Origin of the sequence: Paenibacillus sp. DCT19 (assembly GCF_003268635.1) — a bacterium.
Lineage (GTDB): Bacteria > Bacillota > Bacilli > Paenibacillales > Paenibacillaceae > Paenibacillus.
The window spans coordinates 5,713,015-5,807,500 of sequence record NZ_CP029639.1; the positions used below are offsets into that span (position 1 = coordinate 5,713,015).

Below are 94,486 nucleotides of genomic sequence, written 5' to 3' on the forward strand. Positions count from 1 at the left end.
TAATATTGGCATAGTGCCCTGTCTCCGTTCCGCTTCCTACTCCCGCAGCGGCAGGTGAGATGTCCTTTGGGGATATCAACGGTTTGGTGGAGCGGGTGAAGCTACCACGCTTGATTGAAGTATTGATCCATCGTGTGATCAAGGTAATGCCAATGGGAATGATAATGACCAAGAAGGCCTGAATCCATACTGGCCATTTGGGCACATAGGAAACGATGGTAGACCACATATTCTCACCCCAACATTTCTCTGCATCGTTAGCTGCAGGTATTCGAGAGTATTGTTTCCCCGTTTCCACACAAACATTCCCGTTTTTGTAAACAAAAAAAACGGTTCCCCTTAAGGAACCGCATCCAACTTTAAACGGATATACATTTATGCAATTCATTTATGTAGCTCATAGGAACCCCAGATATAAGATATGGCATGATTCAACCTGCAATCTGAAACTGCCAGCAATTCATCACACGATTTTGGTTACTTGCTGCGCCTTGGCATCGAGTAACTGAGCAGCTGCGGCAATCGACGTGAAGTCATTCAAAGCGATCTCTATCCGCTCTTTACTCTGTCCCACGTATTCCTCAACCTTTTGTGTACCGCCCGAGATATTTCCGATCTCTTTGGTAATTCCGGTAACGCTATCACGAATTTCATTAATCGAATTCTCTACAATCCCGGATAGCTTTTTCACTTCTTTGGCAACAATATCGAATCCTCGCCCATACTCCCCGCGTGTGCAGCTTCAATCGCAGCATTCAAAGCGAGTAACTGCGTTTGTGATGCAATTTCCCGGATCGTCTGTACCACCCTTGAATCGATCCAGCTTGTTCCTGCAAATGAGTCAACGTTGTGCGATTATGAGCGGACACCTCTGAAATGATTGAAATACTGGACATTAATTCCCGACTCCGTCCAATTCCCCGTCTGCTTGCTCGCTCAGCTCATGAGACATCGTTTTCAATTCATTTACGACTGTAGATATATTCGTTTGACGGTTGGTGATGTTGGTCGCTATTTTTGACACACCGAGTATTTTTTGATTGTTTTCATCATAAACAGGCATATACGTAGCCTCAAGCCACACGGAATTGCCATTTGCATCCTTACGTTCTACCTTATCCTGAAAGCTTACTCCACTGAAAATACTGCTCCAGAATGCTTCATATTCCACACTGTTCACAAAGTGATCAAAGCAAAACTGTTCATGCTGCATACCGTACATCTCTTCTTTTTGATAGCCCATCGTTGTGGCAAATACATCATTCACATATGTAACCTTGCGTTTCATATCGAATCGAATAATCGCCAAACTTTTCTCCATCGCTTTGATAACCAAGTCATCTGTCACAACATCTTTTTTCATTACATCCACTATAGACACGCCATATCCCCCACTCTAAACCATGATAGAAACCTCTTGCAATAACAGGCTAGGCTAAATAACACTTCATATAATATGTATCTCTATTAATTCAAGATAACTATATTAATGATACCCGGATTCGGGACTTTTGGATCACTAATTCGAACATAAATAATCATTGGCTTGATCATACAATAGCATTTCGATTTGTACCATACTTTAATTCGCACATTCTCTTAAATAATGTAGGAGAATAACCGACAATAAAAAAAGGGGATTTCTGTGATAAATCTCACTTTTTGGTCAGGAGGAATAGGTATATGTTTAAGGGTTTAAAGAGAACAGTTCGGCTTGGCCTGCTGCTTCTTGTCTCTACTGCCTTTGTTGTTCAAGGAGCTACGGTTGGGACTCCAGTAGTTCAGGCAGCGGACAATGTGATTAAAGCAACCGATTTGGGAGTCAAAGCGAATTCAAAAAACGCTCAAACCAAGGAAATTCAAAATGCATTAAAGTATTTCTATGATCGAGGAATGGAAGGAACCGTTTATTTTTCAAAAGGTACATACTATGTCGATGAATCTATTCGTTTATACGCTGGTGTTAGTCTAACCGGTGATGGAATGGGACAAACCATTTTCAAAAAGACAGGCTCTTCTAGCCAATATGTCATCGGTAACCCAATTCTTCGTAATCAATCCAATCGAATCAATGTGAAGATATCTAATCTGACGATTGATGCCGATCGTGAAAATCGGGAAGCTCGCGGTGCTAGTCAGGTAGGTGGGATCATTATCGATGTTCCTGTCTCCCACCTCATCCTTGACCAGATTGAGATTCGGGATACCACCATTGGAGCCTTGCTACGTAGAACGAAAGATTCCGAGATCACCAACAGTCGCTTTGACCGAAACAATGGACATGCCATTGCCACAGGACACGAAAGCTTCCCTGCTGGTGAGTTTAGCAACGTCAAAATCTTAAATAATCAGATTACGAATTCGGGCAGCGGCAGCGGAATTAACCTTTCTCGTGCGACCTATACCACCGTGTCCGGCAATCAAATCATTAACCGTACCCACCAATCAGACGGCTATGCTGGTATTCGTATCCCTAATGACGGTGCCAACAACACCATTACAAACAATGTGATTGAGAACTATCCGCGGGGTATCTTTGTACTGACAGGAGCAACCGGAAATCATGTTTACGGCAATACGATCAAAAATGCTTCTCTTCAAGGTCTGCTGGTGCAAGCAAGTGGCAATACCTTTACAGACAATGAATTTATTCAAACGAATACTTCGCTTAAACCAGATGCTGTTATTCGTCTAGATGGCTCCAACCAGAATAAAGTGATTGGTAATGAGATGACAACCCATTCCGGTTTCTCCATTACCGGTATCCGTCTTACCAACTCTAGCTCGAATGAAATTAAGAACAATATTACCGATACTTCAGGCAAGTCCATCAGTATTGAAGGTGGAAATGGCAACGTAAATACAGGTAACCGTAATCGCTAAGCTAAGGAACAGACGTAATTTAGAGAGTATTATAGTAAACAGAGAGCAAAATAGCAGAATATTAACCAAAGAGTAATACAGAAATATTAGAATATGCATCAGATACTGATGTGAGTAGCGAATAGCCTGAACAACAAGTAACTTATGTCAAAATCCCCTCTGCTACCTTTATGGAAGCAGGGGATTTTTTTATTGTTTCATTTGGTGAATTCATCAATAACAATAATATAAGTATCAAATATGGTAAAATTAAACTATACATACATGAGAGGGGAGATTATAATGATACTCCAATTAAAAAGGGCTTTATTGGCGATGCTTATCGTACTGCTTACCGTAGTTACGGGATGCGACAATTCTAAAGAGGTGAACCAGGCAATTCAAGCCGGCGAAGCCTACAAAAATGTGGAGTACACCGTTTCATATCATGAGGATATTTTCTCAGAGCAGTCTGTAATTGAACGAAACAAGTTAATTAAGCCGTACCTCACAGAAGAGTATTATGCCAAGGCTGAGCTTAACCGTTACACAACGATGCCCTTTAACATTGTACAAAAGCAACAGTTATCCCTAGAGCCTGAAAATATTGCGTTCGAACCGCTTAATCAACCAACTGAAGATACGTATGACCTACATTATACATTAGACTTTGTATTGCTTGATCAGGATGGAAACGAGGTTAAACGGGTTCCGAGTAAAGGACTGCTCACGATGATGAAAGTGGACGGCAAATGGCTTGTTCAAGCCGATGAACCCGATTGGAAAGTCTCTGCGGAACTTAGTCAATGACTCATACATGCCTATCGTTAGTGTTTCCCAAAACCATCCTCACACGTAATGTTTGATCTAAGAATATCGTTAAGACTTTGTTTCGCATGTTCTAATTTTTGCTGAGCCTCTTCGATTTCAGATATTTTCCCCTGAATGATAACACTTTGTTCGTTTTCGGAGAAACCGTTCTTCGAGATCATGGACTCTATATCCTGAATTGTAAAGCCAACGGCCAAGCATTGCTTAACCACTTCCAAGTGCTGAATGATGCCTGGCGTGTATATCCGATAATTGTTCTGGTCTCTCAGCACATACTCATCGGTAATAATCCCAACCTTCTCATAGTAACGGATCGTTGATATGGGGAGGTTTATTATTTTAGAAACTTCATTAATTTTCACTTGAGTCACCTTCATTTCTTTTGCTTGCTATAAAGTATACTTCATAGTTTAGACTCCTCATAGTGAGATAATTACAAAGTAACCACCTCACTATTATGCGTATAGAGGAGAGAAACCTACATGAATACAACGACTGACCACTTTAGCAAAACAAATGATTTTAATTCGATCGTCCTAGAACGTCGTTCAGTGAAAGAATACGATCCCGAAGTAAAAATTAGCCGCGAAGAAATGACGGAAATCTTGTCGAAGGCTTCCCGCGCTCCATCCGCCATTAACATGCAGCCATGGCGTTTCCTTGTCATCGACAGTGCTGAAGGGAAACAGAAAATGGCACCTCTAGCCTCGTTTAACCAGACGCAGGCACTAACCTCTTCGGCCCTTATTGCCGTATTCTATGATGCCCACAACACCGAATACATGGAAGAAATTTTCAGTAAATCTGTGGAGCTTGGTTATATGCCGCAAGAGATCAAGGAGATGCAGATGGGGCAGGCAAAACCGTATTATGATAGCCTGAGCACATCTGCTCTGCGTGATATCAACCTGATTGACTCTGGACTCATAGCCATGCAGCTCATGCTTATTGCCCGTGCTCACGGTTACGACACCAACCCTATGGCTGGTTATGATAAAGATCAGATCGCCGAAGTCTTCGGCCTAGACAAAGCCAGATTTCAGCCTGTCATGCTGATCTCCATCGGTAAAGCAGCCAAAGCAGGTTATCCTTCCTATCGTCTCCCCGTTGATACGATTACAACTTGGGCTTGAATCAAGATTACTTTTGATTAAAAGGAGCTCTTGATCAAGGCTAGTCTTGATTCATCCTTCTCTTGATTAGACCTACACTCTTCATACCGAGTTACTAATTTACTTTCACTTATAAAGACAAAAAAGACAAAAAAGACAACCTAGCCTCATTGCTCATAGAAGTAATAAATAATTAATCATATGATTAATACAAAACTACTTTTCGTATTTTACCTTTTTTTATAACTTTTAATAATTACATCAATTCATGGAATTCATAATTAAGGGCTGTTCTTAGAAGTAATACTGACTTGGGACAGCCCCTTCTTCTCAAACGAGTAGGAAACTGACCATAAATTAAGTAGCTACCTTTCACACCATAATCCGTACTATTTAATGTAAGCACCTCTACAAGGAAAGAAAATCGCATTCACTGCTGTATCACCCAATAGACGGTCGAAATGCCCTATTTCAAATGCCACTTCCAACTGTTTTGGGAATCGCCTTACGCTTTACTAGACTTGGCTTAACAACGATAAGCACCGTTTCGCTAATAAACCCAGTTCAGATTTTCTCTGTTCAGTATGGATGACATCAGCTAGCCTATGCACTGTCTCTTTCTCTACCTTCGTGAGTATCCATACTTTTGCGCTCCTACTTCCACGCGATCTTTTGAGCTATTCCTTTTGGTAGTATGCTTTCATCACATTGATGCTCTTTTAGATCTGTACTTGAGACAAAGTGATTGTTCCATCCTCTGACCTCTACTGACTTCTAAACACAAGCATTACTTCATCTTTCAAAATTTATTTTCCTATCTAACTTCAGTTAGATCTCCCCGTATAATAGATATATCTTTCCCATCCATCTGGCATATCTATACGAATTGAAACCGAATTAGATTTTGTTTTTATGTAGATGTATTCCACTAATTATTTCTTATATGTGATTTTTGTTCGCAGCTAGGTTTCCCTCTGGCTTCTTTAAATCCCACCTCACGACCGAAAGTCTGCCCTTGTCTAACACTAGATTCTGTCAAGTCTGTAGCGTACTCTCTCTCCTCCAATTATGACCTATGTCCGGCTCATCACAAAAAAGCTCGAATGAGTGAACTCATTCAAGCATTTTTTTATCACTTTTTTTACAACAAATAATTTTTGAGTAACAGACAAATGATAATTATGGTTTATTTATAACGTAACCCAGTCCCAGAGAAAAGTAATATATTCCACCAATTGCAGTTCGATTATGACATTTTTTTAGCATATAGACAATCCTAAGATATAGAATTATTCTAATACATCCACAACAACTTTCTCAAAAGATTCTATTTTTGTATGCTGACTACAAAACAACAGTTCCTTTTCTTTCCTTTTATTCTGCGCTGAATAAGTTATATAGTACTGATAATTAGGAACACTTGAGTAAAGATCAATAAGTTGTTTTTGATAATCATATGTTGTAATCCAGTAATAATCATTTAAATTTATGATAGCATCTCTAAGTAAAATATGATCCTCATGTTCAAACGAATTAGTGTATAGATTTTTACCTTGAACATAGTAAGGTGGATCAAAAAATATAAACGAATTTTTAGGATTTAAATTCCTTATTATTTCTCTAGTCATAACTTTCGCATCGAGATTATAAAGAATTATTTGAGATTTTTTCCTTCCTATTTTTTCTATCTTTTCAATTAGTGATTTTTTATTGAATCTACAATCAATTTTATATTTACCATTCTGTTTTAAACCGCCTATTACACCACCTGATATAATACCGCTTCTGTTGGTTCTATTAAGATAAAATGTAGCGAAACCATTAGCTAATGAATGTGGATCATTCTTATATTTTTCAAGTATTTGCTTCTGAGCATGCCAACTTTCGATAGTGACAGGGGTCTCAAGTATTTTTTCAATGAATTCATCATTCATGTTCAAAATTGAATACCAAAAAGCATGAATAGATGGATCAATATCATTGATAATAATACGTTTAACTACATCATTTAATATCAAGTTAATAGAGATTCCGGAACCTCCAGAGAATGGTTCAATATACGTTAGATCTACTAAGCCATTTATCGATATTAAATTCTTTACAAATTTTGTTAATTGAGATTTTCCTCCAGGATACCTTAATGGGCTATCAGTTATTGGCATATTCAACACTCTCAAACAATTTTTTTTTATTCTTCCATACAGATGCTGGGATACTGTAAGCAACTCTTGTTTTCTTGAACATAGAAAACAAATTATTATAAAAGAACTGAACTTCAGTCTGATTTCTTTTATCCTTTAGCCACTCTATAAAAACAACAGAAAAAAAGGAATCATATTTACGATATAACTCTTTATTTTTTTCCCTTCTTTTGCCCTTTTTTGAAGGTAACTTTTCTAAATAAACTGAAATAGCTTCTATTTCTGCTCTTATTTCTTTAGCTTTATCATATGAATAACCATCACGAACATGTGGCTTTTTATTGCTCCAGAACTCAGCATAATCTTCACTCTCAATAAGAATATTTAAATAATCAAATATCAGTTGTTCAGGATTTGTTTTACCAGGCAAAGTAATAATATTAGATTCTAGTTGATTTTTAGCATCCCCATCTAGAACACAAATTGCTTTAATAATATTATTAGTAAGTATTTCATCACGGAAAATACTTTGTAAATTACTAGATCCAACATTAGAATCGACAAAATGGAATACTTCCCTTACCTTAAGAATTTGAGGATCCCAATCTCCGAGAACCATAAAAATATCATTAAGAAGTTTTCTAGCTTCGGCGTCTTCCGTAAATATAGGTATCTTATTGCTTTCCCTTAATTCAGAAGATGTAACTTGTTCTAGGTACATTCTTATAGTAAACATATCTATTTCTTCACATACACTAACTTTGTTTTGTTCATTTAAAAGGTAAAGAACATTAGCTTTTTTGTTTATTCCGTGTTCAATAAGTGAAAAACTATGTGTTGTGAACACAATCTGGATCGAATAATCTTCTGAATATGTTTTTAATAGATTGTATAACTTCAATTGGTATGATGGATGTAGAGTTGCATCTATTTCGTCTATCAACAATAAACTACTAATATGATGGTTTTCATCTACTCCAACCTCCTTCTGTAATTCATCATAATAATATTTAAGCGATACTAACGCCGTAATGATAATGTATAAATTATCCTCTCCGGCTGAAATAGTATTTGAATCAATACCATCTATGCTAGTTTTAAACTCAGCCCTTTTTTTCATACCAATATTACTGTAGGATTCATGAGTTACATCTATATTCGTAAAAGACGAGTAGATTTGGTTAATTGTGTTAATGTATTCTAATGGTAATGAACTTTTTATTTGGCTAATATAACTATCTTTTAATTCCCTTTTTAATATGTTTTTTATTTTAGTTAATGTCTGATTATCTAGTTCTAAACTTTTGCTTAATTTTTCACTTATTTTTTCCAAGTGAAGTTCTTGATACTCCCCATATGATAATAAACGGGATAAACCTAAATATATTACTGGCATTTCTGGAAGAGATTCGTTTTTTCCACGAGCATAGTTTGGTTTTATTGAATATCTTGAATTTTTTGGAGAATTGTGTTTTCTGAATTCCAACTTACTATTATCAAAATATGTAACTTCTAAAATTGAACCTTTTTTCCCGTTAGTAGGGTCATTAAATTGTTTATCTCCTCGACTCAATGTTTCTATTTTTGGATTCATAATACTATTAATACTATTAATAGTATTAATACAATTTTTTAAGTTCCCAGAAGTGTTAGAAGCATTTCTTTGCTTATACGAGTTGGAAAGCAAGTATAAGATTGAACTCTTACAAGTTCCATTAGTTCCAGAGACCAAATTCAAATTAGGACTTAATTCTAAAGAAATATCAATTAGTTTTCGATAACTTTTTATATCTAATTTTCTACTCATATCTTCTCCTCTAATACGCTTTTTGTAGCGTTATTTCAATGAATACTAAATCAGGATTTCTGAAAGTTTAGCCTTCCACGAGGTAAATCCAGCTTTAAAGACAACACTCATTTTCACTGAATCTCTACATCCTACTATATAAAGGCTAGCTCCAAATATTGATTTTAAAATAGAATCGCATTTAAGTTACTATAACAATAACTTCTTAAAAATTCAATTTAATTAACGATAAATAAACACAGAAAAGTTGAGCAGATCTCAGGGAATTTATCCTAGTTCTGCTCAACATAAATTTGATTATACTCTCCTCAGATTTTACGTCTACGAATTACTCAACCGTTACACTCTTCGCCAAGTTACGTGGTTTATCCACATCGTGTCCCAGTGCAAGAGATGCGTAGTATGCAAGCAATTGCAGAGCTACAACGGACAGAGCTGGGCTCAGCAATGGCAACGTCTTAGGAATAGCAAACGCTTGATCCACGGATTTCAGCAAGCTTGCTACATGCTCTTCATACGTAATTGCCAGTACATCTGCGCCACGCGCTTTAACTTCCTTGATGTTGCTCACTGTTTTCTCAAGCACGTTCTCCTGTGTTGCCAGGGCAATAACAGGGATTCCGTCCTCGATCAATGCGAGCGTACCATGCTTCAACTCACCCGCAGCATAAGCTTCGGAGTGGATGTAGGAGATCTCTTTCAGCTTCAACGAACCTTCTTGTGCTACAGCGTAGTCCAGACCACGGCCGATGAAGAAGAGATGTTGATGTTTCGAGATTTGCTCTGCATATCCTTTGATTGCATCAGCTTGCTCCAACATGGATTCTACTTGCTCAGGCAGAGCTTGCATTGCAGCAAGCATGTGCTCGATTTCTTCTGCAGTTTGTGTACCACGTACTTGTGCCAGATACAGACCAAGCAGGTTGAACGCGATCAGTTGTGATGTGTATGCTTTTGTGGAAGCAACCGCGATTTCCGGTCCTGCCAATGTTGCAATAACATCATTGGCATCACGAGCGATGGAGCTGCCCACAACGTTTGTTACGGCCAACACGTGTGCACCATTGGACTGTGCTTCACGAAGTGCAGCCAGTGTATCCGCAGTTTCACCAGATTGGCTCACAACGATGACCAGTGTATCTTTGTTCACGATTGGTGAACGATAACGGTACTCGGAAGCAACATCTGTTTCTACCGGAATGCGTACCAGTTGTTCAATGATTGTACGTCCAACCAGACCTGCGTGGTATGCAGTACCACAAGCAATGATCTGAATGTTACGGATATTTTTAATTTGCTCTTCCGTCATGCTCAGCTCAGGAAGTTGAACTTTTTTGCCGTCTGTGTCAATGCGACCCAGCATTGTATCACGGTATGCTTTTGGTTGCTCATGAATTTCTTTCAGCATGAAGTGCTCGAATCCGCCTTTTTCTGCGGTTACAGCATCCCAATCGACACGAATCATTTCCCGAGAAATAAAGTTACCTTCAATCGTCATCAATTCGACAGCATCATGTGTCAGAACAGCCATTTCACCATCATTCAGAATGTACACGTCACGTGTATGTTCCAGAATTGCCGGGATATCGGAACCAATGAAGTTCTCGCCTTCACCAATACCAATAATCAATGGACTAGCTTGACGTACAGCTACGAGTTTCTCAGGCTCATGCTCTGTCAAAACACCCAGTGCGAATGCGCCACGCAACAACGTGATCACCTTTTGCACTGTTTTAACGATATCACCATTGTATTCACGTGCAATAAGGTGAGAGATAACTTCAGTATCTGTCTCAGAAGTGAACGTTTGGCCTTGAGCCATCAATTCGTCCTTCAGCTCCAAGTAGTTCTCAATAATACCGTTATGCACAACAGAGAACTTCTGACTTACATCCGTGTGTGGATGGGAGTTCTCATCCGATGGTTTACCATGAGTCGCCCAACGTGTGTGTCCGATTCCGGCATTACCTACCAGTGGTGCACCATCCAGCTTAGCCTCAAGATTTGCAAGACGTCCAAGCGCTTTGGTGATTTGCAGACCTTCAGGTGTAAATACAGCAATACCCGCAGAGTCATAACCACGATACTCGAGCTTCTTCAGACCTTCGACCAATACCGATTGAGTGTTCTTATTACCAATATATCCAACAATACCGCACATAATTTAAGTTCCTCCGATTGTATATGAATACTGTGTCACGAAGAAAGACGCCTCGGCGCGGCATAGCGGAAAAATGAATGATTGCCTAACGGTTCATGAATACTCGCTACTTATTCAATTATCAATGATCAGAGCAGCCTCTTGCCGCTCCGCTGTCATCATAAGCTGTTATGAATGTTATAACTGCAATCATGAATGTACATCATTTTCCCGTGCGCGCACCCATAGTGCTCTTCGTGCACATTCATTTGTATTTTTATTTATATCCTGCACCCACCGACGCGTTGTGTGGACAGTCACCCATCCATTTTCCGCAAAATCCGGTTCACGGCTCTGATGCATCACCGGGAGGTCCCCGCCGAACAATCCGAACACCTCCACCTCGTCAGCTTGATTGCCGTTGATCCTGTTCATCCATACTCTATGTTCAAATAGATATGGTGACACAAGATACTTCCCGCGCAACTTCAAGCTCTGGCGCTTGTGTAACTGATACCTTACGATCCTCACTTTCTGTGTCTGAATGACGACTCCACTCATTATATGCAGGTCAGGTTCATTTTGCAATGGAGCAAAGTACCTGTAACAATTTCAGCATATTTACCCACATGCCAGACCAGTTAAACAGACCGATGGTCTCACCGGTCTAGGATGTGAGTTTATGAATGTAATACTCTATTATATCACAATATGGGCGATACTTCGGGACTATACGCTTAGATCCATATATTGATCAAAATACTCCCAGTAATCGTATATCCGCTGTGTGACTTATACTAATTCTTTTTGTACTACATCAGCAATTTGCGCTACAAATTGCTCCAGCTCTACCTTATCCGGTCCTTCCGCCATGACACGAATCAATGACTCGGTACCTGAGGCACGAACAAGTACGCGGCCGTTATCGCCAAGTTGCTTCTCAACAACGGCAATAGCTTCGCCGATTGCAGTATTTCCTTCATATTTGCTCTTATCCTGAACACGCACATTGACCAACACCTGTGGGTACTGAGTCATAAGTGATTTCAGTTCGCTAAGCTTTTTGCCAGATGCCTTAAGTGTGTCCACGAGTTGAATCGCAGTCAGCATGCCGTCACCTGTTGTGTTGTAATCCAGGAAAATAACGTGACCAGACTGCTCTCCGCCCAGATTGTACCCACCGCGGCGCATCTCCTCCATTACATAACGGTCACCTACTGCTGTCTTAGCTGTTTTGAGTGCCAGTTTCTCTGTGGCTTTGTAGAATCCGATATTACTCATTACCGTGGATACAACAGTACTATCCTTCAGCTTGCCGGCACGGTTCATCGCATCCCCACAGATACACAGGATGAAGTCCCCATCCACTTCTGCACCTGTCTCATCAATCGCAATCAGTCGATCCGCATCACCGTCAAAAGCAAGACCAAGATCTGCCTTATGTTTGAGCACCTCTTGTTTCAAATGCTCTGGATGTGTAGAGCCACATTGCTCATTAATGTTCAGGCCATTAGGCTCAGCACCAATCGCAATGACTTCGGCACCTAGTTCGCTGAACAATTTTGGCGCCAGCTCATAGGCAGCTCCGTTCGCACAGTCTAGTACAACTTTGAGTCCTGAGAACGATTCATTAACGGTTTTTTTCAAGAAATCCAAATAACGGAATCGTGATTGCTCATCAACAGTCACTGTACCTAGACCGCCACCTACAGGACGTGGCAATTCGTCTGTCTCAGCATCCATTAGCTCTTCGATCCGGTTCTCCGTCTCATCAGATAGCTTGAAGCCATCTCCGCCAAAGAATTTAATTCCGTTATCCTCAACTGGATTGTGAGAAGCAGAGATCATAACGCCAGCATCTGCCTTCAATACACGTGTAAGATATGCCACACCTGGAGTGGATACAACACCAATTCGAATGACATCCGCTCCAATGGATAACAGACCTGCCACAAGTGCGGATTCAAGCATAAGTCCCGAGATCCGAGTATCCATACCGATTACCACTTTAGGTCTTTCCACGCCACCTGCAAGCACGTAGCCTCCGCATCGTCCAATGCTATATGCAAGTTCTGCTGTTAATTCTTTATTAGCAACCCCTCTTACACCGTCTGTACCAAAATATTTCCCCATGATCTAACTCCTTTTATTCGCATCATATAAGAGCATAAAATGTAATAGAGGTTATTCAAAAAGTCCGCTTTTGATTACGAAGGATGCCTCGGCATCTACCTTTTGAACACGCACTAATATTCAAATTGACGATTCGAATCACTATGGATTCGATCCACTACTGTTTGCGTTACTATTGCTATTCGTATTTCCCCGATTCGGTACGTTGCCTTGTTGATTCTGCTCCTGTGTTTCCGTATTCGATTCGGTTTCTTCCTCCTCAGGAACTGGCTCCGTATTACCGTTCTCCACTTCTGCAGGTGAAGGCTCCGGTCCCACTGTATCTTCGTCCGTAGCATCCTCGCTAGGAGTAACTGTGGTTTCATCCGCATTTTCCGTAATTTTTACCGTGGCACTCAAATTATCGGAAGATTCATCGAGTTCAGCAAATCGTGGCAGATCGGCGGATACCTCAACCTCGTGATTGCCCACCGCTAAACCACGAAGATCTGCGGATAGTTTGATATCATCACTACTCAGACCTTCGAGCATACTTGAAGAACCCTTGAGCGTAATATTCAACCCGCCACTCTTGGGTGTAACCAATTCGCTTTCCAACCCGTTTCCGATCCCTGTGAGGGTGATGGGTACGTTTGGAAAGACTTTGGTCGTCTCTTCTTTTTCATCGTACGGTGCTACAGTTACCTTAAGCTGAATCGAACTAGGCTCGATTTTCTCAAAACCGGGAGGCGGCGTCAAGTCCAGGTTAACTGTCGATTCACCAGTCTGTTCAAACTGAGTGAGATCCAGGGTTAGTTGGTCGTAGGACTGGATACCCGCAAGCGCCTCCTCTGTACCATAAACCGAGACTTCTTTCACGTTAGGTTCTACCTTAGACAGAACCAATCCTTCCGGGAGCTGTCCCGAATATTTGATCCTCAAGGGCACAGTTGTATAGGGCTGATTAACCGGAATCCGCACTTCCACCGTTTCTGGTGAAACCACTGCATTATCGATTACCTTGCCTTCCGCATCATATGCCTGAAGCTTCACTTTTTTCTGAGTGATATCACCTTTCGCATCCTTCACGCTCACACTGCCCTGTACCTTCGCTACAGCCTCCAACTGTCCTTCGGGAGAGTGACCTTAACTGCACCTGAAGGCTCAACCACAGGCGTCCCAGCGCTGTATCCAGCGGCAGGTTCTCCTTCGGGTACAATATTCACATTGAAGGATTTGGTGCCCAGCTTTTCAACATTCACGGTGACCATCGAAGGCTCCATGCTGACAACCTCGACGCCGGATGGCAGATCGGGTACAAGTGGCAAGGTGTTCGAACCATCCTTGACCTCGCTGAGATCTACAAGCACTTTGTAATCATCATTAGTGAATATTGATGTCAGCATAGAACGCTGTCCCTTGATCTCCAAACGAACTTCATCCGTGCTCAAGGACGTAAGTACATACGAATTGCTGTCTAGCCCATAAGGCTGCACAGGTACCGTACGCTCCACAATGCGACTCGTTGAACCTGTTGCAATGGTTGGCGTCGTTGGCACCTCATCGAGATGAATCATGAACCAGAGTAGCAAACTAACCGCTAATGCAAGAATTTTCGCAAAGTTATTGTTATTGAACCATTTATCCATTGTTACGTCCCCCCTTCCGTTTCCAGAAGGTAGTCCAGCCATTCTTTTTGTTCAGATTGGATGTAGGGCGCAGCTCCTCGTACAGTTTGGCAATAAGTGATTCTTCCTTGATGTCACGCACCACTTGTCCATTCATCGCCAGCGACACTTGGCCAGTCTCCTCAGAGACAACTAAACATATCGCATCTGCAACCTCGGTAATACCGATCGCTGCACGGTGACGAGTGCCTAGTTCTTTGCTGATAAACGGATTCTCGGATAAAGGCAAATAACAGGCTGCCGCGGAGATCTGTTTACCCTGAATAATAACCGCACCATCATGTAATGGTGTATTCGGAATGAAAATATTAATCATCAGCTCCGAGCTGACGAGAGATTGCATCTGTATACCTGATTCGGTGTAGTCATTGAGACCGGTTTCCCGTTCAAATACAACGAGTGCACCGATTTTACGTCGTGACAAATAATTCACAGACTTAATAATTTCACCAATTAACACAGTTAATTCTTCATCACTCGCTGCCGCTGATCGTCCAAACAGCTTACCTCGACCCAATTGCTCCAGACCACGACGAAGCTCGGGCTGGAAGATAATAAACACCGCAACAACACCAAACGTAAACATCTGGTTCATCAGCCATTTGAGTGTATACAAGTTTAGCCACGTGCTTAGAGCCCAGATCAGCACAAGGAACAGAATCCCTTTAAGAAGCTGAACCGCACGCGTACCCCGTACAAGCAGAATCAGTTTGTACATAATATAGGTAACAATCAATATATCGATAACGTCCTTAATGGACTCTTTCCACGTTAAGTCAGCAAAATAATTCATAAGCCAGCCCCCGCTATCCCCATTGATGAGTAAACCCTGATCTCATATTAACCCATTAGGATTTTAAGTAATCCTTTATCTCTGCACTTTGCAATATTCCGCCCGTTCGCTTCAAGTATTGAAGTGAATAGTAAGAAGTGTCCTAATTCCACCAGCGTACAGGTATATGCTACCTTAAGATCTAGATCTGGCTAATGGAGAGAAGTTCTTAGGACTTATGCAAGTGCTTATCTATATGTAGTAGTATGTTCTCTTTAGTATCTAGGTTATAACGTTCACGTTCAGGTTGCAAGTTACGGGGTCACAAACTTTACATAAACCATGCAAATTCAACGAATACAGTTCATCCATATAAAAAAAGAGTACCCCATGCAATCTTGAGGTACCCTGCTTGGTATTGACCATTGAAGAATTCACCCTGTATTAGCGGTAAGCTACTTCGTTCACCATATTGGTTATTTTGTACCAGAACCAATCTAGCGCCTGATCGATACTTTTTACCTGACCAGAAATATGCGCTGTTGATGCCTGAAACAATTGTCCGTCGATAATCGTCAAATTGCCGTCTACGTCACCGTATACCTGGGCGGTTCCATTCTCTATAGTAAGATCGCCCGCAATTGACTTGCCTGCCGGAACAATAACCGTATTTCCTTCGATGACGATCTGATCCAGATTATTGCCTTTAACGACCATTTCGTTATTCTGATCCCAGAAACTCCAAGCACTAAAGAGCATCACGACCAAAAAGAAGGCTGCCGCCGTCAGCGCGGGATGTCCTTTGACCCATTTGAGCCAAAACTGCTGTTTCTTGGGCTGGGGCAGAGCGTTCATAATTCGATTGGTCAGCTCATCCGAGGCAGACGGTGAATAATGTTTCATGGCAAAAAGGAGCATTTCCGTCTGTTCTAACTCTTTAAAGCGCATGCGACACTCCGGACACGTCACAAGATGACCTTTCAGTTCAATCTTCTGTGCCGGGGACAACGACTCATCCAAACATTCATGCATTAAAGAGACGGCCGAGTTGCAATCCATATGAGAGCCAATCCTTTCTTCAATCACTTAGTCCTTGCATCTGTAAAAAGCATACATAAGACTTGCATACATTACATACGCATCCGTTTCGGATATGTTTCAAATAATTTCGCCCAAAATTTTAATTGAGCAATTACAGCTTATATTCTAATTTTTTCCTCAAAAAATCACGACCACGGTGCACACGTGTTTTGATCGTTGTTACGGGCATGCCCGTGACATCACTGATTTCCTGTAACGACAAGTCCTGTAAATATCTTAAAATCATCACTGATTTATATTTGGCAGGTAAACTGTCAATGGCCTCACGAATGAGTGTTTGCGTTTCTGACAGAAGCGCTTCGCTCTCAGGAGTACGATCATCACTTGGGAGCATCGCATAACCGTCAGATCCTTCCTGATCATTCAGCTCCGCATCCAAAGAGTAAGAAGGCTTCTTCCTACGTAACCGGTCGATACACAAGTTCGTCGCGATCCGGTAGATCCAGGTGGAAAACTTCTGATTCGGATCATATTTCTCCATATTTCGAAACACACGCAAAAACGTCTCCTGCACAACGTCTTCAGCCTCATGACGGTTGTTCAGCATCCGGTATGCCAAATGAAACAGTTTGTCCTTATATAATTCAACGATCTCTGCAAAGGCTCGCTGATCACCCTTAAGTACCAGCTTAAGTAGCCTGTTCTCTAAATTGTCCACCTCTAATTCCCCCAGACATGCTGATGGGTCTTCCGCCTTCTGATACCCGTCCACACTTGTGATTCACCAATCAAATCGTAAATCAACTTTGGTCAAAAATCAAGACTGTGCCACAAAATATCCGCCAAAAACAGTAAAAACGGGAACTCCAGTTGGAGTCCCGTCTTATCTCTCGCTGAAACTGATGAGAGAATCGTTTATTTTACTGTACAAACATCCGGCGCTCAAAACGAATAGCTCATTCCGAATATTCTTCTAACTTGCTATATCAGCCTGTGTTCCGGAGACCTGCAGCAATACCATTAATGGTAAGCAACACTTCGCGAAGCAACTCTGTGTCATCTTCGCCACGTTCACGCATATCTCTCAGTTCACTCAGAAGCTGTACTTGCATATAGGACAATGGATCCACATATGGGTTACGCAGTCTAATCGATTCCTGAATAACGGGTACGTCATTCAGAATCTCAGTTTCACCCGTAATCTTCAGGATAAGCTCTTTCGTAAGCTTAAATTCCGCTTCAATCTGGCCATAGATACGATCCCGTGCTTCTTTGTTAGACGTCATCGCAGAGTATTCCTTGGCAATGACAAGATCCGCTTTGGCAACGGCCATTTGAACCGTATCGATCAATGTACGGAAGAATGGGAAGTTTGCATACATTTCTTTCAGAACAGCGAGGTTTTCCTCTTTATCCTGATAGAAGCTTTGTAATCCCGTTCCTGCCGCATACCATGCTGGGAGCAAATAACGACTTTGAGTCCAAGCGAATACCCAAGGGATTGCTCGAAGATCCTCAAATTTATCGCTATTTTTCCGTTTGGATGGACGTGAACCAATGTTAAGCTCACCCACCTCAGGCAGCGGTGTTGATTCCTTGAAGAAATTGAAGAAATCTGGATCACGGAAAATGAGATCTTGATATTTCGTGAGTGATACCTCAGAGATCTCTCTAATGATGTCATCCCACTGTTGCTCAGATACTGACTCTTGTGGCTCCAAACCGTTGAGTGCAGCCGTAAGCAACGCTGAGGTCGCCTGCTCTAAACTGCGGTAAGCGATCCCTTGGAGAGAGTAGCGTGATGAGATAACCTCACCCTGCTCCGTAATTTTAATGCCGCCTCCAATAGTGTGTGGTGGCTGTGCCAGGATACTACGGTTGAGTGGCATACCTCCACGCCCCAGAGCACCGCCACGTCCATGGAAGAATTTCAGTTTGACGCCGTGTTCGTTACCCACTGCCGTAATCGCGTTCATTGCAACACGCAATTCCCAGTTCGCAGTCACTACTCCGCCATCCTTATTACTATCTGAGTACCCAAGCATAATCTCATGCAACTCATTTCGGGCACTTACGCTTGCGCGATATACCGGAAGGTTGAACAACTTCTGCATGATCTCAGAAGCAGCATGAAGGTCATCGATCGTTTCAAACAAAGGAACTGCTTGAAGCGTAGATTCGATCTCTCCATTTTGTCCTTTACGGAACAAGCCTACTTCCTTAGCAAATACCATTACCTCGAGAAGATCACTTGCACCTTGGGTCATACTAATCAGGTAACTTGTGATACAGGTTGAACCGTACTCGTTCTGAGCTCGTTTAATTGTACGGAAGACATCCAGACATTCCTTCGTTCCCTCACTGTATTGGTGATAAGGAGAAGTCAGTGGTCGTGGATCTTCGAGCAATCGAGCAAGCAAATCGATTTTGCCATCCTCTGTGAGGCGAGCATAATCTTCTACAATGTTCATTTTAGCCAGAATTTCTGACATTGCATTTTCATGCTCTTTACTATGTTGACGTACATCAAGTGCAGCTGTGTGGAAGCCAAACAATTCGACTTGACGGATCATTTTGCGAATGGTTGTGTCTGCCACGTAATCTGCGAAGTGATGACGTAGGCTGCGATCAATAATCATCAGATCATCAATCAAGTCCTGAGCGCCACTATAGCGGTCTGGCTGACCTACTTTATTTTCATCAAGCACATTGTTTAATTTAGCGATCATATAGGCAAGTTTGATGCGATAAGGCTCTTTCTCGTTGCGCCAAATATCCACTTTCTTCAATGTGACACAGTTACGATCCTGCTCGATCGACTGCACCAGCTCATCGGAAACATGAATAATATTGGTGCTGAAGCTGAGATGTCCCATCAATTCAATCATAATCCGCTGATACTCACGCAATGCGAGCTTGCGCTGCATCAGAAGCGTTTGCCATGTTACCTCTGAAGTTACCGAAGGATTTCCGTCCCGGTCTCCACCAATCCAGGAACCGAAGCGCAAATACGTCGGCACATGCCAGTCATGGTCAGGGTAAAATTTGTTCAGGCAGCGTTCAAGCTCCTGATATACGTCCGGAAGTACGTGGAACAACGTTTCATGAAAGTAATACATCCCGTTCCGTACTTCATCCAGTACAGTCGGTTTACGGTCACGGAGTTCGTCTGTTTGCCAGAGGGTAATAACCTCATTCAACAACTTCTCACGCAACTGCTCACGTTCACGCAACGTTAGCGTAGGATTATCAAGAAGCATGACATCTTCTGATATCCGTTTATGGATGTCCAGAATCACTCGGCGCATTGCCTCAGTTGGATGAGCAGTCATAACCAGTTCCAGTGACAATTCATCTAGAATCTCTTCTACTTCCTTATGAGACAACCCACGTTCTTTCAGATCCTGTACGGCTTTCTCAATGGATCCTGGCTGTACAGTATCTCCCGCAGAGCGTTCATAATCCCTTTTACGCCGGATCCGATGGTTTTGTTCAGCAATGTTAACTAATTGAAAATAAATTGCAAAAGCTCGAATAACCTGGTGGCGATTTTCCGAGTCTAATTCCTGGATCATCGTTTTGAACTCTGTATACAGTTCAGGCAAAAATTCTGCACGTAACGACTTGCTCGTTTCCCGAATCTTCTCAACGATATCGAGAAGCTCTGTGCCCCCTTGGTGGACTAGAACTTCTCCGAGTATGTTACCCAGGAACCGCACGTCTCTCCGAAGCAGATTGTTCGATTGGCTTTTGCTGGCGGTTACCATAGTTTCAGTCATGCTTATCCTCCCATCTGATCGTTCGCATTCGTACACGAAAATTTGACACCTTCATAACATCATACAATAAAATGGTACGAAAATCTTTATTTTTCTACTAGTAAAAATGGGGATTAACCCCGATTTTGATCATAAAAACGCGCTTTATTATGCATTTCCTTGTTCTGCTTCATTTAATGGACAATAGCTACTGCATGATACCTTTTTCACGTACTTTCCTCATCATCCAAAACTTATACCTATACTTAAAAATTCATAAATATACAGCCTAGATGGTTGAGTGTTGGTACGGAATAAAAAGTATCGATACACTTACTATTGTTTGTATAAGCAAGATACTGCACAAAGAAACATGACCGGCAAAGCAAGCTTTTGTATACTTTATCACAGTGACGCAATAAATTCTAGATTTTTTTTAACTTTCCTCTCTGTGTTATATCTTGATATCACCTACAGACATCTATTCGAAGGAGCTGCTTCGAATAATTATTTGCGCCCAAACCATGCTCTATCTTAACTTATCCAAATCCCCATTAAAAAATTGGTTTTTATTAACGTATGAAATTACTACATAATGAAGGGCTTCCTTTGGGGATATTAAACACGCAGCACATCACTGAAGGGAGGATACATTATCATGAAAAAAGTTTGCACAATCGTTGCTTCTGTTGCATTGGCGGTATCACTTGCGGGATCCGCTTCTGCTCATACCACAACAAATAATATGAACCACACGGAGAAGCAAATTACGGAGTACGAGAATAGCAACTACAGAAACAACAATTACACGAATCCCAATGCTTACAACGTACGCAATGGGGATTACCGTACCAACAGTATTCGTACGAATGCTGCAACAACAGACCGTGACAGAGGAATGGACTGGGGTTGGCTAGGTCTCCTTGGACTTCTAGGGTTGGCAGGTATGCGCAAAAGAGCAACAGACCACGATCACCGTTAAAATACGTGGCTCAATACAGTGTTAGCGCTATACACGTTCTAGGACATTCATCTTAATGAGCGAATGCTCAAAAGTGTTACGACTGCTGCATCCACTTTAACGAGATGAATGAGACAGAAGCCCTTCTCCTATGAGAGGGCTTCTGTCTGTTATAGCTAATTCATAATGCCATATTGAAGTACTTAAGATGCTAAAAAGGAGGCCATTAGGTAGACCCGGGTTAAACATAAGGTAACTCCTAATAAAACAAATGTACTGAAAACAAAAAAACCCTGCAAATGCAGGACTTTTCATCAAAATATAAGCGGGTGATGGGAATCGAACCCACGCTATTAGCTTGGAAGGCTAAAGTTCTACCATTGAACTACACCCGCATACGATAAAATCGGGATGACACGATTTGAACATGCGACCCCCTGGTCCCAAACCAGGTGCTCTACCAAGCTGAGCTACATCCCGATATAAAAAAAATAATGGCGCGCCCTGAGAGATTCGAACTCCCGGCCTTTTGATTCGTAGTCAAACGCTCTATCCAGCTGAGCTAAGGGCGCAAATATGGAGCGGAAGACGGGAATCGAACCCGCGACCCTCGCCTTGGCAAGGCGATGCTCTACCGCTGAGCCACTTCCGCAAATAAAGGATGCGCGTGGAGGGACTTGAACCCCACGTCAAAGACGCTAGATCCTAAGTCTAGTGCGTCTGCCAATTCCGCCACACGCGCATATAATGGTGAGTCATGAAGGGCTCGAACCTTCGACACCCTGATTAAAAGTCAGGTGCTCTACCAACTGAGCTAATGACTCAAAATAAAATGGCTGGGGATATAGGATTTGAACCTATGCATGACGGAGTCAAAGTCCGTTGCCTTACCGCTTGGCTAATCCCCAATAATTAAATGGTGGAGGCTGAGGGGATCGAACCCCCGACCCTCTGCTTGTAAGGCAGATGCTCTCCCAGCTGAGCTAAGCCTCCATCTATATGACCCGTAGGGGATTCGAACCCCTGTTACCTCCGTGAAAGGGAGGTGTCTTAACCCTTGACCAACGGGCCTCACTTACCAAAGCTCTCAACCGGGATCGAACCGGTGACCTCATCCTTACCATGGATGCACTCTACCTACTGAGCTATGAGAGCAAATGGCTCCCCGAACAGGGCTCGAACCTGTGACAACTCGATTAACAGTCGAGTGCTCTACCAACTGAGCTATCAGGGAATGTTATGCATTTGCATGAGCAAATGCAATTCATCGTACAAATCCACATGCAGAGCCTGTTTCTATGTATGATGAAAGAGTTCGCTTGGCGGCGTCCTACTCTCCCAGGACCCTGCGGTCCAAGTACCATCGGCGCTAGAGGGCTTAACGGTCGTGTTCGGGATGGGTACGTGTGGAACCCCTCCGCCATCGCCACCAAACGCGTAGCTTACATCTCAGAGTGTTGTTCTCTGAAAACTAGATTCGAAACGAAAGTCTGCGATTAGAACGTGCTAATTGGATAAGCCCTCGACCGATTAGTACTGGTCAGCTCCATGCATTACTGCACTTCCACCCCAGCCTATCTACCTCGTCGTCTTCAAGGGGTCTTACATACTGGGAAATCTCATCTTGAGGGGGGCTTCACGCTTAGATGCTTTCAGCGCTTATCCCGTCCGTACATAGCTACCCAGCGGTGCTCCTGGCGGAACAACTGGTACACCAGCGGTACGTCCATCCCGGTCCTCTCGTACTAAGGACAGCTCCTCTCAAATTTCCTACGCCCACGACAGATAGGGACCGAACTGTCTCACGACGTTCTGAACCCAGCTCGCGTACCGCTTTAATGGGCGAACAGCCCAACCCTTGGGACCTACTTCAGCCCCAGGATGCGATGAGCCGACATCGAGGTGCCAAACCTCCCCGTCGATGTGGACTCTTGGGGGAGATAAGCCTGTTATCCCCAGGGTAGCTTTTATCCGTTGAGCGATGGCCCTTCCATGCGGTACCACCGGATCACTAAGCCCGACTTTCGTCCCTGCTCGACTTGTAGGTCTCGCAGTCAAGCTCCCTTATGCCTTTGCACTCTTCGAATGATTTCCAACCATTCTGAGGGAACCTTTGGGCGCCTCCGTTACTCTTTAGGAGGCGACCGCCCCAGTCAAACTGCCCACCTGACACTGTCCCCGCACCGGATTACGGTACCAGGTTAGAACCTAGATACGATCAGGGTGGTATCCCAACGGTGCCTCCACCGAAGCTGGCGCTCCGGCTTCAAAGGCTCCCACCTATCCTGTACAGATCGTACCCAAATTCAATATCAAGCTGCAGTAAAGCTCCATGGGGTCTTTCCGTCTTGTCGCGGGTAACCTGCATCTTCACAGGTATTAAAATTTCACCGGATCTCTCGTTGAGACAGCGCCCAAGTCGTTACGCCATTCGTGCGGGTCAGAATTTACCTGACAAGGAATTTCGCTACCTTAGGACCGTTATAGTTACGGCCGCCGTTTACTGGGGCTTCGGTTCACAGCTTCGGATTGCTCCTAACCGCTCCCCTTAACCTTCCAGCACCGGGCAGGCGTCAGCCCGTATACTTCGCCTTACGGCTTCGCACAGACCTGTGTTTTTGCTAAACAGTCGCTTGGGCCTTTTCACTGCGGCCCCTCGTGCTATTCACACTACCGGGGCACCCCTTCTCCCGAAGTTACGGGGTCATTTTGCCGAGTTCCTTAACGAGAGTTCTTCCGCGCGCCTTAGAATTCTCTTCTCGCCTACCTGTGTCGGTTTGCGGTACGGGCACCATCACCTGGCTAGAGACTTTTCTTGGCAGTGTGAGATCATGACCTTCGCTACTGTAATTTTCACTCCCCATCACAGCCCAGCCTTACGATGTGCGGATTTGCCTACACATCAGCCTCACTGCTTGGACAGGCATCCATCAGCCTGCGTCACTACCCTACTGCGTCCTCCCATTGCTCATAACGGCTTACGGTGGTACAGGAATTTCGACCTGTTGTCCTTCGACTACGCCTTTCGGCCTCGCCTTAGGTCCCGACTTACCCTGAGTGGACGAGCCTTCCTCAGGAACCCTTAGGCTTTCGGCGGATCAGATTCTCACTGATCTTTTCGTTACTCATACCGGCATTCTCACTTGTATAATGTCCAGCGCTCCTTACGGTACACCTTCAACCCTTATACAACGCTCCCCTACCCCTGATGCAAGCATCAAGCCATAGCTTCGGTGGTGTGTTTAGCCCCGTTACATTTTCGGCGCAGAGTCACTCGACCAGTGAGCTATTACGCACTCTTTAAATGGTGGCTGCTTCTAAGCCAACATCCTGGTTGTCTGTGCAACTCCACATCCTTTCCCACTTAACACACACTTGGGGACCTTAGCTGATGGTCTGGGCTGTTTCCCTTTTGACAATGGATCTTAGCACTCACTGTCTGACTCCCGGAAGTAAGTCTATGGCATTCGGAGTTTGACTGAGCTTGGTAACCCTTGCGGGCCCCGCACCCAATCAGTGCTCTACCTCCACGACTCTGTTTTCCGAGGCTAGCCCTAAAGCTATTTCGGGGAGAACCAGCTATCTCCGAGTTCGATTGGAATTTCTCCGCTACCCCACCTCATCCCCGCACTTTTCAACGTGCGTGGGTTCGGGCCTCCAGTGCGTGTTACCGCACCTTCACCCTGGACAGGGGTAGATCACCCGGTTTCGGGTCTACGTCCACGTACTACATCGCCCTATTCAGACTCGCTTTCGCTGCGGCTCCGGCTCTTCACCTTAACCTTGCACGGGAACGTAACTCGCCGGTTCATTCTACAAAAGGCACGCCATCACCCCTAAAACGGGCTCTGACTTTTTGTAAGCACACGGTTTCAGGTTCTATTTCACTCCCCTTCCGGGGTGCTTTTCACCTTTCCCTCACGGTACTGCTTCACTATCGGTCGCTAGGAAGTATTTAGCCTTGGCAGATGGTCCTGCCGGATTCATACGGGGTTTCACGTGCCCCGCACTACTCGGGATCCGTCTCGGAGGGAACAGACTTTCAATTACAGGGCTTTTACCTTCTTTGGCGGGCCTTTCCAGACCTCTTCGTTTAACCGGTTCCTTTGTAACTCCATGTGAGACGTCCCACAACCCCAAAGAGCAAGCTCCTTGGTTTGGGCTGTTCCGCGTTCGCTCGCCGCTACTGACGGAATCACTATTGTTTTCTCTTCCTCAAGGTACTTAGATGTTTCAGTTCCCCTGGTATGCCTCACACTAACCTATGTATTCAGTTAGGTGTAACTGGAAATTACCCCAGCTGGGTTTCCCCATTCGGACACCCCGGATCAAAGCTTGCTTACAGCTCCCCGAGGCAGTTTCGTTGTTCGCCACGTCCTTCATCGGCTCCTAGCGCCTAGGCATCCTCCGTGTGCTCTTAGTAGCTTAACCATTCGCTCGTGTTCGAGCTGTCGCTCCGCTTGATTTGGACTACGTCCAAATCCAAAAGTCGCTCCATTTCGATCACTCGCTCCAGCAATCTACCGTTTTTATTGAAACTTGTTTACACAAGTTCAGCTAAAAAGGAATGTTCTAATTCGCATTTACTTTCGTTTCGATATCTAGTTTTCAAAGAACAAGCTTATAAAATCTTGTTGGTGGAGCCAAGCGGGATCGAACCGCTGACCTCCTGCTTGCAAGGCAGGCGCTCTCCCAGCTGAGCTATGGCCCCATATTAAATTTAAGGTGTAAATGGTGGGCCCTGGTGGACTCGAACCACCGGCCTCACCCTTATCAGAGGTGCGCTCTAACCAACTGAGCTAAGGGCCCACATTATATTTACTTTGGAACCCATAATGGGTTACGCTTGGCGGCGTTCTACTCTCCCAGGACCCTGCGGTCCAAGTACCATTGACGCTGAAGGGCTTAACGGTCGTGTTCGGGATGGGAACGTGTGGAACCCCTTCGCTATCGCCACCAAACGTTTGAGAGTTTGAACTCTCAAAACTGAGCAACGAGTGAGTAACTAGCCGACCTGACTAGATTTGATATTTGAATGTTTCCGCTACGGGAAACGATTCTCCATAGAAAGGAGGTGATCCAGCCGCACCTTCCGATACGGCTACCTTGTTACGACTTCACCCCAATCATCTATCCCACCTTCGGCGGCTGGCTCCTTGCGGTTACCCCACCGACTTCGGGTGTTATAAACTCTCGTGGTGTGACGGGCGGTGTGTACAAGACCCGGGAACGTATTCACCGCGGCATGCTGATCCGCGATTACTAGCAATTCCGACTTCATGCAGGCGAGTTGCAGCCTGCAATCCGAACTGAGACCGGCTTTGTTGGGATTGGCTCCACCTCGCGGTTTCGCAGCCCGTTGTACCGGCCATTGTAGTACGTGTGTAGCCCAGGTCATAAGGGGCATGATGATTTGACGTCATCCCCACCTTCCTCCGGTTTGTCACCGGCAGTCTATCTAGAGTGCCCACCCGAAGTGCTGGCAACTAAATATAAGGGTTGCGCTCGTTGCGGGACTTAACCCAACATCTCACGACACGAGCTGACGACAACCATGCACCACCTGTCTTGAATGTCCCGAAGGAAAGGTACATCTCTGCACCGGTCATTCAGATGTCAAGACCTGGTAAGGTTCTTCGCGTTGCTTCGAATTAAACCACATACTCCACTGCTTGTGCGGGTCCCCGTCAATTCCTTTGAGTTTCAGTCTTGCGACCGTACTCCCCAGGCGGAATGCTTAATGTGTTAACTTCGGCACCAAGGGTATCGAAACCCCTAACACCTAGCATTCATCGTTTACGGCGTGGACTACCAGGGTATCTAATCCTGTTTGCTCCCCACGCTTTCGCGCCTCAGCGTCAGTTACAGCCCAGAGAGTCGCCTTCGCCACTGGTGTTCCTCCACATATCTACGCATTTCACCGCTACACGTGGAATTCCACTCTCCTCTTCTGCACTCAAGTCACCCAGTTTCCAGTGCGATCCGGGGTTGAGCCCCGGGATTAAACACCAGACTTAAATGACCGCCTGCGCGCGCTTTACGCCCAATAATTCCGGACAACGCTTGCCCCCTACGTATTACCGCGGCTGCTGGCACGTAGTTAGCCGGGCTTTCTTCTCAGGTACCGTCACCTCAGGAGCAGTTACTCTCCTAAGCGTTCTTCCCTGGCAACAGAGCTTTACGATCCGAAAACCTTCATCACTCACGCGGCATTGCTCCGTCAGGCTTTCGCCCATTGCGGAAGATTCCCTACTGCTGCCTCCCGTAGGAGTCTGGGCCGTGTCTCAGTCCCAGTGTGGCCGATCACCCTCTCAGGTCGGCTACGCATCGTCGCCTTGGTGAGCCGTTACCTCACCAACTAGCTAATGCGCCGCAGGCCCATCCTCAAGTGACAGATTGCTCCGTCTTTCCAGTTTCCTTCAGGCGAAGAAAACAAGTATTCGGTATTAGCTACCGTTTCCGGTAGTTGTCCCAAGCTTGAGGGCAGGTTGCCTACGTGTTACTCACCCGTCCGCCGCTAACCATCAGAGAAGCAAGCTTCTCTTCAAGTCCGCTCGACTTGCATGTATTAGGCATGCCGCCAGCGTTCGTCCTGAGCCAGGATCAAACTCTCCAATAAAGTATTGAAAAGAGCGATTAGCTCATTTTGAATCTGACGAGATTAAAAATCTCATTTGTGCTTCGAAATCATCCAGCCCGAAGACATGTACTGATTTCTTAGCGTCGATCTTGCAAGCAAGATCGTTACTCACTCGTTGTTCAGTTTTCAAAGATCAAACTTGAATTTTGTTACTCATTTTTGTGTCAACCACATTTTCAGCGGCGACTTTTATAATGTATCATACCACCGTTTTTTTTGCAAGTACTTTTTTTTTACAGCTTTTCAAAATTTTCATTTCAGCACTTGTTTCGGTGAACTTGTCCTAAAAAAGGAACGAAAATTAATTTACCATATATATCAGAAACGGTCAACCCTTTTTCGACATTTTATTCATTGGTCTTCCTCATCATGATGTAGAGGTACAGCGTTAGCTATGCATGCCGCACCCCTTTTATCCTAATAACCATTGATTGACTATGAGCATAACCTTCATGGCTTTGACTTTTTTAATTTCCCGCCCCTCGCATATTTAGATAACTCTTTTGGCGGAGCAAAACGTGCATACATCCGAAATACCGTTTTGTAGCGACTCGCAATAGCGTATTTGATTTCTTGGTCAAGACGGTTATCACTTAGGTCGAATAACATTTCATCAAGCTCTTTGCGAAGTACATAGTCTAGCTCCTTGCACTCCTTATCGTTAAACAGCATACCCAGCATTAGAGTTCTCCTTTTTCTGCATATGGATAATACGCGCTCGTGTGTAGTTGTCTGATGTTATGCCTATCTAGCAAACAGACCTTTATCGAATCGCGTAAGGTTAGCAGTACAACCCCAATTAAGTTAACATGGAGGTTGTACCTGAACCCGTTTTATTGTTATGGTCAACTTTCTGAAAAATTATGAATGTCATTCCATACAAATTTATCCTCGCACGATGCTGTAGGTAATCGTGCTCTCAATGATCGCTGCAACGAGCAACAAAATAATGACCCAACAAGATGCTGTTAATGTCCTACGCAGAAACACTTCCCACTGCTTACCGAGCAAGTGTCTTTTCGATCTACCAAGCTGCATGAGACTTTTGGTAGCTAGTCCCCCGAACTTTAGGCCGAATGCACAAGCAATAATGATCACTGGTATTTCGATAATCCCATGCGGGAGCAATCCTTTAATAACGATATCATAGAAACTTGCTCCATAATTCATCGTGGTGTGCACAAGGAACCCAATAACCATTCCGTTGATCAGTAGAAAAATAATTGGCAGAATGCCAAAGAATATGCCGGCATAGATCACAAGTACACTTTTGATTGCATTGTTGAAGAAAATGAACAGGAAGAAGTTTAACTGCACATTCCCTCCTTGCTCCAAACGCTCACTCACTTCTCTTAATCCCCCAATTTGATTCAAAAGTAATTCTTCTAGTGGCCCAGTACTCACCCACCCCACACTTATTCCAATCACAAATAGTGCAACTGACCAGATTAACGCATTCCGGATGGATCCCAGATCTTTTAGAAAAGTACTAAATTTAAGCATAACGACCTCCTAAGTAAATAAGTTAATGGACAAACAAACATTAGATACGAATAACTAAGCAGTACGAGCATACATTGGGAAGTAAACAAGCATTTCTTATGGGAGAGGGGCGCTTATTGAAATGAACTCGTTCTATGTATTTAGCGGCAAAAAGATCAAACGTTACCTGATTGTGCTGGCTGCTGCCGTGTTTGCTATCGGAATAATCTATCTGGAGAGCGGCAACGTTTCTGTGTTCTCAGAGGATACACCTTCTGCAGTCTACAGTGTTCCAACAGAAAAAAAAGTAATTGCACTTACGTTTGACATTAGCTGGGGGATAAGCGAACCGAACCCATCCTTAAGGTGCTGAAAGAGAACAAGATTGAAAAGGCTACCTTCTTCCTCTCCTCACCATGGAGTAAAACACATCCTGAAATCGTAACCTCAATTAAGGAAGCGGGATACGAAATCGGGAGCCATGGGCACAGACACGAAAACTATAGCAGCCTGACAGAGGAAGAGATCCGTAAGGAAATTTCGACAGCTCATAGCATTTTAACCGATTTAACGGGTAAAGAACCGAATTTATTGCGACTGCCCAATGGTGATTTTGACAAACGTGTTCTCCAGGTTGCGAGTAGTTTGAACTACCAGGTCGTACAATGGGATACTGATTCTCAAGATTGGAAAAACCCCGGTGTACAAACCATTGTTGATCGTGTAGTCAGCAAAGCTCATCCAGGAGATATCGTTTTGCTGCACGCCAGTGACTCATCTAAACAAACGCATGAAGCCTTACCTGTAATTATCGATAAACTTAGAAATCAAGGGTATGAGTTTGTCACGGTTTCCGAATTGTTGAATCACTCCAGCACTAAAGGTACAGAGGTGCGTGATCAAGCTAGTGCACAATAATACGCTGCCAAGTTACGTTATATCTCAATGAATGCTCATGTATTACAATAACTGCAATGACGTTATAGATCAAAATTACACATTGTATGCTATTCGTGGCAAATGAAAAGAGCTAACCAACGTTAGCTCTTTTTGGGTTTGTTATTATAAGAAAATCAAAAACATGCTTCTGACCATTTCACACCTGCTCTACCTTTCCAGTAACAGCTTGTTCTGAAGGTGAATCCACCAATTTGTGCAATATCAGCATTTGGTATGCATTACACATTAGTAAGGGAACCACAATAAATATGGTCGCTGCATTTGAATCTATGCGTAATACCCCAATCGTCTCTACAGCTGTTACAGCAATCATAAAGAAAAGGGTCGGCACAAGTGCAGAAATGTTTGTTTGCTTAACCTTCACGTAAGCGGTAACAATTGCTGCTGCTAAAATAATGAGTCCAAGGACAATATCAGATATAGGCTCTCGCCCCTCTCCCACAAACAGCCGCAAGAACATCACATCAAGTAAAGCCAAGACTGTTAGTATGATCTGAACAATTTGCCAGCCCCGTTTGGGAAACACGCCTTTACCCATATAATTCAAAATTAAATATGCAAAGAAGCCCATCTGCGAATATACACTAATCATAATTCCGGAGCCAAAGAGAATGAGCAGATATAACATAAAATCAGCAATTCCATTCGTTTTTTCTCCATTTAACAACATCATTGTTAGTCCTGTTACTAATGATCCCGCCGCTCCGATCAACAACGCGGTCCAAAATAGGAAAAACCATTTCCGTAAATTCAAATGTTTTCCACCCCCGAGACTTTATTTTACCAACCTTCTCAGCAAAAAACCATCTCCGATCAACATATTTACGGCTTTCTCATCACATACTACATCCAGTATCTAATCAAGGAGGGGTTGTGCACATGAAACGGCCATTGTGGCAGTTATGTTGTGTCCTATTTGGACTATCCGCCCTGCTCGCCGGCTGCGGCTCTGATCAGAATTATTCGCCTCCTCAAGGCAGTTATAAAGAGATGAAAACCATGGTGGTGGACATCCTCAAAAGTGATGAGGGAAAAAAAGCGGTGGAAGAAGCTCTCACTGGTCAAAGCTCTTCTGGCGGCGGTGGAGAAGGCGGTGGCTCTGAGCAAGGTGGCGGTGGTGGCGGGTCTGGTACAATCGGTATGAAAATGCTGATGCCTATGCAATCTCAGGAACAGATTCGTGTTGCGGTAAAGGATACCATAACTGCTCCAGAATACAAGAAGGAATTCGAGAAAATTATGACCGATCCACAATTTGCAGGTGAGTTCGCCAAAGTGGTCAATTCACAAAGTAAACAATTACACATGGAACTAATCAAAGATCCAACGTATCAAAAATCTATCTCAGATATTATGAAATCTCCTGAAGTTTCCAAGATGTTCATGGATATGACCAAAACGCCTGATTATCGTAAACAAACGATGACCGTCATGCAAGAAGTGATGCAAAATCCTTTATTCCGTATGGAAGTTCTAACTTTGTTGAAAAAAGTCGTTCAGGACGAGCTTCAACCTAAGGTGGAAAGTGGCGGAGGACAGAAGGATGATCAACAACAGCAACAAGACGGTCAAGGACAAGATAGTGGTTCAGGTGATGGGGCGGTGGGGACTCGGGTGGCGGATCATAGAAATACTGGTTTAAGTGATATCGTATGAAATAGACGGTTATGTATAATCAAAGGCCCCGCATCTATAGATGCAGGGCTTTAACTCGTAGCTATCGCTTCGACAAAGGAGATTCGGACTAAAATTTAAAATTTAGTTTCAATCTCGTTTGCGATTTCAGCATATATCGTTCCAATAGGAGTATCTGCTTTGTAAACGGATGGTGAGAAGTCTGGCTCAGAGATATGGTTATCTGGTGCTCCAAGTGGAATCTGAGCAAGTAGACTTGTATGCAAGCTTTCAGCAAGCTGCCCACCGCCTCCACGCCCAAATACATAGTCCTTTTCTCCACAACTTCCGCATTCATAATACGCCATATTCTCGACGACACCAAGCAGCTCATGTTCGGTCTGAATGGCCATCGCTCCTGCACGTGCTGCCACAAAAGCCGCTGTTGCATGCGGGGTAGTGACTATTATCTCTTTGCTATGAGGTATCATCTGATGTACATCCAGTGCAACGTCACCCGTTCCTGGAGGCAAATCTAGTAACATGTAATCGAGTTCCCCCCAATTCACATCGGTAAAAAACTGACGAAGCATTCGACCTAACATAGGCCCGCGCCAAATCACAGGATTATTCTCACGAATAAAGAATCCCATCGACATAACTTTAACACCGAATCGTTCTACTGGCTGAATAATCCCATCTTCTACAACGGGATACTCTTCAATGCCCATCATGTCCGGAACACTGAAGCCATATATGTCTGCATCAATTAAGCCGACCTTTTTACCTTGACGAGCCAGAGCGACTGCTAAGTTCACCGTCACAGTGGATTTACCAACGCCACCTTTACCACTTGCAATTGCAATGTAACGTACACCAGATTCAGGACTCAACAATTCGTGTCCACCCAAACCTGCTGCATGGCCTTTGACGAGAACTTCTTCGTCACTTGGGTCTTGTTCAATATCCCCTTCTGAAAGGTTCTGACGTTCATGCTCAGACGCTGCCCGAAAGCGAATATGTACATCCTCTATTCCATGCTGGGACAAAAGATTGCGCGCAGCATCACTTAGAGCTGTTGTATCCTCGGGCTGGTTGTCCAACGTCACGAGTGTAATGGCTACACGATGTTCTTTCACCATAATATCGCGAACCCACTGCAGTTCGGTCAGACTAACTCCCAATTGTGGTTCTTGTAATGGTTGCAATAGTTCAAGTATCTGTTCTTTTGATAACATCAGACAGCACCTCAGCTTTATCTATTGGCATGTATTAAGTATGCGGTATCAATTATATCATTACCGGTCTGATTGTGACTAACTTTTCGGGCGTTCTCCTGAGGAATATCGAAGAATCCCGTTATATATGGAGGCTGCAACTTTGCGCTGATACGTTTCATCTGCAAGCATTCGTGCCTCTTCTGGATGAGACAGGAAACCTACTTCCACTAGAGCAGAAGGAATCTTCAACGCCTGTAGTAAGTACACGGTATTTACCGTTTTGGCGATCCGATCTGTGTTTTCCAGATTCCGTATCATCTCTTGCTGAAGCAGATTCGCTAACCCTTCATTGTCAGCATGATTAGGTGTATAAAATACTTGTGCCCCGCTCCATCGGTTAGAAGGAATGCTATTCATATGAATGCTAATAAACAGATCTGCTTGCTTGTCCTCAATCCGTCTAACTCGTTGTTTCAGATCTTCTGTTTTACGTTTGGAGTAACCTCTTGTATCCGCTTCAGCAAGATCTGTATCGATCTCTCGTGTCATTACGACCAAAGCACCTGCCTGTTGTAAGTAGTCCCTCACATATAGGGCGATGGAAAGGTTAATGTCCTTCTCAATTACGCCCTGCTTACTAACTGCTCCCCCATCTGGTCCACCATGTCCAGCATCAATAGCGATAACTTTACCCGCAAGAGGCAAGCTCCAGTATCCGGACGTTTTGGATGAAGGAATCTCATATGTGGCTACACCTACTAACATCGCCAACAAACACAGACTTAACAGTATTCTTTTTACTGTACGCAGACGTATCCAAACAACAAAATGTTTTCCCCTATTTTTACGCATAAAAAAACCACCTCGCCCCTATAAATGACTCTAATCATCTATATGGGACAAGATGGACAAATATAACCTTTAGGACTGGACTTGCTCAGCCATTCCTTCAATCAGTATCTCAGCTACCTCTGGACGTGTAAACTCAGGTGGTGGGCATTCTCCATTACGAAGCAATCCACGTACCTTAGTTCCAGACAACGTCATATGATGCTCTTTACCGTGTGGACAAGTTTTACTGGAAGCCATATTACCACATTTGGTACAAAAGAAGCTATGCTCGAAGAACAGCGGCGTAATCCCCAGCTCTTCAGCTGTAAAGTTGGAGAAAATCTCTTGTGCTTCATAGGTACCGTAATAATCACCAACGCCAGCGTGATCACGACCAACTATAAAATGGGTACAACCATAGTTTTTACGCACCATAGCATGGAAAATCGCTTCACGTGGCCCCGCGTATCTCATGGCCGCTGGAAACACACCTAGAAAGGCACGATCAGCCGGATAATAGTTCTCCAGCAACACCAAGTAGCTCTTCATGCGCACATTGGCTGGAACGTCATCAGACTTCGTTTCACCTACAAGCGGATTAAGGAACAAGGCATCTACGATCTCCATCGCGCTTTTCTGAATGTACTCATGTGCACGGTGAACTGGGTTACGGGTTTGAAAACCAACTACTGTTCTCCATCCCTTCTCCTGAAAGGTCTTCCTAGTCTCAGCAGGATCGAAATAAAATTGCTCAAATTTCGCTGGTTTAGGGCGATTTAACACTTGAATTGGACCTCCCACATACGTTGCAGGTCGCTCCAGCAATTTTTTCACACCTGGATGCTCTGGATCGTCTGTTTTGAACACTTTACGTGCTTCTTCACCCTGATCCACCTTGTATACACTCTGAACTTCCAACAAGCCATAAGTGACTCCATCATCTTGCCCCACCAAAGCTACCCTTTGTCCTACCTGCAGCTCAGCAGCGCGCTGGTCGTCTACAGCAAGAGTGATCGGGATACTCCATACCGTGCCATCTGCCAACCGCATGCGCGATACAACAGAGAGATAGTCCTCCTCTTTCAAGAAACCCGTCAGTGGGGAGAACGCCCCCACACCAATCAGATCTAAATCAGAGATCGTCCATGTGTTGATGTGCAGTGAAGGCAGTGTCTCACTTTCCCGTAGTAGTTGTTCCCGTTCTTCTCCTTGTACGACACGCTGTACTAGCGTACCTCCATGAGGCAGAATTGAAGTCATCTTGTCAGCTCCCTATTTCAATATTAATTACCACAATGAAAAAGTATCCAGAAGTCAATTACTGGTTTGGTTACGGAAACCTCATAGGTTGTTATAAACGAGTCAAATGCTTATATAAGTGTACCGTTTATCGGCTATTGCATTGCTTACATTATGAGAATTATTTATGCAGTCCACACTCAGTCTTGTCATTACCGGACCATCGTCCCGCACGTGGATCTTCTCCAGGCATGACTTGACGTGTACAATACTCACATCCAATACTCGGGTAATTCTGATCATGCAATGGATTGTAGACGACATTGTTAGCACGAATGTAGTCCCATACATCCTCAGAAGTCCAGTGAGCGATTGGATTGAATTTCATAAGACCAAATTTCGTATCATACTCCACTTTCTTGGAGTTAGCACGGGTAGGTGCTTGATCTCGACGTATACCTGTAATCCAAGCATCATACTGAGATAGTATACGTGTCAGTGGCTCTACCTTACGGATATTACAGCATGCATTCGGATCCGATTTCCACAACTCCGCTCCATGCGCTGCCTCTTGCTCTTCAGGCGTAATTTTAGGTGATACACGCACAAAATCTAAATTGTATTTTTCTTGCATAACGTCCCGAGTTTCATACGTTTCTTTAAAATGAAAATCCGTGTCCAGGTAGAACACATCCGTGGATGGACTAATCTTTTGCAGCATATCTACTAATACAACATCCTCCGCACCAAAGCTGCATGCAAATGTAATGTTTGGAAACGTCTCAACTGCATAACGAATAATATCTTCTGGGCTAGCAGATTCTAATTCCTCAGCTTTTTTCCGGGCAAGTTCCTCTTTTTCAAGCAAGTTCATTTGGTATTTCCCCCATTCAACAATTGTAAATCTAAATCTAAAGCCGACTAATCTAATATGAATTATGTTTAGTATAAATCTTTCGTAGGGGATGTCAATGCCTGCCATATGGTAAAAAAGAGCATATATCGCTTCATTTAGACGTTGTAAATGAGCCACTAAATAGGGATTCAGTTGCCCACTAACCCTATCGAAAGCAATAGATGTGAATCAACTCAGCACATACTAAGTCAATACATCACTTATGGTGACCGCCTGTAATCCTTTGCCCCTATTGGGTTTACAGACATTTTAGGAATTAAGGTGACAGTCTTCTCCCTGTCTATAATGTCTAGCCGTAGTGACGGTTAGATGTGTTAAAACTTAGAAATAAGATCAGTGATTGCTCGGAGATATGTAAGCGAGTTTTATTGAAACTATAAGAAAGACTGATGGATTGATAAGTCAGTTTAATGTTTTGTATTTATGTGATGAAGTATTACACAGCTCAAGTAATTTGTATGATCTAATGTGAGCGAAGGAGCATGTTCATATGGAAATAGAACTCTATAATGAACTACGTAGATATAACGATAACCCAGTGAAGGAAACAGGATGCCACAGAGCGTAAGAGAATATAATTGATCTCCGCAAGCTATAGATATTTTAGACACAAAAAAGCCCCTGGCCGAGGCCAGAGGCTTGTAATGCATATTAACGTTTGGAGAACTGAGGAGCGCGACGAGCGGCTTTGAGACCGTATTTTTTACGTTCTTTCATCCGTGGGTCACGAGTCAGGAATCCTGCTTTTTTCAGGGATGCACGGTACTCAGGATCTGCTTTCAACAGAGCGCGAGAGATACCGTGACGGATAGCGCCGGCTTGACCGGAGATTCCGCCACCATGAGCGATAACCAAAACGTCATAGTTGCTGAGCGTTTCTGTCAAAGTCAGTGGTTGTTTTACGATCAGTTTGAGTGTTTCCAAACCGAAGTATTCATTAATATCACGTTTATTGATGACAATGCGTCCTTCACCCGGTACAAGGCGAACACGTGCTACCGAATGTTTACGACGACCTGTCCCATAGTATTGTACTTGTGCCATGAAACTGTCCTCCTTTTAATTAGCCGCGAAGTTCGTAAACTTCTGGTTTTTGTGCTGCATGTGGATGCTCAGTGCCTCTGTACGCTTTAAGTCTCAGCTTCATTTTCTCGCCCATGCGAGTTTTTGGAAGCATACCGCGAACAGCCAATTCCAACATACGTTCAGGTTTGTTTTTAACCATCTCTTCAGCAGTAGTTACTTTCAAACCACCTGGGTGCATCGAGTGACGGTAGTATTTCTTACCTTGCATTTTTTTACCAGTCAATACGATTTTCTCAGCATTGATGATAACAACGAAATCGCCAGTGTCCACATGTGGAGTGAATTGTGGCTTATGTTTGCCGCGGATCAAAGCAGCTGCTTCGCTCGCCAAACGTCCGAGGGTTTTGCCTTCAGCATCAATGATGTGCCATTGGCGCTCAACTTCGTTAGGCTTCGCCATGTACGTAGTACGCATGAAAATTTCCTCCTTAAAATGTTCAAAATCATCATTTTCATTTATCTTCGTTCATTAAGTTATAACTTTAGGTGTTGATGGATTAGTTGTTGCGATGTGAACCTCTTAATTGGGGCTGTGGGAAAGCCATTAAGAAAACACAACTTTTATATTACATGATAGGAGACCAAATCGCAAGTGTTAATTAAGCTTTTTACTCACCAAATTTAATCTTTTTTGTATTCAAGATCCCAGAGCATTAAACCGCAGCTAACAGCAGTAGGTCCTGCAGCAGATCGATTACATGCAGCAATCATATTCGGTACATCAGAGGCTTTCCGTTTGCCCTCTCCGATCTCCAGCAGCGTACCAACAATGATACGAACCATATGCTGCAAAAAGCCGTTACCACTCACATAAATGTGAATGACGCCTTGATCGCGCGGATGATCCCTACACATTGAACGGTCTACTTCCATCCATGCTTCGTATACCGAACGTACATGATTCTCTTTCTGAGACTTGCGTGAAGCAAAGGACGTGAAATCATACGTACCTATAAAGTGACGCAGTCCCTCCTCCATAGCCGCAGTGTCCAGTTTGGCATGGTGATGATATTGCAGTCTTCTGTTGAAAACATCCGGAAATTGATTCGCATTAACCGTGTACCGATACGTCTTCTTTTTCGCTGCATAGCGAGAATGAAAATCCGCCGGCACTTCCAATGCATCAATAACGACAATATCCGCTGGTAATCTGGAGTTGAGTGCAATACACCAACGCTCAGTTGGAATCTGTGACTCTGTAGGAAAATTGAAGATTTGTCTGCGAGCGTGAACGCCTGCATCCGTTCGGCCTGAACCCGTAATTTTAACAGTCTCACCGGTTAATGCACGAATGGCATCTTCAAGATGGTCCTGAATGGTATTACCTCCCGGCTGTACTTGAAAGCCGTAATAGGCTGTTCCATCGTAAGTTACCGTCATACATAAGTTGCGCATCATAACCACACCTTTGTTCCATACTATACAAATACATATCCCTATCCCGAACAGCAAAAGAAGCCCCTTACGGAGCTTCAATTACAGCACGAATTCCGAAATGAAGAGAAAAAAGGGTTAACCCAGAATCGTTGACTCTGTCCCCTTTCCTCATCTCATCTGTTTTACGCGCGGTCTACCAGTTCCAAGTAAACCATTGGCGCTGCGTCACCACGACGAGGTCCCAGTTTCAGGATACGAGTGTATCCACCTGGACGCTCAGCGTAACGACCGGACAATTCGCTAAACAGTTTTTGGATTGCATCTTGCTCACCATCGATAGTTTCGCGGCGAACATAAGCTGCCACTTGGCGACGGGCGTGAAGATCTCCCTTTTTCGCTTTAGTGATCAGTTTTTCAGCAATAGAGCGAACCTCTTTTGCTTTCGCTTCAGTTGTCTGAATGCGTTCGTATAAGAACAGGTCGGTTACCAGGTCACGGAACAAAGCTTTACGCGCGCTGGAATTACGGCCCAACTTTTGGTATGCCATTGTTTTCCCTCCTTCACTTCAAGCACTCGGCTGTCTATTCTTCTGTACGGAGTCCCAAACCAAGCTCCTCAAGCTTCTCTTGAACTTCTTCCAAAGACTTACGTCCGAGGTTACGGACTTTCATCATGTCTTCTTCTGTTTTCGTAGTCAGCTCTTGTACGGTATTAATACCAGCACGTTTGAGGCAGTTGTAGGAACGAACAGAGAGATCCAGCTCTTCGATCGTCATTTCGAGTACTTTTTCTTTTTTGTCTTCTTCTTTTTCGACCATGATCTCTGCATCTTTCGCTTCGTCTGTAAGACCCACGAAGAGCATCAAGTGCTCGGTCAAAATTTTAGCGCCGAGGCTTACAGCCTCTTCAGGACGAATACTTCCGTCAGTCCAAACTTCCAACGTGAGCTTGTCATAGTTGGTCACTTGGCCAACACGCGTATTTTCCACAGCGTAGTTTACGCGGCTAATCGGGGTGAAGATGGAATCGACAGGGATGACGCCGATCGGCTGGTCATCGCGTTTATTCCGATCTGCCTGGACGTAGCCGCGACCGCGATTGGCAAAAATACGCATGTGAAGTCTCGAACCTGGTCCGAGCGTAGCAATGTGAAGATCCGGATTAAGGATTTCCACATCGGAGTCAGCACGGATATCTCCTGCCGTAATTGCTCCTTCGCCTTCAGCATCAATCTCGAGAACTTTCTCCTCGTCGGAATGAATCTTAAGCGACAAAGCTTTCAGGTTAAGAATAATCTCCGTTACATCTTCCATTACGCCAGGAACTGTAGCAAATTCATGCAGAACGCCATCGATTTGAACCGAAGACACTGCCGCACCCGGCAGTGAGGAAAGTAGGATTCGGCGAAGCGAGTTTCCAAGCGTCGTACCATATCCACGTTCCAGCGGTTCTACTACGAATTTCCCATAGGTGCCATCATCGTTGACGTCTACCGTCTCAATTTTCGGCTTTTCGATTTCAATCACTGCAATACCCCTCCTTCAAAACGTCGGTCCTCTATGAAACATTTACCTTCTCTTGCGAAAACATGCAGTACTATGCCTAAACAACCATTATTAGCAGATTGTGCCGGAAGTATACCACACGCAGGGGCAAATCTCATTAGACACGACGACGTTTTGGAGGACGGCATCCGTTATGCGGGACTGGAGTTACGTCTTTGATCAGGTTAACTTCAAGACCAGCAGCTTGCAAAGAGCGGATCGCTGCTTCACGGCCTGCGCCTGGTCCTTTAACCATAACCTCAACGGCTTTCATCCCATGTTCCATTGCAGCTTTGGCAGCAGTCTCAGCAGCCATTTGTGCAGCAAACGGAGTCGATTTACGGGAACCTCTGAATCCGAGGCCGCCGGAGCTTGCCCACGAAATTGCGTTTCCGTGAGGATCCGTAATAGTAACGATAGTGTTATTGAAAGTGGAACGGATATGTGCCACGCCAGATTCAATATTTTTACGGTCACGACGTTTAGTACGTACGACTTTTTTCGGTTTAGCCATTTTCTCTTATCCCCCTTATTATTTCTTCTTGTTCGCTACTGTACGACGAGGACCTTTACGAGTACGAGCATTCGTTTTCGTACGTTGTCCACGAACAGGCAGACCACGACGATGACGAACTCCACGGTAACAACCGATCTCCGTCAAACGTTTAATATTCAAAGAGATTTCACGACGCAGGTCACCTTCAACTTTGACCTCTTTGTCGATACTTTCACGCAATTTGCTGACTTCATCTTCCGTCAAATCACGAACACGAGTGTTCTGATCGATGCCTGTAGAGCTCAGAATTTTCTGGGAAGTCGTTTTACCGATTCCGAAAATATAAGTCAAGGCGATCTCAACGCGCTTATCACGTGGCAAATCCACACCAGCTATACGTGCCATTTTACGCTACACCCCTTCATTAACCTTGTTTTTGTTTGTGTTTCGGATTTTCACAGATAACCATTACATTCCCTTTGCGGCGAATGACTTTGCATTTTTCGCAAATCGGCTTGACCGAAGGTCTTACCTTCATGTGAATTACCTCCTCAAAGTTCTGCTTAGCAAAACTCTCTTCGTAAGCATTGACCTTGTTCTACTATTGTAAAACCGGCTTCGAAGCTTTCGCAAGTTTTGCCGGGCAAAACCCGCTTCATAAGCTTCACAGTTCATTGCAACTGTCTACTACTATTTACGGTAAGTTATACGACCTTTTGTTAAATCATAAGGCGATAACTGAACAACTACTTTGTCTCCAGTCAGGATACGGATGAAGTGCATCCGTAACTTTCCGGAAACGTGAGCGAGAATTTGATGACCGTTCTCAAGCTCAACTTTGAACGTTGCATTCGGTAGCGGTTCAAGAACCGTACCTTCCACTTCAATGACATCTTCCTTAGCCATTAGTCAGTCTCCTTTCTCTTCAGCTTGAATGTTGGTGGATTCCAGAAACGAATGCACCGCATAGCGAAGCTTTCCGTTTGTCACCCGACCACTCTCGTTTAAACTGTTTACGACCTCGTTGCTAATCATCGGTTGGAGCTCAAGATGAAGAATATTCTTCTTCTTAGGTTGATCAAACTTACGTTTGTCTCCATCCGCAATATATACGAACCTCGCGTCCGCTATAGCAACAATTACTGCGGCTTGGTCCGCATTGCGGCCTTTACGGATCTTCACAAGTTGACCGAGCTGCGGATTAGACTGATTATTCATGCCTTATCACCTACGCATTCAGTTTTGTGAAAATTTCCATGCCTTCTGGTGTAACTGCTACGGTGTGTTCAAAGTGGGCACATAACGATCCATCGACAGTTACGACAGTCCAGTTATCTTCCAACGTTTTTACATACCGTCTACCTACGTTAACCATCGGCTCTATGGCCAGCACCATGCCCGCTTTGAGCCGTGGCCCCCGATCAGGAAGACCATAGTTCGGAATCTGTGGTTCCTCATGTAGATTGGCTCCTATGCCGTGACCGACATATTCACGTACTACCGAAAAACCAGCATCCTCAATATATTTCTGAATCGCATGAGATATTGTAAACAAGCGAACGTCAGGTTTCACTTGCGCCAGACCTGCGTACAATGAAGCCTCCGTAACCTCTAGGAGACGACGGGCTTCTTCAGAAATACGGCCAACTGGATAAGTCCAGGCTGAATCTCCGTGATACCCTTGGTACTGCGCGCCGATGTCAAACGTAACAATATCGCCCTCGTTCAACTTGCGTTTGCCGGGAAATCCATGCACCAACTCTTCATTCACTGAAGCGCACACACTGGCAGGGAAACCGTTATAACCTTTGAAAGACGGCACAGCTCCTTGACTGCAGATAAATTGTTCGGCCATATGGTCAAGTTCTCCAGTCGTAATACCGGGTGAGATATGTTCTGCTAAGAGACGATGCGTTTCCGCAACTATTCTCCCTGCCTCTCGCATCAAACCCAGTTCCGTTTCTGACTTACCAATGATCATTCAATTAACCTCTCAGTAAGGACACGATTTGTTGAGAAACTTGATCGATATCTTGCTCTCCATCCATTTGACGAAGAAGAGCTTTGTTCTCATAAAACGTGAGGAGTGGTGCTGTTTTGTTGATATACTCGTCCAGACGCGTGCCTACGCTCTCTTCATTATCATCAGAGCGTTGGTACAACTCTCCGCCGCATTTATCACAAATACCTTCCTGCTTCGGCGGATTGAATACGACATGATACGTGGCTCCACAGTTTTTACAAAGCCGACGACCCGTTAAACGAGCCAACAGTTTGTTGCGATCCACTTTCAGGTTAATCACATGATCAAGACCTGAATTCAGTCGATCCAGAATGCCATCGAGCGCTTCTGCTTGAGACAAGGTTCTTGGAAAACCATCCAAGAGAAACCCTTCTCTACAGTCAGGCTGCTGCAATCGTTCTTCAACGATGCCGATTGTAACATCATCTGGCACAAGCAATCCTTGATCCATATATTCCTTGGCTTTCAAACCAATGGGAGTTCCCTGTTTGATCGCAAGGCGAAATGCATCGCCTGTTGAAATATGGGGAATACCGAACTCTTTCACGATGACTTCTGCTTGCGTTCCTTTTCCTGCCCCCGGAGGGCCCATGAATAGGATGTTCACGTTATGTCACTCCCTCCAAGACTACCCTACATCAACAAACAGCACAATAGGTGCCGGCAAGTAAATCTTCACTCGACCGGTACCTATTGCCTATTTATTGATAAAACCTTTGTAGTGGCGTTTGATCAATTGGCTTTCGATTTGCTTCATCGTATCCAGCGCAACACCGATAACGATCAGGAGGGATGTTCCTCCAATTTGCGCTGATTGAGGCAAACCAGAAAGTGCCCCTAAGAATACAGGCAGAACGGAAATGACTGCCAAGAAGATGGCTCCGGCCATTGTCAAACGAGTCATGACACGGGTCAGATATTTCTCGGTTGCTTTACCCGGACGAATGCCTGGGATGTAACCGCCGTTCTTTTTCATATTATCAGCCATCTGCTGAGGATTCATCTGTACGAAAGTATAGAAGAATGTGAAACCGAAGATCATCACAACATACAGCAACATACCAAGAGGTTTGTGTGTAGTCAGATTCTGACCGATCCACTGTGCCCAAACGCGATCTGCCCAGAAGTTGGCGATAATCGTTGGGAACATCAACAGCGATGATGCGAAGATGACAGGGATAACACCTGCTGCATTAATTTTCAGCGGGATGTGTGTATTCTGTCCACCGTACATTTTGTTACCTACGACACGTTTAGCGTACTGTACAGGAATTTTCCGAATCGCCTGCTGAATGTAAATGACACCAATGATGATCAGCACAATAACAATTGCGATGATTACACCCTTGAGAATGTTCATGAACAACTGATCAGGTTGGATAAAGTCGGACTCAATCGTTTGTTTGATAATGTTAGGCACCGTTGATAGGATACCCGCAAAGATCAAAATCGAAATCCCGTTTCCTATGCCCTTCTCGGTGATCTGCTCACCAAGCCACATCAGGAATGAAGTACCGGCCGTAAGTACAATCGCAATCAAGATATAATCTGCAAAAGTTGCATTAGGAATCATGTCAGTGTTGTACAAGCGATTGAATCCGATCGACGTACCAAACGCTTGAATCAATGCCAATCCTACCGTTAAGTAACGGGTCAACTGTGCTGATTTCTTCTTACCTTGTTCACCTTGCTTAGCCCACTCCGCTAATTTAGGAATAACGTCCATGGAAAGCAACTGTACTATGATAGACGCAGTGATGTAAGGTACGATCCCGAGTGCAAATATCGAGAACTGGAACAGTGCTCCACCCGAGAACGTATTGAGAAGTCCAAAAACTTCTTTACCCGCAGAATTTGTCGCTTCGAACACATCTTTGTTAACACCCGGAACGGGAACAAAGGAGCCGATGCGGTAAATGATCAGTACAAAAAGGGTAAATAATACCCTTTTGCGCAGATCCTCAACCCGCCAGATATTCTTTAGGGTCTTGAACATTAAATCACCTCGGTTGTACCGCCGGCAGCTTCAATTTTCTCCACCGCAGATTGAGAAAACTTATTAGCTTTAACAGTCAGCTTCACAGTGACTTCACCGTTACCCAGGATTTTGATTCCGGATTTAGCGTTTTTAACTACGCCATTCGTCATCAAGAATTCTGGAGTTACTTCAGTACCCGCAGCAAAACTGTTCAGGTCTTCAGTATTCACAACTGCATATTCTTTGCGAGTTGGGTTTACGAAACCACGTTTTGGCAATCGACGATACAATGGATTTTGTCCACCTTCGAAGCCTGGACGAACACCACCGCCAGAGCGAGAGTTTTGTCCTTTGTGACCGCGACCTGATGTTTTACCTGTACCACTACTTGGACCGCGACCAACACGCTTACGCTCTTTACGAGATCCAGGAGATGGAGAAAGCTCATGTAACTTCATCGTTCGTTGCACCTCCTTAAAGATTTGTGGGATTAACCCGTTATTAAGCTTCTACTTCTTTTACAGCTACCAGATGGCTTACTTTGTTAATCATACCACGGATGGCAGGATTATCGTTTTGAACCACTTTGCTGTTGATTTTGCGCAATCCCAATGTTTTCACAGTTGTTCTTTGCGTCTCCGGACGTCCGATCAAGCTACGGACGAGGGTAATTTCTAATTTAGCCATGAGAATTCCCTCCTAACCCAGAAGCTCTTCGACGGATTTTCCGCGCAGTTTAGCCACGTCTTCAGCACGCTTCAAACGGGACAAACCTTCCAAAGTCGCATTGACCATGTTCATGGAATTCGAAGAACCCAGAGATTTTGTCAAAATGTCACCCACACCAGCAAGTTCGAGAACCGCACGTACAGGACCACCAGCGATAACACCAGTACCTTCAGATGCTGGTTTCAACAGCACGCGTCCTGCGCCGAACTTACCTGTTACCAAGTGAGGAATCGATGTTCCTACGAGTGGAACGTGTACAAGGTTTTTCTTAGCGTCTTCAATACCTTTGCGAATTGCATCAGGTACTTCGCCCGCTTTACCGATACCAGCTCCAACCCAGCCGTTGCCGTCGCCGACTACAACCAGTGCGCTAAAGCTGAAACGGCGTCCGCCTTTTACTACTTTAGCTACGCGATTAATATTTACAACTCTTTCAGTCAGTTCCAAAGTATTCGGATCTACACGCAAGTCGTTAACCTCCTTTTGAAAAATATCTTAAAACTCAAGTCCTGCTTCACGAGCCGCTTCAGCCAATGCTGCGATACGACCATGGTACAGATAACCACTACGGTCAAATACGATGTTGGAAACACCTTTATCTTTCGCACGTTTAGCAACGAGTTCGCCAACTTTACGAGCTGATTCAACAGATGCACCATTTTGAATGTCGCTGCTCAATTCTTTGTCTACGGTAGACGCGGAAGCGATTGTTACACCAGCTACATCATCGATGATTTGAGCATACATATGTTTACCAGAACGGAATACGTTCAAACGTGGACGTGCTGCCGTTCCTTGGATTTTCTTACGAACACGAAGGTGTCTTTTCAGACGAGCCTTATTTTTATCTGGTTTCGTAATCATCTCAGGGATTCACTCCTTTCAGGTTACCTCGCTGGCTTCAAAGCAGAAGCCACGGGGTATATTAGAAACACACGAAGCAAGCAAGCCGAAAGCCGCGCAAAGGCGGTAAGAGAAATCTTATTTCTTCTTACCGGCTTTACCTTCCTTACGGATGATACGCTCGCCTTCATATTTAATACCTTTACCTTTGTACGGCTCAGGTTCACGAACGGAACGAATTTTAGCAGCGTAAGCTCCTACGCGCTCTTTGTCGATTCCGCGAACGATGATTTTCGTATTCGAAGGAACTTCGAATTCGATTCCCGCTTCCGGTGTAATTTCAACCGGGTGAGAGTATCCAACGTTCAGAACGATTTTATCTCCGGATTTGCTTGCACGATATCCGACCCCAACCAGCTCCAGAGATTTTGCGAATCCTTCAGTAACGCCGCTCACCATGTTGTTTACAACGCTGCGCGTTGTGCCGTGCAAAGAACGGTGAGTTTTGTTATCGGAAGGACGCACAACTGTAATTTCGTTGTTCTCAACTGTAACCTTCATGTCTTTATGAAGTTCACGAGTCAGAGTTCCTTTTGGTCCTTTTACCGTAATAACGGTGTTGTCCAGTGTGATGTCCACACCACTTGGTACTGTAATTGGTTTGCGACCAATACGAGACATATGTTGCACCTCCTATCTTGTGACGTTATATTACCAAACGTAGCAGACTACTTCGCCGCCGGATTTTGATTGACGAGCTTCTTTGTCAGTCATGATACCTTTGGATGTTGAGATGATCGCGATTCCCAGGCCACCAAGTACACGAGGTACTTCGTTGCTTTTCGTGTAAACACGAAGACCAGGTTTACTGATTCTTTTCAGACCAGTGATAACGCGCTCGTTATTTTGACCGTATTTCAGGAAAACACGGATAATCCCTTGTTTGTTATCATCGATAACTTCAGCATCACGGATGAAACCTTCACGCTTCAGGATATCGGCGATTTGTTTTTTCATTGTCGAAGCAGGCATTTCTACTGTTTCGTGGCGAACAGTGTTCGCGTTACGAATACGAGTAAGCATATCTGCAATTGGATCAGACATAGTCATTGTGAGTTAACCTCCTTCCCGTTCAGGACTTTTTACCAGCTTGCTTTTTTCACGCCAGGGATCTGGCCTTTATAAGCTAATTCACGGAAGCAAATTCTGCAAATTTTGAACTTCTGCAGTACCGAATGTGGACGTCCGCAACGCTCACAGCGTGTATAAGCACGTACTTTAAACTTTGGTGTACGTTGTTGTTTAACTTTCATCGAAGTTTTTGCCACTTAGCCTGACACCTCCTAAATAATTTCGGAGAAAAGGGAGTCTTTCCAGACACCCGGAAACGTTATGCCAACATTATTTAACGAAAGGCATTCCCAGTTGCGTGAGCAACTCACGGGACTCTTCGTCTGTTTTCGCCGTTGTTACGATGACAATATCCATACCGCGGACTTTGTCTACTTTATCATACTCGATCTCTGGGAAGATCAATTGCTCTTTAAGACCCAGTGTATAGTTACCACGACCATCAAAAGCTTTGCTTGATACACCGCGGAAGTCGCGGACACGTGGAAGTGTTACGTTAAGCAATTTATCGAGGAAGTAGTACATACGCTCGCCGCGCAATGTCACTTTCACACCGATAGGCATGTTCTCACGCAGTTTGAAACCTGCGATAGATTTTTTAGCACGAGTGATTACAGGTTTTTGACCTGCGATCAGTTGCAAATCGTTTACTGCGGAATCCAACACTTTGGAGTTTTGGACAGCGTCGCCCACACCCATGTTGATAACGATTTTCTCGATTTTCGGCACTTGCATTACCGTTGTATAGTTGAACTTCTGCATCAAAGCAGGAGCGATTTCTTGCAGGTAACGTTCTTTCATTCTTGATGCCATGAATCATAGCCCTCCTTTCTCATTCGGTTCAATTAGTCGATAATTTCTCCGGAACGTTTAGCAACGCGCACTTTCTTTCCGTTATCCAACACTTTGTAACCAACACGGGTTACTTTTCCGCTCTTTGGATCGATGTGCATTACGTTTGAAACGTGAATCGGAGCTTCCTTCTCGATAATGCCGCCTTGCGGATTTTGCTGGTTAGGCTTCTGGTGTTTTTTCACCATGTTAACACCTTCCACAAGGACGCGGTTCTCACGAGGATAAGCAGCGATGACACGGCCTTTTTTACCTTTGTCTTTACCGCTGATCACCATAACCGTATCTTCCTTTTTAACGTGAAGTTTGTTGTTATGGGATTCCAGAACTTTTTTCACTCTTGGCATTTCGTACACCTCCTGTTTCTAACATCACGAGATTAAGCTTTAGATAACTTCTGGAGCCAAGGAAACGATTTTCATGAAATCTTTGTCGCGAAGTTCACGAGCAACAGGTCCGAAAATACGTGTTCCACGAGGGCTTCTGTCGTCTTTGACAACAACCGCTGCATTTTCATCAAAACCGATGTAGGAACCGTCTTTACGACGTATAGAACGTTTAGTACGAACGACAACCGCTCTAACTACATCACCTTTTTTGACAACGCCGCCTGGTGTTGCTTGTTTTACAGAACAAACGATCAAGTCACCGATTTGAGCTGTACGACGTCCAGTACCGCCGAGTACGCGGATACACATCAATTCCTTCGCGCCGGAGTTGTCGGCTACAGTCAATCGTGTAAATGGTTGGATCATTTAGAATTCCTCCTTTCAGCTATGCTGTATATGCATTAGATGATAACCGCTTTTTCTACGACTTCAGTAAGTCTCCAGCGTTTATCTTTCGAAAGCGGACGAGTCTCCATGATTTTCACCGTGTCACCGATTTTCGCAGTGTTTTCTTCGTCATGCGCTTTGAACTTTTTAGTAACCTTAATGCGCTTATGGTACAATTTGTGGTTTTTGTAGGTTTCTACAGCAACAACAATCGTTTTATCCATTTTATCACTGACTACTTTACCAGTTTGCACTTTACGTGCGTTACGTTCTTCGCTCATTGTTGGCCTCCTTCCTGATTACGGACGGATTATATATCCGACCCTAATTAACCGATTCCCAATTCTCTTTCACGGATAATGGTTTTAGCACGAGCTATTTCTTTCCGCACATCACGGATTCGAGTCGGGTTATCCAGCTGACCGGTAGCGAGTTGAAAGCGGAGGTTAAAGAGTTCTTCTTTAAATCCGGCAATCTTTTGCTCGATTTCAGCAGAGGTTAGGTTGCGAAATTCACTAGCTTTCATTTGCTTCACCACCCAATTCTTCACGTTTCACGAACTTCGTTTTGATTGGCAGTTTGTGAGCGGCAAGACGCATTGCTTCGCGTGCAATCTCCTCCGGTACACCAGCAAGTTCAAACATGATCTTACCTGGTTTCACTACTGCAACCCATTTTTCTACGTTACCTTTACCGCTACCCATCCGAACCTCGAGAGGCTTTTGAGTGATTGGTTTGTCAGGGAAAATCTTGATCCAGACTTTACCACCACGTTTGATGTAACGAGTCATCGCAATACGAGCCGCTTCGATTTGACGGTTCGTAATCCAAGCCGGTTCCGTAGCTTGCAGACCGTATTCGCCAAAGTTCAGCGTAGTTCCGCCTTTAGCTTGGCCTTTCATATGTCCACGTTGTTGCTTACGGTGTTTTACACGTTTTGGTACCAACATGATTAGTTGCCTCCTTCCTTAGCAGCTTGTTTCTTAGCCGTAGGAAGAACCTCTCCACGATAGATCCATACTTTTACGCCGATACGTCCGTAAGTAGTATGAGCCTCTGCTGTACCATAGTCAATGTCAGCACGCAGTGTGTGCAGTGGAACAGTTCCTTCGCTGTAGCCTTCAGAACGTGCAATCTCAGCTCCGCCAAGACGTCCGCCTACTTGAGTTTTAATACCTTTTGCGCCAGAACGCATAGTTCTTTGAATAGCTTGTTTCAGAGCACGACGGAAAGAAACACGACGTTCCAATTGTTGTGCAATGCTTTCTGCTACCAGGACTGCGTCCAGGTCTTGGTTCTTAATTTCAGAGATGTTAATGTGTACTTTTTTACCGCCAGCAATTTTCGTAATTTGGTTACGAAGATTTTCTACTTCAGATCCACCTTTACCGATTACCATACCTGGTTTCGCTGTGTGAATCGTTACGTTTACGCGGTTAGCCGCTCTCTCGATCTCAACACGAGACATAGCGGAGTCTTTCAATTTATTTTTCAGGAATTCACGAATTTTCACGTCTTCCATCAAAAGATCGCCGAAGTCTTTGCCTGCATACCACTTAGATTCCCAGTCACGGATAACTCCGACACGGAGTCCGACTGGATTTACCTTTTGGCCCACACGTTTCCCCTCCTTTTACTTTTCAGATACCACCAAAGTGATGTGGCTAGTACGTTTGTTAATACGACTTGCACGTCCCATTGCACGAGGGCGGAAACGTTTCATTGTCGGTCCTTGGTTCACGTAAGCTTGCGAGATAACCAAGTTATTAACATCCAAAGAATAATTATGTTCCGCGTTCGCAATAGCGGAGTTGAGCAACTTCTCAACGATTGGAGAAGCAGATTTCGGAGTGTGACGGAGAATGGCAACCGCCTCACCTACTTGCTTGCCGCGAATCAAGTCAACAACGAGTTGAACTTTACGAGGAGCAATCCGGATAAACTTAGCATGTGCTTTTGCTTCCATTGTGTAACCTCCTCTCAAACATTAAAGATGTTCATTTATCTTCTTGTTTTCTTATCATCATCAGTATGGCCTTTGTACGTACGGGTTGGAGCGAACTCACCCAGTTTGTGTCCGACCATGTCCTCAGTTACATACACTGGCACGTGTTTACGACCGTCGTAAACGCCAAATGTGTGTCCGATGAATTGTGGGAAAATTGTAGAGCGACGGGACCAGGTTTTGATAACGTTCTTCTTGCCTGATGCTTCCATCTCTTCTACCTTCTTGAGCATGTAGCCATCAATGAATGGCCCTTTTTTCAAACTGCGACTCATGTGGAGATCCTCCCTTCAAACATAGCTTTTATGCATCCGTAGATGCCTCACGAAGTTATGCACAGTGTGTATTACTTCGTGCGGCGACGGATGATGTATTTATCAGAAGCTTTATTTTTCTTACGCGTTTTGAAACCAAGAGTAGGTTTACCCCATGGTGACATTGGCGATTTACGTCCGATTGGAGCACGACCTTCACCACCACCGTGAGGGTGATCGTTAGGGTTCATTACCACACCACGAACTTCAGGACGTTGTCCCAACCAACGGCTACGACCGGCTTTACCGATTTTGATAAGCTCGTGGTCTTGGTTACCAACAGATCCGATTGTCGCGCGGCAAACTTTTAGAATACGACGAACTTCTCCAGAAGAGAGACGAACGGAAACGTATTTTTCTTCTTTACCAAGCAACTGAGCTTCTGTACCAGCAGCACGAACCAATTGTCCGCCTTTACCTGGTTTCAACTCGATGTTGTGGATAACGGTACCTACTGGAATGTTTTCGAGTGGCAGTGCGTTACCGATTTTGATGTCTGCTTCAGGTCCGGAGAATACTTGATCTCCAACTTTCAGACCTTTAGGAGCGATGATGTAACGTTTCTCACCATCAGCATAGTGAATCAAAGCGATGTTAGATGTACGGTTCGGGTCATACTCAATTGTAGCAACGCGGCCCGGTATTCCATCTTTAGTACGTTTGAAGTCAATGATACGGTATTTACGTTTGTGTCCACCACCATGGTGACGAACTGTAATTTTACCTTGGTTGTTGCGGCCTGCTTGTTTGCTCAAAGGGCCAACAACGATTTCTCCGGCTTATCTGTGGTGATTTCCTCAAATGTAGAAACGGACATATTCCGTCTTGCCGGGGATGTTGGTTTATACTTTTTGATTGGCACTGGGTTTCCCTCCTTACTTCAACAATTTCAATTATACAGTTTCGAAGAACTCAAGCGTTTTGCTGTCTTGTGTCAGCGTTACAAACGCTTTTTTCCATTCGCTAGTATATCCGGAATAACGTCCGTACCGTTTCGGTTTAGCTGGAACACGAAGTGTGTTCACGTTTTTCACTTTTACGTTGAAAATAGCTTCTACCGCTTTTTTGATCTCGGTTTTGTTTGCACGGATATCGACTTCAAATACATATTTCAAGTCGTTCATCATGTCAGCAGTACGTTCCGTAATAATCGGACGTTTTACAATATCACGAGGATCCTTCATTACGCGAGCACCTCCTCTACCTTCTGAACTGCTTCTTTCGTAATGATCAGTTTGTCGTGCGCAAGCACGTCAAGAACATTAATGCCGTCAGCAGCTACGAATTTCACGCCTGGAATATTCCGTGCGGAAAGAGCTACATTATCATCATAGCTAGGTGCTACGATCAAAGCTTTGCGTCCTACTTTGAGGTTGTTCAAAATAGCTGCAAATTCTTTAGTTTTAGGCGTGCTCAATGCGAGAGCATCCAAAACGATAATGTCATTGTCAAGCACTTTGGATGAAAGAGCTGATTTGATCGCCAAACGGCGAACTTTCTTAGGCAGTTTGTACGCATAGCTCCGTGGTGTCGGACCAAATACGATACCGCCGCCTTTCCATTGTGGAGAACGAATTGAACCTTGACGAGCGCGACCTGTACCTTTTTGTTTCCAAGGCTTACGTCCACCGCCACGTACTTCAGAACGTCCTTTTACTTTGTGGGTACCTTGACGAAGGGAAGCGCGTTGCATAAGAACTGCATCGTACAGAACGTGTTGATTCGGCTCAATTCCGAATACAGCATCATTCAATTCAACTTCACCTACTTGGCTACCATCTACATTGTAAACTGATACTTTTGGCATTTTGTGTTCCTCCTTTCTTCAGTGGTTATTTTTTCACCGTTTCTTTAACTCTAACAAGGCTATTCTTCGGTCCAGGAATGGATCCTTTTACGAGAATTACATTACGCTCAGCGTCTACTTTAACAACTTCAAGACGTTGGATTGTAACAGTCTCATGTCCCATGTGTCCTGGCAAGTGTTTGCCTTTAGGTACGCGGTTAGCTTGGATCGAACCCATTGAACCCGGGCCACGGTGGTAACGCGAACCGTGTGACATAGGTCCAGTGCTTTGTCCCCAACGTTTGATAACGCCGGCAAAACCTTTACCTTTTGAAATACCCGTTACGTCAACGAACTCGCCTTCAGCGAAAATGTCAGCTTTCAATTCTTGGCCAACTTCATATTCCGCGATGTTGATGCCGCGAAGCTCACGAACGTAGCGCTTAGGTGCAGTATTCGCTTTTTTAGCGTGTCCTGCTTCTGGCTTGTTAGCATTTTTCTCTTTCTTATCGGAGTAACCGATTTGAACTGCTTCGTAGCCATCGTTCTCAATATCTTTCTTTTGCAAAACAACACAAGGTCCTGCTTCGATAACCGTTACTGGAACTACGTTACCTTCAGGGGTAAACACTTGAGTCATTCCAAGTTTTTTTCCTAAGATACCTTTCATGTTGACACCTCTTTTCCTTTATACGTGGTCTTTGTTACTATATATTACAATTTAATTTCGATATCTACACCGGACGGCAGATCCAAGCGCATCAAGGCATCCACTGTTTGTGGAGTCGGGTTAACGATGTCGATCAAACGTTTATGTGTACGTTGCTCGAACTGTTCCCGAGAATCCTTGTACTTGTGCACCGCACGAAGAATAGTAATGATTTGTTTTTCAGTAGGAAGCGGAATCGGACCGGATACACCTGCACCCGAACGTTTTGCTGTTTCAACAATTTTCTCCGCGGATTGATCAAGAATTCTGTGGTCGTAAGCTTTCAAACGAATACGAATTTTTTGCTTTGCCATTTTAGTCCCTCCTTCTATCGCCCAATTTTTTATCGGACATACTCCGTGAAAATTTTCTAGCCACCGCCTCATGGCAAAGGGGCCGGGTGTGCCAGTAACCTCTCACATCATCGCAACGTCTCAGAACAACATTCATTATTATATAGAAAAAATGGGCGTATTGCAAGCATATTTAAAAAAAACATTTAAACTAATCTTTTCTGATGAAATGAGTTCGTTTATTGTAGGTGTTTTTCTTCTATATCCATGCTGCCTAGCCTATTATTCTACACTATAAATGGTGTTCAATTTTAAGAGACGCAGGTTCCGAACGATTACATAATAAAAGAGTTCTTTATCCGATGTCGGATAAAGAACTCTTCCGAAGCTTCGTTACAGTACAATGTTACTCGTTCCAGTACACTGTTGCATATACTCATTTAGCACTAGGCTAAATTATTATTTTTGGATTGTAGCTACGGAACCCGCACCAACTGTACGTCCACCTTCACGAATAGAGAACTTAGTTCCTTCTTCGATCGCGATTGGAGAGATCAGTTGAACAGTAACCGTGATGTTGTCACCAGGCATTACCATTTCAGTACCTTCTGGCAAGTTGATGATACCAGTTACGTCAGTTGTACGGAAGTAGAACTGTGGACGGTATCCAGTGAAGAAAGGCTTGTGACGGCCACCCTCTTCTTTAGTCAAAACGTAGATTTGTGCAGTGAATTCTGTGTGTGGTTTAACAGAACCCGGTTTTGCAAGTACTTGACCACGCTCGATTTGAGTACGGTCAACACCACGCAACAATGCACCGATGTTGTCACCCGCTTGAGCGGAATCCAACAATTTACGGAACATCTCAACGCCCGTAACTACGGATTTTTTAGTTTCTTCAGTGATACCAACGATCTCGATCTCTTCGCCGACTTTAACAGTACCACGCTCTACACGACCTGTAGCAACGGTACCACGACCAGTGATGGAGAATACGTCCTCGACAGGCATCAAGAAAGGCTTGTCTGTTTGACGCTCAGGAAGTGGGATGTAAGTATCGATTTCTTTGAACATCTCAACGATTTTTTGAGCCCACTCACCATCAGGGTTTTGCAGAGCTTCACGAGCGGATCCACGAGTGATTGGAGTATCGTCACCTGGGAACTCATATTCGTTAAGAAGGTCGCGAACTTCCATCTCAACCAATTCCAACAACTCTTCGTCTTCAACCATGTCACATTTGTTCAAGAAAACAACAATGTAAGGTACGCCTACTTGACGGGAGAGCAAGATGTGCTCACGAGTTTGTGGCATTGGGCCGTCAGCTGCGGATACTACCAAGATAGCTCCGTCCATTTGTGCCGCGCCAGTGATCATGTTTTTAACATAGTCGGCGTGACCTGGGCAGTCTACGTGAGCGTAGTGACGAGTGTCAGTTTCGTACTCAACGTGTGCTGTGGAGATTGTGATACCGCGCTCGCGCTCTTCTGGAGCTTTGTCGATTTGGTCGAATGCTACAGCAGCACCACCGTAAGTTTTGGACAATACAGTTGTGATTGCAGCAGTCAGAGTTGTTTTACCGTGATCGACGTGACCGATAGTACCGATGTTAACGTGGGGTTTATTACGTTCGTATTTAGCCTTTGCCATTTGAACGTGGCCTCCTTAAAATTATAATTTTATGTTTTCACTGAATGAAGTGCTCAGAACCAAGTTCTTATGCACTTGCATCCAGTGTGAGAAAACTACTCGGTGCCTTTAGTTTTAGCAACGATTTCTTCTGCGATGCTCTTAGGAACTTCTTCATAGTGAGAAAGCTCCATGGAGAATACGCCGCGTCCTTGAGTACCAGAACGAAGAGTTGTAGAGTAACCAAACATTTCAGACAAAGGTACCTTAGCACGGATGATTTGAGCTCCACTGCGGGAATCCATACCTTCGATGCGGCCACGACGGGAGTTCAACATACCCATTACGTCACCCATGTACTCTTCTGGAACGGTTACTTCTACTTTCATGATTGGCTCAAGAAGAACTGGTTTACACTTGTCTTTCGCTGCTTTCAGCGCCATAGATCCGGCAATTTTAAATGCCATCTCGTTGGAATCGACATCATGGTAAGATCCGTCTACAATTGTAGCCTTAACGTCTACAAGCGGGAAGCCTGCAATAACGCCGTTTTTCATTTGCTCTTCAATCCCTGACAGTGCTGGTTGAATGTATTCTCTTGGTACGGAACCACCGACAATTTTACTTTCGAATTGGCTACCTGTACCCGGCTCGAGAGGTTCGAATTCAACCCATACGTGACCGTATTGACCACGACCACCGGATTGACGTACGAATTTACCTTCAACGCGCGCTGGAGCACGGAATGTTTCACGGTAAGCTACTTGTGGTTTACCCACAGTAGTTTCAACCTTGAACTCACGACGCATACGGTCGATGATGATATCAAGGTGAAGCTCACCCATACCTGCCAAGATTGTTTGGCCTGTTTCTTCATCAGTATGCGCACGAAGAGTTGGATCCTCTTCAGTCAACTTACCGAGAGCTACACCCATTTTATCTTGGTCAGCTTTGGTTTTAGGTTCAACAGCGATTTCGATTACCGGATCAGGGAAGTTCATTGACTCCAAGATAACCGGGTGTTTCTCATCACATAGTGTATCACCTGTACCTGTATCTTTCAAACCTACAGCAGCTGCAATGTCACCGGAGTAAACTTCAGTGATCTCTTGACGGCTGTTTGCGTGCATTTGAAGGATACGACCGATACGCTCACGTTTGTTTTTAGTTGCATTCAATACATAAGAACCGGATTGAAGAACACCGGAGTATACGCGGAAGAATGTCAATTTACCAACGTAAGGGTCAGTCATGATTTTGAATGCCAATGCGGAGAATGGCTCTTCATCGGAAGACTTACGAACTGCCTCAGTTCCATCTTCAAGGAGACCCTTGATTGCTGGAACGTCGATAGGAGCTGGCAAGTAATCGATAACAGCATCCAACATCAGTTGAACACCTTTGTTACGGTATGAGGAACCACAGATAACTGGGAAGATCTTAACTTCTACTACACCTTTACGGAGAGCGGCTTTGATCTCATCAACAGTGATTTCTTCGCCTTCCAGGTATTTCATAGTCAATTCTTCATCAAGTTCTGCAACACGCTCAATCAATTCGTTGCGGAGTTCTTCGACTTGATCTGCAAATTCCGCAGGAATTTCGGTTTCTTCAATATCTTGTCCAAGGTCATCTTTGTACATATGAGCCTTTTGTCCAACGATATCAATGATACCTTTGAAATCATTTTCAGCGCCGATTGGAAGTTGAATCGCAACAGCGTTCGCTTGAAGGCGATCACGCATGTCAGATACAACGTTCAAGAAGTCAGCACCGATGATATCCATTTTGTTTACATATGCGATACGAGGTACGCCGTACTTGTCAGCCTGTCTCCATACGGTTTCGGACTGAGGCTCAACGCCTTCTTTCGCACTGAATACACCAACTGCTCCGTCCAATACACGAAGGGAACGTTCAACTTCAACAGTGAAGTCAACGTGTCCCGGGGTATCAATGATATTAACGCGGTGGCCTTTCCAAGCAGCGGTAGTCGCAGCGGAAGTAATCGTAATTCCGCGCTCCTGTTCCTGTTCCATCCAGTCCATTGTCGCAGCGCCTTCGTGAACTTCACCGATTTTGTGCGTACGGCCTGTGTAGAACAAGATCCGCTCAGTTGTCGTGGTTTTACCCGCATCAATATGAGCCATGATCCCGATATTACGTGTATTTTTCAAGGAGAACTCTCTAGCCATGAAATGGGTCTCCCTTCAAAATTGAAGTTATTTTTTATGAACTGAATCCTACCAACGGTAGTGAGCAAACGCTTTGTTCGCTTCAGCCATTTTGTGTGTGTCTTCACGTTTTTTAACGGAAGCGCCTGTGTTGTTGGAAGCATCGATGATCTCAGCCGCCAAACGCTCTTCCATTGTTTTCTCACCGCGGTTGCGGGAGTAGTTTACGAGCCAACGTAATCCCAGAGCAGTACGTCTCTCTGGTTTTACCTCGATTGGTACTTGGTAGTTGGCACCGCCGACACGGCGAGCTTTAACTTCCAGGACTGGCATGATATTTTTGATAGCTGTCTCAAATACTTCCATCGGGTCATTACCCGTGCGTTCTTGGATCAACTTGAACGCATTATACAGAATGCTTTGAGCAACACCGCGTTTTCCATCGAGCATGATGCGGTTGATCAAACGAGTAACCAACTTGGAGTTGTATACCGGATCTGGCAACACGTCTCTTTTTGTAACTGGACCTTTGCGTGGCATGGATATCCCCCTTTCTTTCTTGTTAAGCAGTCCCTGTACCTCCCAGAACTATGCCAGAAGGCTTTCAGGATTCCCGCTTATATGTGGTTTAGGCTTTTTTAGCTTTTGGACGCTTAGCACCGTATTTAGAACGAGCTTGCATACGGTTGTTAACGCCTGCAGTATCGAGAGCTCCACGAACGATGTGATAACGAACCCCTGCAAGGTCTTTTACTTTACCTCCGCGGATCAATACCACACTGTGCTCTTGAAGGTTATGTCCGATTCCCGGGATATAAGCAGTTACCTCGAGACGGTTCGTCAAACGAACACGGGCATATTTACGAAGTGCAGAGTTCGGTTTACGTGGAGTCATTGTACCTACACGAGTGCAGACACCACGTTTTTGTGGGGCACTGATGTTAGTGGATTCACGTTTCAAAGCGTTGAATCCTTTTTGCAAAGCTGGTGATTTTGACTTATCAACTTTAGCTTGACGTCCTTTACGAACCAGTTGGTTAATAGTTGGCATGTGATTGCCACCCCTTCCTCAATTATTCATGTTTCTTTATAAACCTCTTTTCGCTAAGTCCACAGACCCAGGCGGTTCATAAAAAGACAAATGAAAAGTTTTTGCCTTGGAGAATCACTAATAGTTCTCGGACAAAAACGTTCCTTACCTTATGATTTTACGACTGCAGCCATTGCTGCCCCTACTCCAATCCCGCAAGCTTTGCCGAGATTTTTCATTGTGTCCACTTTCGTGTACTTCACATTGTGTTGTTCACACAAGGCAATGATTTTGGAAGTAAGCTGCGGATCACTATCTTCAGCCACATAGACTTCGGAAGCCATACCTGTCTGAACCATCCGCGTGGTCTGTTTGGTACCTATTTTGACATGAGCATCTTGCAAGCCTTTTTCATTAGACATTGTTCATTCCTCCGAATAGGACTAAATACAATCATCTACTCACGCACCTTTGATATATTAGCATCTAGAACAAACATTGTCAATGCTAATGCCAAAAGATTTTATCAAAAGTTTACGTACGTCAGGATCGTCCATCTGTATCAAACAAACGTCCAATCCCTGACGTACAAAACCTTCAATTCTCTTCAAATAAAGAGCAATCTATTAATCAACCGAAACTGGCTCAAGCTCTTCTACTGAAGATTGGCCATCTTCTGGCTCAGCAAATTTGATACTGCGATAACGGTTCATACCCGTACCTGCAGGGATCAGTTTACCGATGATTACATTCTCTTTCAGACCGAGCAACTGATCGACTTTACCTTTGATCGCTGCATCTGTCAAGACACGAGTAGTTTCTTGGAACGAAGCCGCTGAAAGGAAAGAGTCTGTTTCCAGGGATGCTTTCGTAATACCGAGCAAGATTGGTTTTGCAACCGCTGGCTCTTTATCACTAAGAATCGCAATTTTGTTAGCTCTTTCGTACTCATGCATATCCACGAACGATCCTGGCAAGAGTGTTGTATCTCCCGCATCAACGATACGGATTTTACGCAACATTTGACGGATCATAACTTCAACGTGTTTGTCATTGATTTCTACGCCTTGGTTACGATATACGCGCTGTACTTCCTGCAAAATGTAGTTTTGCACACCACGTATGCCTTTAATGCGCAGCATTTCTTTTGGATCGATAGAACCATCTGTCAATTCGTCACCCGCTTCAATTTCCATGCCTTCGCTTACGCGCACACGGGAACCGTAGGTAACAGCATATACTTTGGATTCTGCTTCACCTTGAATTTCGATTTCACGACGATCTTTCGCTTCGCGAATCTCTTTAACCACACCATCAATCTCACTGATTGTTGCTTGACCCTTAGGATTACGAGCTTCAAACAACTCTTGGATACGCGGCAAACCTTGCGTGATATCGTCTCCGGCTACACCGCCGGTATGGAAAGTACGCATTGTAAGCTGTGTTCCTGGTTCACCAATGGATTGTGCTGCGATAATTCCAACTGCTTCACCGATCTCCACGTGTTTACCAGTCGCCAAGTTACGACCATAACACTTCTTGCAGACACCATGACGAGCACGGCAGCTGAGTACAGAGCGGATTTGCAATTTAGTTATACCAGCTTCAATGATAGCCTCTGCCTTGTCGGAGTCGATCAATTCATTGCGGCCTACAATAATTTCTTTTGTTTCCGGATGACGCAATGTCTCGAAGCAGTATCTGCCTTCAATACGGTCGTAGAGATCTTCAATAACCTCTTTACCATCCTGGATACGACTTACAGTGAAGCCTTTATCTGTTCCACAATCATCTTCACGAACAATCACATCTTGTGCAACGTCTACGAGACGACGAGTCAGGTAACCTGAGTCCGCTGTACGTAGAGCCGTATCGGCCAAACCTTTACGCGCACCGTGAGTTGAGATGAAGTACTCGAGTACCGTCAGACCTTCACGGAAGTTCGATTTGATTGGGAGTTCGATAATTCGACCAGACGGGTTGGCCATCAGACCACGCATACCGCCCAATTGAGTGATTTGCGATTTGTTACCCCGTGCTTTGGAGTCAACCATCATCATGATGGAGTTGTAACGATCCATGGACTTCATCAAGATTTCAGTGATGTCATCTTTAGATTTTGACCAAATATCAATGATACGGTCATAGCGCTCTTCATTCGTAATCAAACCACGACGGTATTGATTCGTAACGATTTGTGCTTTTTCTTCAGACTGTCTAAGAATCTCGAATTTCTCATTAGGCACGATAACGTCCGACACGGCAACCGTAATACCGGCGCGAGTGGAGTACGTGAATCCAAGTTGTTTGATTTTATCCAGAATAACAGCCGTTTCTGTTGTGTGATAAATCTCAAAGCAACGTGCAATGATGGAACCGAGGTATTCTTTACCAACACCACCGGCTTGAGGAGCATTCATGATCGCTTCTCTCAGGTCGGCACCCTTCTCATATACAAATGAGTGATCCGCAGTACCTTGGTACAAGTTAGCACGAGTCGCGTCATTGATATACGGGAAGCTTGCTGGGAAAATTTCGTTAAAGATAATTTTACCGATCGTTGTTAACAACATGCCCTCTTGTTGCTCTTCCGTGAAGCTTGTTTTACCAAGCGCCTTAACTGGAATAGCTACACGTGCATGCAGACCAGCAGTACCACGTTGGTAAGCTGATACAGCCTCGTTGACAGTACGCAGGATCATACCTGTGCCCTTTTCTTCCTTGTTGTCCATGGTCAAGTAGTAAGAACCAAGGACCATATCCTGGGAAGGAGTAACAACTGGTTTACCATCTTTCGGGTTCAAAATGTTACCTGATGCAAGCATCAAGATACGTGCTTCCGCTTGTGCTTCAGCAGACAATGGAACGTGCACGGCCATTTGGTCACCGTCAAAGTCGGCATTATATGCCGTACATACGAGCGGGTGAAGACGAATTGCTTTACCTTCAACGAGAATCGGTTCAAATGCTTGAATACCGAGACGGTGAAGCGTAGGGGCACGGTTAAGCAGAACCGGATGCTCCTTAATCACTTCTTCAAGAACATCCCAAACTTCAGGACTTACACGCTCAACTTTACGTTTAGCGCTCTTGATGTTGTGGGCAAGCCCTTTATTTACAAGCTCTTTCATTACAAAAGGCTTGAACAATTCAAGTGCCATATCTTTTGGCAGACCACACTGATACATTTTCAGGTAAGGTCCGACAACGATAACGGAACGACCAGAGTAGTCAACACGTTTACCGAGCAAGTTTTGACGGAAACGACCTTGTTTACCTTTCAGCATATGGCTGAGGGATTTCAAAGGACGGTTACCAGGACCTGTTACAGGGCGACCACGACGACCATTATCGATCAAAGCGTCAACAGCTTCCTGCAGCATCCGTTTTTCATTTTGCACGATAATATCTGGCGCGCCCAGATCAAGCAGACGTTTCAGACGGTTGTTCCGGTTAATTACACGACGATACAGGTCATTCAGGTCAGACGTAGCAAAACGTCCACCATCCAGCTGTACCATAGGACGAAGTTCCGGCGGAATGACAGGAAGTACATCCATGATCATCCACTCAGGCTTATTGCCAGAGTTGCGGAAAGCTTCGATAACTTCCAAACGTTTAATTGCACGGTTACGACGTTGTCCTTGTGCAGTGCGGAGCTCTTCTTTCAAGAAATCAAGCTCTTTATCTACATCAAGATCTTGAAGCAATTTTTTGACTGCTTCTGCACCCATGCCAGCTTGGAAACCATATCCGTATTTTTCACGGTAGCTGCGGTATTCTTTCTCGGACAACAGCTGTTTTTTCTCCAGTGGAGTTTCTCCTGGATCAGTTACTACATATGATGCAAAATAAATAATCTCCTCGAGAGATCTTGGAGACATATCCAAAGCGAGACCCATACGGCTCGGAATACCTTTGAAGTACCAGATGTGTGATACTGGAGCAGCGAGCTCGATATGACCCATCCGTTCACGACGAACTTTCGCACGTGTTACTTCAACGCCACAACGATCACAGACAACGCCTTTATAACGGACGCGTTTGTATTTACCGCAATGACATTCCCAGTCTTTTGTAGGGCCAAAAATCTTTTCGCAGAACAGCCCTTCTTTTTCCGGTTTCAACGTACGATAGTTGATCGTTTCCGGTTTTTTCACTTCTCCGCGGGACCAAGAACGAATTTTTTCTGGGGAAGCAAGCCCGATCTTCATGTATTCGAAATTGTTGACGTCCAACAAGGAGCAACCCTCCTTAACCAAGTCCTGTATTCTAGGTTACGCCTTCTCCGGCCGAAGCCGGAGCAAGACGCGAGCCTGATGAAAAACGCCGGTCATCATGCGCCCGAAGCGGTTACTCCGCTCCGACCTCTGTACCCTCAAGGTTGAGGCTGAGCTTATCGCTCGCAGCGTCATCTTCATCGTCCATTTCTTTCATTTCAATCTCTTGCTCATCTTCACTCAAAATCTTAACGTCCATACCCAAGCTTTGCAGCTCTTTGATCAATACTTTGAATGACTCTGGAACACCAGGTTCCGGAACATTCTCACCTTTGACGATGGACTCATACGTTTTCACCCGACCGACAACGTCATCGGATTTAACGGTCAAGATTTCTTGCAAGGTATAAGCAGCACCATAAGCCTCAAGCGCCCATACTTCCATCTCCCCGAAACGTTGTCCACCGAATTGGGCTTTACCACCCAACGGCTGTTGCGTAACGAGAGAGTACGGACCTGTGGAACGGGCATGGATTTTATCATCAACCATGTGTGCCAATTTGATCATGTGCATGACACCAACGGTAACTTCACGTTCAAACTCTTCACCTGTACGACCATCATACAGGACTGTTTTACCATTACGTTGCATTCCTGCTTCTTCCATCGTATCGAAGACGTCATACTCCTTCGCTCCGTCGAATACAGGAGTTGCTACGTGGATCCCGAGCTGCATTGCTGCCATACCCAAGTGAACTTCAAGTACTTGACCGATGTTCATCCGGGAAGGTACGCCCAGCGGGTTAAGAACGATCTGAACAGGTGTACCGTCCGGCAAGAAAGGCATATCTTCTTCCGGCAGGATACGAGCCACGACCCCTTTGTTACCGTGACGTCCGGCCATTTTATCACCCTCGGAAATTTTCCGTTTTTGAGCGATATATACACGAACGAGTTGGTTAACACCTGGAGGAAGCTCATCACCGTTTTCACGTGTGAAGACTTTAACGTCTACTACGATTCCGTCCGTACCGTGAGGTACACGCAAGGAAGTATCACGTACTTCACGTGCTTTCTCACCAAAGATTGCATGTAAGAGACGTTCTTCTGCAGTCAGTTCCGTTACACCTTTCGGCGTCACTTTACCTACCAGAATGTCACCAGCAGCAATTTCGGCACCGATGCGGATAATACCACGCTCATCCAGATTACGCAGCGCTTCTTCCCCAACGTTAGGGATATCACGTGTAATCTCTTCAGGTCCGAGCTTCGTATCACGCGCTTCTGACTCATATTCCTCGATATGGATGGATGTATACACATCTTCCTTAACGAGTTTTTCACTGAGCAAAATCGCATCCTCGTAGTTGTAACCTTCCCAAGTCATGAAGGCAACAACAACGTTACGTCCCAGAGCCAATTCACCCATTTCCGTCGAAGGACCATCTGCAAGGATGTCGCCAGCTTTGACAACAGCACCTCTTTTGACGATCGGACGTTGGTTAATGCATGTTCCTTGGTTCGAACGCATAAATTTGTGTAATTTATATTTAACAATGTCGCCTTTGACTTCTTGGCCATCTACTTGCTCCACACGACGAAGCCAGATCTCGTTCGCAGAAGAGCGTTCAATAATCCCGTCATATTTGGAGACAATACATACACCAGAATCTTTTGCGGCTTTGTGTTCCATACCTGTTCCTACAAGCGGAGCTTTAGGAATCAAGAGAGGAACGGCTTGCCGCTGCATGTTCGATCCCATGAGCGCACGGTTGGAGTCATCGTTCTCAAGGAATGGAATGAGCGCTGTAGCGACGGATACAACCTGCTTAGGAGATACGTCCATGTAGTCAACTCGCTCACTCGGCATCGTAAGGATGTTATCCGATTGCTTGTTGTAACGTACGATGATCGCTTCTTCAGCAAATGTTCCATCTTCATTCAGCTTCGCGTTCGCTTGAGCGACAACATAGTTGTCCTCTTCGTCTGCTGTCAGGTAATCGATCTGCTCAGTTACAACACCCGTCTTCGGATCTACCCAACGATATGGAGCTTCAATGAAGCCATATTCGTTTACACGAGCAAACGTAGACAAGGAGTTAATCAAACCAATGTTTGGTCCCTCTGGTGTCTCGATCGGACACATCCGGCCATAGTGGGATGGATGCACGTCACGGACTTCCATGCCGGCACGCTCACGCGTCAAACCACCTGGTCCGAGTGCGGACAGACGACGTTTATGCGTCAACTCACCCAGTGGGTTCGTTTGATCCATAAACTGTGACAATTGAGAGCTACCGAAGAACTCTTTAATCGATGCGATAACAGGACGTATGTTGATCAAAGCCTGAGGCGTAATCACGTTAGCATCCTGAATAGACATTCTCTCACGAACTACACGCTCCATACGGGACAAACCGATACGGAACTGATTCTGCAAGAGCTCACCTACGGAACGCAGACGACGGTTACCCAGGTGATCGATATCATCTGTGCTACCAATGCCGTGCAATAGGTTAATGAAGTAACTGATTGATGAAATGATATCTGCCGGTGTGATGTTCTTAACTGATTTGTCAATGTTAGCATTAGCAATCAATTTAACAACTTTACCGTCTTCAATCGGTGAGAACACATCAATGGTTTGCATAGGGATATCATTGGCATCCAAAACGCCGTTCGCAACATGATATGTGCGGAAGCCAACGCTCTTCTCCAGATGCGGCATGATTTCGTCGAGCAAACGACGGTCAACCATTTGACCTGCTTCAGCAATGATTTCACCAGTTTCGGTATCAACCAAAGACTCAGCCAAACGTTGGTTGAACAAACGATTTTTGATGTGAAGCTTTTTGTTGATTTTGTAACGACCTACATTAGCCAGGTCATAACGTTTTGGATCAAAGAAACGCGCTACGAGTAAGCTCTTCGCATTATCAAGCGTAGGTGGCTCACCCGGACGAAGACGCTCATAAATTTCAATCAGCGCTTTCTCCGTAGAATCCGTGTTGTCTTTATCCAGTGTGTTGCGGATATATTCGTCATTACCGAGCAGATCCAGAATCTCAGCGTCTGTGCCAAAACCAAGTGCACGCAGGAGAACCGTCACCGGTATTTTACGTGTGCGGTCGATCCGGACATAAACAACGTCCTTCGCGTCCATCTCCAGTTCGAGCCAAGCGCCGCGGTTAGGAATAACTGTCGCGGTATACGTCTTTTTGGCATTCTTATCTACTTTAGTGCTGAAGTAAACGCTAGGAGAGCGAACCAACTGGCTGACAATAACCCGTTCCGCACCATTAATAATAAATGTGCCAGTTTCGGTCATCAGCGGGAAATCTCCCATGAATACTTCCTGCTCCTTGACTTCGCCGGTTTCCTTATTAATGAGCCGGACTTTGACCCGAAGCGGTGCTGCATAAGTAACGTCACGCTCTTTAGCGTCGTCTACTGTATACTTCGGTTCTCCGAGACTGTAATCGATAAATTCCAAAATCAAATTGCCTGTAAAATCCTGGATCGGCGAGATATCCTGGAACATTTCGCGCAACCCTTCCTCCAAAAACCAATCATAAGATTTTTGTTGGATTTCAATCAGGTTCGGAACTTCGAGTATCTCGTTAATTCGTGCATAACTGCGCCGAGTGCGTCGACCATATTGAACAAGATGTCCTGCCAACTTAAACTCACCCCTCAATGTCTACTCACTTTAAAAATTTCGTTGCGAACCTCTGTTTGTAACCTTATAATGGTACACATACAGAGCAAAGCAATGCATCCACAAATAAAGAAAAGCCCTTACTCGAAATGTCGTTCGAAAAAAGAGCAACTTTGATCGGCGGATGTCTTCCAAAACATTCTTATCCCCAGTTTGCCCAAAATGTACATATTATACGCCAAACGTTGGCATAATAAGCCCGTTCGGCGTAAAAAAAGGTTGACATTTTTAGTTAGCTAAAGCCAAGTAGGGCATCTTAATACTGACATTTTACAATAATACCACGGCCTGAATTTCAAGTCAATAGTCCTATTGCAAAAAAAATGCTCCACTGCTTACTTTACAAATCGGAAATCAGCCTTCAGCGACTTCTCCCGTTTTCACCGCTTTGAAAATCCGGTAGCCTTTATCCTTTGTGACTTCCTCTACTCTTCCAAACAAAGACTCTAACTTCGATTTTGCCGAAGGAGCTCCCTGCTTCTTCTGAATGACGATCCACAACGAACCACCAACCTTCAAATGACGATGAGCCTGTTCAAATATAGTATGAACCGTTTCTTTCCCAGCCCGTATAGGTGGATTGGTTAGAATAACGTCAAAGTCTTCCTTTTTTACTTCAGCCAGTAGATTACTTTGCATGACGGTAACATTGTTAATTCCATTCGCTTTTGCATTTTCTTTGGAAAGTTCAACAGCTCTCTCGTTGATATCAATCATGGTGACATGCCCATCCGGTACAAGCTTCGCTGCTGTAAGACCCATCGGGCCGTATCCGCAACCCACATCAAGAACGTGAGCTCCTGACGGAATATCCATCACATCAATTAATACTCTGCTGCCATAATCAATTCCGTTTTTGGAAAATACACCAGCGTCTGTCACGAACCGCAGACTAAATCCGCGAAGCGTCGTTTCAGTCGCTCTCCGATCATGCGCTACTTGCGGTTTGTCCGAATAATAATGATTGGACATGTCCTCACTCACTTTCCATTTGCAATTACAGCAACAAACCCTTGATATAAGTCAAGGGGTTTGTTGTTTTGTTCATTCAGCTTGGATAAGCTAAATTATTTAACTTCGATTGTAGCGCCTGCTTCTTCCAATTTAGCTTTGATAGTTTCAGCTTCTTCTTTGCTTACTTTTTCTTTCAATGCTTTTGGAGCGTTGTCAACTACTTCTTTAGCTTCTTTCAAGCCAAGACCAGTGATTTCGCGAACTGCTTTGATAACGTTGATTTTGGAAGCGCCAGCGCTTGCCAAGATTACGTCGAACTCGGATTGCTCAGCTTCAGCTGCAGCAGCTCCGCCACCTGCAACAGCTACTGGAGCTGCAGCAGTTACGCCGAATTCTTCTTCGATTGCTTTAACAAGATCGTTCAGTTCCAGTACAGTCATGCCTTTGATTGCTTCCAAGATTTGCTCTTTACTCATGATTGAACCTCCATATATAATTTTATTTTTTTGTATTTCATTACTGCTAAGCAGTATTCAGATCAAGTAGCTTACGCGCCTTGTTCTTCTTTGTCTGCAACAGCTTTAACCGCAAGCGCGAAGTTGCGCACTGGCGCTTGAAGCACGCTGAGGAGCATGGAAAGGAGACCTTCGCGGGATGGAAGTTCTGCCAATGCTTTAACTTCTTCTTCTCCGATTACGCGACCTTCTACAACTGCACCTTTCAATTTCAGTGCATCGTTCTTTTTCGCGAAGTCGTTCAGAATTTTGGCTGGAGCTACAGCGTCTTCTCCGCTGAATGCAATTGCAGTAGGTCCTGTCAGAACGCTATCGAGTTCTGTCAATTCTGCTGCAGCAGTCGCACGGCGAAGCAACGTGTTTTTCAGCACTGTGAATTCGATTCCTGCTTCACGAAGTTGCTTACGCAACTCAGTTACTTGGGCAACGTTCAATCCGCGATAGTCAACAACAACTGTAGTTGCGCTCTCGCGCAATTTTGCTGTAACTGCATCAACGGACTCTTGTTTTGCTTGAATCACTTTTGCGTTTGCCAATCTGTACACCTCCTGATCAAATTTATCCCATTAAGAAAAGCCTCCGTAGAATCACGAAGGCTTGATATATACTCATCATCGATTTACATCGTTCTAAGTTCTATAATCACACCTCGGTAGGAAATTAAGCCAGATGGCACCTACTGTCTACGGCAAGCATATTCAAATGTCAACGGTCAGTCACTCGGACTCACAACTTTTATAGAATATCAGAACAGGGCGAGCCTGTCAAGAATATTTTATCTAAAAGCTGCTGCGTTCACGCGTGCACCAGGGCCCATCGTAGAAGAAATGCTGATATTCTTCAGATAAACACCTTTTGCTGCCGCCGGTTTAGCACGGTTCAAAGCATCCATGAGAGCTTTGAAGTTCTCATTAAGTTGCTCGTTAGAGAAAGAAGCTTTACCGATCGGTGCGTGAATTTGACCTGCACGATCCAGACGATATTCGATTTTACCGGCTTTAATTTCTTGAACAGCCTTAGTTACATCGAAAGTTACCGTTCCGGCTTTAGGGTTAGGCATCAGACCTTTACCGCCGAGCAGTCGGCCCAATTTACCTACTTCACTCATCATATCTGGTGTCGCTACGCAGACGTCGAATTCGAACCAGCCTTGTTGGATTTTGTTGATCATGTCTGCATCACCAACATAGTCCGCGCCAGCCGCTTCCGCTTCTTTCGCTTTGTCACCTTTTGCAAATACCAATACGCGTTGTGTTTTGCCTGTACCGTGTGGCAAGACAACAACACCACGTACAGCCTGGTCTTGCTTACGAGGGTCTACACCCAAACGTACTGCCGCTTCGATTGTTTCATCGAATTTTGCAGTGGCTGCCTTTTTCACAAGCTCTACAGCTTCTGAAGGCTCGTAAGTTGCTTCGCTGTCGATCAGCTTAGCAGCTTCCAGGTATTTTTTACCGTGTTTAGCCATGTTTTATTCCTCCTTTGTGGTGTTAGCGGATATACCTCCCACATCAACCGGTCGCGAATCGACCGGTTTTACGAAGCTATGATTTCAGATGAAAATTAGTCTTCGATGGTGATACCCATGCTGCGGGCAGTACCTTCGACCATACGCATTGCGGACTCAACGTCTGCTGCATTCAGGTCAGGCATTTTTGTTTCCGCGATTTGACGTACCGCATCACGTTTAACGGTAGCGACTTTTTTCTTGTTTGGCTCGCCAGATCCTTTTTCAACTTTAGCTGCCACTTTCAACAGAACTGCTGCTGGTGGAGTTTTAGTGATGAATGTAAAGGAACGGTCTTCGAATACAGAAATCTCAACTGGAATAATCAATCCCGCTTGATCGGCTGTACGAGCGTTGAATTCTTTACAGAATGCCATGATGTTGACACCTGCTTGACCCAATGCTGGACCTACCGGAGGCGCTGGATTCGCTTTACCTGCTGGAATCTGAAGTTTTACCATTTTGATTACCTTTTTTGCCATGATTGACACCTCCTTGCAAAATAGTGGTTAGCGAACCTCTCGGTTCTCCCACAAGAAACTTGAAGAAACTATATCTTCTCCACTTGCGTATATTCCAACTCAAGCGGTGTTTCCCGTCCAAACATGTTCACATGCACTTTCAACTTGCTTTTGTCTACCAAAATCTCTTCCACGGAGCCCACAAAATTCGCAAAAGGACCAACTTTAATACGTACGGATTCCTTAATATCGAATTCAATTTTCGGCTTCGGTTCAACCATGCCCATATGCTTCAGAATTTGTTCCACTTCTTCAGGCAACAGTGCAGTTGGTTTGGACCCGGAACCTGTCGAACCGACAAATCCCGTAACACCTGGTGTGTTGCGAACAACATACCAAGAGTCATCCGTTTGGATCATTTCAACCAAGACATAACCGGGGTAAACTTTACGCATAACGGTCTTTTTCTTACCGTCTTTGTTCACCACTTCTTCTTCCATCGGAACAAGAACGCGGAAAATCTTGTCTTCCATGCCCATGGACTCTACGCGTTTTTCCAAATTGGCTTTGACCTTATTCTCATACCCTGAATAGGTATGAACGACGTACCATCTTTTTTCCATATCAAGCCACCTGGGACCCTTCTTAAATAATCGCTTCGATCACAAAGGAGATGCCGATGTCAACGACCCAAAAAAACAGCGTCATAACCACAACAGTACCAAGAACAATCAACGTGTAGTTGGTAAGCTCTTTGCGATTAGGCCAGCGAACTTTTTTAAGTTCAGCCCAGCTTTCTGAGAAAAAGGAAATCAGAGATTTGAAACTTCGTTTCACGCCGACTACACCTCCCAAAAACTATCTGGTTTCGCGATGAGAAGTCTGCTCGTTACAAAACTTGCAAAATTTCTTCATCTCCATGCGGTCGGGGTGATTACGCTTGTTTTTTGTCGTTGTGTAATTTCTTTGTTTGCAGTTAGTACAAGCCAAAGTAATAATTACCCGCATGATGTACACCTCCCGAAGACTTCCGCTCAAGCAGAGTCTCTAAATTGATCCTAAAAAAAAAGCCGCGAATTTAGGCCTACCTAAAACACTTTATCATAAGGGTATAACCATGTCAACGAAAGAATAGCCTTTCATTGCTGGGTAAAAGTTCCGTGCGTCTGCATTCGGCAACATATCTCTGATTTTCTCTCTTCTCCTACTTGGATCGAACGATTACTAGTATTATCAATCTTTTATTTTATAAACTTAAAGCAGCAAAAAAAGACTCAAACCCGAGCCTTTTCCGTCAACGACAACAATTGTTCAATTATCTCGAACTTCCAAATACTTTTCAAGTTTTCGCTTCACACGCTGTAGCGCATTATCAATGGACTTCACATGTCTGTCCAGATCAACCGCGATTTCTTGATAAGATCTCCCGTCCAGATACAACATTAATACTTTACGTTCCAGATCACTCAAAATCTCTGACATCTTATCTTCCAGGCCCACAAACTCTTCCTGATTAATGATAAGTTCCTCAGGATCACTAACCTGGGTTCCACAAATCACATCGAGTAAGGTACGATCGGATTCTTCATCATAAATAGGCTTGTCCAGAGACACATAAGAATTAAGCGGAATGTGCTTTTGACGTGTTGCTGTCTTAATCGCTGTAATGATCTGCCGTGTAATACACAGCTCAGCGAAAGCTTTGAACGAAGCCAATTTGTCACCCTTAAAATCTCGAATAGATTTATAGAGTCCTATCATTCCTTCTTGAATAATATCTTCCCGGTCTGCCCCAATCAGAAAATAAGATCTTGCCTTGGCGCGTACAAAGTTGCGATATTTGTTAATCAAAAACTCCAGCGCTTCGCTTTCACCTTCACGGACCGCTTCGACAATGTCTTCGTCACTTTGGTAATCATACTTAGATAACATGATATCTTTGAGGTCGACACTCACAGACAATCCCTCCGGCTGCAACGCAAGGTACCCCGTTACTCTACTCTATGAAATATAGGACAAGTATATATGATGCTACCTTACACCGTCAACCACGCTCTGCCTAAAAAAGAACATGAATAACATAATTGTCAAGACTTTCAATATTGTAATATCTGTAAAAACCAAGATCATTCCCTGCGCCAGCGTTCAAATTGTTTCAAAACATCTGGACTGAGTTTCCCCCCAAGTGTATTGCGTGTCGTTTGAGACTGCCTCTCTTCCAGACGTTTCTGCAGCTCTTTTTCGTTCTGCTCTACTTCAATCAGCAGTTCCCTAGCAGACACACGCAAAGCTCCCTGTCCAAAAATGACGTGTTGCTCTACCATATCACTTGTAGCCACATAGATTTGTCGTCTTCGCATACTGAGTTCCCGAACGAGTCTCTCAATGCATTCATCCGCCGTCTCTTTTTCCTTTGTGAAATAAATTTGTATTTTGCTCTGTGTAAAGGATTTGCCGAGTCCGGGCACGAGGTAGGCGTCAAAAACAACAATGACCTTTCGGCCAGAGAAGGCCTGATAGTCAGCAAGACGCGATAGAAGCCGGTTGCGCGCTTCTTCCAATCCATTTTGCGCTAACTTAGACAGCTCTGGCCAATCACCGATCATGTTGTACCCGTCTACAAGAAGCACATCACGGGAGTCAGCCATAGTTTCTATTCCTGCACTTGGCGTGACCGGAGCACTTCATACATCACTACACCCGCAGCAACGGATGCGTTAAGCGAGTTAATCTGACCCTGCATCGGCAATTTAATCAACACATCACATTTTTCACGGATGAGACGCCCCATACCTTTGTTCTCATTTCCAATCACGAGCGCTACAGGCCCTGTGAAGACCCCATTGCCAAATACATTTTCTTTAGCAGTAACATCCGTGCCAACTACCCACACGCCTTCTTCCTTGAGACGATCAATCGTTTGCCCCAAATTACTTACGCGCGCTACCGGTACATATTCAACAGCTCCTGCAGAGGTTTTGGATACTGTAGCAGTAACTGCTGCTGACCGACGTTTAGGCACAATGACACCATGAGCGCCTGTGCAGTCTGCCGTCCGCAAAATGGATCCAAGGTTGTGTGGATCTTCGATTTCGTCGAGCAAAATCAGAAATGGGTGTTCCCCCTTCGCTTTAGCTGCAGCAAGAATATCTTCTACCTCAACGTAAGCATAAGGCGCAGCTTGTGCTACAACCCCTGATGCTGTATACCTGGAACGGTCTGATCCAATTTACGCTTGTCCACATGTTGGATCACAATCCCTAGCTTTTTCGCTTCTGCAATAATCGGCTGGGTCAGATGCTTTTGAGCTGTATCGGCAATCCATATTTTATTAATGGTTCGACCTGAGCGTAGTGCCTCCGTTACGGAGTGTTTACCAGCGATCCATTCTTCTTCCATTGTTGTTCGATCCTCTCTATAACGCTGCGCGAGACTCTGTTAATTAGACAAAACTCACGTAGCGGCTTCGTTGAAATTCAATTATTTTGTCGAAGATTGCGCTTGCTGTTCTGCATGCTCAATCCCACGACCAATCAATGCAATCATTCGATCATGTTGACCGCTGCTATACAAATAGCCGATCAGACATTCCAGCGCCGTGGCATGTCTATACTCTAGAACATCCGCATTTTTAGGAATGGAACCAGACTTGGCGTTTCGCCCTTGGCGAACCATGTCGCGTTCTTCTTCGGTCAGCTCTGGTTCAATTCCTGTAAGAATTCGGCTCTGAGCCTTGGCTGATACGAGCCCTGTCGCACTGCGATGCAGGTGATTCGGGCGCATATTCGCTTTAGATAACAAATACTGACGTACCGCCACCTCGTACACAGCGTCCCCAATATAAGCAAGTGCAATTGGAGGAATCAGACGCGCAGGCCGTGAGAGGGGATAAGGAAACCAGCCCCCATCCGTGATATGCGTTGTTTTTTCTTCAGATTCCACCTGCTTCTTCTCACCTACTACTGACGAGGCCGCTTCCGTAAGTTCGGCAATTTCAGACATTTTTTTTGGCTGCTCCTCACTCATTTGCGCCGCCATCTCATCCCTTGGGCTGTATCCTCAAGCAATATTCCCTGAGCAGATAGTTCATCACGGATCTCATCAGCCCGAGCCCAATTTTTAGATTTACGCGCTTCTACACGTTCTTCGATCAAACGCTCAATCTCTTCATCTAGCAGTTCAGGCTCAGCGTCTGTATAGATGCGAAGCACTGCATTCAGTTCGCTGAACAACTCCAGCAGAGCACGAATATCGGCAGCATTCACCACATCCTGTTGTAACAATTGGTTCGCTTCACCAGCCCATTCAAATAAAGCTGTGATTGCGTCAGGCGTATTGAAGTCATCTTGCATTTTCTCATGATACTGTTCACGAATCTGATCCAATCTTGTCGTAAACTCAGCTGAGCTCTCTCGATCTACAGTTACCGCCTGTAGACGATGCTTGAGATTAACCACCGCATTGGTAATCCGGTCTACACTGTTTTGTGCTTGCTCCATCGTATCCTCTGTAAAATTAAGCGGGTTACGATAGTGTGTAGATAACATGAAGTAACGAATAGCTTCACGTTTATATTGGGTACGGAGATCTTTAACCAACACACCATTTCCTAGTGATTTGGACATCTTTTCATTATCGATACGGATAAACCCGTTATGCATCCAATAATTAGCCAGCGGTTTGCCTGTTAGCACCTCGGATTGAGCGCATTCGCACTCGTGGTGAGGAAACTGTAGATCCTGTCCGCCTCCATGGATATCCAACGTATCCCCGAGGTATTCCCGAGCCATGGCCGAGCATTCAATGTGCCAACCTGGACGTCCATCTCCCCATGGGCTAGACCAATAGATCTCCCCTGGCTTAGCAGCCTTCCACAGGACGAAGTCTTCCGGGTTCTCTTTACGTTCGTCCACACCGATCCGAATGCCGAACTGAAGTTCTTGCAGATTCTGCTTAGATAACTTACCATACTCCGCAAACTTGCTAGTACGATAGTATACATCCCCACCGTTTTCGTATGCGATACCCTTATCCACCAGCTCACGGATGAAATCAATAATGAGCGGCATGTTCTCGGTTACTCTCGGATTACTACTCGCCTTAGGAATGCCTAAACCTTCAAGGTCTTCGTAATAGGCTGCAATGAACTTCTCTGCTACATGCGGTACGTCTGTACCGAGCTGCTCTGCTTTGCGGATAAGCTTATCGTCAACATCTGTAAAGTTAACGACATAATTCACGTCATGTCCGATCTGTTCCAAGTACCCGCGAACCGTGTCGAAGAAAATCACTGGACGTGCATTGCCAATATGAATGTAATCATATACCGTCGGCCCACACACATACATCTTCACTTTCCCCGGCTCTTGGGGAACGAATTCTTCTTTTGTACGGCTCATTGTATTGTAAATTTGAAGCGTCATGGTCACTTTCCTTTCGTTCTTTTCCGCATGTAATGAATGAGTTGAACTTATATAGCACTCACTTATATAGCACTCACTTTCATCCCATGCTTCCTTTATTTATTGTATCACGCGAAGGTTCTATTTCACGGGTATTCTGCATCGTACGTACCTCTTCCCGCAAACGTTCAATCTCTTGTTGCATGCTTCGCAAAGAATCAATGACCGGATCTGGTAGCTGTTGATTCAGACGATCGACACGGCGCCCATCCTGTTTGACGATTCTCCCCGGAATACCTACAACCGTACTATTCGCTGGCACCTCTTTCAGTACAACCGAGTTGGCGCCAATGTTACATTGATCCCCCACACGGAACGAACCAAGCACTTTGGCACCTGACGAGATAACCACATTATTACCAATTGTCGGATGTCTCTTACCTTTTTCTTTTCCCGTGCCCCCAAGAGTAACCCCTTGATAGATAACAACGTCGTCACCGATCTCACACGTTTCACCAATAACTACACCCATTCCATGGTCAATAAACAATCGATTACCAATCGTCGCACCAGGGTGGATTTCGATTCCTGTCATAAAACGGCTAATCTGTGAAATGAACCGAGCGAACGAGAAGAACCTTCGCTTGTATAAAAAATGCGCGATCCGATGCGCCCATATCGCATGCAGCCCTGAGTAAGTAAATACAACCTCAAACCATCCCCGGGCCGCTGGATCGTTTTCAAACACCGCCTGGATATCTGATCTGATCTTCTTAAACATGCTCGTTCCCCTCTTGTTCAGGTTCTCGTCCTCCGGCTTACCGGACGGCGCATTCCTTGATAGTGTACTACTAGCTTTACACCTATGCACATGTTAGGACTCCGTACCGCTGTAACTGTAATTCAACACCGCTGTGATTTGATTATCTTTGAAAGAGTTACACGTCCAGACATACAAAAAACGCCCCTGTAGCTATGTAAGCTACAGAGGCGTTGATCGCGGTCCCACTCTGCTCAGTTCACCTGTATAACAATGAACCCTCAAACGGTTTAATAACGGGAACCAACCGTCACAACCTATCCTAACGTTTTCCCTTGTCCTAATCGACAAGGGCGGGGCTGGATTCGGCTATGCAGCTCACAGGCGCATTTCGGTTGACGGACAGTGGATGGCTCACAGCCACCGCACCAAAGAACTTCATTCTTTAGGCGGGGCCATCCTCTCTGAATCTGTCCGGATCAACGTACTCCTCCCGGTCTTTGCTGTTCTATATAGATAAATCATATCATTTATTCGTTGTGTTGCTATTATATCGAAAAGGGTTGAGACTGACAACAGCCTTCCCCTGTAATCGACACACAACTACAGACGAATCACTAACTTCGTCAGATTATGCCCCTTTTACTTGAGCATGCAAACGTTCAATCACCGTGTCTCGACCAAGCAATACAATCGTTTGATTGAGATCGCGGCCATGTGTCTGCCCTGTTAGCGCTACACGAATTGGCATAAAGAGCTGTTTGCCTTTAAATCCAGTTTCTTTTTGTACTTCTTTGATAAGTGCTGCCATCTTGCTTGGCGTGAACTCATCACTTGCTTGAACTTTATCAGCAAAAGCTTTCAGTACAGTCGGCACCTGCTCTTCAGCGAGTACTGCCGCAGCTTCAGCCTCCAGTTCAAGATCTGAACGGAAGAATACTTCGGACAATTCTACGATATCTGAAGCTGCTGTCATCTGCTCTTGGTAGAGATGAACGAGTGTATAAGCCCATTCTTTCTGCTCAGCTGACAGTTCAGAAGCAATCCGTCCTGCCTTTTGCAGGTGAGGAATCGCCATTTCAGCAATCCGATCTGGATCTGCATTTTTGATATAGTGATTGTTCAAGTGCGCCAGTTTATTGGTATCAAATACCGCTGGGCTCTTAGATAAGCGCTTCGTATCAAAAATTTGGATGAGCTGCTCTTGTGAGAAGATCTCCTCTTCTCCTTCTGGCGACCAGCCAAGTAAGGAAATGAAGTTGAACATCGCTTCTGGCAAATAGCCGAGTTGATCATACTGTTCAATAAACTGAATAACGGATTCATCCCGTTTACTCAGCTTTTTATGATTTTCATTTACAATCAACGTCATGTGACCAAATTGCGGCGGCTCCCAGCCCAGCGCTTCATAGATCATCAACTGACGCGGCGTATTGGAAATGTGATCTTCCCCGCGCAGTACGTGGGAGATTTTCATCAAGTGATCATCGACCGCTACTGCATAGTTGTAAGTAGGAATGCCATCTTTTTTGACGATAACGAAGTCTCCTGACTCCTTGCTGTTGAACGAAATTGTTCCTTTGACCATATCATCAAACGTGTATATCCGTTCCTCCGGTACACGGAAACGAATGCTCGCCACGCGGCCTTCTGCTTCAAAAGCACTGCGTTGCTCTGGTGTCAGATCCCGGTGTTTACCCGAATAACGCGGCGTCTCACCACGAGCTGTCTGCTCTTCGCGCTCTTGCTCCAATTCTGCTTCTGTGCAATAGCAATGGTATGCAAGCCCCTTATCCAACAGCTCTTGAGTATATTTGCGGTAGATATCCAGTCGTTCCGTCTGACGGTACGGTCCGTATTCTCCACCCACATCAATGCTCTCATCCCACTCGATGCCGAGCCACTTCAGATACTTCAGTTGACTTTCTTCCCCACCAGCAATGTTACGCTTCACATCCGTATCCTCAATACGAATAATGAATTTGCCGTTATTGTGTTTAGCATACAAGTAATTAAATAGCGCCGTACGGGCATTCCCGATATGCAGATGTCCCGTTGGACTCGGCGCGTAGCGCACGCGTACTTCCGTGCTCATAACTATCCCCTCCGTCTCTTCGTTGGTTGATGATATCACACGCGAACAAGGCAAACAACCGATTGAGCTGCAATACCCTCTCCCCGACCTGGGAATCCGAGCTGCTCTGTCGTTGTTGCTTTGACATTCACTTGATCCACTTCTGCTTCCAGTACCTTAGCGATAACCTCAGCCATCTGTGGAATATAAGGTGCCATCTTCGGCTTCTGTGCAATGATGGTTGAATCGATGTTACCGAGGCGGTATCCCCGATCCTTCACAAGCTGCCACACATGTTCCAAAAGTTTCACACTGTCTGCATCCTTGAATTCCGGATCGGTGTCCGGGAAATGTTTGCCGATATCACCAAGTGCCAGCGCACCTAGAATAGCATCACTAATGGCATGTAACAGTACGTCAGCGTCCGAATGACCCAATAACCCTTTTTCATGAGGAATCGTCACTCCACCAATAATGCAAGGTCTTCCCTCTACCAGCTGATGCACATCGAACCCTTGTCCTACACGAATCATTGCTCCTTCTCTCCCCTCAGCAAAAACGCAGCATACTGCAAATCTTCCGGCGTCGTTAACTTAATGTTCGTATAACTGCCTTCCACAATCTTGACCGTTATGCCCTGGCGCTCTGCCAGCATCGCATCATCTGTTCCTAGAAAACCATCCTTCTCTGCCGACTCATAAGCAAGCATCAACGCAGAAAGACGAAAAGCCTGCGGGGTTTGAATGCTCCACAGACTGCTGCGGTCTGGCGTCGCCGTAACGACACCTTCCGCATTCACTTGTTTAATCGTATCCTTAACCGGAACCGCCAGAATAGCACCACCGCCAGACATCACAGTTGTCATGCAAGCGTTGATCTGTTCCCGGTTAACAAAAGGACGTACCCCGTCGTGAACGAGGACCCAATCCGTTCCTAAAGCCTTAAGGCCTTCATGAACCGAATGCTGTCGCTCTTTCCCGCCGGGGATGACACGAACTCGTGATTCCAGATGGTATTCTTTTACCCAATTCAGGCAGCGTTCAACATCTCCAGCTCCGGTCACCAGCACGATCTCGCGCATCTCATCCAGAGCCGCAAACACTTCAAGCGTATGTATGAAAACGGGCTTGTCCTGCAACAGCAGAAACTGCTTGCTCTCGGTTGTCCCCATCCGGGTTCCCCGACCTGCCGCCACAACGACAACGCCCCACCCTTTATCCATGCCGCAATCCCTGCCTTGTCAGTCAGTTTATCGTCCGCCATATCAAATGCCGCAAGCGATATCCAATATGTGCTACGATACACTACCCATCATACCGTTTTTACTGGGCTTTTTCCAACAGTTTTGGCTTTGCAAAAATCATTCGTCCCGCGGATGTCTGAAGTACACTGGTCACCAGCACTTCCATCATCATACCAATATACTCACGTCCACCTTCTACAACGATCATCGTACCGTCATCCAAATATGCCACGCCCTGACCATGTTCCTTACCATCCTTAATGATCTGCACCATAATCTCTTCACCTGGTAACACGACCGGCTTAACCGCATTCGCCAAATCGTTGATGTTCAACACAGATACACCCTGGAGTTCACACACCTTGTTTAGGTTAAAATCATTCGTAACGACCTTGCCCTGAAGCACTTTAGCAAGCTTGACCAACTTGCTGTCCACCTCAGATATTTCTTCAAAGTCACCTTCATAAATAAGCACTTTAACGTCGAGCTCTTTCTGAATTTTATTCAGAATATCTAGTCCTCGCCGTCCTCTATTTCGTTTCAACAGGTCGGATGAATCGGCGATATGCTGTAATTCTTCCAAAACAAATTCAGGGATGACAATGGTGCCTTCGATAAATCCGGTTTTGCAAATATCTGCAATCCGTCCATCAATAATTACGCTCGTATCCAAAATCTTGTGTTCCTCTAACCGTCGCCCTTCATCTTGTTCAGGATGCCCCCATCGCCCAGACATCCAGAAGGCCGCTAGATCGTCTTTTTTGGCTAGTGCAAGCATGTACCCCGAATATGCACTAACAACCGTCAGTGCTACTTGGAGCACCTCTCCGGCTGTCCCTAACCATGTTAAGCAAGGATAGAGCAACAACGCCACAAGTAGACCTGTAACCGTACCTACTGCCCCTGCTGCTAATTCATTCATAGGCACTTTTGCCAAAGCATTGATTCCATTATGCAGTCGATCGGCGATCAGTGTGCCACCTAGATTGCATGCAGCCATAAATAATACGGCTCCCAGCGCAGTGGATACCCCAGCTCCCAAGAGCCCTGCGGATTGAATCCATTCTGCCATCCAAGGGATGGATTTGCCTGCCAGATGATATGCTGTATAGCCGAACCATGCTCCGCACAATCCTGTAAAAGTTAAAATGCCTTTTTTCCACATACGTCCCTGCACCTCCTTCATGATATTTCCAACTTCATATCCAGTATGATCCAATTCCTAAAATGCTAATCCCTTAAACAAGAACTTTTTGGAAAAGATGCAATCCTTAGTTGAAAGAAGATAAAAAATTGGCATATAATGAATTCAATTCATATCCCGAGGTGAGTAGCAAAATGAGTACGCTAAGTTTACAGGCTTTTCAGGATCAAGTTTCTGAGCTGTTATTGCGTCACCGCAGTTTGATTGATGTGCTGTCCAAAACGGGACAAGCCGGGGCTTCGGTCAACCGTGCCGTATCCAAGGCCATTACCGAATGCGGCTGCATTGAGCTGCACGCTACGAAGCAACAGTACGCCCCTGAGAGTGGTATTGCTCAGACCAAGGGTTTACTGGAGACGCATGTCGAAGGTGAATTGTGCGAGAATTGTAAAGAGGTTATCAGTTCCGAATTAGGACGCAACCTGTTTTATATGTCTGCTCTCTGCAATCTCTTGGACATCAACATGGAAGAGGTCGTGAATCACGAGTCACAGAAATGTTCGACGTTAGGGATGTTCAATTTGTCATAAACAATGCATCATCATTGCACAAAGTTGGTTGTTACCGTATAGATTGGAATAACGAGAAAAAGCACGTGACTCCGAAGTCGGAGCACACGTGCTTTTTGCATTATTCAAACACTTTATAGCATATAAGTGATCTCTGTATATTCTTTTACCGATCCGAACGAGGAGACTTCTCTTCTTTACGTTTCTTAGCTCGGTTACGGGAGGCTACTGTGCGTAAATTATGCTTCATTCCGTATAAGGCATACAGCACAAGCGGAATAAAGATTAATTTGGATAACTGTTCTGGGAAAATAACCGCTACGGCTACTGCAAAGGCAATCACCCATGGAGCAATCCAGATCGCTTTACGAGGTAGGCCTACCTTTTTGAAGTTAGGGTATTTAAGTGAGCTCACCATCAGATACGACAACAACAATGTGGCAATGATCATACTGATCGGTCCGATATCTTTGTTAAACAAGGATAACGTCGCTAGCACTCCACCCGCCGCTGGAATCGGCAGACCAGTGAAATACCCCGGAATTCCCGGGCGTACATTAAATCTAGCCAAGCGAATCGCACCACAGATGGGAAAGCTCGCTGTTGCAATCCAAGCTAGTACAGGGGAAGCATCTTGAAATGAAACCATAAACACAATCAGCGCTGGAGCAGCACCAAACGATACCATATCCGACAGAGAGTCCAGCTCCTTGCCGAATTCACTCTGGGCATTCAATGCTCGTGCCACCCGTCCGTCCAGACCATCCAGTAACATCGCGACAATAACCATAATCGCTGCTAAACTGTAGTTTCCCTCAATTGCAAGTAATATTGCCATCATTCCAAGAAACAGATTACCTAAGGTAAAGAGATTCGGAATGAATCTGGTTAACATCGTTGTTTCACCTCATCATCTTCAAGCCGTTATAGGCACACTCTTACATCTGTCTGTCGATAAACATTTGCTCCTGTAGCCGCTTCAGACCTTCCTTGATTGTGCGGGCACGCACTTCACCAATTCCATCTACTTCATCCAACTCTTCAATGGTTGCCATAATAACTTGAGGCAACTGTTCAAATTGATCCACCAGGTTATGAATGATGACATTGGGCAGACGGGGTATCTTATTTAATACCCGGAATCCACGTGGCGCAACCGAGTCCTCAGACGTCGCTGCTGATGAAGGATATCCGAGCAAACGTACAATATGATGTGCATCAAGCAGTTCATCATCCGACAATCTCTTCAGACCCACAATAATTTCGCGAATCTTGTCATCACTATCGTCGCGTGCATAGTCTTTATAGAGCAACCATGCCTCTTCTTCCGTTGTACCCACCAGCTCTTCCATTTGCATGGAGATCAGTCTTCCTTCATTGCCTAACTCATGAATATATCGTTTAATTTCCGTTTTGATCCGCATCACCATTTCTGTCCGCTGAATAACATTCACGACTTCGGGAATGGTCACCTGTTCTTCAAATTCTGAAGCACTTAGGTTGGTTAGAGACTGCGTCAAAACGGCTTTGTATTTCTCCAACGTTTGAATCGCCTGATTGGCCTTAGTCAAAATTACACCAATCTCTTTCAGCGAATATCTGAGTGTTCCCTGATACAGAGTAATAATATTCCGACGTTGAGAGATGGACACTACCAATTTGCCCGTTTGCTTTGCTACGCGCTCCGCTGTACGGTGACGAATCCCTGTTTCTGAAGAAGATATAGAGGAATCTGGGATTAGTTGAGTATTCGCGTATAAAATGCGTTTCAAATCCTCACTGAGGATAATGGCACCATCCATCTTGGCAAGCTCATACAGATAGTTCGGAGAGAAATCACAATTAATTGAAAATCCCCCGTCAACCACTTCCATCACTTCAGGGCTGTATCCTACAACAAGCAGTGCCCCGTTTTGGCGCGCAGCACGTTCTCCAGACCTTCGCGGAAAGGTGTACCTGGTGCGATCAACCTTAACAACTCATTCATATTATCCAGTTGGCTCGAATCTTTCATCTTGTTATGCCCCCTAATCTAAAGCGACCGCTAGTGCATCTGCCACGGTATTCACACCGATCAGTTGTATCCCGCGAGGATGTTTCCAGCCCTTTAAGCTTTTTTCTGGTAAAATGACTCGTTTGAAGCCAAGCTTCTCGGCTTCTTTCACACGTTGTTCGGCTCGTGATACAGCTCGAACTTCACCCGTCAAACCAATTTCGCCAAATATGACATCATCCGGTTTGGTTGGTACATCTCTTAGACTTGAAGCGATGCTTATTGCAACCGCCAAATCCACAGCAGGTTCATCTAAGCGTACGCCCCCGCAACATTAAGATAGGCATCCTGGGTTTGCAGAAACATCCCCATGCGCTTCTCCAATACAGCGATGATCAGGTTTAACCGGTGATGGTCTATGCCTGTCGCCATACGACGCGGAGATGGGAAATGAGTGGCAGAGATCAATGCCTGTAGCTCCACGAGTAAGGGACGTGTGCCTTCCATGCTTGCTACAACTGTAGATCCAGCAACGCCGAGTGGACGTTCGGACAGAAAGAGCTCTGATGGATTACCGACTTCACGAAGCCCATCTTCACCCATTTCAAAAATACCGATCTCATTCGTGGAACCAAAACGGTTCTTCACCGCCCGCAATAAACGATACGTATGATGACGCTCCCCTTCAAAATAGAGTACACAATCCACCATATGTTCTAGCATACGTGGTCCGGCAATGGCACCTTCCTTGGTAACATGCCCCACGAGAACCGTTGCAATGCCTCGGCCTTTGGCAATTCGCATGAACCTTGATGTACATTCCCTTACCTGGGCTACACTTCCCGGTGCACTGGTAACTTCGGGCAAATATACCGTCTGAATCGAGTCGATGACAAGAAAATGCGGCTGGATCTGCTCCACCGCTTCCTCAACACGTTCCATATTGGTTTCACACAGCACATACAGCTCAGGAGATAGTGCGCCAAGACGATCTGCTCTTAATTTGGTCTGTTTTACTGATTCCTCGCCTGATACATACAACACACGCAATCCTGAATGTGTCAACGCATGAGACGTCTGCAACATTAATGTTGATTTTCCAATTCCCGGGTCTCCGCCCACCAGAACGAGAGAACCTGGAACGATCCCGCCACCCAATACACGGTTCAGTTCTCCGATTCCAGTCTGCACTCGCGGCTCCTGACCGCTATCTATATCTATGATAGGAAGCGGTTTATCTTTACTGTCAAAAAGGGGAGAATTCCTCCCTTGTGTTTTGACCACCGTTTCAGTTTCTTCTATCATTGAATTCCATGACTGACAACCTGGACACTTACCATACCATTTGGGGGCTTCATAGCCGCATTCCGTACATTGAAACTTGGTTTTTACTTTGGCCACTTCAGCACTCCTACCATTTATTTTATAACAGCATTTTGCATTATTCGACGAATTTTGCCCCGACTTCCTAACGCGCAGGGTTAATAAAAGTTTACCATTGTTTGAGATTTTTCGTAAAGGATTATCGTAAACTTTACACATGTTCCTGAATTTTCTACACCTGTTATTGCCACTGCCTCATTGATAAGAAGTCAAATTGCTCAGATTGCAAAAAAAGACCTCTCTGGCATAAGCCAGAAAGGTCCTTTGTCATTCCCATGAATCTATTTCACGAATGATCCAGATTGGATTACTTCGTTTCGATCTCTTCTGTGGATGGAACAATATCTTTTTTAGTTACAGACAAGGCGCCATTATCCTCATCAATCAACAAGGAATCACCTTTAACTACATTGCCTGTAAGCAATTCTTCTGACAATTTGTCTTCGATATGCTTCTGGATTGCCCGACGTAGTGGACGCGCACCATAAGCTGGATCGAAGCCCGCTTTGGCAAGGAATGCCTTCGCATTGTCCGTAAGCTCGAAGTCCACTTCGTATTCACGTAGGCGTTTCCGAAGTTCTTCACTCATGAGTGTAACAATCTCAGCAATGTGTTTTTCTTCGAGAGAATGGAAGACGATAATTTCATCAATCCGGTTAAGGAATTCTGGACGGAAGCTTTTCTTCAGCTCATCCATAACTTTACCCTTCATGTTGTCATAATCCGCTCCTGCATCTACCACAGCAGTGAATCCGAGTGTAGAGTTACGTTTAATCGCTTCTGCACCCACATTGGATGTCAGGATGATCAACGTGTTGCGGAAGTCAACTACGCGGCCTTTGGAATCTGTGAGACGACCATCTTCAAGCACTTGCAACAGAATGTTGAACACTTCTGGGTGTGCTTTTTCGACTTCATCCAAGAGCACAACGGAGTACGGTTTGCGACGAACTTTCTCCGTCAACTGACCGCCTTCTTCGTAACCGACATATCCTGGAGGCGCTCCGACCAATCTTGATGTGGAGTGTTTCTCACCATACTCAGACATATCGATACGAATTACTGCATTCTCATCACCAAACATCGCTTCAGCTAGCGCACGAGCCAGCTCGGTTTTACCAACCCCAGTAGGACCGAGGAAGATAAATGAACCCATTGGACGTTTCGGATCCTTCAGACCAGCACGAGCACGACGTACTGCACGGCTGACCGATTTAACAGCTTCATCTTGACCGATAACACGTTCATGGAGAATTTGCTCCAGGTTCATCAAGCGCTGCGTTTCTTCTTCTTTCAGCTTGTTCACCGGAATTCCAGTCCAGTTGGCTACCACTTGTGCGATATCCTCAGGAGTTACCTCAGAATCCGTGCGACCTTGTTTTTCTTTCCATTGGTTCTTCGTTACATCTAGCTCTTCACGGATTTTTTGTTCCGTATCACGCAGGGCTGCTGCTTTCTCGAACTCCTGGCTTTGCACCGCTGCATCTTTCTCCTTGCGGATATCTTCAAGACGGCTCTCCAGTTGTTTCAAGTTTGGCGGTACTGTATATGAGTTCAACCTTACTTTGGAACCCGCTTCATCGATCAAGTCGATCGCTTTGTCCGGCAAGAAACGGTCAGTAATATATCGATCAGACAATTTAACCGCCTGTACAATTGCTTCATCTGTGATTTTCACACGGTGATGGGCTTCATAACGGTCACGCAAGCCGTGCAAAATTTGAATAGCTTCTTCTGGGATGGTTGATCCACCGTAATAGGTTGGAAACGACGCTCAAGCGCTGCATCTTTTTCAATATATTTACGATATTCATCCAGCGTTGTTGCACCAATGCACTGCAATTCTCCACGTGCCAGAGCCGGCTTCAAAATGTTAGAAGCATCGATTGCACCTTCTGCTCCACCTGCACCGATCAAGGTATGCAACTCATCAATAAACAGGACGATGTTACCCGCTTGGCGAATCTCATCCATTATTTTTTTCAAGCGATCTTCGAATTCACCACGGTATTTCGTACCCGCTACAACTGAACCCATATCCAGTGTCATAACGCGTTTGTCACGCAATGTTTCTGGAATTTCGTTTGCAATAATTTTTTGGGCAAGTCCTTCAGCAATCGCTGTTTTACCTACCCCTGGTTCACCGATCAATACCGGATTGTTCTTCGTACGACGACTCAGCACTTGAATTACGCGCTCAATCTCTTTGCTACGCCCGATAACAGGATCAAGGTTGTTTTCCTTCGCATAGGCCGTGAGGTCACGAGCCAGGCTGTCGAGTGTTGGCGTGCTAACATTAGCAGGTGTTCCGTTATGACTTGATACCGCTTCGCTGCTACCCAGCAATTGAAGAACTTGCTGACGAGCTTTGTTCAAGCTAATACCTAAGTTGTTAAGTACACGTGCTGCTACACCTTCACCTTCACGGATCAATCCAAGCAAGATGTGTTCTGTTCCTACATATGTGTGACCCAATTTGCGGGCTTCATCCATAGATAGCTCAATTACTTTTTTCGCACGAGGCGTATATGCAATGTTAGTAGGTTGCTCCTGACCACGGCCAATCAGCGTTTCTACTTCATCCTGAATTTTTTCCAATCCGAGTCCCAGGCCGATCAGCGCTTTGGCTGCAATACCTTCGCCTTCACGAATGAGGCCGAGCAAAATGTGCTCAGTACCGATGTTATTATGACCGAGACGGACAGCTTCTTCCTGCGCTAATGCGAGTACCTTTTGGGCACGTTCCGTAAATCTTCCAAACATCATATCTCCTGCACCTCCATGGTTTTGGATAAAACGGGTTAGAGCCCCTTGAAACAAGCTCTTCCACCGTATTCTTTATAACACGTTGTCTGCAGCCATGCTGCGAATAAAATCATTCAGCTGTTCACATCAATTATTGCAGCTTCGTTGCAAATACCTTGATGCAAATTGCCATATTATATAAAAGCTGCAATTGCAGCGTGAAACCTCATTTATAAATCTGAAAAGGCTAACTTACTTTGCTGGGTTGATCGTATCACGAATGAGCTGAGCACGGTAGATATCTCGTTCATCTGTACGCATATCTTCCCCGAATGTTTTCTGCAAGAAACCAGGCTGAGTCATTACGTTCAGCTCGTTCATCACCGGTATAGTGAGTCCTTCCAACAGACCTAGATCTACACCAAGACGAACGTCGGAGAGACGCTGTGCAGCTTCCTTCGAGTCGACTATGGCTGCGTGAGACAGTATGCCATAAGATCGCATAACCCTGTCCGTAATACGCAGTCTTGAGTCGGTGATCAGTCGTTCTCTAGCGGTACGTTCATGTCCAATCATCTGTAACACAACACTGTGCAGATTTTCGATAACTTCTTGCTCGGTCTGTCCTAGCGTGATCTGGTTAGAGATCTGGAATAGGTTGCCCATTGCTTCGCTACCTTCACCGTAAATCCCGCGGACAGTAAGCCCTACCTGGGAAACCGCCGTTAGAATACGTCCAATCTGTTGTGTCATGACAAGAGCCGGCAAATGCATCATTACGGATGCCCTTACACCTGTACCGACATTGGTAGGACAGCTGGTCAAGTATCCTCTACGATCATCAAATGCATAATCCACATGCGCTTCAAAAGCATCATCTATCGCAGAAGCTTTCTCCCAAGCTTCTTTCACCTGGAACCCCGGATAGAGGCATTGGATCCTAAGATGATCCTCTTCATTAATCATGATACTGACAGACTCATCCTCACTAAGGATGACAGCACCGTTCTTGGATTCATTCGCTAGACTGGGACTAATCAGATGTTTCTCCACCAACACACGTTTGTCGAGCTCATCAATATCGATTAGATCCAGTGTGTGAAAATTTCCAAAAGCATGAACATCGTCGTATTGAAGTACTTCGCTCAGCTTATTCAGCACTTCCTCCGATTGCTCATTGGATGCAAGCATCGGAAATGGATAATGCTGCAGGTTGCGTGCGATCCGGACACGGCTGCTAATGACGATTTCTGAATCAGCCGCATCACTGCGCATCCAATCGCTGAGCGCCTTCTCTGTAAAAGGCAGATTAGGCATTACGCATCCCTCCTACTCATGACAAACTTTACTCCTGTGCTATTTCTTTTTCAAGTTCTCTGATCTGGTCACGAATTTGAGCAGCTTCTTCGAATTCTTCTTGCGTGATACTTTCTTGAAGAGTACGTTTCAAATCTGCAATTTGTCGTTTCACCTTGATACGACCACCAGCCCGTGCAGGTACTTTACCTACGTGGGAGGTGCTGCCATGCACCCTTTTGAACAACGGGTCTAGACGGCTATCAAAATATTTATAGCATGAGCTACAGCCGAACCGGCCGATTTTACTAAATTGGGAATACGTCATGCCACATTCTTCACATCGAAGGGATTGAGCAGGTGGTGTTCCTGCTGATCCACCTTTGCCAGATGGGTCGAAATCAAGCAGACCGGACAACAAGTTATGAATGGAGAATCCACCTGCTGTTCCAGGAATCATTTCCCCTTTTTCACGAGCACACGACTCGCAGATATGAAATTCCGTCTTCTCTCCGTTCACAATCTTCGTGAAATGAAGTGTAGCCGGACGATTATTGCATTCTTGGCAAAGCATTGATGTACCTCCTTTGGTCCCGATAGTTTTCATTTACCGAGCAAAGATATTAACATCGCCTTCAACATTCTGGCACGAATTTGATCCCGGTAAGGAAGTTTGACCAAAATAATTTCTCTCGATACAGCCGCCCGCATCAACCCCGCCTCTCGTTTGCTCAAGAAACGTGCTTCCTCTAGTTGGTAGATTAGACCTTCGGCAGCAGTCTGCCCGATCTCATCTCCAATACTATGATGCAAATGGTTATGCAGTGCTGAGTGAGCAGGTAGTTCGATCCGTTGAATACGTACATAACCACCGCCACCGCGTTTGCTTTCCACCAGATAGCCCTTCTCTAGGGTAAACCGGGTGCTGATGACGTAATTAATCTGAGAAGGCACGCATGAGAATTGGTCTGCCAGATCATTACGCTGAATTTCAACCATTCCTTCGGGACTTTCATGCAGAATACTCTTCAGATATTGTTCGATAATATCAGAGATATTACGCATCCACTCATCCTCCACTGTCTGAAACGTTAAGTCAATAAGGACCCACACGCCCCTACAGAGTGCACCTTCTCATCCCATTTAACCATTCCGTAAAACACCGAATCTGGATACAACAAGTGTTACCGGGAGAGTATAGGCCGCTCGAAGGTCCTTTGATACTGCTTGTTCCGCAAAGAAAAGTGTAGTCGCACTTTACTCAGCGAATGGCATAAGAAAGTCAAACAAAATGATGATCTCAGTTGACTTTGACTTTCTTTGACTTTATATACATTATAGCATATTTTGTGATTTTGCCAAGTGGGGTCACTATTCATTTTTTACGATTTTACACGAAATATTCTTTGGACACAAAAAAACCTCTCCAAAAGAGCTGGAGAAGTCCATTTGTCTTACCGTTACGCCTTCATGCTATATCAGGTGATTTCATGAGAGCCATCAGTGCTTCACTTAAAATAAGCCTTATAATCTCTTGATCAATCAATCTAATACTTTAGAAGAAATCAAGTAAATACGTTTCCCGTAAAGGAATTGCATTCTCCAAAGCATTAACCGCTTCAGCAGACCCATGAATTCTGCCTATCTTAGCCATTTCATCCGGTCTTCGGTATCCCATCAACACAGCAGTAAGGGATTGAATATCTATTTGTATCGTCCGATCTTCAGAAACAGGTTCGGAAGCCTTCCAGATTGAAGCCGTTCCATTCATGGCAACATTTAATTGCCACACACCTTCGTTCCAAGGTGCATGAGCATCCTTAACCTGAAGAGCAATCTGTACGGGGAATCCTGACTGGCGAACGGATACTGAGAAATAAATTGCTCCACACTCACGATGCGCGCCATAAAATAAGGAACAATCTCTTGCTGAATGCGTGGATTATCCAATTGAAAAGCAAGGGTATCACTTGCTGGTGCTTGTAATGTAACTTCTTCAATCATGGAATCATGATTGGCTATAAAGGTCCATAGAGCTTGTCTCGCTTCTTCATTCAGATGAATGATCTCATCGATCGCGAACTTACGCTCCTTGACCTCGTATAATATATACCCTTGCGCTTGCCCAGTTTCATCATAATATACGGCCTTCTGACTGGTTCCCTCCGTAAGCACCGAGTCTTTCCACCACGCATCGTCACGGATCAACATTCCGTTATAGCGCTCCGCATAAGCATTATATACGCTTTTTAAAACATCCAGATCCGGATTGCCTCTGCGCAGCGTTCCAGATGTTGGTTTTTTGGCAGGCAAATGCGACGCAGGTACTTTATATTTTTTGTATTCAATGTATGTTTCCCAACCATACTTCCGATAAAAGGCAAACGCAAACGGATGCAGGAACGAAATACTCTGTTTGTTGCGATTCATTTCTTCCAATGTGTGTTTGAGCAAACCAGCTACCCAGCCCTTGCGTCTGTACTCTGGCCACGTAGCTACACCTGCAATACCACCCATGTCGAATGACCGACCATGAATATACGTTTGAAAAGGGATAATGTGAAGCTTGGCACCTAGAGTGCCATCATCATACACTCCCCATACATCGTGTTTTGCAAACTGTTTTTGACGCTTCTCTCTCTGTTCCTCTTTCATTACAAATTGAAACGCATACTCAGAAAGCGCCATGCACTCATTGAAAGCGTCTGCTGTTAATTTACGAAATTCCATCTCATTCTGCACCCCGTTCTCTAGAAAATGATGAAATCATCCCAGTCTGTGGTCTGATCTGTAATGTAGTCTTCTCTATGAGTGTGTCAGAGGAGTTCTATAAAGTCAAATAAGAGGCGCCTAAGCGCCCCTTAAATACGTATATACACAGTATTATTATAAAAATAAGATGATCTACCTAGAAAAATATAAAAACCACCACCGAATAACATCGGCAGTGGTTCTTCGCTTGGCGGCGTCCTACTCTCCCAGGACCCTGCGGTCCAAGTACCATCGGCGCTAGAGGGCTTAACGGTCGTGTTCGGGATGGGTACGTGTGGAACCCCTCCGCCATCGCCACCAAACGCGTAGCTTACATTTCAGAGTGTTGTTCTCTGAAAACTAGATTCGAAACGAAAGTCTGCGATTTAAAACGTGCTAATTGGATAAGCCCTCGACCGATTAGTACTGGTCAGCTCCATGCATTACTGCACTTCCACCCCCAGCCTATCTACCTCGTCGTCTTCAAGGGGTCTTACATACTGGGAAATCTCATCTTGAGGGGGCTTCACGCTTAGATGCTTTCAGCGCTTATCCCGTCCGTACATAGCTACCCAGCGGTGCTCCTGGCGGAACAACTGGTACACCAGCGGTACGTCCATCCCGGTCCTCTCGTACTAAGGACAGCTCCTCTCAAATTTCCTACGCCCACGACAGATAGGGACCGAACTGTCTCACGACGTTCTGAACCCAGCTCGCGTACCGCTTTAATGGGCGAACAGCCCAACCCTTGGGACCTACTTCAGCCCCAGGATGCGATGAGCCGACATCGAGGTGCCAAACCTCCCCGTCGATGTGGACTCTTGGGGGAGATAAGCCTGTTATCCCCAGGGTAGCTTTTATCCGTTGAGCGATGGCCCTTCCATGCGGTACCACCGGATCACTAAGCCCGACTTTCGTCCCTGCTCGACTTGTAGGTCTCGCAGTCAAGCTCCCTTATGCCTTTGCACTCTTCGAATGATTTCCAACCATTCTGAGGGAACCTTTGGGCGCCTCCGTTACTCTTTAGGAGGCGACCGCCCCAGTCAAACTGCCCACCTGACACTGTCCCCGCACCGGATTACGGTACCAGGTTAGAACCTAGATACGATCAGGGTGGTATCCCAACGGTGCCTCCACCGAAGCTGGCGCTCCGGTTTCAAAGGCTCCCACCTATCCTGTACAGATCGTACCCAAATTCAATATCAAGCTGCAGTAAAGCTCCATGGGGTCTTTCCGTCTTGTCGCGGGTAACCTGCATCTTCACAGGTATTAAAATTTCACCGGATCTCTCGTTGAGACAGCGCCCAAGTCGTTACGCCATTCGTGCGGGTCAGAATTTACCTGACAAGGAATTTCGCTACCTTAGGACCGTTATAGTTACGGCCGCCGTTTACTGGGGCTTCGGTTCACAGCTTCGGATTACTCCTAACCGCTCCCCTTAACCTTCCAGCACCGGGCAGGCGTCAGCCCGTATACTTCGCCTTACGGCTTCGCACAGACCTGTGTTTTTGCTAAACAGTCGCTTGGGCCTTTTCACTGCGGCCCCCTCGTGCTATTCACACTACCGGGGCACCCCTTCTCCCGAAGTTACGGGGTCATTTTGCCGAGTTCCTTAACGAGAGTTCTTCCGCGCGCCTTAGAATTCTCTTCTCGCCTACCTGTGTCGGTTTGCGGTACGGGCACCATCACCTGGCTAGAGGCTTTTCTTGGCAGTGTGAGATCATGACCTTCGCTACTGTAATTTTCACTCCCCATCACAGCCCAGCCTTACGATGTGCGGATTTGCCTACACATCAGCCTCACTGCTTGGACAGACATCCATCAGTCTGCGTCACTACCCTACTGCGTCCCCCCATTGCTCATAACGGCTTACGGTGGTACAGGAATTTCGACCTGTTGTCCTTCGACTACGCCTTTCGGCCTCGCCTTAGGTCCCGACTTACCCTGAGTGGACGAGCCTTCCTCAGGAACCCTTAGGCTTTCGGCGGATCAGATTCTCACTGATCTTTTCGTTACTCATACCGGCATTCTCACTTGTATAATGTCCAGCGCTCCTTACGGTACACCTTCAACCCTTATACAACGCTCCCCTACCCCTGATGCAAGCATCAAGCCATAGCTTCGGTGGTGTGTTTAGCCCCGTTACATTTTCGGCGCAGAGTCACTCGACCAGTGAGCTATTACGCACTCTTTAAATGGTGGCTGCTTCTAAGCCAACATCCTGGTTGTCTGTGCAACTCCACATCCTTTCCCACTTAACACACACTTGGGGACCTTAGCTGATGGTCTGGGCTGTTTCCCTTTTGACAATGGATCTTAGCACTCACTGTCTGACTCCCGGAAGTAAGTCTATGGCATTCGGAGTTTGACTGAGCTTGGTAACCCTTGCGGGCCCCGCACCCAATCAGTGCTCTACCTCCACGACTCTGTTTTCCGAGGCTAGCCCTAAAGCTATTTCGGGGAGAACCAGCTATCTCCGAGTTCGATTGGAATTTCTCCGCTACCCCCACCTCATCCCCGCACTTTTCAACGTGCGTGGGTTCGGGCCTCCAGTGCGTGTTACCGCACCTTCACCCTGGACAGGGGTAGATCACCCGGTTTCGGGTCTACGTCCACGTACTACGAGCGCCCTATTCAGACTCGCTTTCGCTGCGGCTCCGGCTCTTCACCTTAACCTTGCACGGGAACGTAACTCGCCGGTTCATTCTACAAAAGGCACGCCATCACCCCTAAAACGGGCTCTGACTTTTTGTAAGCACACGGTTTCAGGTTCTATTTCACTCCCCTTCCGGGGTGCTTTTCACCTTTCCCTCACGGTACTGCTTCACTATCGGTCGCTAGGAAGTAT

90 protein-coding genes, 13 tRNA genes, 6 rRNA genes, 7 pseudogenes and 1 other annotated feature (2 of these 117 running past the window's edge) are annotated in these 94,486 nt (G+C 45.0%); of the genes and pseudogenes, 7 read left to right on the top strand and 109 right to left on the bottom strand.

Annotation, left to right across the window (positions count from 1 at the left end; all coding sequences use genetic code 11):
* The 3 genes and pseudogenes from DMB88_RS26035 to DMB88_RS32230 all read right to left on the bottom strand — a co-directional run.
* Positions 1-229 carry the 5' end (the start) of a spore germination protein gene (locus DMB88_RS26035; RefSeq protein ID WP_128104621.1) on the bottom strand. Its footprint begins 1,484 nt before the window's first position, so 229 of the gene's 1,713 nt are visible here — the first part of the coding sequence; its start codon is at positions 227-229; the stop codon falls past the left edge of the window.
* Between the two features lie 234 nt (positions 230-463).
* Positions 464-807, bottom strand: a pseudogene (locus tag DMB88_RS32225) (methyl-accepting chemotaxis protein).
* Positions 808-895: 88 nt separating this feature from the next.
* Complete coding sequence (locus DMB88_RS32230; RefSeq protein ID WP_254438355.1) at positions 896-1,381, bottom strand: PAS domain S-box protein; 486 nt, start codon at positions 1,379-1,381, stop codon at positions 896-898.
* 302 nt (positions 1,382-1,683) lie between these two features.
* Between DMB88_RS32230 and DMB88_RS26045 the strand changes: the two genes are divergently transcribed.
* Positions 1,684-2,883: a glycosyl hydrolase family 28-related protein gene (locus DMB88_RS26045; RefSeq protein ID WP_128103648.1), complete on the top strand. Its 1,200-nt coding sequence runs from the start codon at positions 1,684-1,686 to the stop codon at positions 2,881-2,883.
* Between the two features lie 282 nt (positions 2,884-3,165).
* Positions 3,166-3,672: a hypothetical protein gene (locus DMB88_RS26050; RefSeq protein ID WP_128103649.1), complete on the top strand. Its 507-nt coding sequence runs from the start codon at positions 3,166-3,168 to the stop codon at positions 3,670-3,672.
* Between the two features lie 17 nt (positions 3,673-3,689).
* On the opposite strand, the gene DMB88_RS26055 is transcribed toward DMB88_RS26050, so the two are convergent.
* Positions 3,690-4,070, bottom strand: a complete 381-nt coding sequence (locus DMB88_RS26055; RefSeq protein WP_128103650.1) for a helix-turn-helix domain-containing protein — start codon at positions 4,068-4,070, stop codon at positions 3,690-3,692.
* Between the two features lie 105 nt (positions 4,071-4,175).
* Here DMB88_RS26055 and DMB88_RS26060 point away from each other — a divergent pair, with 105 nt between their 5' ends.
* Entirely contained in the window at positions 4,176-4,826 is a 651-nt protein-coding gene (locus DMB88_RS26060; RefSeq protein ID WP_128103651.1) for a nitroreductase family protein, read from the top strand.
* A 1,268-nt stretch (positions 4,827-6,094) separates the two neighbouring features.
* Here DMB88_RS26060 and DMB88_RS26065 read toward each other — a convergent pair.
* From DMB88_RS26065 to ppc, 11 genes are all read right to left on the bottom strand, one after another.
* Positions 6,095-6,967, bottom strand: a complete 873-nt coding sequence (locus tag DMB88_RS26065) for a DNA adenine methylase (RefSeq protein ID WP_128103652.1) — start codon at positions 6,965-6,967, stop codon at positions 6,095-6,097.
* Positions 6,954-8,753 (bottom strand): AAA family ATPase, encoded by a 1,800-nt coding sequence (locus tag DMB88_RS26070; RefSeq protein ID WP_128103653.1) that lies wholly within the window; start codon positions 8,751-8,753, stop codon positions 6,954-6,956. Before DMB88_RS26070 ends, DMB88_RS26065 begins: the two co-directional genes overlap by 14 nt.
* A 328-nt stretch (positions 8,754-9,081) precedes the next feature.
* The gene (gene glmS / locus DMB88_RS26075) at positions 9,082-10,914 is read right to left on the bottom strand and encodes a glutamine--fructose-6-phosphate transaminase (isomerizing) (RefSeq protein WP_128103654.1); all 1,833 of its coding nucleotides are present in this window, start codon (positions 10,912-10,914) and stop codon (positions 9,082-9,084) included.
* A 189-nt stretch (positions 10,915-11,103) separates the two neighbouring features.
* The gene (locus DMB88_RS26080; protein ID WP_128103655.1) at positions 11,104-11,361 is read right to left on the bottom strand and encodes a hypothetical protein; all 258 of its coding nucleotides are present in this window, start codon (positions 11,359-11,361) and stop codon (positions 11,104-11,106) included.
* A 324-nt stretch (positions 11,362-11,685) separates the two neighbouring features.
* Complete coding sequence (gene glmM, locus DMB88_RS26085; protein ID WP_128103656.1) at positions 11,686-13,026, bottom strand: phosphoglucosamine mutase; 1,341 nt, start codon at positions 13,024-13,026, stop codon at positions 11,686-11,688.
* 141 nt (positions 13,027-13,167) lie between these two features.
* Complete coding sequence (locus tag DMB88_RS26090) at positions 13,168-14,094, bottom strand: CdaR family protein (protein WP_164848794.1); 927 nt, start codon at positions 14,092-14,094, stop codon at positions 13,168-13,170.
* A gap of 23 nt (positions 14,095-14,117) precedes the next feature.
* Positions 14,118-14,654, bottom strand: coding sequence for a CdaR family protein (locus DMB88_RS26095; RefSeq protein ID WP_164848795.1), 537 nt, complete (start codon positions 14,652-14,654; stop codon positions 14,118-14,120).
* Positions 14,647-15,486 (bottom strand): diadenylate cyclase CdaA, encoded by an 840-nt coding sequence (gene cdaA / locus DMB88_RS26100; RefSeq protein WP_128103659.1) that lies wholly within the window; start codon positions 15,484-15,486, stop codon positions 14,647-14,649. Before cdaA ends, DMB88_RS26095 begins: the two co-directional genes overlap by 8 nt.
* Before the next feature lie 423 nt (positions 15,487-15,909).
* Positions 15,910-16,524, bottom strand: coding sequence for a zf-HC2 domain-containing protein (locus tag DMB88_RS26105; protein ID WP_128103660.1), 615 nt, complete (start codon positions 16,522-16,524; stop codon positions 15,910-15,912).
* 133 nt (positions 16,525-16,657) lie between these two features.
* Positions 16,658-17,224: an RNA polymerase sigma factor SigW gene (gene sigW, locus DMB88_RS26110; RefSeq protein ID WP_056693475.1), complete on the bottom strand. Its 567-nt coding sequence runs from the start codon at positions 17,222-17,224 to the stop codon at positions 16,658-16,660.
* A 268-nt stretch (positions 17,225-17,492) separates the two neighbouring features.
* A complete protein-coding gene (gene ppc, locus DMB88_RS26115) occupies positions 17,493-20,285 on the bottom strand; it encodes a phosphoenolpyruvate carboxylase (protein WP_128103661.1) in 2,793 nt (930 codons plus the stop codon).
* 637 nt (positions 20,286-20,922) lie between these two features.
* Between ppc and DMB88_RS26120 the strand changes: the two genes are divergently transcribed.
* Positions 20,923-21,246: a WGxxGxxG family protein gene (locus tag DMB88_RS26120; protein WP_128103662.1), complete on the top strand. Its 324-nt coding sequence runs from the start codon at positions 20,923-20,925 to the stop codon at positions 21,244-21,246.
* Between the two features lie 303 nt (positions 21,247-21,549).
* Here DMB88_RS26120 and DMB88_RS26125 read toward each other — a convergent pair.
* The 19 genes from DMB88_RS26125 to DMB88_RS26215 all read right to left on the bottom strand — a co-directional run bounded on the left by DMB88_RS26125 (position 21,550) and on the right by DMB88_RS26215 (position 29,368).
* A tRNA-Gly gene (locus DMB88_RS26125) sits at positions 21,550-21,620 on the bottom strand.
* A gap of 11 nt (positions 21,621-21,631) precedes the next feature.
* Positions 21,632-21,705: transfer RNA gene (locus DMB88_RS26130), tRNA-Pro, on the bottom strand.
* Positions 21,706-21,720: 15 nt separating this feature from the next.
* Positions 21,721-21,797 (bottom strand) — tRNA-Arg (locus tag DMB88_RS26135).
* Positions 21,798-21,802: 5 nt separating this feature from the next.
* Positions 21,803-21,877: transfer RNA gene (locus DMB88_RS26140), tRNA-Gly, on the bottom strand.
* Between the two features lie 10 nt (positions 21,878-21,887).
* Positions 21,888-21,967: transfer RNA gene (locus tag DMB88_RS26145), tRNA-Leu, on the bottom strand.
* 6 nt (positions 21,968-21,973) lie between these two features.
* Positions 21,974-22,049 (bottom strand) — tRNA-Lys (locus DMB88_RS26150).
* 9 nt (positions 22,050-22,058) lie between these two features.
* Positions 22,059-22,133: transfer RNA gene (locus tag DMB88_RS26155), tRNA-Gln, on the bottom strand.
* 9 nt (positions 22,134-22,142) lie between these two features.
* Positions 22,143-22,218, bottom strand: a tRNA-Val gene (locus DMB88_RS26160).
* Between the two features lie 7 nt (positions 22,219-22,225).
* Positions 22,226-22,296 (bottom strand) — tRNA-Glu (locus DMB88_RS26165).
* A gap of 11 nt (positions 22,297-22,307) precedes the next feature.
* Positions 22,308-22,380, bottom strand: a tRNA-Thr gene (locus DMB88_RS26170).
* Positions 22,381-22,383: 3 nt separating this feature from the next.
* Positions 22,384-22,459 (bottom strand) — tRNA-Asn (locus tag DMB88_RS26175).
* An 83-nt stretch (positions 22,460-22,542) separates the two neighbouring features.
* A 5S ribosomal RNA gene (gene rrf, locus DMB88_RS26180) occupies positions 22,543-22,659 on the bottom strand.
* Positions 22,660-22,735: 76 nt separating this feature from the next.
* Positions 22,736-25,656 (bottom strand): 23S ribosomal RNA (locus DMB88_RS26185).
* Between the two features lie 204 nt (positions 25,657-25,860).
* Positions 25,861-25,936: transfer RNA gene (locus DMB88_RS26190), tRNA-Ala, on the bottom strand.
* Between the two features lie 21 nt (positions 25,937-25,957).
* Positions 25,958-26,034, bottom strand: a tRNA-Ile gene (locus tag DMB88_RS26195).
* Between the two features lie 35 nt (positions 26,035-26,069).
* A 5S ribosomal RNA gene (gene rrf / locus DMB88_RS26200) occupies positions 26,070-26,186 on the bottom strand.
* Between the two features lie 106 nt (positions 26,187-26,292).
* Positions 26,293-27,844 (bottom strand): 16S ribosomal RNA (locus tag DMB88_RS26205).
* The 16S, 23S and 5S rRNA genes sit together here with 13 tRNA genes alongside, the layout of an rRNA operon.
* Positions 27,845-28,315: 471 nt before the next feature.
* The gene (locus DMB88_RS26210) at positions 28,316-28,546 is read right to left on the bottom strand and encodes a hypothetical protein (protein WP_056697767.1); all 231 of its coding nucleotides are present in this window, start codon (positions 28,544-28,546) and stop codon (positions 28,316-28,318) included.
* Positions 28,547-28,750: 204 nt separating this feature from the next.
* Positions 28,751-29,368 carry a stage II sporulation protein M gene (locus tag DMB88_RS26215; RefSeq protein WP_128103663.1) on the bottom strand — a complete coding sequence of 206 codons (618 nt, stop codon included), beginning with the start codon at positions 29,366-29,368 and terminating at the stop codon, positions 28,751-28,753.
* A gap of 121 nt (positions 29,369-29,489) precedes the next feature.
* Between DMB88_RS26215 and pdaB the strand changes: the two are divergent.
* A pseudogene (gene pdaB, locus DMB88_RS26220) lies at positions 29,490-30,265 on the top strand (polysaccharide deacetylase family sporulation protein PdaB).
* Between the two features lie 178 nt (positions 30,266-30,443).
* On the opposite strand, the gene DMB88_RS26225 reads toward pdaB, so the two are convergent.
* A complete protein-coding gene (locus DMB88_RS26225) occupies positions 30,444-31,061 on the bottom strand; it encodes a KinB-signaling pathway activation protein (protein WP_128103664.1) in 618 nt (205 codons plus the stop codon).
* 125 nt (positions 31,062-31,186) lie between these two features.
* Here DMB88_RS26225 and gerD point away from each other — a divergent pair, with 125 nt between their 5' ends.
* Complete coding sequence (gerD, locus tag DMB88_RS26230; RefSeq protein ID WP_128103665.1) at positions 31,187-31,963, top strand: spore germination lipoprotein GerD; 777 nt, start codon at positions 31,187-31,189, stop codon at positions 31,961-31,963.
* Between the two features lie 95 nt (positions 31,964-32,058).
* Here the strand turns inward: gerD and DMB88_RS26235 are convergent, their stop codons facing one another.
* The 63 genes and pseudogenes from DMB88_RS26235 to DMB88_RS26545 all read right to left on the bottom strand — a co-directional run bounded on the left by DMB88_RS26235 (position 32,059) and on the right by DMB88_RS26545 (position 80,922).
* Complete coding sequence (locus tag DMB88_RS26235; protein ID WP_128103666.1) at positions 32,059-33,159, bottom strand: Mrp/NBP35 family ATP-binding protein; 1,101 nt, start codon at positions 33,157-33,159, stop codon at positions 32,059-32,061.
* 78 nt (positions 33,160-33,237) lie between these two features.
* A complete protein-coding gene (cwlD, locus tag DMB88_RS26240; RefSeq protein WP_128103667.1) occupies positions 33,238-33,993 on the bottom strand; it encodes an N-acetylmuramoyl-L-alanine amidase CwlD in 756 nt (251 codons plus the stop codon).
* 69 nt (positions 33,994-34,062) lie between these two features.
* Complete coding sequence (sat, locus tag DMB88_RS26245) at positions 34,063-35,232, bottom strand: sulfate adenylyltransferase (protein ID WP_128103668.1); 1,170 nt, start codon at positions 35,230-35,232, stop codon at positions 34,063-34,065.
* 160 nt (positions 35,233-35,392) lie between these two features.
* Positions 35,393-36,085, bottom strand: coding sequence for a phosphoadenylyl-sulfate reductase (locus DMB88_RS26250; RefSeq protein WP_128103669.1), 693 nt, complete (start codon positions 36,083-36,085; stop codon positions 35,393-35,395).
* A gap of 693 nt (positions 36,086-36,778) precedes the next feature.
* Positions 36,779-37,171, bottom strand: coding sequence for a 30S ribosomal protein S9 (gene rpsI / locus DMB88_RS26255; protein WP_056697740.1), 393 nt, complete (start codon positions 37,169-37,171; stop codon positions 36,779-36,781).
* A 19-nt stretch (positions 37,172-37,190) separates the two neighbouring features.
* On the bottom strand, positions 37,191-37,628 hold the full coding sequence (gene rplM, locus DMB88_RS26260; RefSeq protein ID WP_024633564.1) for a 50S ribosomal protein L13: 438 nt from the start codon (positions 37,626-37,628) through the stop codon (positions 37,191-37,193).
* Between the two features lie 206 nt (positions 37,629-37,834).
* A complete protein-coding gene (gene truA / locus DMB88_RS26265; RefSeq protein ID WP_128104622.1) occupies positions 37,835-38,608 on the bottom strand; it encodes a tRNA pseudouridine(38-40) synthase TruA in 774 nt (257 codons plus the stop codon).
* Between the two features lie 164 nt (positions 38,609-38,772).
* On the bottom strand, positions 38,773-39,138 hold the full coding sequence (rplQ, locus tag DMB88_RS26270; protein WP_017692102.1) for a 50S ribosomal protein L17: 366 nt from the start codon (positions 39,136-39,138) through the stop codon (positions 38,773-38,775).
* Between the two features lie 34 nt (positions 39,139-39,172).
* Positions 39,173-40,117 (bottom strand): DNA-directed RNA polymerase subunit alpha, encoded by a 945-nt coding sequence (locus DMB88_RS26275; protein ID WP_024633566.1) that lies wholly within the window; start codon positions 40,115-40,117, stop codon positions 39,173-39,175.
* Between the two features lie 136 nt (positions 40,118-40,253).
* Positions 40,254-40,649, bottom strand: coding sequence for a 30S ribosomal protein S11 (rpsK, locus tag DMB88_RS26280; RefSeq protein ID WP_017692100.1), 396 nt, complete (start codon positions 40,647-40,649; stop codon positions 40,254-40,256).
* 18 nt (positions 40,650-40,667) lie between these two features.
* Entirely contained in the window at positions 40,668-41,036 is a 369-nt protein-coding gene (gene rpsM / locus DMB88_RS26285) for a 30S ribosomal protein S13 (RefSeq protein WP_128103670.1), read from the bottom strand.
* 19 nt (positions 41,037-41,055) lie between these two features.
* A complete protein-coding gene (gene rpmJ, locus DMB88_RS26290; RefSeq protein ID WP_003333770.1) occupies positions 41,056-41,169 on the bottom strand; it encodes a 50S ribosomal protein L36 in 114 nt (37 codons plus the stop codon).
* A gap of 152 nt (positions 41,170-41,321) precedes the next feature.
* Positions 41,322-41,537 (bottom strand): translation initiation factor IF-1, encoded by a 216-nt coding sequence (gene infA, locus DMB88_RS26295; RefSeq protein ID WP_017692098.1) that lies wholly within the window; start codon positions 41,535-41,537, stop codon positions 41,322-41,324.
* A gap of 3 nt (positions 41,538-41,540) precedes the next feature.
* Positions 41,541-41,849, bottom strand: coding sequence for a KOW domain-containing RNA-binding protein (locus tag DMB88_RS26300; protein WP_128103671.1), 309 nt, complete (start codon positions 41,847-41,849; stop codon positions 41,541-41,543).
* Positions 41,850-41,859: 10 nt separating this feature from the next.
* Complete coding sequence (gene map, locus DMB88_RS26305; protein WP_128103672.1) at positions 41,860-42,612, bottom strand: type I methionyl aminopeptidase; 753 nt, start codon at positions 42,610-42,612, stop codon at positions 41,860-41,862.
* A gap of 4 nt (positions 42,613-42,616) precedes the next feature.
* Entirely contained in the window at positions 42,617-43,261 is a 645-nt protein-coding gene (locus DMB88_RS26310) for an adenylate kinase (protein ID WP_128103673.1), read from the bottom strand.
* Between the two features lie 90 nt (positions 43,262-43,351).
* On the bottom strand, positions 43,352-44,650 hold the full coding sequence (gene secY, locus DMB88_RS26315) for a preprotein translocase subunit SecY (RefSeq protein WP_128103674.1): 1,299 nt from the start codon (positions 44,648-44,650) through the stop codon (positions 43,352-43,354).
* Positions 44,650-45,090 carry a 50S ribosomal protein L15 gene (gene rplO, locus DMB88_RS26320; protein ID WP_128103675.1) on the bottom strand — a complete coding sequence of 147 codons (441 nt, stop codon included), beginning with the start codon at positions 45,088-45,090 and terminating at the stop codon, positions 44,650-44,652. Before rplO ends, secY begins: the two co-directional genes overlap by 1 nt.
* A 43-nt stretch (positions 45,091-45,133) precedes the next feature.
* A complete protein-coding gene (gene rpmD / locus DMB88_RS26325; protein ID WP_017692092.1) occupies positions 45,134-45,319 on the bottom strand; it encodes a 50S ribosomal protein L30 in 186 nt (61 codons plus the stop codon).
* A gap of 12 nt (positions 45,320-45,331) precedes the next feature.
* Positions 45,332-45,829, bottom strand: coding sequence for a 30S ribosomal protein S5 (gene rpsE / locus DMB88_RS26330; RefSeq protein ID WP_017692091.1), 498 nt, complete (start codon positions 45,827-45,829; stop codon positions 45,332-45,334).
* A 27-nt stretch (positions 45,830-45,856) separates the two neighbouring features.
* Positions 45,857-46,225, bottom strand: coding sequence for a 50S ribosomal protein L18 (gene rplR, locus DMB88_RS26335; RefSeq protein WP_105406974.1), 369 nt, complete (start codon positions 46,223-46,225; stop codon positions 45,857-45,859).
* A 117-nt stretch (positions 46,226-46,342) separates the two neighbouring features.
* Positions 46,343-46,885, bottom strand: coding sequence for a 50S ribosomal protein L6 (gene rplF / locus DMB88_RS26340; RefSeq protein WP_017692089.1), 543 nt, complete (start codon positions 46,883-46,885; stop codon positions 46,343-46,345).
* 30 nt (positions 46,886-46,915) lie between these two features.
* Entirely contained in the window at positions 46,916-47,314 is a 399-nt protein-coding gene (rpsH, locus tag DMB88_RS26345; RefSeq protein ID WP_017692088.1) for a 30S ribosomal protein S8, read from the bottom strand.
* Between the two features lie 32 nt (positions 47,315-47,346).
* Positions 47,347-47,532, bottom strand: a complete 186-nt coding sequence (locus DMB88_RS26350; protein WP_013312154.1) for a type Z 30S ribosomal protein S14 — start codon at positions 47,530-47,532, stop codon at positions 47,347-47,349.
* A 73-nt stretch (positions 47,533-47,605) separates the two neighbouring features.
* Positions 47,606-48,148 carry a 50S ribosomal protein L5 gene (gene rplE, locus DMB88_RS26355; RefSeq protein WP_128103676.1) on the bottom strand — a complete coding sequence of 181 codons (543 nt, stop codon included), beginning with the start codon at positions 48,146-48,148 and terminating at the stop codon, positions 47,606-47,608.
* A gap of 32 nt (positions 48,149-48,180) precedes the next feature.
* Positions 48,181-48,534 (bottom strand): 50S ribosomal protein L24, encoded by a 354-nt coding sequence (gene rplX, locus DMB88_RS26360; protein WP_017692086.1) that lies wholly within the window; start codon positions 48,532-48,534, stop codon positions 48,181-48,183.
* 39 nt (positions 48,535-48,573) lie between these two features.
* The gene (rplN, locus tag DMB88_RS26365; RefSeq protein ID WP_056697703.1) at positions 48,574-48,942 is read right to left on the bottom strand and encodes a 50S ribosomal protein L14; all 369 of its coding nucleotides are present in this window, start codon (positions 48,940-48,942) and stop codon (positions 48,574-48,576) included.
* A gap of 35 nt (positions 48,943-48,977) precedes the next feature.
* Entirely contained in the window at positions 48,978-49,244 is a 267-nt protein-coding gene (gene rpsQ / locus DMB88_RS26370) for a 30S ribosomal protein S17 (protein WP_056697701.1), read from the bottom strand.
* A 47-nt stretch (positions 49,245-49,291) separates the two neighbouring features.
* Entirely contained in the window at positions 49,292-49,489 is a 198-nt protein-coding gene (gene rpmC, locus DMB88_RS26375; RefSeq protein WP_017692083.1) for a 50S ribosomal protein L29, read from the bottom strand.
* Positions 49,479-49,913: a 50S ribosomal protein L16 gene (rplP, locus tag DMB88_RS26380; protein WP_017692082.1), complete on the bottom strand. Its 435-nt coding sequence runs from the start codon at positions 49,911-49,913 to the stop codon at positions 49,479-49,481. Before rplP ends, rpmC begins: the two co-directional genes overlap by 11 nt.
* 2 nt (positions 49,914-49,915) lie before the next feature.
* Positions 49,916-50,581, bottom strand: coding sequence for a 30S ribosomal protein S3 (rpsC, locus tag DMB88_RS26385; protein WP_056697698.1), 666 nt, complete (start codon positions 50,579-50,581; stop codon positions 49,916-49,918).
* Positions 50,582-50,596: 15 nt separating this feature from the next.
* Positions 50,597-50,929, bottom strand: a complete 333-nt coding sequence (rplV, locus tag DMB88_RS26390) for a 50S ribosomal protein L22 (RefSeq protein WP_024633583.1) — start codon at positions 50,927-50,929, stop codon at positions 50,597-50,599.
* 35 nt (positions 50,930-50,964) lie between these two features.
* The gene (gene rpsS / locus DMB88_RS26395; protein ID WP_056697694.1) at positions 50,965-51,243 is read right to left on the bottom strand and encodes a 30S ribosomal protein S19; all 279 of its coding nucleotides are present in this window, start codon (positions 51,241-51,243) and stop codon (positions 50,965-50,967) included.
* Positions 51,244-51,314: 71 nt separating this feature from the next.
* Positions 51,315-52,144, bottom strand: a pseudogene (rplB, locus tag DMB88_RS26400) (50S ribosomal protein L2).
* 31 nt (positions 52,145-52,175) lie between these two features.
* The gene (gene rplW / locus DMB88_RS26405; RefSeq protein ID WP_024633586.1) at positions 52,176-52,466 is read right to left on the bottom strand and encodes a 50S ribosomal protein L23; all 291 of its coding nucleotides are present in this window, start codon (positions 52,464-52,466) and stop codon (positions 52,176-52,178) included.
* Complete coding sequence (gene rplD / locus DMB88_RS26410; protein WP_056697690.1) at positions 52,466-53,089, bottom strand: 50S ribosomal protein L4; 624 nt, start codon at positions 53,087-53,089, stop codon at positions 52,466-52,468. The genes rplW and rplD overlap by 1 nt, the downstream gene beginning before the upstream one ends.
* 25 nt (positions 53,090-53,114) lie before the next feature.
* Complete coding sequence (gene rplC / locus DMB88_RS26415; RefSeq protein WP_128103677.1) at positions 53,115-53,738, bottom strand: 50S ribosomal protein L3; 624 nt, start codon at positions 53,736-53,738, stop codon at positions 53,115-53,117.
* 44 nt (positions 53,739-53,782) lie between these two features.
* A complete protein-coding gene (rpsJ, locus tag DMB88_RS26420) occupies positions 53,783-54,091 on the bottom strand; it encodes a 30S ribosomal protein S10 (protein WP_017692074.1) in 309 nt (102 codons plus the stop codon).
* 438 nt (positions 54,092-54,529) lie between these two features.
* On the bottom strand, positions 54,530-55,720 hold the full coding sequence (gene tuf / locus DMB88_RS26425; protein WP_056697684.1) for an elongation factor Tu: 1,191 nt from the start codon (positions 55,718-55,720) through the stop codon (positions 54,530-54,532).
* 95 nt (positions 55,721-55,815) lie between these two features.
* Positions 55,816-57,894 carry an elongation factor G gene (gene fusA, locus DMB88_RS26430; RefSeq protein WP_128103678.1) on the bottom strand — a complete coding sequence of 693 codons (2,079 nt, stop codon included), beginning with the start codon at positions 57,892-57,894 and terminating at the stop codon, positions 55,816-55,818.
* Between the two features lie 48 nt (positions 57,895-57,942).
* Positions 57,943-58,413, bottom strand: coding sequence for a 30S ribosomal protein S7 (gene rpsG / locus DMB88_RS26435; protein ID WP_056697679.1), 471 nt, complete (start codon positions 58,411-58,413; stop codon positions 57,943-57,945).
* A gap of 88 nt (positions 58,414-58,501) precedes the next feature.
* Positions 58,502-58,924 carry a 30S ribosomal protein S12 gene (gene rpsL, locus DMB88_RS26440; protein ID WP_056697677.1) on the bottom strand — a complete coding sequence of 141 codons (423 nt, stop codon included), beginning with the start codon at positions 58,922-58,924 and terminating at the stop codon, positions 58,502-58,504.
* A gap of 149 nt (positions 58,925-59,073) precedes the next feature.
* A complete protein-coding gene (locus DMB88_RS26445; RefSeq protein WP_128103679.1) occupies positions 59,074-59,325 on the bottom strand; it encodes a ribosomal L7Ae/L30e/S12e/Gadd45 family protein in 252 nt (83 codons plus the stop codon).
* Positions 59,326-59,529: 204 nt separating this feature from the next.
* Positions 59,530-63,144, bottom strand: a complete 3,615-nt coding sequence (gene rpoC / locus DMB88_RS26450; RefSeq protein WP_128103680.1) for a DNA-directed RNA polymerase subunit beta' — start codon at positions 63,142-63,144, stop codon at positions 59,530-59,532.
* A 112-nt stretch (positions 63,145-63,256) separates the two neighbouring features.
* A complete protein-coding gene (gene rpoB, locus DMB88_RS26455) occupies positions 63,257-66,802 on the bottom strand; it encodes a DNA-directed RNA polymerase subunit beta (RefSeq protein ID WP_128103681.1) in 3,546 nt (1,181 codons plus the stop codon).
* Positions 66,803-67,195: 393 nt separating this feature from the next.
* Complete coding sequence (locus DMB88_RS26460) at positions 67,196-67,813, bottom strand: class I SAM-dependent methyltransferase (RefSeq protein ID WP_128103682.1); 618 nt, start codon at positions 67,811-67,813, stop codon at positions 67,196-67,198.
* 95 nt (positions 67,814-67,908) lie between these two features.
* Complete coding sequence (gene rplL / locus DMB88_RS26465; RefSeq protein ID WP_056697662.1) at positions 67,909-68,271, bottom strand: 50S ribosomal protein L7/L12; 363 nt, start codon at positions 68,269-68,271, stop codon at positions 67,909-67,911.
* A 71-nt stretch (positions 68,272-68,342) separates the two neighbouring features.
* Entirely contained in the window at positions 68,343-68,846 is a 504-nt protein-coding gene (gene rplJ / locus DMB88_RS26470; protein WP_128103683.1) for a 50S ribosomal protein L10, read from the bottom strand.
* Positions 68,847-68,869: 23 nt separating this feature from the next.
* Positions 68,870-69,017: a sequence feature (ribosomal protein L10 leader region), on the bottom strand.
* Between the two features lie 68 nt (positions 69,018-69,085).
* A complete protein-coding gene (rplA, locus tag DMB88_RS26475; protein ID WP_056697658.1) occupies positions 69,086-69,778 on the bottom strand; it encodes a 50S ribosomal protein L1 in 693 nt (230 codons plus the stop codon).
* A 95-nt stretch (positions 69,779-69,873) separates the two neighbouring features.
* The gene (gene rplK / locus DMB88_RS26480) at positions 69,874-70,299 is read right to left on the bottom strand and encodes a 50S ribosomal protein L11 (RefSeq protein ID WP_017692062.1); all 426 of its coding nucleotides are present in this window, start codon (positions 70,297-70,299) and stop codon (positions 69,874-69,876) included.
* Positions 70,300-70,367: 68 nt separating this feature from the next.
* The gene (nusG, locus tag DMB88_RS26485; RefSeq protein WP_056697652.1) at positions 70,368-70,901 is read right to left on the bottom strand and encodes a transcription termination/antitermination protein NusG; all 534 of its coding nucleotides are present in this window, start codon (positions 70,899-70,901) and stop codon (positions 70,368-70,370) included.
* 22 nt (positions 70,902-70,923) lie between these two features.
* Positions 70,924-71,115, bottom strand: a complete 192-nt coding sequence (secE, locus tag DMB88_RS26490; protein ID WP_056697649.1) for a preprotein translocase subunit SecE — start codon at positions 71,113-71,115, stop codon at positions 70,924-70,926.
* Positions 71,116-71,136: 21 nt separating this feature from the next.
* On the bottom strand, positions 71,137-71,286 hold the full coding sequence (rpmG, locus tag DMB88_RS26495; protein WP_072735843.1) for a 50S ribosomal protein L33: 150 nt from the start codon (positions 71,284-71,286) through the stop codon (positions 71,137-71,139).
* Positions 71,287-71,589: 303 nt separating this feature from the next.
* Entirely contained in the window at positions 71,590-72,234 is a 645-nt protein-coding gene (gene sigH / locus DMB88_RS26500) for an RNA polymerase sporulation sigma factor SigH (protein ID WP_024633601.1), read from the bottom strand.
* A 170-nt stretch (positions 72,235-72,404) separates the two neighbouring features.
* Complete coding sequence (locus DMB88_RS26505; RefSeq protein WP_128103684.1) at positions 72,405-72,926, bottom strand: NYN domain-containing protein; 522 nt, start codon at positions 72,924-72,926, stop codon at positions 72,405-72,407.
* Between the two features lie 5 nt (positions 72,927-72,931).
* Positions 72,932-73,677 (bottom strand): annotated as a pseudogene (gene rlmB / locus DMB88_RS26510) (23S rRNA (guanosine(2251)-2'-O)-methyltransferase RlmB).
* Between the two features lie 81 nt (positions 73,678-73,758).
* On the bottom strand, positions 73,759-74,280 hold the full coding sequence (locus DMB88_RS26515) for a Mini-ribonuclease 3 (protein ID WP_254438356.1): 522 nt from the start codon (positions 74,278-74,280) through the stop codon (positions 73,759-73,761).
* A 20-nt stretch (positions 74,281-74,300) separates the two neighbouring features.
* Positions 74,301-75,701, bottom strand: coding sequence for a cysteine--tRNA ligase (cysS, locus tag DMB88_RS26520; RefSeq protein ID WP_128103685.1), 1,401 nt, complete (start codon positions 75,699-75,701; stop codon positions 74,301-74,303).
* Positions 75,702-75,780: 79 nt separating this feature from the next.
* On the bottom strand, positions 75,781-76,461 hold the full coding sequence (cysE, locus tag DMB88_RS26525) for a serine O-acetyltransferase (protein WP_128103686.1): 681 nt from the start codon (positions 76,459-76,461) through the stop codon (positions 75,781-75,783).
* A gap of 610 nt (positions 76,462-77,071) precedes the next feature.
* Complete coding sequence (gene gltX, locus DMB88_RS26530; RefSeq protein WP_128103687.1) at positions 77,072-78,535, bottom strand: glutamate--tRNA ligase; 1,464 nt, start codon at positions 78,533-78,535, stop codon at positions 77,072-77,074.
* A gap of 35 nt (positions 78,536-78,570) precedes the next feature.
* Positions 78,571-79,047, bottom strand: coding sequence for a 2-C-methyl-D-erythritol 2,4-cyclodiphosphate synthase (ispF, locus tag DMB88_RS26535; protein WP_056697632.1), 477 nt, complete (start codon positions 79,045-79,047; stop codon positions 78,571-78,573).
* Positions 79,044-79,736 (bottom strand): 2-C-methyl-D-erythritol 4-phosphate cytidylyltransferase, encoded by a 693-nt coding sequence (ispD, locus tag DMB88_RS26540; protein WP_128103688.1) that lies wholly within the window; start codon positions 79,734-79,736, stop codon positions 79,044-79,046. The genes ispF and ispD overlap by 4 nt, the downstream gene beginning before the upstream one ends.
* 100 nt (positions 79,737-79,836) lie before the next feature.
* Positions 79,837-80,922 (bottom strand): PIN/TRAM domain-containing protein, encoded by a 1,086-nt coding sequence (locus tag DMB88_RS26545; RefSeq protein WP_128103689.1) that lies wholly within the window; start codon positions 80,920-80,922, stop codon positions 79,837-79,839.
* 173 nt (positions 80,923-81,095) lie between these two features.
* On the opposite strand from DMB88_RS26545, the gene DMB88_RS26550 reads away from it, so the two are divergent.
* Positions 81,096-81,491 carry a nucleoside triphosphate pyrophosphohydrolase family protein gene (locus DMB88_RS26550; protein WP_056697625.1) on the top strand — a complete coding sequence of 132 codons (396 nt, stop codon included), beginning with the start codon at positions 81,096-81,098 and terminating at the stop codon, positions 81,489-81,491.
* A gap of 145 nt (positions 81,492-81,636) precedes the next feature.
* Here the strand turns inward: DMB88_RS26550 and pssA are convergent, their stop codons facing one another.
* The 11 genes and pseudogenes from pssA to DMB88_RS26600 form a co-directional block, all read right to left on the bottom strand.
* Positions 81,637-82,365 (bottom strand): CDP-diacylglycerol--serine O-phosphatidyltransferase, encoded by a 729-nt coding sequence (gene pssA, locus DMB88_RS26555; RefSeq protein WP_128103690.1) that lies wholly within the window; start codon positions 82,363-82,365, stop codon positions 81,637-81,639.
* Between the two features lie 43 nt (positions 82,366-82,408).
* A pseudogene (gene disA, locus DMB88_RS26560) lies at positions 82,409-83,484 on the bottom strand (DNA integrity scanning diadenylate cyclase DisA).
* A 13-nt stretch (positions 83,485-83,497) separates the two neighbouring features.
* Positions 83,498-84,864, bottom strand: a pseudogene (gene radA, locus DMB88_RS26565) (DNA repair protein RadA).
* Positions 84,865-85,153: 289 nt separating this feature from the next.
* A pseudogene (locus DMB88_RS26570) lies at positions 85,154-87,612 on the bottom strand (ATP-dependent Clp protease ATP-binding subunit).
* Positions 87,613-87,843: 231 nt separating this feature from the next.
* The gene (locus tag DMB88_RS26575) at positions 87,844-88,908 is read right to left on the bottom strand and encodes a protein-arginine kinase McsB (RefSeq protein WP_056697615.1); all 1,065 of its coding nucleotides are present in this window, start codon (positions 88,906-88,908) and stop codon (positions 87,844-87,846) included.
* A gap of 28 nt (positions 88,909-88,936) precedes the next feature.
* Positions 88,937-89,461, bottom strand: a complete 525-nt coding sequence (locus DMB88_RS26580; RefSeq protein ID WP_056697612.1) for a protein-arginine kinase activator protein McsA — start codon at positions 89,459-89,461, stop codon at positions 88,937-88,939.
* A gap of 29 nt (positions 89,462-89,490) precedes the next feature.
* Entirely contained in the window at positions 89,491-89,952 is a 462-nt protein-coding gene (locus DMB88_RS26585) for a CtsR family transcriptional regulator (protein WP_024633618.1), read from the bottom strand.
* Between the two features lie 490 nt (positions 89,953-90,442).
* The gene (locus DMB88_RS31600; protein WP_254438357.1) at positions 90,443-90,679 is read right to left on the bottom strand and encodes a sterol carrier protein domain-containing protein; all 237 of its coding nucleotides are present in this window, start codon (positions 90,677-90,679) and stop codon (positions 90,443-90,445) included.
* Positions 90,667-91,617, bottom strand: coding sequence for a GNAT family N-acetyltransferase (locus DMB88_RS26590; RefSeq protein ID WP_254438358.1), 951 nt, complete (start codon positions 91,615-91,617; stop codon positions 90,667-90,669). Before DMB88_RS26590 ends, DMB88_RS31600 begins: the two co-directional genes overlap by 13 nt.
* Before the next feature lie 227 nt (positions 91,618-91,844).
* Positions 91,845-91,961: ribosomal RNA gene (rrf, locus tag DMB88_RS26595) — 5S ribosomal RNA — on the bottom strand.
* Between the two features lie 77 nt (positions 91,962-92,038).
* Positions 92,039-94,486, bottom strand: a 23S ribosomal RNA gene (locus DMB88_RS26600) (it continues 477 nt past the right edge of the window).

Bases quoted from the DNA above. Each gene is read 5' to 3' on its own strand.
- DMB88_RS26060 (WP_128103651.1), top strand. From the start codon at position 4,176: ATGAATACAACGACTGACCACTTTAGCAAAACAAATGATTTTAATTCG.
- rpmJ (WP_003333770.1), bottom strand. From the start codon at position 41,169: ATGAAGGTAAGACCTTCGGTCAAGCCGATTTGCGAAAAATGCAAAGTC.
- cysE (WP_128103686.1), bottom strand. From the start codon at position 76,461: ATGTTTAAGAAGATCAGATCAGATATCCAGGCGGTGTTTGAAAACGAT.
- rplQ (WP_017692102.1), bottom strand. From the start codon at position 39,138: ATGGCATACCAAAAGTTGGGCCGTAATTCCAGCGCGCGTAAAGCTTTG.
- rplD (WP_056697690.1), bottom strand. From the start codon at position 53,089: ATGCCAAAAGTATCAGTTTACAATGTAGATGGTAGCCAAGTAGGTGAA.
- rpsI (WP_056697740.1), bottom strand. From the start codon at position 37,171: ATGGCACAAGTACAATACTATGGGACAGGTCGTCGTAAACATTCGGTA.
- tuf (WP_056697684.1), bottom strand. From the start codon at position 55,720: ATGGCAAAGGCTAAATACGAACGTAATAAACCCCACGTTAACATCGGT.
- fusA (WP_128103678.1), bottom strand. From the start codon at position 57,894: ATGGCTAGAGAGTTCTCCTTGAAAAATACACGTAATATCGGGATCATG.
- DMB88_RS26210 (WP_056697767.1), bottom strand. From the start codon at position 28,546: ATGCTGGGTATGCTGTTTAACGATAAGGAGTGCAAGGAGCTAGACTAT.
- DMB88_RS26585 (WP_024633618.1), bottom strand. From the start codon at position 89,952: ATGCGTAATATCTCTGATATTATCGAACAATATCTGAAGAGTATTCTG.
- DMB88_RS26045 (WP_128103648.1), top strand. From the start codon at position 1,684: ATGTTTAAGGGTTTAAAGAGAACAGTTCGGCTTGGCCTGCTGCTTCTT.
- DMB88_RS26575 (WP_056697615.1), bottom strand. From the start codon at position 88,908: ATGCCTAATCTGCCTTTTACAGAGAAGGCGCTCAGCGATTGGATGCGC.
- cwlD (WP_128103667.1), bottom strand. From the start codon at position 33,993: ATGCGTAAAAATAGGGGAAAACATTTTGTTGTTTGGATACGTCTGCGT.
- rpsQ (WP_056697701.1), bottom strand. From the start codon at position 49,244: ATGAGCGAAGAACGTAACGCACGTAAAGTGCAAACTGGTAAAGTAGTC.
- truA (WP_128104622.1), bottom strand. From the start codon at position 38,608: ATGCGCAACTTATGTATGACGGTAACTTACGATGGAACAGCCTATTAC.
- DMB88_RS26055 (WP_128103650.1), bottom strand. From the start codon at position 4,070: ATGAAGGTGACTCAAGTGAAAATTAATGAAGTTTCTAAAATAATAAAC.
- rpmG (WP_072735843.1), bottom strand. From the start codon at position 71,286: ATGCGGGTAATTATTACTTTGGCTTGTACTAACTGCAAACAAAGAAAT.
- DMB88_RS26105 (WP_128103660.1), bottom strand. From the start codon at position 16,524: ATGGATTGCAACTCGGCCGTCTCTTTAATGCATGAATGTTTGGATGAG.
- DMB88_RS26445 (WP_128103679.1), bottom strand. From the start codon at position 59,325: ATGTCTAATGAAAAAGGCTTGCAAGATGCTCATGTCAAAATAGGTACC.
- rpsM (WP_128103670.1), bottom strand. From the start codon at position 41,036: ATGGCACGTATAGCTGGTGTGGATTTGCCACGTGATAAGCGCGTTGAG.
- rplX (WP_017692086.1), bottom strand. From the start codon at position 48,534: ATGCCAAGAGTGAAAAAAGTTCTGGAATCCCATAACAACAAACTTCAC.
- DMB88_RS26550 (WP_056697625.1), top strand. From the start codon at position 81,096: ATGAGTACGCTAAGTTTACAGGCTTTTCAGGATCAAGTTTCTGAGCTG.
- rpsJ (WP_017692074.1), bottom strand. From the start codon at position 54,091: ATGGCAAAGCAAAAAATTCGTATTCGTTTGAAAGCTTACGACCACAGA.
- rpsK (WP_017692100.1), bottom strand. From the start codon at position 40,649: ATGGCTAAACCGAAAAAAGTCGTACGTACTAAACGTCGTGACCGTAAA.
- infA (WP_017692098.1), bottom strand. From the start codon at position 41,537: ATGGCTAAGGAAGATGTCATTGAAGTGGAAGGTACGGTTCTTGAACCG.
- pssA (WP_128103690.1), bottom strand. From the start codon at position 82,365: ATGTTAACCAGATTCATTCCGAATCTCTTTACCTTAGGTAATCTGTTT.
- rpmD (WP_017692092.1), bottom strand. From the start codon at position 45,319: ATGGCTAAATTAGAAATTACCCTCGTCCGTAGCTTGATCGGACGTCCG.
- rplL (WP_056697662.1), bottom strand. From the start codon at position 68,271: ATGAGTAAAGAGCAAATCTTGGAAGCAATCAAAGGCATGACTGTACTG.
- DMB88_RS26235 (WP_128103666.1), bottom strand. From the start codon at position 33,159: ATGTTATCAAAAGAACAGATACTTGAACTATTGCAACCATTACAAGAA.
- ispF (WP_056697632.1), bottom strand. From the start codon at position 79,047: ATGATTCGTGTAGGACAAGGGTTCGATGTGCATCAGCTGGTAGAGGGA.
- rpsH (WP_017692088.1), bottom strand. From the start codon at position 47,314: ATGACTATGTCTGATCCAATTGCAGATATGCTTACTCGTATTCGTAAC.
- cdaA (WP_128103659.1), bottom strand. From the start codon at position 15,486: ATGAATTATTTTGCTGACTTAACGTGGAAAGAGTCCATTAAGGACGTT.
- DMB88_RS26300 (WP_128103671.1), bottom strand. From the start codon at position 41,849: ATGAATAATCAGTCTAATCCGCAGCTCGGTCAACTTGTGAAGATCCGT.
- ppc (WP_128103661.1), bottom strand. From the start codon at position 20,285: ATGACTGAAACTATGGTAACCGCCAGCAAAAGCCAATCGAACAATCTG.
- rplA (WP_056697658.1), bottom strand. From the start codon at position 69,778: ATGGCTAAACACGGTAAAAAATACCTGGAAGCTGCTAAGCTGATCGAC.
- rpsS (WP_056697694.1), bottom strand. From the start codon at position 51,243: ATGAGTCGCAGTTTGAAAAAAGGGCCATTCATTGATGGCTACATGCTC.
- DMB88_RS26590 (WP_254438358.1), bottom strand. From the start codon at position 91,617: ATGGAATTTCGTAAATTAACAGCAGACGCTTTCAATGAGTGCATGGCG.
- rplE (WP_128103676.1), bottom strand. From the start codon at position 48,148: ATGGCATCAAGAATGAAAGAACGTTACCTGCAAGAAATCGCTCCTGCT.
- DMB88_RS26070 (WP_128103653.1), bottom strand. From the start codon at position 8,753: ATGAGTAGAAAATTAGATATAAAAAGTTATCGAAAACTAATTGATATT.
- rplN (WP_056697703.1), bottom strand. From the start codon at position 48,942: ATGATCCAACCATTTACACGATTGACTGTAGCCGACAACTCCGGCGCG.
- DMB88_RS26095 (WP_164848795.1), bottom strand. From the start codon at position 14,654: ATGGATAAATGGTTCAATAACAATAACTTTGCGAAAATTCTTGCATTA.
- glmM (WP_128103656.1), bottom strand. From the start codon at position 13,026: ATGGGGAAATATTTTGGTACAGACGGTGTAAGAGGGGTTGCTAATAAA.
- ispD (WP_128103688.1), bottom strand. From the start codon at position 79,736: ATGGATAAAGGGTGGGGCGTTGTCGTTGTGGCGGCAGGTCGGGGAACC.
- secY (WP_128103674.1), bottom strand. From the start codon at position 44,650: ATGTTCAAGACCCTAAAGAATATCTGGCGGGTTGAGGATCTGCGCAAA.
- DMB88_RS26460 (WP_128103682.1), bottom strand. From the start codon at position 67,813: ATGTCCAATCATTATTATTCGGACAAACCGCAAGTAGCGCATGATCGG.
- rpsG (WP_056697679.1), bottom strand. From the start codon at position 58,413: ATGCCACGCAAAGGTCCAGTTACAAAAAGAGACGTGTTGCCAGATCCG.
- rpmC (WP_017692083.1), bottom strand. From the start codon at position 49,489: ATGAAAGCTAGTGAATTTCGCAACCTAACCTCTGCTGAAATCGAGCAA.
- rplK (WP_017692062.1), bottom strand. From the start codon at position 70,299: ATGGCAAAAAAGGTAATCAAAATGGTAAAACTTCAGATTCCAGCAGGT.
- rplR (WP_105406974.1), bottom strand. From the start codon at position 46,225: ATGATTACGAAACCAGATAAAAATAAGGCTCGTCTGAAAAGACACCTT.
- gltX (WP_128103687.1), bottom strand. From the start codon at position 78,535: ATGAGCACGGAAGTACGCGTGCGCTACGCGCCGAGTCCAACGGGACAT.
- cysS (WP_128103685.1), bottom strand. From the start codon at position 75,701: ATGACGCTTCAAATTTACAATACAATGAGCCGTACAAAAGAAGAATTC.
- DMB88_RS26250 (WP_128103669.1), bottom strand. From the start codon at position 36,085: ATGAACTTGCTTGAAAAAGAGGAACTTGCCCGGAAAAAAGCTGAGGAA.
- DMB88_RS26050 (WP_128103649.1), top strand. From the start codon at position 3,166: ATGATACTCCAATTAAAAAGGGCTTTATTGGCGATGCTTATCGTACTG.
- rplW (WP_024633586.1), bottom strand. From the start codon at position 52,466: ATGAAGGATCCTCGTGATATTGTAAAACGTCCGATTATTACGGAACGT.
- rplO (WP_128103675.1), bottom strand. From the start codon at position 45,090: ATGAAGTTACATGAGCTTTCTCCATCTCCTGGATCTCGTAAAGAGCGT.
- nusG (WP_056697652.1), bottom strand. From the start codon at position 70,901: ATGGAAAAAAGATGGTACGTCGTTCATACCTATTCAGGGTATGAGAAT.
- DMB88_RS26505 (WP_128103684.1), bottom strand. From the start codon at position 72,926: ATGGCTGACTCCCGTGATGTGCTTCTTGTAGACGGGTACAACATGATC.
- DMB88_RS26580 (WP_056697612.1), bottom strand. From the start codon at position 89,461: ATGCTTTGCCAAGAATGCAATAATCGTCCGGCTACACTTCATTTCACG.
- map (WP_128103672.1), bottom strand. From the start codon at position 42,612: ATGATCATTGGTAAGTCAGAAACGGAACTGGGTTTGATGCGAGAGGCA.
- DMB88_RS26120 (WP_128103662.1), top strand. From the start codon at position 20,923: ATGAAAAAAGTTTGCACAATCGTTGCTTCTGTTGCATTGGCGGTATCA.
- sat (WP_128103668.1), bottom strand. From the start codon at position 35,232: ATGACTTCAATTCTGCCTCATGGAGGTACGCTAGTACAGCGTGTCGTA.
- DMB88_RS26545 (WP_128103689.1), bottom strand. From the start codon at position 80,922: ATGTGGAAAAAAGGCATTTTAACTTTTACAGGATTGTGCGGAGCATGG.
- glmS (WP_128103654.1), bottom strand. From the start codon at position 10,914: ATGTGCGGTATTGTTGGATATATTGGTAATAAGAACACTCAATCGGTA.
- rplF (WP_017692089.1), bottom strand. From the start codon at position 46,885: ATGTCTCGTATTGGTCGCAAACCAATTACAGTACCAAGTGGTGTGGAC.
- gerD (WP_128103665.1), top strand. From the start codon at position 31,187: ATGAAACGGCCATTGTGGCAGTTATGTTGTGTCCTATTTGGACTATCC.
- rplP (WP_017692082.1), bottom strand. From the start codon at position 49,913: ATGTTGGTACCAAAACGTGTAAAACACCGTAAGCAACAACGTGGACAT.
- DMB88_RS26065 (WP_128103652.1), bottom strand. From the start codon at position 6,967: ATGCCAATAACTGATAGCCCATTAAGGTATCCTGGAGGAAAATCTCAA.
- rplM (WP_024633564.1), bottom strand. From the start codon at position 37,628: ATGCGTACTACGTACATGGCGAAGCCTAACGAAGTTGAGCGCCAATGG.
- rplV (WP_024633583.1), bottom strand. From the start codon at position 50,929: ATGGAAGCAAAAGCACATGCTAAGTTTATCCGGATTGCTCCTCGTAAA.
- DMB88_RS26215 (WP_128103663.1), bottom strand. From the start codon at position 29,368: ATGCTTAAATTTAGTACTTTTCTAAAAGATCTGGGATCCATCCGGAAT.
- rplC (WP_128103677.1), bottom strand. From the start codon at position 53,738: ATGAAAGGTATCTTAGGAAAAAAACTTGGAATGACTCAAGTGTTTACC.
- rpsL (WP_056697677.1), bottom strand. From the start codon at position 58,924: ATGCCAACTATTAACCAACTGGTTCGTAAAGGACGTCAAGCTAAAGTT.
- DMB88_RS26515 (WP_254438356.1), bottom strand. From the start codon at position 74,280: ATGTCTGAAATTGCCGAACTTACGGAAGCGGCCTCGTCAGTAGTAGGT.